General features: G+C 64.2%; 96 protein-coding genes, 4 tRNA genes, 6 rRNA genes and 1 riboswitch (2 of these 107 running past the window's edge). Of the genes, 80 read left to right on the plus strand and 26 right to left on the minus strand.

Annotation, left to right across the window (positions count from 1 at the left end; translation table 11 throughout):
• The 9 genes from flhF to flhD form a co-directional block, all read right to left on the minus strand.
• Positions 1 to 273 carry the 5' end (the start) of a flagellar biosynthesis protein FlhF gene (gene flhF / locus AO057_RS05070; RefSeq protein ID WP_057674611.1) on the minus strand. The gene continues 1185 nt to the left of window position 1, outside the view, so 273 of the gene's 1458 nt are visible here — the first part of the coding sequence; its start codon is at positions 271 to 273; its stop codon lies beyond the left edge, outside the window.
• Positions 270 to 2351, minus strand: a complete 2082-nt coding sequence (gene flhA, locus AO057_RS05075; protein ID WP_057674612.1) for a flagellar biosynthesis protein FlhA — start codon at positions 2349 to 2351, stop codon at positions 270 to 272. Before flhA ends, flhF begins: the two co-directional genes overlap by 4 nt.
• Positions 2348 to 3520, minus strand: coding sequence for an EscU/YscU/HrcU family type III secretion system export apparatus switch protein (locus tag AO057_RS05080; protein ID WP_057674613.1), 1173 nt, complete (start codon positions 3518 to 3520; stop codon positions 2348 to 2350). The genes flhA and AO057_RS05080 overlap by 4 nt, the downstream gene beginning before the upstream one ends.
• A 200-nt stretch (positions 3521 to 3720) precedes the next feature.
• On the minus strand, positions 3721 to 4392 hold the full coding sequence (locus AO057_RS05085; protein ID WP_057674614.1) for a protein phosphatase CheZ: 672 nt from the start codon (positions 4390 to 4392) through the stop codon (positions 3721 to 3723).
• A 3-nt stretch (positions 4393 to 4395) separates the two neighbouring features.
• Complete coding sequence (locus tag AO057_RS05090; protein WP_057674615.1) at positions 4396 to 4782, minus strand: response regulator; 387 nt, start codon at positions 4780 to 4782, stop codon at positions 4396 to 4398.
• 94 nt (positions 4783 to 4876) lie between these two features.
• Positions 4877 to 5839: a flagellar motor protein MotB gene (gene motB, locus AO057_RS05095; protein ID WP_057674616.1), complete on the minus strand. Its 963-nt coding sequence runs from the start codon at positions 5837 to 5839 to the stop codon at positions 4877 to 4879.
• Between the two features lie 3 nt (positions 5840 to 5842).
• Entirely contained in the window at positions 5843 to 6703 is an 861-nt protein-coding gene (motA, locus tag AO057_RS05100) for a flagellar motor stator protein MotA (protein WP_057674617.1), read from the minus strand.
• 147 nt (positions 6704 to 6850) lie between these two features.
• Positions 6851 to 7390, minus strand: coding sequence for a flagellar transcriptional regulator FlhC (gene flhC / locus AO057_RS05105; protein WP_057674618.1), 540 nt, complete (start codon positions 7388 to 7390; stop codon positions 6851 to 6853).
• 16 nt (positions 7391 to 7406) lie between these two features.
• Complete coding sequence (flhD, locus tag AO057_RS05110; protein ID WP_057674619.1) at positions 7407 to 7733, minus strand: flagellar transcriptional regulator FlhD; 327 nt, start codon at positions 7731 to 7733, stop codon at positions 7407 to 7409.
• A gap of 264 nt (positions 7734 to 7997) precedes the next feature.
• On the opposite strand from flhD, the gene rfbF reads away from it, so the two are divergent.
• From rfbF to AO057_RS05145, 7 genes are read left to right on the plus strand one after another with little or no spacing between them, the layout of a single operon-like run.
• A complete protein-coding gene (rfbF, locus tag AO057_RS05115) occupies positions 7998 to 8768 on the plus strand; it encodes a glucose-1-phosphate cytidylyltransferase (protein WP_057674620.1) in 771 nt (256 codons plus the stop codon).
• Positions 8768 to 9844 carry a CDP-glucose 4,6-dehydratase gene (gene rfbG / locus AO057_RS05120; RefSeq protein ID WP_057674621.1) on the plus strand — a complete coding sequence of 359 codons (1077 nt, stop codon included), beginning with the start codon at positions 8768 to 8770 and terminating at the stop codon, positions 9842 to 9844. The genes rfbF and rfbG overlap by 1 nt, the downstream gene beginning before the upstream one ends.
• Positions 9841 to 10401 (plus strand): dTDP-4-dehydrorhamnose 3,5-epimerase family protein, encoded by a 561-nt coding sequence (locus tag AO057_RS05125; RefSeq protein WP_057674622.1) that lies wholly within the window; start codon positions 9841 to 9843, stop codon positions 10399 to 10401. Before rfbG ends, AO057_RS05125 begins: the two co-directional genes overlap by 4 nt.
• The gene (locus AO057_RS05130) at positions 10398 to 11624 is read left to right on the plus strand and encodes a class I SAM-dependent methyltransferase (RefSeq protein WP_082605414.1); all 1227 of its coding nucleotides are present in this window, start codon (positions 10398 to 10400) and stop codon (positions 11622 to 11624) included. The genes AO057_RS05125 and AO057_RS05130 overlap by 4 nt, the downstream gene beginning before the upstream one ends.
• Positions 11625 to 11663: 39 nt before the next feature.
• Positions 11664 to 12737, plus strand: coding sequence for an FkbM family methyltransferase (locus AO057_RS05135; RefSeq protein WP_057674623.1), 1074 nt, complete (start codon positions 11664 to 11666; stop codon positions 12735 to 12737).
• 30 nt (positions 12738 to 12767) lie between these two features.
• Complete coding sequence (locus tag AO057_RS05140) at positions 12768 to 13607, plus strand: NAD-dependent epimerase/dehydratase family protein (RefSeq protein ID WP_082605415.1); 840 nt, start codon at positions 12768 to 12770, stop codon at positions 13605 to 13607.
• Positions 13604 to 14257, plus strand: coding sequence for an LbetaH domain-containing protein (locus tag AO057_RS05145; protein ID WP_057674625.1), 654 nt, complete (start codon positions 13604 to 13606; stop codon positions 14255 to 14257). Before AO057_RS05140 ends, AO057_RS05145 begins: the two co-directional genes overlap by 4 nt.
• A gap of 30 nt (positions 14258 to 14287) precedes the next feature.
• Here AO057_RS05145 and AO057_RS05150 read toward each other — a convergent pair whose 3' ends face one another.
• The 3 genes from AO057_RS05150 to AO057_RS17710 are packed head-to-tail and all read right to left on the minus strand — an operon-like array spanning position 14288 to position 18149.
• Positions 14288 to 16483, minus strand: a complete 2196-nt coding sequence (locus AO057_RS05150; protein ID WP_057674626.1) for an O-linked N-acetylglucosamine transferase, SPINDLY family protein — start codon at positions 16481 to 16483, stop codon at positions 14288 to 14290.
• Positions 16484 to 16507: 24 nt separating this feature from the next.
• A complete protein-coding gene (locus tag AO057_RS05155) occupies positions 16508 to 17998 on the minus strand; it encodes a flagellin N-terminal helical domain-containing protein (protein ID WP_057674627.1) in 1491 nt (496 codons plus the stop codon).
• A gap of 4 nt (positions 17999 to 18002) precedes the next feature.
• Positions 18003 to 18149, minus strand: coding sequence for a hypothetical protein (locus AO057_RS17710; protein WP_156404473.1), 147 nt, complete (start codon positions 18147 to 18149; stop codon positions 18003 to 18005).
• Between the two features lie 281 nt (positions 18150 to 18430).
• On the opposite strand from AO057_RS17710, the gene AO057_RS05160 reads away from it, so the two are divergent.
• The 5 genes from AO057_RS05160 (at position 18431) to AO057_RS05180 (ending at position 24028) form a co-directional block, all read left to right on the plus strand.
• Entirely contained in the window at positions 18431 to 19918 is a 1488-nt protein-coding gene (locus AO057_RS05160; protein ID WP_057674628.1) for a flagellin N-terminal helical domain-containing protein, read from the plus strand.
• A 174-nt stretch (positions 19919 to 20092) separates the two neighbouring features.
• Positions 20093 to 21583, plus strand: coding sequence for a flagellin N-terminal helical domain-containing protein (locus AO057_RS18450; RefSeq protein WP_057674629.1), 1491 nt, complete (start codon positions 20093 to 20095; stop codon positions 21581 to 21583).
• 219 nt (positions 21584 to 21802) lie between these two features.
• Positions 21803 to 23209: a flagellar filament capping protein FliD gene (gene fliD, locus AO057_RS05170; RefSeq protein ID WP_057674630.1), complete on the plus strand. Its 1407-nt coding sequence runs from the start codon at positions 21803 to 21805 to the stop codon at positions 23207 to 23209.
• A gap of 78 nt (positions 23210 to 23287) precedes the next feature.
• Positions 23288 to 23722: a flagellar export chaperone FliS gene (gene fliS / locus AO057_RS05175; RefSeq protein WP_057674631.1), complete on the plus strand. Its 435-nt coding sequence runs from the start codon at positions 23288 to 23290 to the stop codon at positions 23720 to 23722.
• 3 nt (positions 23723 to 23725) lie between these two features.
• Entirely contained in the window at positions 23726 to 24028 is a 303-nt protein-coding gene (locus tag AO057_RS05180; RefSeq protein WP_057674632.1) for a flagellar protein FliT, read from the plus strand.
• A gap of 58 nt (positions 24029 to 24086) precedes the next feature.
• On the opposite strand, the gene fliE is transcribed toward AO057_RS05180, so the two are convergent.
• Entirely contained in the window at positions 24087 to 24386 is a 300-nt protein-coding gene (gene fliE, locus AO057_RS05185) for a flagellar hook-basal body complex protein FliE (protein WP_057674633.1), read from the minus strand.
• Positions 24387 to 24557: 171 nt separating this feature from the next.
• Here fliE and fliF point away from each other — a divergent pair, with 171 nt between their 5' ends.
• The 13 genes from fliF (at position 24558) to fliR (ending at position 35657) form a co-directional block, all read left to right on the plus strand.
• Positions 24558 to 26252 (plus strand): flagellar basal-body MS-ring/collar protein FliF, encoded by a 1695-nt coding sequence (fliF, locus tag AO057_RS05190; RefSeq protein WP_057674634.1) that lies wholly within the window; start codon positions 24558 to 24560, stop codon positions 26250 to 26252.
• Positions 26253 to 26256: 4 nt separating this feature from the next.
• A complete protein-coding gene (gene fliG, locus AO057_RS05195; protein ID WP_057674635.1) occupies positions 26257 to 27258 on the plus strand; it encodes a flagellar motor switch protein FliG in 1002 nt (333 codons plus the stop codon).
• Between the two features lie 23 nt (positions 27259 to 27281).
• Positions 27282 to 27971, plus strand: a complete 690-nt coding sequence (locus tag AO057_RS05200; protein WP_057674636.1) for a FliH/SctL family protein — start codon at positions 27282 to 27284, stop codon at positions 27969 to 27971.
• Positions 27958 to 29382 carry a flagellar protein export ATPase FliI gene (gene fliI / locus AO057_RS05205; RefSeq protein WP_057674637.1) on the plus strand — a complete coding sequence of 475 codons (1425 nt, stop codon included), beginning with the start codon at positions 27958 to 27960 and terminating at the stop codon, positions 29380 to 29382. The genes AO057_RS05200 and fliI overlap by 14 nt, the downstream gene beginning before the upstream one ends.
• A 31-nt stretch (positions 29383 to 29413) precedes the next feature.
• Positions 29414 to 29890: a flagellar export protein FliJ gene (fliJ, locus tag AO057_RS05210; protein WP_057674638.1), complete on the plus strand. Its 477-nt coding sequence runs from the start codon at positions 29414 to 29416 to the stop codon at positions 29888 to 29890.
• Positions 29887 to 31134 (plus strand): flagellar hook-length control protein FliK, encoded by a 1248-nt coding sequence (locus AO057_RS17715; RefSeq protein ID WP_057674639.1) that lies wholly within the window; start codon positions 29887 to 29889, stop codon positions 31132 to 31134. Before fliJ ends, AO057_RS17715 begins: the two co-directional genes overlap by 4 nt.
• 237 nt (positions 31135 to 31371) lie before the next feature.
• A complete protein-coding gene (gene fliL, locus AO057_RS05220; RefSeq protein ID WP_057677175.1) occupies positions 31372 to 31869 on the plus strand; it encodes a flagellar basal body-associated FliL family protein in 498 nt (165 codons plus the stop codon).
• A gap of 22 nt (positions 31870 to 31891) precedes the next feature.
• Positions 31892 to 32896 (plus strand): flagellar motor switch protein FliM, encoded by a 1005-nt coding sequence (fliM, locus tag AO057_RS05225; RefSeq protein WP_057674640.1) that lies wholly within the window; start codon positions 31892 to 31894, stop codon positions 32894 to 32896.
• Positions 32886 to 33317, plus strand: a complete 432-nt coding sequence (gene fliN / locus AO057_RS05230; RefSeq protein ID WP_057674641.1) for a flagellar motor switch protein FliN — start codon at positions 32886 to 32888, stop codon at positions 33315 to 33317. Before fliM ends, fliN begins: the two co-directional genes overlap by 11 nt.
• Before the next feature lie 152 nt (positions 33318 to 33469).
• Positions 33470 to 33796: a FliO/MopB family protein gene (locus AO057_RS05235; RefSeq protein ID WP_057674642.1), complete on the plus strand. Its 327-nt coding sequence runs from the start codon at positions 33470 to 33472 to the stop codon at positions 33794 to 33796.
• Positions 33796 to 34593, plus strand: a complete 798-nt coding sequence (fliP, locus tag AO057_RS05240) for a flagellar type III secretion system pore protein FliP (protein ID WP_082605417.1) — start codon at positions 33796 to 33798, stop codon at positions 34591 to 34593. Before AO057_RS05235 ends, fliP begins: the two co-directional genes overlap by 1 nt.
• A gap of 10 nt (positions 34594 to 34603) precedes the next feature.
• Positions 34604 to 34873 (plus strand): flagellar biosynthesis protein FliQ, encoded by a 270-nt coding sequence (fliQ, locus tag AO057_RS05245; protein ID WP_057674643.1) that lies wholly within the window; start codon positions 34604 to 34606, stop codon positions 34871 to 34873.
• 16 nt (positions 34874 to 34889) lie between these two features.
• Positions 34890 to 35657, plus strand: coding sequence for a flagellar biosynthetic protein FliR (gene fliR / locus AO057_RS05250; RefSeq protein WP_057674644.1), 768 nt, complete (start codon positions 34890 to 34892; stop codon positions 35655 to 35657).
• A 12-nt stretch (positions 35658 to 35669) separates the two neighbouring features.
• On the opposite strand, the gene AO057_RS05255 is transcribed toward fliR, so the two are convergent.
• Both AO057_RS05255 and AO057_RS05260 read right to left on the minus strand, forming a co-directional pair.
• On the minus strand, positions 35670 to 36299 hold the full coding sequence (locus AO057_RS05255; RefSeq protein ID WP_057674645.1) for a response regulator: 630 nt from the start codon (positions 36297 to 36299) through the stop codon (positions 35670 to 35672).
• Positions 36300 to 36303: 4 nt separating this feature from the next.
• Positions 36304 to 37395 (minus strand): hybrid sensor histidine kinase/response regulator, encoded by a 1092-nt coding sequence (locus AO057_RS05260; protein ID WP_057674646.1) that lies wholly within the window; start codon positions 37393 to 37395, stop codon positions 36304 to 36306.
• Between the two features lie 181 nt (positions 37396 to 37576).
• Between AO057_RS05260 and AO057_RS05265 the strand changes: the two genes are divergently transcribed.
• Genes AO057_RS05265 through AO057_RS05295 form a run of 7 tightly spaced genes read left to right on the plus strand, consistent with a single transcriptional unit; the run spans position 37577 to position 43869 of the window.
• Positions 37577 to 38023 (plus strand): hypothetical protein, encoded by a 447-nt coding sequence (locus AO057_RS05265; RefSeq protein WP_057677177.1) that lies wholly within the window; start codon positions 37577 to 37579, stop codon positions 38021 to 38023.
• Between the two features lie 48 nt (positions 38024 to 38071).
• Positions 38072 to 38434 (plus strand): response regulator, encoded by a 363-nt coding sequence (locus AO057_RS05270; RefSeq protein WP_057674647.1) that lies wholly within the window; start codon positions 38072 to 38074, stop codon positions 38432 to 38434.
• Positions 38435 to 38472: 38 nt separating this feature from the next.
• Complete coding sequence (locus tag AO057_RS05275) at positions 38473 to 40581, plus strand: chemotaxis protein CheW (RefSeq protein ID WP_057674648.1); 2109 nt, start codon at positions 38473 to 38475, stop codon at positions 40579 to 40581.
• A 23-nt stretch (positions 40582 to 40604) separates the two neighbouring features.
• Positions 40605 to 41090 carry a chemotaxis protein CheW gene (locus AO057_RS05280; protein WP_057677178.1) on the plus strand — a complete coding sequence of 162 codons (486 nt, stop codon included), beginning with the start codon at positions 40605 to 40607 and terminating at the stop codon, positions 41088 to 41090.
• A gap of 45 nt (positions 41091 to 41135) precedes the next feature.
• The gene (locus AO057_RS05285; protein ID WP_057674649.1) at positions 41136 to 42029 is read left to right on the plus strand and encodes a CheR family methyltransferase; all 894 of its coding nucleotides are present in this window, start codon (positions 41136 to 41138) and stop codon (positions 42027 to 42029) included.
• 44 nt (positions 42030 to 42073) lie between these two features.
• Positions 42074 to 42769 (plus strand): chemoreceptor glutamine deamidase CheD, encoded by a 696-nt coding sequence (cheD, locus tag AO057_RS05290; protein ID WP_240480735.1) that lies wholly within the window; start codon positions 42074 to 42076, stop codon positions 42767 to 42769.
• An 11-nt stretch (positions 42770 to 42780) separates the two neighbouring features.
• On the plus strand, positions 42781 to 43869 hold the full coding sequence (locus AO057_RS05295; protein ID WP_057674650.1) for a protein-glutamate methylesterase/protein-glutamine glutaminase: 1089 nt from the start codon (positions 42781 to 42783) through the stop codon (positions 43867 to 43869).
• A 9-nt stretch (positions 43870 to 43878) separates the two neighbouring features.
• On the opposite strand, the gene AO057_RS05300 is transcribed toward AO057_RS05295, so the two are convergent.
• Complete coding sequence (locus tag AO057_RS05300; RefSeq protein ID WP_057674651.1) at positions 43879 to 45771, minus strand: ATP-binding cassette domain-containing protein; 1893 nt, start codon at positions 45769 to 45771, stop codon at positions 43879 to 43881.
• Positions 45772 to 46218: 447 nt separating this feature from the next.
• Between AO057_RS05300 and AO057_RS05305 the strand changes: the two genes are divergently transcribed.
• From AO057_RS05305 to rrf (AO057_RS05350), 10 genes are all read left to right on the plus strand, one after another.
• Positions 46219 to 47753 (plus strand): 16S ribosomal RNA (locus AO057_RS05305).
• 98 nt (positions 47754 to 47851) lie between these two features.
• Positions 47852 to 47928, plus strand: a tRNA-Ile gene (locus tag AO057_RS05310).
• A 17-nt stretch (positions 47929 to 47945) separates the two neighbouring features.
• A tRNA-Ala gene (locus AO057_RS05315) sits at positions 47946 to 48021 on the plus strand.
• A 369-nt stretch (positions 48022 to 48390) separates the two neighbouring features.
• A 23S ribosomal RNA gene (locus tag AO057_RS05320) occupies positions 48391 to 51267 on the plus strand.
• 112 nt (positions 51268 to 51379) lie between these two features.
• A 5S ribosomal RNA gene (gene rrf / locus AO057_RS05325) occupies positions 51380 to 51492 on the plus strand.
• A gap of 313 nt (positions 51493 to 51805) precedes the next feature.
• A 16S ribosomal RNA gene (locus AO057_RS05330) occupies positions 51806 to 53340 on the plus strand.
• Positions 53341 to 53438: 98 nt separating this feature from the next.
• Positions 53439 to 53515 (plus strand) — tRNA-Ile (locus AO057_RS05335).
• A 17-nt stretch (positions 53516 to 53532) separates the two neighbouring features.
• Positions 53533 to 53608: transfer RNA gene (locus tag AO057_RS05340), tRNA-Ala, on the plus strand.
• A 369-nt stretch (positions 53609 to 53977) separates the two neighbouring features.
• Positions 53978 to 56854: ribosomal RNA gene (locus tag AO057_RS05345) — 23S ribosomal RNA — on the plus strand.
• Between the two features lie 112 nt (positions 56855 to 56966).
• Positions 56967 to 57079 (plus strand): 5S ribosomal RNA (rrf, locus tag AO057_RS05350).
• Together the 16S, 23S and 5S rRNA genes with 4 tRNA genes alongside form the textbook arrangement of a ribosomal RNA operon.
• Positions 57080 to 57142: 63 nt before the next feature.
• Here the strand turns inward: rrf (AO057_RS05350) and AO057_RS05355 are convergent.
• On the minus strand, positions 57143 to 58075 hold the full coding sequence (locus tag AO057_RS05355; RefSeq protein ID WP_057674652.1) for an MBL fold metallo-hydrolase: 933 nt from the start codon (positions 58073 to 58075) through the stop codon (positions 57143 to 57145).
• Positions 58072 to 59757 carry an AMP-binding protein gene (locus AO057_RS05360; protein ID WP_057674653.1) on the minus strand — a complete coding sequence of 562 codons (1686 nt, stop codon included), beginning with the start codon at positions 59755 to 59757 and terminating at the stop codon, positions 58072 to 58074. Before AO057_RS05360 ends, AO057_RS05355 begins: the two co-directional genes overlap by 4 nt.
• A 147-nt stretch (positions 59758 to 59904) precedes the next feature.
• On the opposite strand from AO057_RS05360, the gene AO057_RS05365 reads away from it, so the two are divergent.
• From AO057_RS05365 to AO057_RS05405, 9 genes are all read left to right on the plus strand, one after another.
• The gene (locus tag AO057_RS05365; protein ID WP_057674654.1) at positions 59905 to 60621 is read left to right on the plus strand and encodes a GNAT family N-acetyltransferase; all 717 of its coding nucleotides are present in this window, start codon (positions 59905 to 59907) and stop codon (positions 60619 to 60621) included.
• 85 nt (positions 60622 to 60706) lie between these two features.
• Entirely contained in the window at positions 60707 to 61588 is an 882-nt protein-coding gene (locus AO057_RS05370) for an HlyC/CorC family transporter (RefSeq protein WP_057674655.1), read from the plus strand.
• Positions 61581 to 63095 (plus strand): apolipoprotein N-acyltransferase, encoded by a 1515-nt coding sequence (gene lnt, locus AO057_RS05375; RefSeq protein WP_057674656.1) that lies wholly within the window; start codon positions 61581 to 61583, stop codon positions 63093 to 63095. Before AO057_RS05370 ends, lnt begins: the two co-directional genes overlap by 8 nt.
• 124 nt (positions 63096 to 63219) lie before the next feature.
• Entirely contained in the window at positions 63220 to 64125 is a 906-nt protein-coding gene (gene glyQ / locus AO057_RS05380) for a glycine--tRNA ligase subunit alpha (RefSeq protein ID WP_057674657.1), read from the plus strand.
• A 4-nt stretch (positions 64126 to 64129) separates the two neighbouring features.
• On the plus strand, positions 64130 to 66313 hold the full coding sequence (gene glyS, locus AO057_RS05385; RefSeq protein ID WP_057674658.1) for a glycine--tRNA ligase subunit beta: 2184 nt from the start codon (positions 64130 to 64132) through the stop codon (positions 66311 to 66313).
• Between the two features lie 12 nt (positions 66314 to 66325).
• Entirely contained in the window at positions 66326 to 66892 is a 567-nt protein-coding gene (gmhB, locus tag AO057_RS05390) for a D-glycero-beta-D-manno-heptose 1,7-bisphosphate 7-phosphatase (RefSeq protein ID WP_156404474.1), read from the plus strand.
• A gap of 11 nt (positions 66893 to 66903) precedes the next feature.
• Positions 66904 to 67638 carry a lysophospholipid acyltransferase family protein gene (locus AO057_RS05395; RefSeq protein ID WP_057674660.1) on the plus strand — a complete coding sequence of 245 codons (735 nt, stop codon included), beginning with the start codon at positions 66904 to 66906 and terminating at the stop codon, positions 67636 to 67638.
• A 20-nt stretch (positions 67639 to 67658) separates the two neighbouring features.
• Entirely contained in the window at positions 67659 to 68603 is a 945-nt protein-coding gene (locus AO057_RS05400; protein WP_057674661.1) for a M48 family metallopeptidase, read from the plus strand.
• Position 68604: 1 nt separating this feature from the next.
• The gene (locus AO057_RS05405; protein WP_057674662.1) at positions 68605 to 69861 is read left to right on the plus strand and encodes an MgtC/SapB family protein; all 1257 of its coding nucleotides are present in this window, start codon (positions 68605 to 68607) and stop codon (positions 69859 to 69861) included.
• 60 nt (positions 69862 to 69921) lie between these two features.
• On the opposite strand, the gene AO057_RS05410 is transcribed toward AO057_RS05405, so the two are convergent.
• Positions 69922 to 70146: a hypothetical protein gene (locus AO057_RS05410; protein ID WP_057674663.1), complete on the minus strand. Its 225-nt coding sequence runs from the start codon at positions 70144 to 70146 to the stop codon at positions 69922 to 69924.
• Positions 70147 to 70342: 196 nt separating this feature from the next.
• Here AO057_RS05410 and AO057_RS05415 point away from each other — a divergent pair, with 196 nt between their 5' ends.
• A complete protein-coding gene (locus tag AO057_RS05415) occupies positions 70343 to 71080 on the plus strand; it encodes a class I SAM-dependent methyltransferase (protein ID WP_057674664.1) in 738 nt (245 codons plus the stop codon).
• Here AO057_RS05415 and AO057_RS05420 read toward each other — a convergent pair.
• Together AO057_RS05420 and AO057_RS05425 are read right to left on the minus strand one after the other, a co-directional pair.
• Positions 71061 to 72173: an HPP family protein gene (locus AO057_RS05420; protein ID WP_057674665.1), complete on the minus strand. Its 1113-nt coding sequence runs from the start codon at positions 72171 to 72173 to the stop codon at positions 71061 to 71063. The genes AO057_RS05415 and AO057_RS05420 overlap by 20 nt on opposite strands.
• Before the next feature lie 48 nt (positions 72174 to 72221).
• Complete coding sequence (locus AO057_RS05425; protein ID WP_057674666.1) at positions 72222 to 73298, minus strand: MBL fold metallo-hydrolase; 1077 nt, start codon at positions 73296 to 73298, stop codon at positions 72222 to 72224.
• A gap of 115 nt (positions 73299 to 73413) precedes the next feature.
• Between AO057_RS05425 and AO057_RS05430 the strand changes: the two genes are divergently transcribed.
• The 14 genes from AO057_RS05430 to AO057_RS05495 all read left to right on the plus strand — a co-directional run bounded on the left by AO057_RS05430 (position 73414) and on the right by AO057_RS05495 (position 89371).
• The gene (locus tag AO057_RS05430; protein WP_057674667.1) at positions 73414 to 73815 is read left to right on the plus strand and encodes a MerR family transcriptional regulator; all 402 of its coding nucleotides are present in this window, start codon (positions 73414 to 73416) and stop codon (positions 73813 to 73815) included.
• Between the two features lie 30 nt (positions 73816 to 73845).
• Positions 73846 to 75024: an isovaleryl-CoA dehydrogenase gene (locus tag AO057_RS05435; RefSeq protein WP_057674668.1), complete on the plus strand. Its 1179-nt coding sequence runs from the start codon at positions 73846 to 73848 to the stop codon at positions 75022 to 75024.
• A 54-nt stretch (positions 75025 to 75078) separates the two neighbouring features.
• Positions 75079 to 77124, plus strand: coding sequence for an LTA synthase family protein (locus AO057_RS05440; protein ID WP_082605418.1), 2046 nt, complete (start codon positions 75079 to 75081; stop codon positions 77122 to 77124).
• A 30-nt stretch (positions 77125 to 77154) separates the two neighbouring features.
• Complete coding sequence (can, locus tag AO057_RS05445) at positions 77155 to 77814, plus strand: carbonate dehydratase (protein WP_057674670.1); 660 nt, start codon at positions 77155 to 77157, stop codon at positions 77812 to 77814.
• A 22-nt stretch (positions 77815 to 77836) separates the two neighbouring features.
• A complete protein-coding gene (gene aceK / locus AO057_RS05450) occupies positions 77837 to 79666 on the plus strand; it encodes a bifunctional isocitrate dehydrogenase kinase/phosphatase (protein WP_057674671.1) in 1830 nt (609 codons plus the stop codon).
• Positions 79667 to 79714: 48 nt separating this feature from the next.
• Positions 79715 to 79814: riboswitch (TPP riboswitch) on the plus strand.
• Between the two features lie 112 nt (positions 79815 to 79926).
• Positions 79927 to 81813, plus strand: a complete 1887-nt coding sequence (gene thiC / locus AO057_RS05455) for a phosphomethylpyrimidine synthase ThiC (protein WP_057674672.1) — start codon at positions 79927 to 79929, stop codon at positions 81811 to 81813.
• Positions 81814 to 81895: 82 nt separating this feature from the next.
• On the plus strand, positions 81896 to 83077 hold the full coding sequence (locus tag AO057_RS05460) for an acetyl-CoA C-acyltransferase (RefSeq protein ID WP_057674673.1): 1182 nt from the start codon (positions 81896 to 81898) through the stop codon (positions 83075 to 83077).
• A gap of 100 nt (positions 83078 to 83177) precedes the next feature.
• Positions 83178 to 84698 carry a methyl-accepting chemotaxis protein gene (locus AO057_RS05465; RefSeq protein WP_082605419.1) on the plus strand — a complete coding sequence of 507 codons (1521 nt, stop codon included), beginning with the start codon at positions 83178 to 83180 and terminating at the stop codon, positions 84696 to 84698.
• 66 nt (positions 84699 to 84764) lie between these two features.
• On the plus strand, positions 84765 to 85892 hold the full coding sequence (locus AO057_RS05470) for an acyl-CoA dehydrogenase family protein (protein ID WP_057674674.1): 1128 nt from the start codon (positions 84765 to 84767) through the stop codon (positions 85890 to 85892).
• Between the two features lie 31 nt (positions 85893 to 85923).
• Entirely contained in the window at positions 85924 to 86814 is an 891-nt protein-coding gene (locus AO057_RS05475) for an amidohydrolase family protein (protein ID WP_057674675.1), read from the plus strand.
• A 21-nt stretch (positions 86815 to 86835) separates the two neighbouring features.
• Entirely contained in the window at positions 86836 to 87894 is a 1059-nt protein-coding gene (locus AO057_RS05480; RefSeq protein WP_057674676.1) for an amidohydrolase family protein, read from the plus strand.
• A gap of 12 nt (positions 87895 to 87906) precedes the next feature.
• Positions 87907 to 88323 carry a rhodanese-like domain-containing protein gene (locus AO057_RS05485; protein WP_057677181.1) on the plus strand — a complete coding sequence of 139 codons (417 nt, stop codon included), beginning with the start codon at positions 87907 to 87909 and terminating at the stop codon, positions 88321 to 88323.
• The gene (locus AO057_RS05490) at positions 88323 to 88724 is read left to right on the plus strand and encodes a YchJ family protein (protein ID WP_057674677.1); all 402 of its coding nucleotides are present in this window, start codon (positions 88323 to 88325) and stop codon (positions 88722 to 88724) included. Before AO057_RS05485 ends, AO057_RS05490 begins: the two co-directional genes overlap by 1 nt.
• Positions 88721 to 89371 carry an HAD family hydrolase gene (locus AO057_RS05495; protein ID WP_057674678.1) on the plus strand — a complete coding sequence of 217 codons (651 nt, stop codon included), beginning with the start codon at positions 88721 to 88723 and terminating at the stop codon, positions 89369 to 89371. Before AO057_RS05490 ends, AO057_RS05495 begins: the two co-directional genes overlap by 4 nt.
• Here the strand turns inward: AO057_RS05495 and AO057_RS05500 are convergent.
• Positions 89368 to 91533 (minus strand): sensor domain-containing protein, encoded by a 2166-nt coding sequence (locus tag AO057_RS05500; RefSeq protein WP_240480736.1) that lies wholly within the window; start codon positions 91531 to 91533, stop codon positions 89368 to 89370. The genes AO057_RS05495 and AO057_RS05500 overlap by 4 nt on opposite strands.
• Before the next feature lie 84 nt (positions 91534 to 91617).
• Complete coding sequence (locus AO057_RS05505) at positions 91618 to 92295, minus strand: glutathione S-transferase family protein (protein WP_057674680.1); 678 nt, start codon at positions 92293 to 92295, stop codon at positions 91618 to 91620.
• A gap of 136 nt (positions 92296 to 92431) precedes the next feature.
• Between AO057_RS05505 and AO057_RS05510 the strand changes: the two genes are divergently transcribed.
• From AO057_RS05510 to AO057_RS05565, 12 genes are all read left to right on the plus strand, one after another.
• The gene (locus AO057_RS05510; RefSeq protein ID WP_057674681.1) at positions 92432 to 94039 is read left to right on the plus strand and encodes a carboxyl transferase domain-containing protein; all 1608 of its coding nucleotides are present in this window, start codon (positions 92432 to 92434) and stop codon (positions 94037 to 94039) included.
• Between the two features lie 51 nt (positions 94040 to 94090).
• On the plus strand, positions 94091 to 95524 hold the full coding sequence (gene bioA / locus AO057_RS05515) for an adenosylmethionine--8-amino-7-oxononanoate transaminase (protein WP_082605421.1): 1434 nt from the start codon (positions 94091 to 94093) through the stop codon (positions 95522 to 95524).
• A 2-nt stretch (positions 95525 to 95526) separates the two neighbouring features.
• Positions 95527 to 96723, plus strand: a complete 1197-nt coding sequence (gene bioF, locus AO057_RS05520; RefSeq protein WP_057674682.1) for an 8-amino-7-oxononanoate synthase — start codon at positions 95527 to 95529, stop codon at positions 96721 to 96723.
• A gap of 4 nt (positions 96724 to 96727) precedes the next feature.
• The gene (gene bioD, locus AO057_RS05525; RefSeq protein WP_057674683.1) at positions 96728 to 97414 is read left to right on the plus strand and encodes a dethiobiotin synthase; all 687 of its coding nucleotides are present in this window, start codon (positions 96728 to 96730) and stop codon (positions 97412 to 97414) included.
• Complete coding sequence (locus AO057_RS05530; RefSeq protein WP_057674684.1) at positions 97407 to 99410, plus strand: acetyl/propionyl/methylcrotonyl-CoA carboxylase subunit alpha; 2004 nt, start codon at positions 97407 to 97409, stop codon at positions 99408 to 99410. The genes bioD and AO057_RS05530 overlap by 8 nt, the downstream gene beginning before the upstream one ends.
• 36 nt (positions 99411 to 99446) lie before the next feature.
• On the plus strand, positions 99447 to 100367 hold the full coding sequence (locus tag AO057_RS05535) for a 2-hydroxyacid dehydrogenase (protein WP_057674685.1): 921 nt from the start codon (positions 99447 to 99449) through the stop codon (positions 100365 to 100367).
• Between the two features lies 1 nt (position 100368).
• Positions 100369 to 101274 (plus strand): hydroxymethylglutaryl-CoA lyase, encoded by a 906-nt coding sequence (locus AO057_RS05540; RefSeq protein WP_205629998.1) that lies wholly within the window; start codon positions 100369 to 100371, stop codon positions 101272 to 101274.
• A 5-nt stretch (positions 101275 to 101279) separates the two neighbouring features.
• Entirely contained in the window at positions 101280 to 101504 is a 225-nt protein-coding gene (locus AO057_RS05545; protein WP_057674686.1) for a DUF1289 domain-containing protein, read from the plus strand.
• A complete protein-coding gene (locus AO057_RS05550; protein WP_057674687.1) occupies positions 101501 to 102127 on the plus strand; it encodes a 2-hydroxychromene-2-carboxylate isomerase in 627 nt (208 codons plus the stop codon). The genes AO057_RS05545 and AO057_RS05550 overlap by 4 nt, the downstream gene beginning before the upstream one ends.
• Before the next feature lie 183 nt (positions 102128 to 102310).
• Positions 102311 to 103969: an MFS transporter gene (locus tag AO057_RS05555; RefSeq protein WP_057674688.1), complete on the plus strand. Its 1659-nt coding sequence runs from the start codon at positions 102311 to 102313 to the stop codon at positions 103967 to 103969.
• A gap of 102 nt (positions 103970 to 104071) precedes the next feature.
• Complete coding sequence (locus tag AO057_RS05560) at positions 104072 to 104263, plus strand: hypothetical protein (protein WP_057674689.1); 192 nt, start codon at positions 104072 to 104074, stop codon at positions 104261 to 104263.
• 45 nt (positions 104264 to 104308) lie between these two features.
• On the plus strand, positions 104309 to 104764 hold the full coding sequence (locus AO057_RS05565) for a hypothetical protein (RefSeq protein ID WP_057674690.1): 456 nt from the start codon (positions 104309 to 104311) through the stop codon (positions 104762 to 104764).
• An 8-nt stretch (positions 104765 to 104772) separates the two neighbouring features.
• Here the strand turns inward: AO057_RS05565 and AO057_RS05570 are convergent, their stop codons facing one another.
• Entirely contained in the window at positions 104773 to 105876 is a 1104-nt protein-coding gene (locus tag AO057_RS05570) for an ABC transporter substrate-binding protein (RefSeq protein WP_057674691.1), read from the minus strand.
• Between the two features lie 138 nt (positions 105877 to 106014).
• Here AO057_RS05570 and uvrA point away from each other — a divergent pair, with 138 nt between their 5' ends.
• Together uvrA and AO057_RS05580 are read left to right on the plus strand one after the other, a co-directional pair.
• A complete protein-coding gene (gene uvrA / locus AO057_RS05575; protein ID WP_057674692.1) occupies positions 106015 to 111750 on the plus strand; it encodes an excinuclease ABC subunit UvrA in 5736 nt (1911 codons plus the stop codon).
• 110 nt (positions 111751 to 111860) lie between these two features.
• Entirely contained in the window at positions 111861 to 112688 is an 828-nt protein-coding gene (locus AO057_RS05580) for a DUF4399 domain-containing protein (RefSeq protein ID WP_057674693.1), read from the plus strand.
• A 24-nt stretch (positions 112689 to 112712) separates the two neighbouring features.
• Here AO057_RS05580 and AO057_RS05585 read toward each other — a convergent pair whose 3' ends face one another.
• Positions 112713 to 114530: a sensor domain-containing diguanylate cyclase gene (locus tag AO057_RS05585; protein WP_057674694.1), complete on the minus strand. Its 1818-nt coding sequence runs from the start codon at positions 114528 to 114530 to the stop codon at positions 112713 to 112715.
• 213 nt (positions 114531 to 114743) lie between these two features.
• Positions 114744 to 115343: the 3' portion of an HAD-IIB family hydrolase gene (locus AO057_RS05590; RefSeq protein ID WP_057674695.1), read on the minus strand. It continues 186 nt past the right edge of the window; 600 of the gene's 786 nt are visible here — the last part of the coding sequence; its start codon lies off the right edge, out of view; the stop codon is at positions 114744 to 114746.

Here is a 115343-nt window from a genome sequence, read left to right on the forward strand (position 1 = left end):
GTCTTCCACCGGGGTCTGGGCGGCGGCACGCACGGCGGCCACGGGTGCGGCAGCGGGGCGGGCCCGGGCCGGTGCGGCTGCCGGTGCTGCAGCTGCCGTGTTGGCCGGCAGGGTCTGGTCCAGCGTGGCCAGCGCGTCTTCGGTGGTGGCGACCACTTCAACGCCTTGCGGGGTCTGGCGGTTGGAGAGGATCAGCGTGCCTTCCCCAAAGACCATGCGGGCCTTGGCCAGGGCTTCGCGGGTGGTGGCAGCGTAAAAGCGTTGGATGTTCATGTCAGGGCACCTCGAAGGATCGGGCCGATGCGGATGGAATGGGTTTCAGGAATCTCGCTGTGCGCCAGCACCTGCATGCGCGGCGCGGCACGGCGCACCAGGCGCGCGATGGAATTGCGGATCTGGTCGGGCACCAGCAGGCAGGCCGGTACACCGGTCTCTTCCTGCTTCATGGCCACGGTGGCGGCGTTGCGCGTGAGCATGTCTGCCACGCCGGGGTCCAGCGCCGGGCCGCCGGCATGGCCCAGGGCCTGCACCAGCAGGCGCTCCAGCGGCGGGTCGATGGCGATGACGTTGAGTTCCTTGGAGGGGCCGTAGATCTGCTGCACGATGGCCGGCGAGAGCGCCACGCGCACGCGCTTGGCCAGCTCATTCGGATCGGTGACGCTGGGGGCGTGTTCGGCGATGGTCTCGATGATGGTGCGGATGTCGCGGATGTGCACCGACTCCTCCAGCAGCAGCTGCAGGACTTTCTGGAACACGGCAATCGAGATCATCTTGGGGACCACTTCTTCGATCAGTTTCGGTGCCAGCCGGCTGACGTGCTCGACCAGTTGCTGGGTCTCGGTACGGCTGAGCAGCTTGGCGGCGTGGACCTGCATCAAGTGTGACAAATGGGTGGCCATCACGGTCTCGGAATCAACGACCGTAAAGCCGGCCATTTGGGCGGCTTCCTTCTGGCGTTCGTCGATCCAGTGCGCGGGCAGGCCGAAGGCCGGGTCGGTGGTGGCGGTGCCGATCAGCGGCGTGGTGATGCCGCCGGGGTTGATGGCCAGGTACATGCCGGGGAAAGCCTCGCCGTCGCCGACCACCACGCCGCGCAGGCTGATGCGGTAGCCGCTGGGCTTGAGCTCCAGGTTGTCGCGCACGTGCACGGGCGGGGGCAGGAAACCCACTTCCTGCGCGAACTTGCGGCGCACGCCCTTGATGCGGGTGAGCAGGTCGCCCGAGCGGTTCTTGTCGACCAGCGTGATGAGGCGGTAGCCCAGTTCCAGGCCGAGCTGGTCCACGGGCTGCAGGTCGTCCCAGCTGGCTTCGCCGTCGCCCTGCGCCACGGGCGCTGCGGTAGCCTCTTCGGCGGGTGGCGGCTTGTGCGCCAGGACCCAGGCGGCGTAGCCGATGAGGGCGGCGATGGAGAGGAAGACCAGGTTGGGCATGCCGGGAATCAGGCCCAGCACGGTCAGGATGCCGGCGGTGATGCCCAGCGCACGCGGCGAGACGAACATCTGGTCGGCGATCTGGCGGCCCAGGTCCTGGTCCTTGCCCACGCGCGAGACCACCATGGCGGCCGAGACAGAGATCAGCAGGCCGGGAATCTGCGCCACCAACGCGTCGCCCACGGCCAGCAGGATGTAGCTGTCGGCGGCCTGGCCGGCGCTCAGGTTGTGCTGCAGCATGCCGATGGCAAAACCGCCGATGATGTTGATGAAGAGGATCAGGATGCCGGCGATGGCGTCGCCGCGCACGAACTTGGAGGCGCCGTCCATGGAGCCGAAGAAGTCGGCTTCCTCGCTGACCTCGGCGCGACGGCGCTTGGCTTCCTTCTCGTCGATCATGCCGGCGGAGAGGTCGGCGTCCACCGCCATCTGCTTGCCGGGCATGGCGTCCAGGGCGAAACGCGCCGAGACTTCGGCAATACGTTCGGCACCCTTGGTCACCACCACGAAGTTGATCACCACCAGGATGGCGAAGACGATCAGGCCGACGGCGAAGTTGCCGCCGATCAGGAAGTGGCCGAAGGCTTCGATCACCGCGCCGGCCGCGCCCGGGCCGGTGTGGCCGTCGAGCAGCACCACGCGCGTGGAGGCCACGTTGAGCGACAGGCGCATCAGCGTGGTCAGCAGCAGCACGGCCGGGAAGGAGGCGAAGTCCAGCGGGCGCAGCATGTAGGCCGCCACCATCATGACCATCAGCGCCACGGCGATGTTGATGGTGAAGAGGATGTCGAGCACCCAGGCCGGCAGCGGCAGCACCATCATGGCGAGGATGGCGACGACCAGCAACGGCGCGGCGGCGCCCGAGAGCATGGCGGCGTGGCGGCCGAAGCGGCCTTGCAGGGTCTGGAGTAGCGGGTTCATGCGGCGCTCGGGTTCGTTGTGGCCAGGGGCGAGTTCTTGGGCTGCAGCGGATCAAGTCCGGGCGGCACGGGCGGCTGCGGCGGCTCGCCCGGCATGGGGCCTTCGCCGCGCATCGCGGCGCGCAGGCGGTAGATGTAGGCCAGCACCTGCGCCACGGCGGTGTACAGGCTGGCGGGGATGTCCTGGTCGAGTTCGGCGTGGGCGTAGAGCGCACGCGCCAGCACCGGCGACTGCAGCACCGGCACTTCGTGTGCCTTGGCGATGTCGCGGATCTTCATGGCCAGCAGGTCGGCGCCCTTGGAGATGACACGCGGCGCGCTCATGGTCTTCTCGTCGTATTGCACGGCCACGGCGTAGTGCGTGGGGTTCATGAGGATGAAGTCGGCCCGGGGCACGGCCTTGATGCTGCCGCGCTGCGCGATCTCGCGGGCCTTCTGGCGTCGGTGGCCCTTCATCTGCGGGTTGCCTTCGGATTCCTTGTGCTCGTCGCGCATTTCCTTGAGCGACATCTTGAGCTCGGACTGGTGCAGGAAGTTCTGCAGCGGCAGGTCCACCAGCGCCACCAGCAGCACGACCGCCAGCAGCAGGCTGGTGCCGGTGAGCAGCCACTCGAACATGCTGCCCAGGGCGGCGACCGAGGGCTGCATCACCAGGGCGGCGACCGAGGGCAGGGTGGAGTGGATGAAGGCCGCCGCCAGCGCCAGGATGAAGAACATGATGAAGGTGGTCTTGGCGGTCTCGGCCAGCTTCTTCTTGGAGACCAGGCCCTTGAGGCCGGCCAGGGGGCTGAGGCGCGTGAGGTCCGGCATGATGGGTTTGAGGCTGAGCACCCAGCCGCCCGAAGCCAGCGTGCCCAGCACGGCGATGCTGGTGACGATGAGCGCGAAGACGACGCAGCCGATCAGGCCGGTGAGCACCATGGCCTGCAGGCGATCGAGCATGCTGCCCGTCTGCAGGGCCGCGGCCGCGTCGAAGGTGAGCTGCCGCCCCATGGCCAGCTTGAGCTCGCCGTACATATAGGGGGCCAGGAACAGCAGGGTGAGGGCGCCGCCGCCGAGCACCGCCAGGTGCCCGAGGTCGCGTGAGCGCGCGACCTGGCCGTCTTCACGCGCCCGCTGCAGCTTGCGCGGCGAAGCGGGTAAATTGCGGTCCTGACTGCTGGAATCCATGGTGGCGAGACGCTGAAGTTCACGCCATTGTCGTCAAGGGGTGCCGTAACTAAAGGCCGAAAAGACCGGCCTTTCCACCCCTGATCTTGAGGAGGTTTTCAAAGCCAGGGCACCCGTGGAACCGGCTTTGCCGGGCCACCGGGTGCGTCCCCCTTCCGCCGTAGGCGAGAAAGGGGGAAGCGGCGCAGCCGCTCAGGGGGTTAAAAACCTAAACTGGCCAGCAGGTCGTCGACCTGGGACTGGCTGGTGACCACGTCGGTGGCCTGGCTGGCGTCGACCACCGGGCCGGACAGCACCACATCGTCCACGCTGAGCGGGGCGGCGGCGGATGCCGGGGGGCTCACGCGGGATTGCAACTCGGGCGGGGCAGTCTGGATCAGCAGCTCGACCAGCTGGTCCTCGATGACGGTGGCGAGGTTCACCACGCGCGCGATCACCTGGCCGGTCAGGTCGTGGAAGTCCTGCGCCATCATGATTTCGGTCAGGTGCTGGTCGACCTCGCCATTGGCTTTTTCCAGATCGGTCAGGAAATTCATGATGTGGCCCTTGGCCACGGCGGCCACCGGGTCGGCCACCAGCAGGGCGATCATGTGCCGGGTCTGGGCGCCGATGTGGTCGTGCTGGGTCTTGGCCTGGTCGACGCGGTTGAGCACCTTCTCGGCGGCTTCCCCGGTCAGGCGGGCAATGTAGGACAGGCGCGAACGGGCATCAGGCAGCTCGCCCGCCGTGCCTTGCAGCTTGTCGGCCAGGCCGAGCTCCTGCAGCGCATCGTGCAGCTGACGGGTCAGCTGGCCGATCTTGTGGTGGACGTCCGGAGCGGCGTCCGGGGAAGCGGCGTCCCCGGCGTTGTGGGCAGAGGCGCTGGGTTCCATGATTTAGGCAAGCCCCGCTTTTTTGAGGATGTGGATCACCTTGTCTTCGAGGGTGGCCTTGGTGAAAGGCTTGACGATGTAACCGGCCGCCCCCTGCTGGGCTGCGAGCACGATGTCTTCCTTGCGCGCCTCGGCAGTCACCATCAGCACCGGGATGTGCTTGAGCTTCTCGTCCTTCTTGATCTCGGCCAGCAGCTGGAAGCCGTTCATGTTCGGCATGTTGATGTCGCTGACGACGAAGTCGAAGTTGCTGGCACGCAGCTTTTGCAGTGCGACCACGCCATCCTCGGCCTCGTCGGCATCGGCAAAGCCGCTCTCCTTGAGCAGGTTGCGCACGATGCGCCGCATGGTGGAGAAGTCGTCGACAACCAGGAATCGGGGGTTGGCCATGGCTGAGCCTTTCTGTTCTATTGGGGCAGCTGTTGGGGCAGATTATCGCAAGTCCGGGCGATGACCAAGTCTTTCGGATGCTTTGCCGTGGGGTTCATTGTGCCGGGGTGGCCGGCGCAGGTGTGGGGGCAGGTGCCTGGGCGGGCGGGGCGGCGGCCTCGGGCTCGGCCAGCACGGGCACCCGGCTGGTGCCCAGCAGGCGCTCCTCGGCCTCGCGGGTCAGGACCATGATGCTGATGCGCCGGTTCACCGGCGCCAGGGGCTGGTCCGGCTCCAGCAGCACGCTGGAGGCCAGGCCGGTCACGCGGATCAGCTTGTCCTCGGGCATGCCGGCGAGGACCAGTTCACGGCGCGAGGCGTTGGCGCGGTCGGCCGAAAGCTCCCAGTTGCTGTAGCCGCGGTCACCGCTGCCGTAGGGGGTCTGGTCGGTATGGCCGTCCAGGCTGATGCGGTTTTCCACGCCGTTCAAGGCAGCGCCGATCTCGCGCAGGATCTCGCGCATATAAGGCTGGACCACGGCGCTGCCGCTGGTGAACATGGGGCGGCCCTGGTCGTCGACGATCTGGATCTGCAGGCCGTCGGGCGTGGTTTCCAGACGGATCTGGTTGCTGTACTGGGCCAGCTTCTTGTTGTTGGAAATCGCGGCGCTGATCTTGGCGCTCAGGGCGGCCAGGCGCTTGGCTTCCTGCCGGGCAGCCTCGGCGCGTGCCTGCTCCATGGCGCGCCGCTTTTTCAGCGGGTCGGAGCTTTCACCCTGATGCTGCTGGCCGGCGACCTGCGTCAGGTCGGCGCCGCCGCCGGGCAGCACGGTGGGGCTGGCGCCAGCGCCGCTGCCGCCTGCCATGGCGACCTTGAGCGGCGAGCTGAAATAGTCGGACAGGCCCTTGAGGTCGCCCTTGGAGGTCGAGCCCAGCAGCCACATCAGCAGGAAGAAGGCCATCATGGCGGTCACGAAGTCGGCGTAGGCGATCTTCCAGGCGCCGCCATGCGCGGCGTGCCCGGTCTTCTTGACCTTCTTGACGATGATGGGCTGGAGCTTCTTGGCGTCGGAGGCCATGGCTTACTTTTTGCCGCGCACGTGGCTTTCGAGTTCGATGAAGGTCGGGCGCTCGGTCGAGAACAGCACCTTGCGACCGAATTCGATGGCCGTGGAGGGGTTGTAGCCCTGCATGCTGGCCAGCAAGGTGGACTTGATGCACTCCAGTTCCTTGGCGCTGTCCTGGGCCTTCTGCTCCAGCAGGCCGCCCAGCGGCTCGACCACGCCATAGGCCAGCAGGATGCCCAGGAAGGTGCCGACCAGGGCCGAGGCGATCATGCCGCCCAGCACGGCGGGCGGCTGGCCCACCGAGCCCATGGTGTTGACCACGCCCAGCACGGCGGCCACGATGCCGAAGGCCGGCAGCGCGCCGGCCAGACGGGCGATGGCGGCGATGGGACCGTGGGTTTCCTGGTGATGGGTCTCGATCTCGTTGTCCATCAGGGACTCGATCTCGTGGGCGTTGAGGTTGCCCGAAACCATCATGCGCAGGTAGTCGGTGGTGAACTCGACCACGTGGTGGTCGCTGCCCACCACGGGGTATTTCTGGAAGATGGGCGATTCGTGCGGGTTCTCGACATCCTTTTCGATGGCCATCAGGCCTTCCTTGCGCGCCTTCTGCAGGATGTCGTAGAGCATGGCCATCAGCTCCAGGTAACGATCCTTGGTGTACTTGGAGCTCTTGAGGGCCTGCGGGATCATGGCGATGGTCGCCTTGAGCACCTTGGGCTGGTTGTTCACCACAAAGGCACCCAGGGCGCCGCCGAAGATGGTGATCAGCTCGAAGGGCAGGGCCGTCAGGATCACGCCGATATTGCCGCCGTGCACGATGTACACCCCGAAGATGCACCCCATGGCGACGGCATAACCAATGATGACTAGCATGTTCGTGGAGGATCTTGAGGGGTGGGCGGATGCGCGGGCTGGTGGCCTGTGCCGGACCATTCTAGGGGAAAGGTCGGGTGGGGCGCTACGAAAAAAAGGGGGCCAATCGGCCCCCTTTTCACGGAAATGGCTGTTTGCCCGGGCACCTCAGTGCAGCAGGATGCCACCTGCCGCGCTGCCTTTGCCGGCACGTGCCGGCGGCTCGCACAGGCCGCAGACGTAATGGCGGGAGTTTTCGTAGGGCTCGGACACAAAATGCCCGCCGCACTTGGAACACTTGGTCATGGCCAGCATGCTGTTGTCCACGAACTTGACCAGGCGCCATGCGCGTGTGACGGAGAGCAGGGGCTCCATCTCCAGGGTGACCATCTGCTCGCTGTAGAGGCGGAAGGCCTTCATGACCGCTTCGATGTCTTCCAGGCTGCTGGTCTTGCTCAGGTACTCGTAGATGTTGAGGAAGAGCGAGGCGTGGATGTTGGGTTGCCAGGTCAGGAACCAGTCGGTCGAGAAGGGCAATTGGCCCTTGGAGGGCGACTTGCCGGCCACTTCCTTGTACAGGCGCAAGAGGCGCTCGTAGGACAGGTCGGTCTCGCTTTCGAGCACCTGCAGCCGGGCGCCCAGCTTGATCAGGGCGACGGCGCGCTCGATCTGGCGCGATTCATTGAGGACGCTTTTGCCGGTGGCCATGGTGCGTGCTCCGGGTTCAGGTGGCTTCGGCGAAACGGCCGGCCATCAGGATGCTGGCGTGCAGGCGGGTGGTGGCGTCGTTGTCCACCTTGCGGGCGGCCTGGTTGGTCAGCAGGCTCCACACCACCTCGTCGTCCATGCGGAAGCGGCACAGCAGCATGCTGCTGGAAGCGATCTTGGAGATCTGTGCCGGGGAGAGGGCAGCCATCAGGTCCGCCGACTCTTCCGAGATACCCAGACGGAACTGCGCCTCGGCCTTGTCCTTGCGGATCAGGTTCTGCGCCAGCATCAGGTAGGTGAGGTTGGTTTCGCGGATCTCGGCGATCATCTGTTCGTCGGTCATTTAGGTCTCCTTTACGGCGCAATTCGAAGGTTTCGCGTTGGGGTTGATTCTGAACACCGGTCGCAAAACTTGAATCAGCCGGTGGCTGTCTGTGCTGAAAGGTAATGCGTACAGGCTTGTAGGGGGAAATCCTACAAACAGGGGGAAAAGGGAATGCCATGAAATAAGACGCGAACACCGGGCAATTCCTGTTTTCCTGCGGGGCCCGCTGCCTTATTCTTTGCGGCTATATATAGAGATACAGTCACTTCCAAGCGGCGCACCATGAAAGCAGTCATCCTGGCCGGCGGCCTGGGCACCCGGATTTCCGAGGAGACCCACCTCAAACCCAAACCGATGATCGAGATCGGGGGCAAGCCCATCCTGTGGCACATCATGAAGATCTACAGCGCCCACGGCGTCAACGACTTCGTGATCTGCTGTGGTTACCGCGGCTACGTGATCAAGGAATACTTCGCCAACTACTTCCTGCACACCTCGGACATCACCTTCGACATGGGCAGCAACCGCATGGAAATCCATCGTCGCCATGCCGAACCCTGGCGCGTGACGGTGGTCGATACCGGTGAGGAGACCATGACGGGCGGGCGCCTCAAGCGTGTGGCCGACTACGTGGCCGATGACGAGGCCTTCTGCTTCACCTATGGCGATGGTGTGGCCGACGTCAACATCGCCGAGGCGATCCGCTTTCACAAGGGGCATGGCAAGCTGGCCACTGTCACCGCCGTGCAGCCCCCGGGCCGTTACGGCGCGTTGCAGATGCAGGGCGCGCAGGTGGCCGGTTTTACCGAAAAGCCGCGCGGTGATGGCGGCCTGATCAATGGCGGTTTCTTCGTGCTTTCGCCGCGCTGCATCCCCCGCATTGCCGGCGATCCGACCAGTTGGGAGATCGAGCCCCTGGCCGGGCTGGCCAGCGACGGAGAACTCATGGCCTATGAGCACCATGGCTTCTGGCAGCCCATGGATACCTTGCGCGAGAAGACCTTGCTCGAAACCCTCTGGGCTTCGGGTCAAGCGCCGTGGAAGATCTGGTGATGACCCAGGTGCATGCCGGCCGGCCCGATGCTGCCTTCTGGCGCGGCAAGCGTGTGCTGCTGACCGGGCACACCGGCTTCAAGGGCGCCTGGCTGGCGCTGTGGCTGCAGCGCCTGGGCGCGCAGGTCACGGGCCTGGCGCTGGCGCCGGCCACCGAACCCAATCTCTTCGAGCTCGCCGGCCTGGCCGGTGACATGGACCACCGCCTGGCCGACATCCGCGATGCGGCGGTGGTGGCGCGAGTGGTGCAGGACACCCGGCCCGAGATCGTGCTGCACCTGGCCGCCCAGGCCCTGGTGCGCGAGAGCTACCGCGACCCGGTGGCCACCTATGCCACCAACGTCATGGGCACGGTGCACATGCTTGACGCCTTGCGGCAGCACGCCGGCACGCGCGTGGCCGTGCTGGTCACGACCGACAAGGTCTACCGCAACCACGAATGGCACCATCCCTACCGCGAGAGTGATGAGCTGGGCGGGCACGATCCCTACAGCGCCAGCAAGGCCGCCAGCGAAATCGCCATCAGCAGCTACCGCGACGCTTTTCTCTCCGACCAGGGCCTGGCCCTGGCCAGCGCGCGCGCTGGCAATGTGATCGGCGGCGGTGACTGGGCGGCTGACCGCCTGCTGCCCGACGCCGTGCGCGCCTGGCAGCGTGGCGATACCTTGCAGATCCGCCGGCCGCAGGCCACGCGCCCCTGGCAGCATGTGCTGGAGCCGCTGGCCGGCTACCTCTGCCTGGCCCAGGCCCTGTGGCAGGACGCAGCGCTGGCCGGTGCCTGGAACTTCGGCCCGCACGCGCATGAACGCGCCACCGTGCAGCAGGTGGTGGAGCTGGCGCGCGGCGCCTGGGGCGGCGGCGCCGTGCACTACGAAAACGAAGCCACCGGGCCGCACGAGGCGGGCTGGCTTGCGCTCGACACCTCGAAGGCGCAGGCACAGCTGGCGCTGCAGCCGCGCTGGTCCTTGGAACAGACGGTGCAGCGCAGCATGCGCTGGTACCGGGCGCACAAGGATGGCGCTGCCGCGCGTGCGCTGTGCCTGACCGACATTGAAGCCTGGGAAGCTGCCGTATGAGTAGCCTGACGGTGATCGATCTGCCTCTGGCCGGGCTCAAGCGTGTGCAACGCCAGCGGCTGGCGGATGACCGCGGTATTTTTGCGCGCCTTTTCTGCGCCGAGGAACTGGCGGCCGCCGGTTGGACTGTGCCGGTGGCCCAGGTCAACCACAGTCTCACGCGTGCGCGTGGCACGGTGCGTGGCCTGCATTACCAGCGCGCCCCGCATGCCGAGATGAAGCTGGTCAGTTGTGTGCGTGGCGAGGTGTGGGACGTGGCGGTGGATGTGCGCGCCGGCTCACCCACCTTCCTGCAGTGGCATGCTCAATTCCTGAGTGCGGCCGACGGTGCAGCGATGCTGATCCCGGCCGGCTTTGCCCACGGCTTCCAGGCCCTGAGCGACGAGGCTGAACTCGTCTATTGCCATTCCGCCGCCTACGCGCCGGCCGCCGAGGCCGGCCTGCATGCACGCGATGCCCGGCTGGCGATCAACTGGCCCTTGCCGCTGCTGGGCCTGTCGCCGCGCGATGCCGGGTTTGCCTGGTTGACACCGGGATTCGAGGGGGTGAGCTTGTGAAGTGCCGCCATTGCGGAAATGAATTGCGCCTGCCTTTCCTGGACCTGGGCAGCGCGCCGCCGTCCAACGCCTATCTGAAGTCGCAGGACCTACAGGCGCCCGAGACCTGGTACCCGCTGCGCCTGCTGGTCTGCGAGACCTGCTGGCTGGTGCAGACCGAGGACCATGCCGGCCGAGAACAACTCTTCAGTGACGACTACGCCTACTTCAGCTCCTACTCCACGTCCTGGCTGGCGCACGCGCAGGCCTATGTGCAGGCCATGCGCACGCGTTACGGCCTGGGGGCTGGCAGCTGCGTGGTGGAAGTGGCGGCCAACGACGGTTACCTGCTGCAGTACGTGCAGCAGGCCGGGGTGCCCTGCTACGGTATCGAGCCCACGGCCAGCACGGCCGCGGCGGCGCGTGCCAAGGGCATCGAGATCGTCGAGCGTTTTTTCGGCGTGGCGCTGGCGCGCGAGTTGGCCGCGCAGGGTCGGCAGGCCGACCTGATGGCGGCCAACAATGTGCTGGCCCATGTGCCCGACATCAACGACTTCGTGGCCGGCTTTGCGCTGCTGCTCAAACCCCAGGGCGTGGCGACCTTCGAGTTCCCGCACCTGCTGCGCATGGTGCAGGCGTGCCAGTTCGACACGGCCTACCACGAGCACTACTCCTACCTGTCGCTCACGGCGGTGCAGCGCATCTTCGCGGCCAACGGCCTGCAGGTCTTCGACGTGGAGGAACTGCCCACACACGGCGGCAGCCTGCGCGTGTTTGCGCAGCGCAGCGATGGCGGGCGCCAGCCCGTGGGGGCGGCCGTCTCAGACTTGCTGGCGCGCGAGCAGGCCGCCGGTTTGACGGCACCGGGCTTCTACGCTGGTTTCCAGCGCGAGGCCGAGCGCGTCAAGCACGGGCTGCTGCAATTCCTGCTGCAGGCGAAACGCGAAGGACTCAAGGTGGGCGCCTATGGCGCAGCCGCCAAGGGCAACACCCTGCTCAACTTTGCCGGGGTGCGGCCGGACCTGCTGCCCTATGTGGTGGACCTGAACCCGGCCAAGCAGGGCAAGTACATGCCCGGCAGCCGCATTCCCATCGTGAACGAGGCGCATCTGCGCCAGGACCGGCCGGACCGGGTGCTGATCCTGCCGTGGAACCTGCGCGACGAGCTGATGGTGCAGTTGGCCTATGTGCGCGCATGGGGCGGGCAGCTGGTGGTGGCGGTACCGGAAATCCGGTCGGCATGAGGGCGGCAGGCCCGGTAACAATTCCCTAAGGAACTCGATATGGCAAACGACCCACGCGACCTCGATGGTTCCCGGCTGCAGCGGGCCCTGCTGCAACTGGGGCGTGACACGGCCCTGCGGGCCGAGCTGATGGACTGGCTCAAGCGTGCCGAGCAGCAGCTGCCTCACACCGGTTCGGTGCGCGACGACATCACCGGCCCCATCATCGATGCGCTGCACAGCGAGCAGGATGTCTACGAAAAACAACTGGCCGACGGCACGCGTTTCCGCTTCCTCTTTCGTACCAAGATCGCGCGCGATTTCATCCTGGCCGAGCAGGAACGCCCCAGCCATGTCTGGGAGCCGCAGACCACGCGCCTGCTGAAGCATCTGACGGCGCAGGGCCGTGGCGATGTGCTGATCGGCGGCGCCTACTTCGGCGACCATGCCGTGGTGCTGGGCGTGCAGCTCAAGGGCAGCGGCCGGCTGGTGCACTGCTTCGAGCCCAATACCGACCAGGCGGCCATGCTGGCGGCCAACGCGCAGCTCAACGCGCTGGACAACCTGCGCATCAACAAGCAGGGGCTCTGGCATGAGAGCAGCCAGCGCCTGCGCCTGGACGGCTTTGACTCCTTTGCCAATGCCGTGCCGGCGACTGGCGATGATGGCTTCGAAACCATCACCATCGACGACTACTGCCAGGCCCAGGGGCGCCCTCTCAGCGTGTTGATGCTCGACATCGAGGGCGCCGAGCTGCGCGCCCTGCAAGGCGCGGCGCGCGTGCTGGCCCGTGACAAGCCGGCCGTCGTGTTCGAGGTGCACCGCGATTACGTGGACTGGAGCGTCGGCCTGACGAAAACACCCATCTGCAGCCTGCTGAGCGCCGCCGGTTACCAGCTCTACGCCGTGCGCGACTTCAACACGCACCAGGAAATGGGCACACGCTGCATCGAGCTGGTGCCGGCCGACAGTGTCTACCTGGAAGGCCCGCCGCATGGTTTCAACATGCTGGCGGTGGCCGACCCGGCGCTCGTCGCCGGCCCCTTGTTTCGCCAGGTGAAGAACGTCAGCCCGAAGCTGTTGCGCCACAAGTCGCCGGCGCTGCACCATCCGCTCGACGGCTTGCCGGACTGAGGCTGGCGGCGCCGGTATCTAATCCGTCCCATGAGCAGACAGATCGCGACCATCATCGGAGGCCACGGTTTCGTCGGCTCGGCGCTGGCACGGCATCTGTCGGCCGCGGGGTGGGACTGCCGGCTTCCCGGGCGTGATACGGCGTGGCCCATGAAGGATCAGCCGCTGGGCCATGTCTTTTATTGCGCCGGCCTGACCGGCGACTACCTGCAGCGTGCGCCCGACACCGTGGAGGCGCACGTCAGCCTGTTGGTGCGTGTGCTGCAGTCCAGCACCTGGGATTCGCTGGTCTACCTGTCGTCTACGCGGCTCTATGACGGCTTGAGCGCTGGCGTTCGGGCTGAAGAAACCACCTTGCTCCCGGTGGCCCCGCAGGTACCACGTCATCTGTTCGATCTCACCAAACTCACCGGCGAATCGCTCTGCCACGTGCTGGGCCAGGGGCGTGCGCGTGTGGCCCGCCTGGCCAGCGTGTATGACAGCCTGCATGACGCCAATGGTTTCCTGCCTGCCCTGCTGAGGCAGGTGGCGCAGGCCCCGCGGGGTGCCACCGTCACGGTTGACTCATCGCCCCAGGTGGCACGCGACTACATCCACCTGCCCGACGTGTTGCGCGCGCTGGTGGACATTGCGCAGCGCGGCACACAATCGGTCTACAACGTGGCGACCGGCGAGAACGTGTGCAACGATGAGCTGGCGCAGCTGGTCGGCCGGCTGGCCGGCCGTGCCCTGGCGTTCAGGTCGGACCAGGTGCCGGCCGCACCGGCAGTGGTCGACATCAGCCGCCTGCAGCACGAATTCGGCTGGCGACCGGCTCGGGTGGAAACCGTGATCGGCCCCTGGCTGCGAGACATGGCACAAGCATCATGAAAATCATCCACCTCGAGTGTTCGCGGCTGGCCGCCTATGTGCGTACCCAGATCACGCAGTTTTTCCCGACCGGTGAAGACCCCGAACTGGGCCTGATCGATGCGCACCTGGACGAGGCCCTGGGCCGGCTGGAGCGTTGCATCGCCCAGGTGCGCATGTGGACGCCCGGCCAGTTCGACGTGCTGCATTCCTCGCAGTACTGCATCTTCCTGTACTACCTGTCCAACACGATCTGGCGGCGTGAGCAGGCGCGCTCGGTGTGCTCCAAGCTGTTCCTGCTGAACAAGATGCTCAATGCGATCGATTGCTTCTACGAAATCGACCTGCCCGAGGTTTTTTTCATCGGCCATTCGGTGGGCATCGTGCTGGCCAAGGCGACCTATGGCAACCATCTGGTGCTGTACCAGAACTCCACCGTCGGCAAGAACCATGGCGAGGCGCCAGTGCTGGAAGACGGTGTGATTCTTTACCCCAATACGGCCATCATCGGGCGCTGCCACGTGCGCAGCCGCTCCGTCATCGCGCAGGGCGTCAGCGTGATCAGCCGCGACACCGAAGCCGGCCGCATCGCCTACCAGGGGTCGGGCGGTGGTCTGGTCTTCAAGGCGCCTGGGCACGACATCCTGAGCGACTTCTTCCGCGACGCCTGAGGCAGGGCGTTGACCTTTCGGAGCGTTGACTCAGCCCCGGGCGATCAAGGCTTCCTGCGCATAGCGCAGATAGGTCACGGCAAAGTCGGTATGACCGTGCGCATGTTCGACCTCGGCCAGGCAGGCCAGTGCCACCGGATCATGCGGTACGGCGCACAGCAGCTGCTCGGCGGCTTCCGTCACGTCCCGCCAGCAGCGGTGGCTGATCTGGCCTTCGGTGGACGAGACTGAGGGGCGCATCGTGCGCGCCTTGTCCAGCAATTCCTGCAGATGCTGGTGGGCCTGCGGCAGATCCACGCGCCGGCCCGGGGCCAGGCCGACACCGGGGATGGGCCTGTTGGACCAGTCGACGGGCAGGTCGGGCAGCCAGCTTTCGATCAGACGGCTTTGTGCCTCGGCGTCCTGTGGATGTTGGCCCTCGGCCAACCACTGCAGCCACATGAGGCGCAGGCCTTCGCCGAAGTGATGGCAGAACAGGTCTTCACGCATCAGCACCGATTGCTCGACTTCCTTGCGCAAGCCGAGACGCAGTGTGTTGAGTTGCTGGACGTTGCCTGCCAGCGCGCTGGCTATGCCCAGGTATTCCTCGGCATCATGTGCCAGCCACTCGGAACGTCCCAGGTGGGTCAGGATGCCGGTGCCCATGCGGCTCTTGAAGCTGCTGCCGTTCATCGACACCAGGGGTACACCCATCCAGAGCACGTCAAAGGAGGTCGTGCCACCCGTGAGTGGAAACGGGTCGAGGGCGATGTCGATGCGGTGATAGGTCAGGTACTGGTTGGCGCCATCCAGCGGGACCAGTTCGAGCCGGCTGACATCGATCCCCAGCCTGGCGCAGCGCTGGCGATAGGCGGTGGCGAAAGCGGCCTCGCCCAGGTTCTTGCCCTCGATCAGCAGACGTGATCCGGGCACGGTGTTGAGCAGGCGCCCCCAGAGCGAGAGCACTGCGTCGGTGAGTTTGCCCAGGTTGTTGCAGGAGCCGAAAGTCACGTGGCCGTTTTGCAGCGCGGGTGTCGGGCGTACCTGGTAGGCTGGCTGGTATCGCCAGAGGGGTTCCCGGCACATGGGACGGTAACAACAGAATAAGGTGGGCAGCCTGTACAGCCGCTCGCTGTAAAGATCGTCGGCACCGGGCGGGTCGGTGACCTCGTCGGTGAACTTGTAGTCGATGGCGCTCAGGCCCGTGGTCGCCGGGTAGCCGAGCCAGGAGACCTGCACCGGCGCAGCCTTGCGGGCCATGGCCAGCAGGCCGTTGTGCCCGGTGTGTCCGGCCAGATCAATCAGGATGTCGATGCCTTGCGCGCGTATGGCTTCGGCCTGTTCGTCGGGCGTCAGGCCGGACAGGCGTACGAAATGATCGGCATGATTCTGGAACCGTTGGGTCAGTGCATCATCCTTGGGGTAGAGATACAAGGCCCATACTTCGAACTGCCGGCGATCGAGTTGTGCCAACAGACTTTCGACGAAATACATCACGGCGTGAAGGCGAAAGTCGGGCGACAGAAAGCCGATCTTCAGCCGTCGCCACGGCCCTGTGCGTTGTGGCGCGAAATCCGGCCAGTGGGGCTTGAGCGCGGGCTCCACAACGGCAGCGAATTCACGGGCCGCTGCAGCCAGTTGCTGCGCATCGATGGCCGGATCAGCCAGCATGAAAAGCAGGCGGTTGGTGTGGTTGGGCAAATACTGCGGGTTCAGCCGGATGGCGGCTTCGCAATCCTGTACGGCTTCACGGATTTCCCCCAGTTCCCGCCGGTGGATGGCTTTTTGCGTCAGCGCAGCCACCTGCTGGTCGAGGTTCTGGGCCAGTGCAGCGGCCTTTTGCGCGGCGGCAAAACCCAGCTCGTTCTGTCGAGTCTCGTAGCAGCAATACGCCAGATTGAGCCAGCTGATGGCGTGCTCGGGCTTGAGCACGCACACCTTGTCCAGCAGCTGGCTGGCCTCGGCATGCATGCCATGCTCCAGCAGCACATTGCTGTAGTTGATGAGCAGTTCCGCGTCGTCCGGCCACAGGGCGGCCGCCTGCTTGTAGGCGGCCAGCGCCGCGTCGGTGTCGCGTTGCCTGTTGAGCGCGAAGCCCAGCAGTCGGTGCGCCCGCAGGTGCCGCCCGTTCTTGCGCAGGGCCTGGCGGCACAGGCGCACCAGCAGCGGCCAGTCTGCCGCCTGCAGGGCGGCATGCAGCTTCGCGTCGTGCGGATCTGCGGCGGTGGGGGGGCGCGCAGTTCGCACGTGTGTCGGTGCCCGTCAGGCGTCTTACTGACGCAGCAGGGCCAGCACGCCCTGCGGGATCTGGTTGGCCTGGGCCACCATGGCGGTACCGGCCTGTTGCAGGATCTGGGCGCGCGACAGGGCGGCGGTTTCGGCGGCGAAGTCAGCGTCCATGATGCGGCTGCGTGATGCGGTCAGGTTCTCGGCGGTGATCTGCAGGGCCGAAATGGCGGTCTCGAAGCGGGCTTGCAGGGCGCCCAGCTTGGCGCGTTCGCCGCTGATGAAGGACAGGGCCGAGTCCACCGTCTTGAGTGAATCGTTGGCCCGGATGGCGGTGGTCACGTCCAGGTTGGCCACTTTCTTCAGCGTCGAGTTGCTGTCGATGATAAGCGAGGCGGCGCTGCCCGTGGTGGCATCCACGGCGAAGGACTTGTCCGAATCCATCGTCACGTAGCCGCTGATGAGGGCGTTGTCAGCCGTGCTGTCGGCCGCCAGGGTGACGTTGCCGGCCACGGCCACCAGGGCCCCGGTGGTGTCCGAAGCATATTTGGTGACGGTCACGGCACCGGCATTGACGGTGGTCGAGTCAGCCACACGGATGTCGTTGCCGGTGGCGTTGGTCAGGACGATGCCGGTACCGGCCACGTTCAGGCTGGCAATGACGCCGGTCTTGGACGATTTCTCGTTGATGGCCGACACGGCGTTGGACAGGCCATCGGCGCCGGTGGTGGCCGAGATCGCGAAAGAGATGGACTCGTCGGCCGAGTTGTCCGAACGCAGCACCAGCGAGTAGGCGCCGGCGGCACCGAAAGTCAGCTGCACGTCGGTGCGGGCCGAGGCGGAGACCCCGGTGTTCGGCGTTTGCAGGTTGATGGTGTCGGCGGCCAGCTTGGCCGTGCCGTTGGCTGCCAGGTTGACGGTGGCGCTGCCCAGTGCGCCGTTGATGGCCACAGTGTCGGCCACGCTGGCGTTGGCACCCCAGGTGGCGCCTGCTGCGGACGGGCCGCTGGCGATGACCTGGTTGTTGCCGTACTGGCTGGTGCGCAGGTTGGCGGTGGAGGCCACGATGACCTGGCCGGAATTGGCGCCGACCTGGAACTGGGCGGTACCGAAGGTGCCGTCCAGGATCTTCTGGCCGTTGAATTCGGTGGTCTGGGCAATACGGTCGAGTTCGGCGACCAGCTGACCCACTTCCTGGTTCAGGGCCTGGCGGTCCGAAGCGCTGTTGGTGGCGTTGGCCGACTGCACGGCCAGTTCACGCACGCGCTGCAGGATGTTGCTGGCCGAACCCAGGGCGCCTTCAGCCACCTGGGCCAGGGAGATGCCGTCGTTCGCATTACGCGCCGCCTGGTTCAGGCCGCGGATCTGGCTGGTGAAGCGCTCGGAAATCGCCAGGCCGGCGGCGTCGTCCTTGGCGCTGTTGATGCGCAGGCCCGAAGACAGGCGCTGGATGGAAGTGGCCAGGGACGCCTGGCTACTACCTTGGTTGCGCTGCGCGGTGAGCGAGCTGATATTGGTGTTGATAACGGCAGCCATTGAATCACTCCTTCAGTTCAGGGTTGTGGCCCTTTCGTGGCCGGTTCGCGCCATGAAAGATGGGACATGGCAAAACGATGGATTGATTGTGGGCGGCGCGTTTCGGGCCGGTGCCGCGAAAAAAAGGGGGAAAACCGGCCAGCTTTTGCATTTAGCCCTCAAGTTCAGCCGGGAAGCGCCGAAAACTCAGGTGTACCCGGCCTGTGCCGGAGCTTGTGCCGTGGCCCAAGGGTGCAAATGGACTGGGAAAGTGGCGTAATTCGGTGAATCAGGCCTCAAGTTTTGTTCTAGCCGCGCCGAAAACAGATTCAACGGTCCTCCCCGGGTCCGCCATTCACCGCGACAGCAATGTTGCACTGGTGAATCAAGTCGCCAGAATCGTCTGGCGTCCTGGTTGGCGGTAACGCCATCTGTTTGTCAAGGAGATTTGCAATGGCATCGATCATCAACACCAATATCAGCTCGCTGACCGCCCAGCGTAACCAGGGCACCAGTCAGGCTTCGCTGAGCACCGCAATCCAGCGCCTGTCCTCGGGCTTGCGCATCAACAGCGCCCGTGACGACGCCGCCGGTCTGGCGATTTCCGAGCGCTTCACCAGCCAGATCCGCGGCCTGAACCAGGCTGTGCGTAACGCCAACGACGGCGTGTCGCTGGCGCAGACGGCTGAAGGCTCGCTCAAGGCCTCCAGCGACATCCTGCAGCGCGTACGTGAACTGGCCGTGCAGTCGGCCAACGCCACCAACAGCGCTTCGGACCGCCAGGCCCTGAACCAGGAAGTGAGCCAGCTGGTCGCCGAGCTGGACCGCATCTCGCAAACCACGGAATTCAACGGCCAGAAGCTGCTGGACGGCAGCTTCGGTACCGCCCAGTTCCAGGTGGGTGCCAACGCCGGCCAGGTCATCGTGGCCTCCACCGCCAACCTGCGCACCAGCCAGTACGGCAACAACCAGGTCATCGCCAGCGGCCCGTCCGCAGCAGGCGCCACCTGGGGTGCCAACGCCAGCGTGGCCGACACTGTGGCCATCAACGGCGCACTGGGCAGCGCCACCGTCAACCTGGTTGCCAACGGCACGGCCAAGGCGGCCGCGGACTCGATCAACCTGAAGACGGCCGACACCGGCGTGACCGCTTCGGCTTCCACCAGCACGCAACTGACCTTCGGCACCGCTGGCGCCTATTCCCTGAATCTGCGTTCGGACAACTCCACGGATGAGGTGGTCTCCTTCGCGATCTCGGCCATCACCGGCGCCGATGGCCTGTCCAGCGCCGTGTCGGCCATCAACGAGAAATCGTCCAAGACGGGCGTCATTGCCAGCCTGAACACGGCCGGTACCGGCATCATCCTGACCAACTCGACTGGCAACGACATCCGTGTGGCTGATACGACCACGGCCAACGCCGGTGCCGTGACCGTCACCAAGTACGTGGCTGACACCACCGGCGCCCTGGTGGCCGTGGCCGGCAACATCACCCTGGCAGCTGATACCACGGCGGACAACGCTCTCATCAGCGGCTACGTGACGATGGACTCGGACAAGTCCTTCGCCGTGAACGCCACGACCGGCAGCGCCGCCTCGCTCATCATCGATGGCAACTCGACGCTGAAGAAGGTTTCCAACCTGGACGTGACCACGGTGGTCAAGGCTTCCGATGCGCTCAAGACCGTGGACTCGGCCCTGTCCTTCCTGAGCGGCGAGCGCGCCAAGCTGGGCGCCCTGCAGTCGCGCTTCGACACCACCATCGCCAACCTGCAGGTGACGTCGGAGAACTTGACCGCTTCGCGTAGCCGGATTCTGGATGCTGACTTCGCTGCGGAAACCGCCGCCCTGTCGCGCGCCCAGATCCTGCAGCAGGCTGCAACCGCGATGGTGGCCCAGGCCAACCAGCTGCCCCAGGGCGTGCTGGCCCTGCTGCGCTAAACCCAGCAGAGCCCCCCATGAAGCTGGCGCCGGTAACGGCGCCAGCTTTTTTTATGGCCGTGATATTGGATCTGATGAATACATCACGCTGCGGTTCGCGAAAGGTGGCAAAGCGCTCAAGTCTTTCCGGGTTTTTGTCGAAGAGCAGAGAGCACAAGAACAGAAATTGCACTCGTGGCATCCATCATCAACACCAATATCAGCTCGCTGACCGCACAGCGCAACCAGGGCATGAGCCAGGCTGCACTGAGCACCGCCATCCAACGTCTGTCCTCGGGTCTGCGCATCAACAGCGCCCGTGACGACGCCGCCGGTCTGGCGATTTCCGAGCGCTTCACCAGCCAGATCCGCGGCCTGAACCAGGCTGTGCGTAACGCCAACGACGGCGTGTCGCTGGCGCAGACGGCTGAAGGCTCGCTCAAGGCCTCCAGCGACATCCTGCAGCGTGTACGTGAACTGGCCGTGCAGTCGGCCAACGCCACCAACAGCGCGTCTGACCGTCAGGCCCTGAACCAGGAAGTGAGCCAGCTCGTCGCCGAACTGGACCGCATTGCCCAGACCACTGAATTCAACGGCCAGAAGCTGCTGGACGGCAGCTTCGGTACCGCCCAGTTCCAGGTGGGTGCCAACGCGGGTCAGACCATCACCGCGACCACGGCCAACCTGCGTACCAGCCAGTACGGCAACAATCGCGTGACGACAACCGGGCCCGGCATACAGTCTGCCGCGGCCATGCCGTTCACATTCAATGGAACGCTGACTGGGGACACCGTTGCAATCAACGGCGGCCTGGGCAGTGCCAATATCACGTACGCAGTGAATGCTTCAGCGAAGGATATTGCAGAATCCATCAACTTGGTCACTGCGCAGACCGGTGTGCGGGCCACCGCAAAAACAGAAGTCCAGGTCACTTTCGATACGGTGGGGGCTTACACGCTGGAGTTGCGTTCGGATTCGACGTCCGTGGAGACGGTGAGCTTCAGCATCTCCGCGATCCAGGGGGCGAATGGGCTGTCTTCGGCCATCGCGGCCATCAATGAGCGCTCCAGCAAGACCGGGATCACGGCGACCCTGAATGGCGCCGGTACCGGCATCATGCTGAGCAATACGACCGGCAACAACATCATGATCGGCGAGGCCGTTACCAATGCCGGCAACGTGACGATGCAGAAATATGCACGCGACAGCAGCCAGGCCTTGGTTGCGGTTGGCGCGCCCGTGACCATGCTCACGCCCAATGCCGCCAACTTCAACTACGTATCGAGCGGCTACCTGGTCCTGGACTCTGACAAGTCTTTCGCCGTGGATGCCAACGGCGGGACAGCCATGGTGGATACGAACTCGACCTTGCGCAAGGTCTCGGAGCTGGACGTGTCTACCGTATTGAAGGCGTCGGATGCATTGCAGACCGTGGACTCGGCCCTGTCCTTCCTCAGCGGCGAGCGCGCCAAGCTGGGCGCCCTGCAGTCGCGTTTCGACACCACCATTGCCAACCTGCAGGTGACGTCGGAGAACCTGACCGCTTCGCGCAGCCGGATTCTGGATGCTGACTTCGCTGCGGAAACCGCCGCCCTGTCGCGCGCCCAGATCCTGCAGCAGGCTGCGACCGCGATGGTGGCCCAGGCCAACCAGCTGCCCCAGGGCGTGCTGGCCCTGCTGCGCTAAACGCTCAGTCTCTAGCCTCAGCCCGGCGTGGTTTCCACGCCGGGCTTTTTTTATTCGGCCGCCGTTTGTCGCGCGGGCTCAAGTTACATGGGAATCCGCCGATAACCGAGAGAGGTGGAAATATGGTCTTTTCTCGCCCCAAATCAAAGTGACAGATCCGGGGGCGGGGCAGATAATTCTGCAAGCAATGCTGGCACCCATGCCGGCCAGGAGTTCGTTATGGCCACGATGTCATCGCCGGGGATCGGCAGCAATCTGGATGTCAAGAGCATCGTCTCGCAGCTCGTCGCGCTGGAGCGGCAGCCGCTGGAAAAGCTCAAGATCAAGGCGTCCGAGGTGCAGACCAAAATCTCGGTCTTCGGCCAGATCAAGTCCCTGGTGTCTTCGCTGTCCGATGCGGTGAGCAAACTCAGCAGCGTGACGGGCTGGAACGGGGTGTCGGCCTCTTCTTCGGATGCCTCCGCGGTCACGGTCAGTGCCATTGGCGGCACCCAATCGACCTCTTTCAATGTCGAGGTGCTGGGCCTGGCCAAGGCGCAGTCCAGCTACACCATGCCCTTGTTGCCCGTGGGCGGGGCCATCGGCGAGGGCACCCTGCGCCTGGAGATCGGCCAATATGCCGGCGCCGTCTTCACCCCCGGCAGCGGCACGCCGGTGGACCTGACCATCAGCGCCACCGACACGGTGGCCGACATCGCCAGCAAGATCAACGGCGCCAATGCAGGTGTCACCGCCACGGTGCTGAGCGACGCCTCGGGGGACCGCCTGCTGCTCAGCGGCAAGAACACAGGCCTGGCGGCCGGCTTCAAGCTCAGTGTGACCAGCGACACGGACGGTGACCCGGCCGACGCGCTGGGCCTGTCGCGCCTGATCAACGGCAGCGTCACCAACCAGGCGGCGACCAATGCCACGGCCACCATCAACGGCATTGGCGTCAGCTCGGCGACCAATGTCTTTGCCAGCTCGGTGTCGGGCGTGACTTTCACGGCCGTCAAGGAAACGACGGCGCCGGTGACCCTCACCATCGCCAAGGACATCTCGGCGGTCAAGAAGAACATCGAGGATTTCGTCAAGGCTTACAACGAAATCAACGGGGTGCTCAACGAAGCGACCAAATACGACCAGGCCACCAAGACCGGCGGCCTGCTGCAGGGCGATGCCACCACCCTTTCTCTGCAGAACGCCTTGCGCGCAGCCGTGCAGTCCATGAGCACGGGCTCCAGCATGTTCAACCGCCTGAGCGACATCGGCGTCAGCGCCTTGCGCGGTGGCAATCTGGAGCTGGACAGCACCAAGCTGGGCAAGGCCCTGGACAACATGGACGAAGTCAAGGCCCTGTTCAGCAGCACCACCCCCGGCAACGCCGAGGGCATTGCCGTGCGCCTGAAGGGATTGACCAAGACCCTGCTGGCCAGCGATGGCTACTTCAAGAGCAAGGACGACAACCTCAAGCGCGCCCTGGACAACAATGCCAAGGACCAGGTGCGGGTGAACGAGAAGGCCAGCCGTGTGGAGGCCGCCCTGAACCGGCGCTACAGCGCGCTGGATGTGCAGCTGAGCAGCCTGAACTCGCTCAATACCTACCTGACGCAGCAAATTACGCAGTGGAACAAGACCACTTCCTGAGATCGATCGCCTTCATTTCCCGGATGGATCAGCCGATAAATAGACAGTACCCCAAGCTGCACCAGAGGACACCAACGCATGTTTCGCACCGCAAGCCCCCGCTCGGCCGATGCCTACCGACGTATCAACGTCGAGACCAGCATGCACACCATCGACCAGCACCAGATTGTCAACCTGCTGTTTGACGGCATGCTGCAGTCGCTGGCCACCGCGCGTGGCGCGCTCGCCCGCGGCGACGTGCTGGCCAAGTGCGAGGCCATCGCGCGGGCCCTGCGCATCCTGGAAGAAGGCCTGAGCACCGGGCTGGACCGCGTCGATGGCGGCGAGCTGGCCGAGAACCTGGCCGCCCTGTACGACTACTGCACACGCCGCCTGATCCTGGCCAATGCCCAGAACGACGACGCCATCCTGCAGGAGATCCAGCGCCTGATCGAAACCATCGCCCAGGGCTGGAAGGGCATGAAACAAGGGGCAGCGGTCGAGCCGGCCGCGCCCGTGAGCACGGGAGCCTGAGCCATGCCGCAGATGCTGATCGACTATTACAAGGCCATCGAGGACAGTAGCACCCGCATGCTGGAGGCCGCCCGGGTCAAGGACCTGGAATCCGTGATGCGCTACGAAGGCGTATGCGCCGTGCTGATCGAGCAGCTGCGCTACCGCTCACGCGAGGAAGAGCTGCGGCCCGAGGAGCGCAGCGAGAAGGCGCGCATCATGCAGCGCATCCTGCGCAACGACGCCGAGATCCGTCACCTGACCGAACCCTGGCTCACCCATCTGGAGGAGATCATGGACGGTGGTGGCAAGCGCGTGCTGCACTGAGGCGGTCGTTGCGCGTTGAGGGGTGAGCGTGAATCCGCTCAACGCCGGACTTACAAGCTCAAACTTGCATGTTCATGATGTCCGTATAAGCCTGCACCATCCGATTTCGTACGTGCAGCGTGGCCTGGAAGCCGATCTGGGCTTTCTGGATGGCCACCATGGTCTCTTCCAGGCTGACCTTGGGGTTTTCCATCTGGACCTGCTTCTGCAGCGTGCCGGCAAAGTTCTGGGCCTCGCTGACCGACTGCAGGGCTGCCTTGAATTCGCCGGGGAAACCATTGGCGGCCACGCCCGCCTTGGCGGCTGTGCCCGGCCGTACCGTGACCGGCATCGTGGTGGGTGTGAGTCGCATATCCATAAGTCAGCCCCGTGGGTAGATGTTGGAACTGATGCTAGCGGCCACTCTGCGGATCTTTAGTTTGAAAAGGCAGGGAAACCCCGGTCTTTTCCTCCTATAGTTTTGGGGCGCAGCCAGAATAATCCGATGCACAGGCGCCGAGAACCGCGCCAGGATGTACCGGAACACACCATGGCTGAAGCTGCTGCAATTCACTTGAACCCGACCTTGGGCCAGCGTTTTTCCACGCTCAACCAGGGGCAGATCATGCGTCTGGCCGTGGGCGTGGCCCTGTTTGTGGTGATTGCCATCGTCGGCCTCATGATGGGTCGACAGGCCGAGTGGCGTGTGCTTTATGCCAATCTTTCCGACAAGGACGGCGGCGCCATCATTGCCCAGCTGTCGCAGATGAACGTGCCCTACAAGCACGCCGAAGGCGGCCACGCCATCCTGGTGCCGGCCGACAAGGTGCACGACACCCGGCTGCGCCTGGCCTCCCAGGGGCTGCCCAAGGGTTCGGTGGCCGGTTTCGAGCTGATGGAGGCGAACCGCTTCGGCGTCACCCAGTTCCAGGAGCGCGTCAGCTTCCAGCGCGGTCTCGAAGGCGAGCTCACGCGCTCCATCCAGGCCTTGTCCTCGGTGCAAAGTGCCCGCGTGCACCTGGCCATGCCCAATCAGAACGGTTTCTTCCGCGAGCAGCAGAAGCCTTCGGCTTCCGTGTTGCTCAGTCTCAGCCCCGGTCGCCCGCTGGACCGCAGCCAGATCGCCGGCATCGTGCACCTGGTCGCTTCCAGCGTGCCCGAGATGAAACCCGAGGCGGTCAGCGTGCTGGACGACACCGGCAAGCTCTTGTCGCAGCCGACCAATGGCCCCGATGGTGCGGCCGGTGGTGTGGACGCGCAGCAGCTGCAGTACGTGCAACAGCTCGAGGCGCTCTACCGCCAGCGCATTCTGGACATCCTGGAGCCCGTGGTGGGCCGCCAGAACGTCAAGGCCCAGGTGACGGCCGAGGTCGATTTTTCGCAGATCGAGCAGACCTCGGAGACGCACAAGCCCAACCAGACGCCCGATTCCGGCAGCATCCGCAGCCAGCAGCTGCTGGAGAGCAGCAACCCCGGCCCGGCCGGCCCGGCCGGTGTGCCCGGCGCCACCAGCAACCAGCCGCCCGCGCCGTCCACGGCACCCATCAACGGCCCGGCGCAGGCACTCGCACCTGGCGCGCCGGGCGCTGCGGCTGCCGCAACGCCGCCCAGCACACGACGCGAATCGATCATCAACTACGAAGTCGACAAGACCGTCAAGGTGGTGCGTGCCGGCAGCGGCGTGATCAAGCGTCTGAGTGCCGCGGTGGTGGTCAACCACAAGAGCGAGACCGATGCCAAGGGCAAGACGACCACGGTGGCGCTGACCGAGCAGCAGCTGGAGAAGATGACGGCGCTGGTGCGTGAGACAATCGGTTTCAGCCAGGATCGAGGTGACTCCGTGAACCTCTTGAATGCCCCCTTCGCCCAGGAAAAAATCACCTTGTCCGAGGTGCCCCTGTGGAAGCAGCCTGAAATGCAGGAGTTGGCGCGCAGCTTTGCGTGGCCGCTGGGCACGCTGTTGCTGGCCGTGCTGGTGCTGTTCGGCGTCATCCGCCCGGCCCTCAAATCCCTCAGCACCCCGACCCAGCGCCGTCCGCAACTCGACGCCATGCTGTCCGAGGAGCCGGATCGCCCGCAGCTCGCCGGCCCCTCGGCGGCTGAAGCGCCGGCCGGACCGACGCCTGGCGAGAAGGCGCTGGAGGATGCACGCAAGCTCACACGCGACAACCCGGCGGCCGTGGCCGGCATCGTCAAGGGCTGGGTCAACGGCGAAGGTCAGGGCAATGCCCTGACGATGGGATAAGACCATGGCAACGCAGGAAGACGGACTCCAGGACGCCGCGGTCCTCCTCATGTCCCTGGGGGAGGAGGAGGCGGCCGAGGTCTTCAAGCATCTGTCACCCAAGGAGGTGCAGAAGCTGGGCGAGGCCATCGCCAAGACCAAGTCCATCACGCGCGAACGCGTCGACGACGTGGTGACCAAGTTCACCAACATTGCCGCGGCGCAAAGCCTGCTGGTGTCCGACTCGGGCGACTATGTGCGCTCCGTGCTCAAGCGTGCCCTGGGCGACGACAAGGCAGCCCTGCTGATCGATCGCATCCTGCAGGGCGGCGACGTTTCGGGCATCGAGAGCCTGAAGTGGATGGACCCGATGTCGGTGGCCGAGCTGCTGCGCAACGAACACCCGCAGATCGTGGCGGCCATCCTGGTGCACCTGGACTACGACCAGTCGGCCGACATCCTCAAATACCTGACCGAGCGCCAGCGCAACGAGGTGATGCTGCGCATTGCCACCATGGAAGGCATCCAGCCTACTGCGCTGAAGGACCTCAACGAAGTGCTGTTCAAGGTGCTGGCCGGCGGCGACAAGATCCGCAAGGCCTCGCTGGGCGGTGTGAAGACCGCGGCCGAGATGATCAACCTGATGGGTACGGTGATCGAGGGCACGGTGCTCGAATCGATCCGCGGCCACGATCCCGAACTGGCGCAGAAGATCATGGACAAGATGTTCGTGTTCGACGACGTCATGAAGCTCGACGACAAGGCCATCCAGATGCTCCTCAAGGAAGTGGCGTCCGAATCGCTCATCGTGGCGCTCAAGGGCGCCCAGCCCGAGCTCAAGGAGAAGTTCCTCTCCAACATGTCCTCGCGTGCGGCCGAAACGCTGCGCGAGGACCTGGAATCGCGCGGCCCGATGCGCCTGTCCGAAGTCGAGACGCAGCAGAAGGAAATCCTCAAGATCGTGCGCCGGCTGGCCGACGAGGGTCAGATCGTCATCGGCGGCGGCGCCGACGACGCCATGGTCTGAGACATCCACACCAGGACTGATCCATGCGATCCACCACCCGTTTCATTCCCGGCGAGGAAATCGATGCCGTCTCCCGCTGGAGTTTTGGCGATGTCGATGCCGCCGCCATGCTGCTGGAGCAGCAGGCCCGCGAACGCGAACTCAATGAGCAGCTCGCCACCGTGCGCCAGCAGTTCCACGCCGAGGGTTATGCCGACGGTTTCCAGCAGGGCCGCGCACAGACGCTGCTGGAGGCGCAGAAGCAGGTCGGCGACTACATCGCCCAGCAGGGGCGCGATGCGGCGCAACAGCTTGGCGGCCTGATCGAGTCCGCCAAAAGCCAGCTGGATGCTGCCGAGCAGATCGCCGGCCAGGCGGTGCTGGAGCTGGCCTGCGAGATGGCGCGCCAGGTGCTGCGCCATGAGATTTCGAGCAATCCCAATGTGCTGCTGCCGGTAATCCGCGAGGCCCTGGGCATGCTGTTCTCCGACAGCAAGGCGGTGCAGCTCAAGCTCAACCCGCTGGACCTGGACGTGCTGCAGGACATCCTGCGCGAGGAATACCCCAACCTGCCGCTCACGCTGCAGCCCGATGCGGCCATCACACGCGGCGGTTGCCTGGTCGAGTCCGGCGGCACTGTGATCGATGGCCGGCTGGAAAAGCGCTGGGTGCGCGCCATCGGCCGGCTGGGGCAGAACCTGCCCTGGGAGGAGGTGCACGGTGACGACGCCTGACCCCGGTGCCCGCTGGCAAGAGTTTCTGGACAGCGCCCGCCAGCAGGCCGGCGCGCCGCAAAGCACCCTGGAGGCCGGCGGCACGCTCACGCGTCTGACGGGCCTGGTGCTGGAGGCCGTGGGCATCCGCGCGCCGGTGGGCTCGCAGTGCCTGGTCAGCCAGCCGGCGCAGCCGCCGGTGCTGGCCGAGGTCGTGGGCTTTTCCGGTGACCGGGCCTTCCTGATGCCCGCCGGCGATGTGCAGGGCCTCTCCAGTGGTGCCAGCGTGGTGCCGACGGCGCCTTATGTGGCTACACCGCGCCTGGGTGACGCCGCGCAGGCGCAGGTCGCGAGTTATGCCCAGGGCCAGTTGCGCCTGCCGCTGGGCCCGGGCCTGCTGGGTCGCGTGGTGGACGCCCATGGCGAACCGCTGGATCGCCGCGGGCCGGTCGTGAACGTGCTGTCGCGCCCGCTGGACCGCACCCCCATCAATGCCATGGACCGCGCACCGATACGCGAGTCGCTGGACACCGGCGTGCGTGCCATCAACGCCCTGCTGTCGGTGGGACGTGGCCAGCGCCTGGGCCTGTTCGCCGGGGCCGGCGTGGGCAAGAGCGTGCTGCTGGGCATGATGGCGCGTTACACCAAGGCCGATGTCATCGTCGTCGGCCTGATCGGCGAACGCGGCCGAGAGGTGAAGGAATTCATCGAGGACATCCTGGGCGAGGAGGGGCGCGCGCGTTCCGTCGTGGTAGCGGCACCGGCCGACTCCCCGCCGCTGCTGCGCATGCAGGCGGCGTCCTACGCCACCGGCGTTGCCGAATACTTCCGCGACCAAGGGCAGCACGTGCTGCTGCTCATGGATTCGCTCACGCGTTACGCCATGGCGCAGCGCGAGATTGCGCTGGCCGTGGGCGAGCCGCCGGCCACCAAGGGTTACCCGCCGTCCTGTTTCGCCCGCCTGCCGCAACTGGTCGAGCGCAGCGGCAATGGCCTGAACGGCGTGGGCTCCATCACGGCCTTCTACACCGTGCTGAGCGAGGGCGACGACCAGCAGGACCCGATTGCCGACGCGGCCCGTGCCATCCTGGACGGCCACATCGTGCTCACGCGCGCGTTGGCCGAGGCCGGTCATTACCCGGCCATCGACATCGCGCAGTCGGCTTCGCGTGTGATGCACAACGTGGTCTCGCGCGAACATTTCGAGCTGGCGCGGCAGTTCCGCGCCATCGCCTCGCGCTACGAGCGCGGGCGTGACCTGGTGCAGATCGGCGCCTATGTGCACGGCTCCGACCCGGGGCTGGACGAGGCGATCCGCCTGAGCGGCCCCATGAGCGATTTTTTGCGCCAGGACATGTACGCCGGTGCCGGCTTCGAGGCAAGCGTCAAGGCCATGGCGACCACCATCCAGCGCGAGGAGGCTTTCCCGTGAGCGCCCGTATGGATACACGCCGGAGGCTGCCATGTCAGCCCTGAAAAGCCTGGCCCTGGTCATCGAGGTCGCCACGCGTGCGCGTGACCAGGCCGATCAGGCCCTGATGCAGGCGCGCCGCGCCGTGCAGCAGGCGCAAGGTCAGCTGGACCAGCTGGAGAGCTACGCCGCCGATACCGAGTCACGCTGGGCGACGGCCTCTGCGGTCACCGTCAGCGCCGAGCTGATGTTGCATCACCAGCAGTTCCTGCAGCGCCTGCGCCAGGCCGTCGGCCTGCAGAGCGGTGTGATGGCCGACCTGCAGCGCAAGGTCGAGATGGCCCGCCAGCGCAAGGTGCAGGAGGAAGTTCGCCTGACCGCCCTGGAACTGCTGGTGAAGAAAAAACTCAGTGCCCGCGCCCAGCTTGAAGCCAGGCGCGAACAGAAACAGATGGACGAACTGGCCGTCCTCAAATACGCCCGTGGCGCCGGCGGTGTCGGCGGCCTGTTGAATGGAGAAGGATCATGAGCATGGAACACAGTGTGACGACGGCAGCCCCCAAGCCGGCGGCCAAGACGGCCCAGGCGGGCGGGAGCGGGCATGGTGCCGGCAAGGCCCAGGCCGCGACCCCGGGTGACTTTGCCTCGCTGCTGCTGAGCCTGGATGCCGAAGAACTGGTGCCCCAGGAAATGCTGTCCGACGCAGAGGCCGGTGCGCTGACGGCCCTGCCCGGTGCGACCGAGGTGGCTGTGGATCCGGCGGCGCTGCCGCTCGATCCCGGTCTGCCCATGGCGGGCTTGCCGCAGCTGGCGATGCCGGCCACCGCTGTTGCGGAGGTGCCGCTGCCGGGCCAGGCTTTGGTTGCCCCAGCAGCCGGTGATGCCGCCCCGGCCTTGCCGCCCGTGGCGGCGGGTCGTGCCGAATCGCGTATGCCGGCGGGAGAGTTGTCGGGGGCCGCCGAGGCATCCTCCCGACTGTCTGATGCCTCGGCCCTGGCCGACGCCGCAGCCCCGGCCCACACGACGGCCGACGAGGTCCAGCCCCTGTTGCGCCAGGCGGTGCTGGCCCAGCGCATGGCGCAGCACAGGAGCCAGGCCGCCGAAGGGGAGGTGCAGGCAGGCAAGGAGCGACGTGGTGACGACATGGCCGCCCGGCTGGGCTGGCGCATCAGCGAGCAGCTTGCCCCCGTGGGCAGCCAGTTTCTGGCTGCGGCGTCTGGTGAGTCCGGTCTGCGGCCTTTTGAGCGCCGCAGCGAAAGGAGCGGCCCGCGTATCGGTGGCGGCGAGGCCGGTGGCTGGAGTGGCGTGGCCCAGCCCGACGGCGCGCGCATGGACGTGCCGGCCGTGGCGCCGGACGGCGGCCTGACGACGGAGATGCGCGTGGCCGAGCAGGTCAGCTACTGGATAGGTCGCGGCGCACAGAACGCCGAGCTGGAGGTTGAGGGGCTGGGCGAAGGCCCGGTCAAGGTCAGCATCGAATTGCAGGGCCAGGAGGCGCGCGTCGAGTTCCGTGCCGATCAGGCGCAGACGCGCCAGGTCTTGCAGGACGCCATGCCGCATCTGCGTGAATTGCTGGAGCGCGAAGGCCTGGTGCTGTCCGGCATGTCGGTCGGCACCTCCGGTTCGGAGCGTGGCGCCGGTCAGTCTGGCCAGGAACGGCAGGGCGGTCGCCAGGGGCCGGCCGGTGTGCCCGAATTGCCGGCGGTGGCGCTGACGGCAGCTGCCAACCGCGCGGCGCCGCTGTCGGGTCGCTCAGTGGATCTTTTCGTGTGAGGGCGCAGGACAGCCCGGTCCAGCGCCCCGGAATGGCATGGTTTTTTACCCTTAATCCGGGTATCGTAGGGTGGGATGTCGAGAATAATTTGTCCAAGCGTGCGGATCTGCGTGCCCGCACGGTGCGCGGCGTGCCGCCGTTATGAAACAAGCAATGTTGTAGAGGACTAGATCGTGGCCACCAAAACCCCCGATGCCGAAGCCGCACCGCCGCCCAAGAGCAAGAAGTTGCTGTTGATGGTGGTGATCGGGGTCGTGGTGCTGGCCCTGGCCGCGGCCGGGGGCTGGATGTTCCTGAGCAAGAAGAATGCCGCAGCTCTGGACGACGAGGAAGAGGAAGAGGTCGCCGCTGTCGTGGCCGAACCCACCGGCCCGCCGACCTATCTGCCGCTGGACAATATGGTGGTCAACCTGGCCGATCCGGGGGGCGAGCGTGTCGCGCAGATCGGCATCACGCTGGAGTTGACGGGCGTCCCGGAAGTCGAAAAGGTCAAGGCCTATCTGCCCACCATCCGCAGCGATGTGCTGCTGCTGGTATCGCAGCGCACGGCGGACGAGCTGCTCAGCCGCGAAGGCAAGGAAAAGCTGGCCGAGGACATCCTCGCCTCCTCTTCCCGGCATTTCAACAAGCCCGCCGCGCCGGCGGGCAAGAAGGACAAGAAAGCGGCCGCCAAGGGTGGCGCCAACGGCAACCCCGTGCGGGGCGTGCTGTTCTCCAGCTTCATCGTTCAATGAGGCGACATGAGGACTTACGGCCATGAGTGAATCGTTTCTTTCCCAGGAAGAGGTCGATGCCCTGCTGGAAGGGGTCACCGGCGAGAGCCAGAAATCGGTCGAAGAGGTTGCCGAGGCCGGGGAGATCCGCTCCTACAACATGTCCAGCCAGGAGCGCATCGTGCGCGGGCGCATGCCGACGATGGAAATCGTCAACGAGCGCTTTGCCCGCAATCTGCGCATCGGCCTGTTCAACTTCATCCGCCGCAGCCCGGAGATTTCCGTCGGCCCGGTGCAGGTGCAGCGCTACAGCGCCTTCCTGCGCGAGCTGGCCGTGCCCACCAATTTCAACATCGTGGCCATCCGCCCGCTGCGCGGCAGCGGCCTGATCGTCTGCGAGCCGGCCCTGGTGTTCGGCGTGATCGACACGCTGTACGGCGGCATCGGCAAGTTCCAGACCCGCATCGAGGGTCGCGACTTCTCGGCGACCGAGCAGCGCGTGATCAACCGCCTGGTCGACGTGATCGCCGAGGAGTACAAGAAGGCCTGGCGCGGGATCTACCCGATCGAGCTGGACTACCAGCGCAGCGAGATGCAGCCGCAGTTCGCCAACATCGCCACGCCCAGCGAGATCGTGATCTCCACCTCCTTCCAGCTGGAGATCGCCGAAATCACCGGCTCCATCCATTTCTGCATGCCGTACGCGACGATGGAGCCCATCCGCGACGTGCTGTATTCATCCACCCAGGGCGACTCGATCGAGGTGGATCGCCGCTGGGTCACCGTGCTGACGCGCGAGATCCAGGCTGCCGAGGTGACCCTGGTGGCCGAGCTGGCCCGCGCCGACGCGACGGTGGAGGAGCTGCTGGCCATGAAGCCGGGGGATTTCATCGAGCTCGGACGACAGTCCCGCATCGAGGCCTCGGTCGATGGTGTGCCGGTGTTCGAGTGCCAGTACGGCACGCACAACGCCAAATACGCCCTGCGCATCGACAAGTGCCTGCGCGGCAATGACACCAACTGGTTAGGGGAACGCTATGGCGGTTGACGACAAACCGGATCAGAAGCCTGAAGACGACGGCATGGCCGACTGGGCCGAGGCCCTGCAGGAGCAGAAGAGCAGCGACAAGGGTCCCGAGGTCGAACCCGGTGGCGTGCTGAGCGGCGGCGCGGCGCGCCCCTTCTCCTCCAGCGATGCCCCGGCCAGCGACATCAACATGGTGCTGGACATCCCGGTCCAGCTCTCCGTTGAGCTCGGGCGTACCAAGGTGCCGATCAAGCACATCCTGCAACTGGGCCAGGGCTCGGTGGTCGAGCTTGATGCGATGGCCGGTGAACCCATGGACGTGCTGGTCAATGGCTACCTGATCGCCCAGGGCGAGGTGGTCGTGGTGAACGACAAGTTCGGCATCCGTCTCACCGACGTCGTCACCCCGTCTGAACGGCTGCGCCGCATCAGCAGGGGTTGATGCGCATGCCGAGCCAGCCAGCCCCGGGCGTGTGCTGCATCCCCGGCACGGGCAGTCTGCGGTGTTGCAAATCCCCGTTTGGCCTGGGCCATGGCGAGGATTTGCGCCTTGCAATCGCCCCGACGTGCTCAGCATTGCCTTAAACTGGCGGCATGACGCAAACCGTTGTTTCTGTCGTCCTGTTCCTTGTCATCCTGGCCCTGCTGCCGCCTGCCGTGCGGTGGTTCCAGCAGCGCGCCCCGGGCGGCACCTCGAATGCCGCCGTTTCCCGCATCGTCTCCACGCTGGCCGTCGGCCCGCAGCAAAGGGTCGTGACGGTCGAGGTTGGCCCGGAGGGCGCGCGTATCTGGCTGGTGCTGGGTGTCACGGCACAGAACATCAGTTGCCTGCACAGCATGCCGGCGGGGCCAGCGTCCGCGCGCGGCTCCGTTTTTGCAGCGGTCGCCAAGGCGCCGGCGGATGGCGGAGAGCCGGCCTGATGCGCCAGCCTACGCTCTGGCCCACCCTGCGTACGGTGTCGGGGCTGGCCGCCTTGCTGTTGCTGCTGGCGGTGCCGGCCTTGGCGCAGGAGAACGCGCCCCTGGCCGCGGCCCAGATCAACACCACCCAGCTACCCCTGATCGTGGGCGGCGACGCGTCGGGCACGAGCTATTCGGTGCCGATCCAGACCCTGCTGTTTTTCACGGCGCTGTCCTTCCTGCCGGCCATCCTGCTGATGATGACCGGCTTCACCCGCATCGTCATTGTGCTGTCCCTGCTGCGCCAGGCGCTGGGCACGCAGTCGTCCCCGCCCAACCAGGTCATCATCGGCCTGTCGTTGTTCCTGACCTTCTTTGTCATGGGGCCGACCTTCGACCGCATCTACGCCGATGCCTACCTGCCCTACACGCAGAACGTCATCAACTTCGAGCAGGCGCTCGCCCGCGGTGAGGCGCCGATGCGCCAGTTCATGACCAAGCAGACGCGCCAGTCCGACTACGCGTTGTTTGCCAAGCTGGCCAAACTCGATCCCGCTACCAAGATCGACACCGCACCCATGCGCGTGCTGATCCCGGCTTTTGTCACCAGCGAACTCAAGACGGCGTTCCAGATCGGCTTCCTGATCTTCATCCCTTTCCTGGTGATCGACATCGTGGTGGCCAGCGTGCTGATGTCGCTGGGCATGATGATGTTGTCGCCCGTGCTGGTGGCGCTGCCCTTCAAGCTCATGCTCTTCGTGCTGGCCGACGGCTGGAACCTGCTGATCGGCTCGCTGGCCGCGAGCTTCGTGACATGAGAGGCCTGCCATGAACGCACAAATGGTCCTGACCATCGGGCAGGAGGCGCTGCTGACGCTGCTGATGGTGTCTGCACCGCTGCTGGGCGTGGTGCTGCTGGTGGGGCTGCTGGTCAGCCTGTTCCAGGCCATCACCCAGATCCACGAGGCCACGCTGTCCTTCGTGCCCAAGCTGGTCGCCGCCATGGCGGTGTTTGCCTGGGCCGGTCCCTGGATGCTCAACATCCTGGTCGAGTACATCCGTCGCACCATCGAGGCGATTCCCGGCATCGTGCTCTGAGTCCGGCGCTGTTGCCATGATCACCTTCAGCGAAGCCCAGATCATGGCGTGGCTGTCGCCGCTGCTGTGGCCGTTCCTGCGGGTGCTGGGTGTCTTTACGGCGGCGCCGATCTTCTCCTCGCGTGCCATTCCGGTGCGCGCCCGCATCGGGCTGGCACTGCTGGTGACGGTGGCCTGCCAGGCCACCCTGCCGCCCATGCCGGTGATCGACTTCAACAGCCCGGCGGTCCTGGGGGTGGTGATCCAGCAGATAGGCATCGGCTTGTCCATCGGTTTTGTCGTGCGGCTGGTGTTCGCGGCCTTCGAACTGGCCGGCGAGGTGGTGGGTTTCCAGATGGGCTTGAACTTCGCCGCCTTCTTCGACCCCTCGCTCAACACCCAGGCCAGTGCCGTGGCGCGCTTTTTCGGCTACATGGCTTCCCTGCTTTTCGTGGTGCTCAACGGCCACCTGATGGTGCTGATGGCCGTGACGCGCAGCTTCGAGGTCTTCCCGGTGACGCAGAATTTCCTGGAGGCCCTGCGGCTGATGCAGCTCTATACCCTGGGGGGCGAGCTGTTCGCCAGCGCCCTGTGGATTGCCCTGCCCATGCTGGCCCTGCTGCTCTTCACCAACCTGGCGCTGGGCATCATCTCGCGTGTGGCGCCGCAGATGAACATCTACGCGGTCGGGTTCCCCATCACGCTCAGTGTCGGCCTGGTGGGCATGGCGGCCACGCTGCCCATGCTGGACCGGCCCTTCCAGTCCCTGCTGGAACGGGCCATCGAGATCTTCACCGGGCGATAACCGCCAGGTTTCTTACACCAGTCCGTTGCGGATGGCGTAGACCGTCAGCTCTGCGTTGTTCGAGAGCTTGAGTTTTTCCAGCACGCGTGAGCGGTAGACACTGACCGTCTTGGGGCTGAGCATCAGTTCCTCGGCGATGTCGGAGAGGCGCTTGCCCGATGCGATCTTGAGCAGGGTCTGCAGTTCGCGCTCAGAGAGTGCATCGTGCAGCGCCTCGCTGGTCGGCGTCGCCAGGTTGTCGACCAGCATCTGGGCCACGTCGGACGTGACGTACTTGCGCCCCTGGGCGATGGTGCGTACCGCCGTGATCAGGTCAGCCGGATTGCCAGCCTTGTTCAGGTAGCCCTGGGCGCCGGCACGCAGGCAGCGGATGGCGTACTGATCTTCGGGGAACATCGAAACGACCAGGACTTTCGTGGGCGTATCCGCTTCACGCAGCGAAGCCAGCACCTCCAGTCCGCCGCGACCGGGCAGGTTCAGGTCCAGCACCAGGATGTCACAGGGCGTGGAACGCAACAGCTCCCGCACTTCCGAATAACTGCCGGCTTCACCCACGACCTTGATGTCGACGGCCTCGGACAGGGTGTCGCGGATGCCGCGCCGCACGACGGCATGGTCGTCACAGAGTATCACTCGAATCATCGATCTAGCCTTTTGCCTCGATTGTGAGGGGAATCGACAGCGTGATGGATGTGCCCTCGCCCTCGCGGCTGCTCACATCCAGCCAGCCGCCCGCGGTGCGCGCCCGCTCCTGCAGTCCTTTGAGACCGAAAGCCGTGGTTTTGTTGCGCTCCGGCGGCTGGATACCTTGTCCATTGTCGGTGATCTCCAGCGTCAGCACACTTTCGGCGTCCGACAGCTCGATCCGGACTTCGCTGCAGCGGGCGTGTTTGGAGATGTTGGTCAGGGCTTCCTGTGCTGTGCGGTAGGCGGTCAGCTGGATGTTTTTGGACAGCGTGGGCTGGCGCAGGGTGGTGCGCACCGTGGTGCGGGTGCCGGTGCGGCGCTCGAATTCGCCGGCCAGCCAGTCGACGGCGGCTTCCAGGCCCTGGTCCAGGATGGCCGGGCGCAGGTTCATCATGATGCGCTGGCTGGCGCCGACCGCATGCTGCAGCATGCCGGTGGCGGCTTGCACATGGCCCTGCGTGTCGGCATCGGGGTGGTGACGGCCGATCCATGAGAGGTCGAACTGGATGGCCGCCAGCGAGCCGCCGATGTCGTCATGGATCTCGCGTGCGATCGCCGCGCGCTCCTGCTCAATCGACGTCTGCAGGTGTTCAGCGAAGCGCGCCAGGCGCTGTTCCGAGGCGGCCAGCTCCTCGACGGCGCGTTCGCGTTCGCGCTTGGCCTGCTGGACCTCGATGGCGCGCTGGATCACGTGGGCCAGCTTGCCCAGGTCGTCCTTGAGCAGGTAGTCGCTCATGCCGAGCTTGATGGCGTCGACGGCGGCCGTCTCGCCAATGGCACCGGACAGCAGGATGAAGGGCGGGTGCTGCGGGATGGCCTGCAGGGACTTCCATGCATCCAGGGCCGTGAAACCGGGCAGGCGGTAGTCGGCGAGAACGGCGTCGAAACGGCTGCCCTTCAGCACGCGTACGAAGTCGTCCAGGCTTTCGACCCGCACCAGTTCGCAGGGCAAACCGGCACGGCGCAGCGTCTGCCGCACGATGTCGTGATCTAGTTCCGAATCCTCGAGATGAAGGATGCGCAGGGTGGCGGGGTGGGCTTCTGGCTGCATGCGGTAGACGATATGATGAAAATCCCAGATGTGACCGGGAGACGGCCTGAACGCCCCGAAATATTGATGAATTCCCTCCCATTTCCGAGGAATCCTGCTACTCTATATCCAGGAAAATTCTAATGCTGGACTTGCTGGAGCGGTGAATCATCTAGCATCCGGATGTCCGAACAGAATGACCATGCAAGCCCCCAACACACCGCCTGCGGATCAGCCCGCCGTGCAATTGCCGGTGATGCTGGTGGCCGAAGTGCAGGATTCGCTCCTGGTGGTGGTGCATGACCTGGCCCGGCTCGACGGCCTGCTGGCGCACACCATGGACAACCTGATGCAGCGGTTCACCAAGGCCATCGGCAGCCTGGCCGACCCAAGCCTGGTGGAGGCTGCGGCGCTGGAAGAGGCGCGCAACGCCCTGCGTGCGGCCGTAACCGAGCTCCAATTCCAGGACATGGCCTCGCAACTCATCGTCCATACTTCCAAGGTGCTGCAGGGCTGCGCCTATCGTCTGGCTTCCGAGTCCATGGGGCAGGAAGACGGTGAGGCGGTTCCCTTTGTCGAGGAGGTGCCGGAGCGTCCCAACCCGGTGACCCAGGACGAGATGGATGCCGGTTCGATCGAATTGTTTTGAACCGCTGAACTTGAATAACCACAGACCCTATTTCCCCGGAGCTCAGACATGCCACTGATACTCGCTGTTGACGATTCACCCTCGATGCGCAAGATGGTCTCATTCACCCTTGCGGGAGCGGGCTACCAGGTGGTCGAGGCCGTCGACGGGCAGGATGCCTATGAAAAAGCCCAGGCCCAGACCTTCGACCTGGTGCTGACCGACCAGAACATGCCCCGGCTGGATGGCCTGGGGCTGACGCGCAAGCTGCGCGAGCACCCCAATTTCAAGACCACACCGATTCTGATGCTCACCACCGAATCGAGTGACCTGATGAAGCAGGCCGGTCGCGCCGCTGGCGCCACCGGCTGGCTGGTCAAGCCCTTTGATCCGGCGCGGCTGCTCGAGGTCATCAAGAAAGTCATCAAATAACACGGTCCGCCAGCGTGGGATCACAACAGGAGATAGGCATGACCGAGGGACACCAGGAAACCGGCGGAGGTGACTCATTCGATCTGAGTCAGTTCTACCAGATCTTTTTCGAGGAGGCGGGTGAAAACCTGGACCTCATGGAGCAGATGCTGCTCAATCTGAATCTGGAGACCGCTGACGACGAGGAGCTCAATGGCATTTTCCGTTGCGCACACTCTGTCAAGGGAGGGGCGGCCACTTTCGGCTTCGCGGATGTGGCTGAGTTGACGCATCAGATGGAGTCCCTGCTGGACAAGCTGCGCCGTCACGAACTGCAGCCCAACCCCATGATGGTGGATGTCCTGCTTGAATCTGCCGATGCCTCGCGCGTGCTGCTCGCACGTCATCAGACCGGCGAGACCAGCGCGCCGCCTTCCAACGCCGATCTGGTGCGTCGCATCAGCGAGCTGGCGGCGGGTGGCACGCCGGTTCCCGCTGCAGCGCCGCCGGTTCCCGCGCCTGTGGTTGCTGCCCCGGTGGTGGCGCCCGCACCAGCTCCGGCCAAGTCGGGCGCGCGCCAGCTGGAGATCCGTATGGGCCCGCTGGAGCGCCCCGATCAGGTGGATGGGGTCAAGGACCTGTTTCGCGACATCGTTGGCCTCGGTTCGGTCACCGAAGTGGCCAGCGACCGTGCCGACACGCGGGTGTTTCATGCCTCGACGTCGTCCAGCAATGAGGACCTGCTGGATCTGTTCGCCTTCCATGTGTCGCGTGAGCAGGTGAACATCCGTGAAATGGACGCCGCTGGGACGTCGTGGACGGACCGGGACGATCCGCCGCCCGGCGCGCCTGTGGCGCCGGCGCCGGGCTTCGGCTTTTTCGATGGCGCTCCGGGGGTGCCCACTGGTGCCGCCGCATCCGTACCGGTCGAGGTGACCGAGGTCAGGCCTGCCGCCAAGGCGAGCGCCGCCAAGCCGGCAGCCAGCCAGGTTGCAGCCCAGCCGGAAGCCGCCACCATCCGCGTGGCCATCAGCAAGGTCGACCAGCTGATCAATCTGGTGGGCGAACTGGTCATCACCCAGGCCATGCTGGCCCAGAACAGTCAGGCGCTGGATCCAGCGGCCAACCAGCAGTTGATGGCGGGGCTGGCCGACCTGGACCGCAACACGCGTGATCTGCAGGAATCGGTGATGTCGATCCGCATGATCCCGATGTCCATCGTGTTCAGCCGATTCCCGCGCATGCTGCGAGATCTGGCCAGCAAGCTGGGCAAGAAGGTGGAGTTCGTGACCCAGGGTGAGGCGACCGAGCTCGACAAGGGCCTGGTCGAGAAGATCACCGATCCGCTGACCCACCTGGTGCGTAACAGCTGTGACCATGGCATCGAGATGCCGGCTGATCGCGTCGCAGCAGGCAAGCCTGAAACCGGCACCATCACCCTGTCGGCGGCCCATCAGGGCGGCTCCATCGTGATCGAGGTGCGTGACGACGGCCGTGGCCTGTCGCGCGAGAAGATCCTCAGCAAGGCACGCGAGCGCGGCCTGGAGGTCTCGGACCAGATGTCCGATGGCGATGTCTGGCAGCTGATCTTTGCGCCGGGCTTCTCTACCGCCGAGGTCGTGACCGACGTGTCCGGCCGCGGTGTCGGCATGGACGTGGTCAAGAAAAACATCGCTGCGCTTAATGGGACGGTCGAGATTGACTCGTCCGAAGGGTATGGCATGCGGGTTTCGGTCCGTCTGCCGCTGACCTTGGCCATCATGGACGGCATGTCGGTGGGCGTGGGCGACGAGGTCTACATCCTGCCCTTGTCATCGGTGGTCGAATCCTTCCAGGTCAAGGACGACGCCGTCAACACCGTGGCCCAGGGCTCGCGCCTGGTCAAGGTGCGCGACGAGTACATGCCCGTGATCGAACTGGAAAAGGTCTTCCAGGTGCCGCGCTACGACGGCGGCAAGTCCAGCGACATCATGGTGGTGGTGGAAGCTGAGGGCAGCCGGGTGGCTTTGCTGGTTGATGAGCTGCTGGGTCAGCAGCAGGTCGTGGTGAAGAATCTGGAAACCAATTACCGCAAGGTTCCGAACGTTTCGGGCGCCACCATCCTGGGCGATGGCAAGGTGGCGCTCATTCTGGATACCAGCACCCTCGTGCGGCGTTCACGGCATTGATGCACTCCAAGGAGAAGACCAGTATGAGTGAGACAGATCAGAGCGAGAAGATGGCGGCGGGTCCGCGCGAATACCTGACGTTCCGGCTGGATCAGGAGGAGTACGGCATCGACATCCTCAAGGTTCAGGAAATCCGGGGCTATGAAAAGCCGACGCGCATTGCCAACGCGCCCGAGTTCATCAAGGGCGTGGTCAATCTGCGTGGCACCATCGTGCCCATCATCGACATGCGCCTGAAGTTCAACTGCGCGAAGGCCGAGTACAACAGCTTCACGGTGGTCATCATCCTGAATCTGCGCAGCCGTATCGTCGGTATCGTGGTGGACTCGGTCAGTGATGTGATGGAGCTGGCACCGGAGAATCTCAAGGCCGCGCCTGACATCGACAGTTCGATCGAGAATTCGGCCGTGGTCGGTCTGGGCTCGGTGGGGGACCGCATGCTGATCCTGCTGGATATCGAGAAGCTCATGGCCAGTGTCGACATGGGCCTGGTTTCTGTCGAGGCCTGATCTTTTGCCGATAGTGCTTCTTACCTTTAGCCAGGCGCCCTGACGATGCTGAGCACAGACAAAGCCGCCAGGAGTTCAAGGGCGGGCGCAGACCGGGATGGCACAGCGGAGATCGCTGGCGGCGACGTGCAGGCCCGGGAGTTCAGCTGGACGCAAGCCGACTTCACCCGTGTCCAGGCGCTGATCTACCAGCGCGCCGGCATCAGCCTGCACGATGGCAAGCATGCCATGGTGTACAGCCGTCTGTCGCGCCGTTTGCGCGACACCGGTTACCAGAATTTTCGCGACTACCTGAGCTGGCTGGAATCCCACGACGGACCGGAGTGGCAGGAGTTCGTCAACGCCTTGACGACCAACCTGACCTCCTTCTTTCGTGAGCAGCATCACTTCGAGATCCTGGCCGAGCATCTGAAGTCCCGCCCTGCGAACACGCCCTGGCGTGTCTGGTGCAATGCGGCGTCGACCGGCGAGGAGCCCTACTCCATCATCATGACGGCGCTCGATGCATTGGGCCCCCAAGCGAATTTCAAGCTGTGGGCCAGCGATATCGACTCCAAGGTCTTGGCCACAGCGGCGCGGGGTGTCTATCGGCAGGACTCCATCAAGGGCGTGGACATGGCCCGCCTGCAACGTTTTTTCCTGCGCGGCAAAGGAAACAACGAGGGCTTCCTGCGCGTCAAACCTGAGTTGCAGCGCATGGTGGAGTTTCTGAGCGTCAACCTGATACGCGACGACTGGCCTTTTCGCGAGCCTTTCGACATCGTGTTTTGCCGCAACGTCATGATCTATTTCGATGCCCCGACCCAGCGCAGCGTCCTGGAGCGCATCCATCGGGTCATGAAGCCCGGCAGTCTGCTGTTTGTCGGCCATTCGGAGAATTTCAACGAATCGCGGGATCTGTTTGTCCTGCGCGGAAAGACGGTGTATGAGCGTCGTTGAAAGGTACGCTCCCCGGTGCCGGCCGTGTTCCTTGCAGGAGCGGCATGAACCCGTCTGAGCTCTCCTTGCGTGCGGCGCCGCTGCGTCCTGTGACCTCGGGTGCCCCCAAGGCGCTGGCGGGCGGGCGGATTTCGCGGGTTGACGAACTTCGGGCCCAGCCGCGCAAACCGGGGGAAGCCTCCTTTTTCTACGCCGATCACCATTTCCAGTACGACGCCGTCAAGGTGCTGCCGGGTGAGTATTTCGTGTCCGGTGAGGATGTGCTCATCATGACGGTGCTGGGCTCCTGCATCGCGGCTTGTGTCTGGGATGGCAAGGCCCGTATCGGCGGCATGAATCACTTCATGTTGCCCGAGGGCGAAGACGGTTCCGGACGATATGGTTCCTATGCCATGGAGCTCTTGCTCAACGAGATGATCAAGAAGGGCGCCCGTCGGGAAACCATGCAAGCCAAGGTCTTCGGGGGCGGGGCCGTCATGGCCGGCTTCACCACCATGAATGTGGGGGAGCGCAACACCAAATTTGTGCTGGACTACCTGGCGACCGAGCGCATCCCGGTGGTGTCGCAGGACGTACTGGATATCCATCCGCGCAAGGTGTGCTTTTTCCCGGTGACGGGCAAAGCCTTGGTCAAGCGCCTGGCCCATGCCCATCCCGAAGCCCTGGCCGTGGAAGAGCGCAAGGGCAATGCCGCCAATGTGGCCAAGACCACAGCTGGCGGCTCGGTGGACCTGTTTTAGGAGCGGTGAGCTTGAAGAAGATCCGAGTGGTAGTGGTCGACGACTCGGCGCTGGTGCGCAGTCTGCTGGCCGAGATCATCAACCGCCAGCGCGACATGGAGTGCGTCGGTACAGCCAACGATCCGCTGATCGCGCGCGAGATGATCCGCGAACTCAATCCCGACGTGATTACGCTGGATGTGGAGATGCCGCGCATGGATGGCATCGAATTTCTCGGTCGCCTGATGCGTCTGCGGCCCATGCCCGTGCTCATGATCTCTACGTTGACCGAACGCGGCGCCGAGGTGACGATGCGGGCCCTGGAGCTCGGTGCGGTTGACTTTGTGGCCAAGCCACGCATCGGCTTGGCCGACGGCATCAAGGATTTGTCCGATCAGATCGTCGAGAAGATCCGCATCGCGGCCGCAGCGCATATCCGGCGTGCGCCGACACCGGCTTCCGGCGCGGCCGCTGGCCCCAGCCCAACCGGTGTGGCTTCGCCGCCGAAGCTGTTGGGCCGGCTGTCGACCGAGAAGATGATCTGTATCGGCTCTTCGACCGGAGGCACGGAAGCGGTCAAGGAGGTGTTGACGCGCATGCCGGCGGACTCTCCCGGCATCGTCATTACCCAGCATATGCCGCCGGGTTTCACCACCAGCTTTGCACAGCGTCTGAACGGGCTGTGCCAGATCACGGTGAAGGAGGCGGCCCACGGCGAGCGCATCCTGCCGGGGCATGCCTACATTGCGCCAGGCGGCAAGCAGTTTCGTGTCGATCGCAGCGGCGCCAACTATGTGGCGGTGGTGGAGGATGGGCAGCCGGTCAACCGGCACATGCCTTCGGTCGAGGTGCTGTTCCATTCCTGCGCCCAGGTCGTGGGGCCCAACGCCTTCGGCATCATGCTGACCGGCATGGGCAACGATGGTGCCAAAGCCATGCGTGAAATGAAGGACGCGGGGAGCTACAACTATGCGCAGGACGAAGCCAGCTGCGTGGTGTTCGGTATGCCGCGCGAGGCTATCCTGCATGGTGCCGCCGATGAGGTGCTGCCCCTGACGGCCATTGCGCCGGCTTTGCTCGCGCGACTCAGCAGCAGTGGCAGCGATCGCTACCGCGTCTGAAGCCGCAGTTCAGGCGCGCGCCGACAGCTCTTCCCATCGGCCCAGGGCAGCCATCAGTTCCGTTTCGATCGCTGTATCGCGCTGGCTCAGGGCGGTGGCGCGTTGTGCATCCTTGATGTAGACGCTGCCATCGGCGAGTTCCTGGCGTAAGCTGCCCTGCTCCAACTCCAGGGCGTCGATCAGGTCGGGAAGAGCTTCCAGCTCCCGGCGCTCCTTGTAGCTGAGCTTGCTGCTGCCAACGGGGCGCGGTGTCTGGACGGGTGCCGTTGTCGCGGATGCTGGCACCTCGGCGGCGGCCGTCTTGCCTGCGGCGGGTCCAGCGGCTGATTTGATCGCCTGGCTGCGCCGCGACTGGGTCAGCCAGTCTTCAACGCCGCCCTCGTACTCGCGCCAGACCCCATCCCCTTCGTGTGCGATGGTGCTGGTGACCACATTGTCCAGGAAGGTGCGGTCGTGGCTGACGAGAAAAACCGTGCCGGGGTAGTCCTGCAGCAGTTCCTCAAGCAAGTCCAGCGTGTCGATGTCCAGGTCATTGGTTGGCTCGTCCAGGACCAGCACATTGGCGGGGCGTGCGAACAAGCGTGCCAGCAGCAGCCGGTTGCGCTCGCCGCCGGAGAGGGAGCGTACGGGTGAGTTGGCCCGGGCTGGAGAGAACAGGAAGTCGCCGAGATAGCTCTTCACGTGCTGTCGCTTGTTACCGATCTCGATCCATTCACTGCCGGGGCTGATGAAGTCCTCCAGCGTGGCATCCAGATCGAGTGCATTGCGCATCTGGTCGAAGTAGGCCACCTGCAGGTTGGCACCCTGGCGTACCTTGCCGCTGTCGGGCATCAGTTCGCCCAGGATCAGCTTAAGCAGGGTTGTCTTGCCGGCGCCGTTCGCACCGATCAGGCCGATCTTGTCGCCGCGCAGGATGGTGGCACTGAAATCCCGGACAACCGTCCGATCTCCAAAGGACTTGCTGACGTCGGTCAGTTCGGCCACCAGCTTGCCGCTCGGGGCGCCGGATGCGATATCCATCCTGACGCTGCCCACTGCTTCTCGTCGGGCTGAGCGTTGTGCGCGCAATTGCTGCAGGCGGGTGATGCGACTCTGACTGCGTGTACGCCGCGCTTCGACGCCCTTGCGTACCCAGACTTCTTCCTGGGCCAGGAGTTTGTCGGCCTTCGCGCTGATCACGGCCTCCTGCGCGAGCTGCTCTTCTTTCAGCGTGAGGTAGGTCGTGAAATTGCCCGGGTAGGAGTTCAGACGGCCCCGGTCCAGTTCGACGATGCGCGTGGCGACCCTATCAAGGAAGGCGCGGTCGTGGGTGATCGTGACGATGCTGCCCTTGAACTCCAGCAGCAGCGTCTCCAGCCACATGATCGAGTCCAGGTCGAGGTGATTGGTCGGCTCGTCGAGCAGCAGTACGTCGGGCTGAGTGACCAGTGCCTGGGCCAGCGCCACCCGTTTGCGCGTGCCGCCCGAAAGCGTCTTGATCTGGGTGTCCGGGTCCAGGTGCAGGCGATGCAAGGTTTCATTCACACGTTGCTCCCAGTTCCAGCCATCCTGCGACTCGATGGCATCCTGCAATTGCCCCAGGTTGCCATCACCTTGTGTGTAGCGCTCGATGAGGTCGATAACGACACTCAGCCCGGCGCGCACAGCTTCGAAGACGGTGTTTTCTGCTGCAAGTACCGGCTCCTGAGCGACGTAGGCCAGTCGCAGGCTCTGCTGCAATTGCAGACTGCCGTCATCCGGCTTTTCGAAGCCGGCGAGAATCTTGAGCAGTGAGGATTTTCCGGTGCCGTTGCGGCCTATCAGTCCGACTCGCTCGTTGGACTCGAGGGCGAAGTCCGCGTGATCAAGTAAGGCGACATGGCCGTAGGCGAGCTGGGCATTGAGTAGAGTGAGCAGGGCCATAAGTGTTGGGGATTATCCCTGCCGGGGCCGTCAGTTCCTGCCCCCGAATGCGGGCGAGAACGAAAGTCTCGGCAGGCTGAAAAATTTGTGCTATAGTTGCGGGCTTCGCTTCTGAAAAGAGCGAGTTTGAGTTGAAGCACTGGCCTGCGGGCCTCGTCAAGAAAATGGCAAGTCACTCAAAAAATCCCGTCGATATGTTGACGGGGTTGAAAAAATAGTGCTAGAATTCGAGGCTCAGCTGATCGCAGCTAAGCAGGCGCAAGGCAGGAATGTTTTGCGGTGGTTCCTTAAAAATATACAGCCGATAAGCGTGGGCGTTTGAAGGCGATTGCCAAGTTCTTCGGAACTAAGTGCAAGTCACTTAAAAACGCTCATGAGAATAGAAGTGAAGTTCACTTCAATTCCGTTTTTATGAGTTGCTTAGAAATAAGCGAAAAATTCAAGATCGAACTATAGAGTTTGATCCTGGCTCAGATTGAACGCTGGCGGCATGCCTTACACATGCAAGTCGAACGGCAGCACGGGAGCAATCCTGGTGGCGAGTGGCGAACGGGTGAGTAATATATCGGAACGTGCCCAGTCGTGGGGGATAACGTAGCGAAAGCTACGCTAATACCGCATACGATCTATGGATGAAAGCGGGGGATCGCAAGACCTCGCGCGATTGGAGCGGCCGATATCAGATTAGGTAGTTGGTGGGGTAAAAGCCCACCAAGCCGACGATCTGTAGCTGGTCTGAGAGGACGACCAGCCACACTGGGACTGAGACACGGCCCAGACTCCTACGGGAGGCAGCAGTGGGGAATTTTGGACAATGGGCGCAAGCCTGATCCAGCAATGCCGCGTGCAGGATGAAGGCCTTCGGGTTGTAAACTGCTTTTGTACGGAGCGAAACGGTGAGCTCTAATACAGTTTGCTAATGACGGTACCGTAAGAATAAGCACCGGCTAACTACGTGCCAGCAGCCGCGGTAATACGTAGGGTGCAAGCGTTAATCGGAATTACTGGGCGTAAAGCGTGCGCAGGCGGTTATGTAAGACAGATGTGAAATCCCCGGGCTTAACCTGGGAACTGCATTTGTGACTGCATAGCTAGAGTACGGTAGAGGGGGATGGAATTCCGCGTGTAGCAGTGAAATGCGTAGATATGCGGAGGAACACCGATGGCGAAGGCAATCCCCTGGACCTGTACTGACGCTCATGCACGAAAGCGTGGGGAGCAAACAGGATTAGATACCCTGGTAGTCCACGCCCTAAACGATGTCAACTGGTTGTTGGGTCTTCACTGACTCAGTAACGAAGCTAACGCGTGAAGTTGACCGCCTGGGGAGTACGGCCGCAAGGTTGAAACTCAAAGGAATTGACGGGGACCCGCACAAGCGGTGGATGATGTGGTTTAATTCGATGCAACGCGAAAAACCTTACCCACCTTTGACATGTACGGAATCCTTTAGAGATAGAGGAGTGCTCGAAAGAGAGCCGTAACACAGGTGCTGCATGGCTGTCGTCAGCTCGTGTCGTGAGATGTTGGGTTAAGTCCCGCAACGAGCGCAACCCTTGTCATTAGTTGCTACATTTAGTTGGGCACTCTAATGAGACTGCCGGTGACAAACCGGAGGAAGGTGGGGATGACGTCAAGTCCTCATGGCCCTTATAGGTGGGGCTACACACGTCATACAATGGCTGGTACAAAGGGTTGCCAACCCGCGAGGGGGAGCTAATCCCATAAAGCCAGTCGTAGTCCGGATCGCAGTCTGCAACTCGACTGCGTGAAGTCGGAATCGCTAGTAATCGTGGATCAGAATGTCACGGTGAATACGTTCCCGGGTCTTGTACACACCGCCCGTCACACCATGGGAGCGGGTTCTGCCAGAAGTAGTTAGCCTAACCGCAAGGAGGGCGATTACCACGGCAGGGTTCGTGACTGGGGTGAAGTCGTAACAAGGTAGCCGTATCGGAAGGTGCGGCTGGATCACCTCCTTTCTGGAAACTGCAATCTAATTTGAACGCTCACACTTATCGGTTGTTGGAAGGTTGTCGCTAACGACTAAGCCTCGTGCCTGGTCCTAAGTGACCGGCTTGGGTCTGTAGCTCAGTTGGTTAGAGCACCGTCTTGATAAGGCGGGGGTCGTTGGTTCGAGACCAACCAGACCCACCATCCCGTTCCATCGAACTGGGGGATTAGCTCAGCTGGGAGAGCACCTGCTTTGCAAGCAGGGGGTCGTCGGTTCGATCCCGTCATCCTCCACCAATAACAATCAACATCAAAGCGGCTTCGTGCAGATACTGTCCGAGGCTTTTTTGATGTTGATCGATATCCATCGATCAACAAACGAGTCGCAAGGCTCACGGCTGTTCATTAACAATTTATAGAGTCGAATCAGCGTTGTCAGAGGAAACTGCACATTCGTAAAGGTTTAGTGCAGACCGTGCCTCTGATGACAATTTTTTGATTGCGTCAAAACGAAATTCAAACTTTGTTTGTATTTCAAGTAATGACGAATCGTTCTCTGGTAGCAATACCAAAGAATCATTCACATTACGGCATAACGCGCCAGGTGAAAGACCTGGCAAGTCCTTGAAGATGCTTTGGATCTCGCAAGAGAAATCAAAGTTATAGGGTCAAGTGACTAAGAGCATGTGGTGGATGCCTTGGCAATGATAGGCGACGAAGGACGTGAAAGCCTGCGATAAGCTTCGGGGAGCTGGCAAATAAGCTTTGATCCGGAGATTTCCGAATGGGGAAACCCACCTGCAAAGGTATCGCATACTGAATACATAGGTATGCGAGGCGAACCGGGTGAACTGAAACATCTCAGTAGCTCGAGGAAAAGACATCAACCGAGATTCCGAAAGTAGTGGCGAGCGAAATCGGAAGAGCCTGTTAGTGATAGCACGATTCTTAGCAAAACAGTCTGGAAAGGCTGGCCATAGCAGGTGATAGCCCTGTATGCGAAAAGAAACGTGTGGTACTGAGCTAACGACAAGTAGGGCGGGACACGTGTAATCCTGTCTGAATATGGGGGGACCATCCTCCAAGGCTAAATACTCATCATTGACCGATAGTGAACTAGTACCGTGAGGGAAAGGCGAAAAGAACCCCGGGAGGGGAGTGAAATAGATCCTGAAACCGCATGCTTACAAAAAGTAGGAGCCCGCAAGGGTGACTGCGTACCTTTTGTATAATGGGTCAGCGACTTACATTCAGTGGCAAGGTTAACCGAATAGGGAAGCCGTAGAGAAATCGAGTCCGAATAGGGCGTTCAGTCGCTGGGTGTAGACCCGAAACCAAGTGATCTATCCATGGCCAGGATGAAGGTGCCGTAACAGGTACTGGAGGTCCGAACCGACTAGTGTTGCAAAACTAGCGGATGAGCTGTGGATAGGGGTGAAAGGCTAAACAAACTTGGAAATAGCTGGTTCTCTCCGAAAACTATTTAGGTAGTGCCTCAAGTATTACCATCGGGGGTAGAGCACTGTTTTGGCTAGGGGGTCATGGCGACTTACCAAACCAAGGCAAACTCCGAATACCGATGAGTACAGCTTGGGAGACAGAGCACCGGGTGCTAACGTCCGGACTCAAGAGGGAAACAACCCAGACCGCCAGCTAAGGTCCCTAAAATTGGCTAAGTGGGAAACGAAGTGGGAAGGCTAAAACAGTCAGGATGTTGGCTTAGAAGCAGCCATCATTTAAAGAAAGCGTAATAGCTCACTGATCGAGTCGTCCTGCGCGGAAGATGTAACGGGGCTAAGCCAGTTACCGAAGCTGCGGATTTGCAATTTATTGCAAGTGGTAGGAGAGCGTTCTGTAAGCCTGTGAAGGTGGCTTGTAAAGGCTGCTGGAGGTATCAGAAGTGCGAATGCTGACATGAGTAGCGTTAAAGGGGGTGAAAAGCCCCCTCGCCGTAAGCGCAAGGTTTTCTACGCAACGTTCATCGGCGTAGAGTGAGTCGGCCCCTAAGGCGAGGCAGAGATGCGTAGCTGATGGGAAACAGGTCAATATTCCTGTACCGATGTGTAGTGCGATGTGGGGACGGAGAAGGTTAGCTCAGCCAACTGTTGGATATGTTGGTTCAAGCCTGTAGTCGTGCCTGGTAGGCAAATCCGCCGGGCTTAGATGAGGGGTGATAACGAGGCAGCTTGCTGCCGAAGTGAGTGATACCCTGCTTCCAGGAAAAGCCACTAAGCTTCAGCTACACACGACCGTACCGCAAACCGACACTGGTGCGCGAGATGAGTATTCTAAGGCGCTTGAGAGAACTCAGGAGAAGGAACTCGGCAAATTGACACCGTAACTTCGGAAGAAGGTGTGCCTTTAGTAGGTGAACCATTTACTTGGGGAGCCCAATGAGGTTGCAAAGAATCGGTGGCTGCGACTGTTTATTAAAAACACAGCACTCTGCAAACACGAAAGTGGACGTATAGGGTGTGACGCCTGCCCGGTGCTGGAAGATTAAATGATGGGGTGCAAGCTCTTGATTGAAGTCCCAGTAAACGGCGGCCGTAACTATAACGGTCCTAAGGTAGCGAAATTCCTTGTCGGGTAAGTTCCGACCTGCACGAATGGCGTAACGATGGCCACACTGTCTCCTCCTGAGACTCAGCGAAGTTGAAATGTTTGTGATGATGCAATCTCCCCGCGGAAAGACGGAAAGACCCCATGAACCTTTACTGTAGCTTTGTATTGGACTTTGAACAGATCTGTGTAGGATAGGTGGGAGGCTTTGAAGCGGTGCCGCTAGGTATCGTGGAGCCAACGTTGAAATACCACCCTGGTGTGTTTGAGGTTCTAACCTGGATCCCTTATCGGGATTGGGGACAGTGCATGGTAGGCAGTTTGACTGGGGCGGTCTCCTCCCAAAGCGTAACGGAGGAGTTCGAAGGTACGCTAGTTACGGTCGGACATCGTGACGATAGTGCAATGGCATAAGCGTGCTTAACTGCGAGACTGACAAGTCGAGCAGATGCGAAAGCAGGACATAGTGATCCGGTGGTTCTGTATGGAAGGGCCATCGCTCAACGGATAAAAGGTACTCTGGGGATAACAGGCTGATACCGCCCAAGAGTTCATATCGACGGCGGTGTTTGGCACCTCGATGTCGGCTCATCTCATCCTGGGGCTGTAGCCGGTCCCAAGGGTATGGCTGTTCGCCATTTAAAGAGGTACGTGAGCTGGGTTTAAAACGTCGTGAGACAGTTTGGTCCCTATCTTCCGTGGGCGCTGCAGATTTGAGGAAGCCTGCTCCTAGTACGAGAGGACCGGAGTGGACACACCTCTGGTGTACCGGTTGTCACGCCAGTGGCATTGCCGGGTAGCTATGTGTGGAAGAGATAACCGCTGAAAGCATCTAAGCGGGAAACTCGTTTCAAGATGAGATCTGCCGGGGCCTTGAGCCCCCTAAAGAGTCGTTCAAGACCAGGACGTTGATAGGTCAGGTGTGGAAGCGCAGTAATGCGTTAAGCTAACTGATACTAATTGCTCGTGCGGCTTGACCCTATAACTTTGATTCAGTAAATCAAGGAAGTTATGCCAAGTGACGCATTCAAAATAAGCTGATTCGCTCTATAAATTCGTCGTCTTGACCCAGTCAAGATGACAAAAAGTTATGCCTGATGACCATAGCGAGGTGGTCCCACTCCTTCCCATCCCGAACAGGACAGTGAAACGCCTCAGCGCCGATGATAGTGCGGGTTCCCGTGTGAAAGTAGGTCATCGTCAGGCTCTTACAGCAGAAAACGCCCCGTCATGTGACGGGGCGTTTTTATCAGAACTCTGAAAAGAGTCTTGATAAAAACGCCAAAAGCGTGCTAGAATTCGAGGCTCAGCTGATCGCAGCTAAGCAGGCGCAAGGCAGGAATGTTTTGCGGTGGTTCCTTAAAAATATACAGCCGATAAGCGTGGGCGTTTGAAGGCGATTGCCAAGTTCTTCGGAACTAAGTGCAAGTCACTTAAAAACGCTCATGAGAATAGAAGTGAAGTTCACTTCAATTCCGTTTTTATGAGTTGCTTAGAAATAAGCGAAAAATTCAAGATCGAACTATAGAGTTTGATCCTGGCTCAGATTGAACGCTGGCGGCATGCCTTACACATGCAAGTCGAACGGCAGCACGGGAGCAATCCTGGTGGCGAGTGGCGAACGGGTGAGTAATATATCGGAACGTGCCCAGTCGTGGGGGATAACGTAGCGAAAGCTACGCTAATACCGCATACGATCTATGGATGAAAGCGGGGGATCGCAAGACCTCGCGCGATTGGAGCGGCCGATATCAGATTAGGTAGTTGGTGGGGTAAAAGCCCACCAAGCCGACGATCTGTAGCTGGTCTGAGAGGACGACCAGCCACACTGGGACTGAGACACGGCCCAGACTCCTACGGGAGGCAGCAGTGGGGAATTTTGGACAATGGGCGCAAGCCTGATCCAGCAATGCCGCGTGCAGGATGAAGGCCTTCGGGTTGTAAACTGCTTTTGTACGGAGCGAAACGGTGAGCTCTAATACAGTTTGCTAATGACGGTACCGTAAGAATAAGCACCGGCTAACTACGTGCCAGCAGCCGCGGTAATACGTAGGGTGCAAGCGTTAATCGGAATTACTGGGCGTAAAGCGTGCGCAGGCGGTTATGTAAGACAGATGTGAAATCCCCGGGCTTAACCTGGGAACTGCATTTGTGACTGCATAGCTAGAGTACGGTAGAGGGGGATGGAATTCCGCGTGTAGCAGTGAAATGCGTAGATATGCGGAGGAACACCGATGGCGAAGGCAATCCCCTGGACCTGTACTGACGCTCATGCACGAAAGCGTGGGGAGCAAACAGGATTAGATACCCTGGTAGTCCACGCCCTAAACGATGTCAACTGGTTGTTGGGTCTTCACTGACTCAGTAACGAAGCTAACGCGTGAAGTTGACCGCCTGGGGAGTACGGCCGCAAGGTTGAAACTCAAAGGAATTGACGGGGACCCGCACAAGCGGTGGATGATGTGGTTTAATTCGATGCAACGCGAAAAACCTTACCCACCTTTGACATGTACGGAATCCTTTAGAGATAGAGGAGTGCTCGAAAGAGAGCCGTAACACAGGTGCTGCATGGCTGTCGTCAGCTCGTGTCGTGAGATGTTGGGTTAAGTCCCGCAACGAGCGCAACCCTTGTCATTAGTTGCTACATTTAGTTGGGCACTCTAATGAGACTGCCGGTGACAAACCGGAGGAAGGTGGGGATGACGTCAAGTCCTCATGGCCCTTATAGGTGGGGCTACACACGTCATACAATGGCTGGTACAAAGGGTTGCCAACCCGCGAGGGGGAGCTAATCCCATAAAGCCAGTCGTAGTCCGGATCGCAGTCTGCAACTCGACTGCGTGAAGTCGGAATCGCTAGTAATCGTGGATCAGAATGTCACGGTGAATACGTTCCCGGGTCTTGTACACACCGCCCGTCACACCATGGGAGCGGGTTCTGCCAGAAGTAGTTAGCCTAACCGCAAGGAGGGCGATTACCACGGCAGGGTTCGTGACTGGGGTGAAGTCGTAACAAGGTAGCCGTATCGGAAGGTGCGGCTGGATCACCTCCTTTCTGGAAACTGCAATCTAATTTGAACGCTCACACTTATCGGTTGTTGGAAGGTTGTCGCTAACGACTAAGCCTCGTGCCTGGTCCTAAGTGACCGGCTTGGGTCTGTAGCTCAGTTGGTTAGAGCACCGTCTTGATAAGGCGGGGGTCGTTGGTTCGAGACCAACCAGACCCACCATCCCGTTCCATCGAACTGGGGGATTAGCTCAGCTGGGAGAGCACCTGCTTTGCAAGCAGGGGGTCGTCGGTTCGATCCCGTCATCCTCCACCAATAACAATCAACATCAAAGCGGCTTCGTGCAGATACTGTCCGAGGCTTTTTTGATGTTGATCGATATCCATCGATCAACAAACGAGTCGCAAGGCTCACGGCTGTTCATTAACAATTTATAGAGTCGAATCAGCGTTGTCAGAGGAAACTGCACATTCGTAAAGGTTTAGTGCAGACCGTGCCTCTGATGACAATTTTTTGATTGCGTCAAAACGAAATTCAAACTTTGTTTGTATTTCAAGTAATGACGAATCGTTCTCTGGTAGCAATACCAAAGAATCATTCACATTACGGCATAACGCGCCAGGTGAAAGACCTGGCAAGTCCTTGAAGATGCTTTGGATCTCGCAAGAGAAATCAAAGTTATAGGGTCAAGTGACTAAGAGCATGTGGTGGATGCCTTGGCAATGATAGGCGACGAAGGACGTGAAAGCCTGCGATAAGCTTCGGGGAGCTGGCAAATAAGCTTTGATCCGGAGATTTCCGAATGGGGAAACCCACCTGCAAAGGTATCGCATACTGAATACATAGGTATGCGAGGCGAACCGGGTGAACTGAAACATCTCAGTAGCTCGAGGAAAAGACATCAACCGAGATTCCGAAAGTAGTGGCGAGCGAAATCGGAAGAGCCTGTTAGTGATAGCACGATTCTTAGCAAAACAGTCTGGAAAGGCTGGCCATAGCAGGTGATAGCCCTGTATGCGAAAAGAAACGTGTGGTACTGAGCTAACGACAAGTAGGGCGGGACACGTGTAATCCTGTCTGAATATGGGGGGACCATCCTCCAAGGCTAAATACTCATCATTGACCGATAGTGAACTAGTACCGTGAGGGAAAGGCGAAAAGAACCCCGGGAGGGGAGTGAAATAGATCCTGAAACCGCATGCTTACAAAAAGTAGGAGCCCGCAAGGGTGACTGCGTACCTTTTGTATAATGGGTCAGCGACTTACATTCAGTGGCAAGGTTAACCGAATAGGGAAGCCGTAGAGAAATCGAGTCCGAATAGGGCGTTCAGTCGCTGGGTGTAGACCCGAAACCAAGTGATCTATCCATGGCCAGGATGAAGGTGCCGTAACAGGTACTGGAGGTCCGAACCGACTAGTGTTGCAAAACTAGCGGATGAGCTGTGGATAGGGGTGAAAGGCTAAACAAACTTGGAAATAGCTGGTTCTCTCCGAAAACTATTTAGGTAGTGCCTCAAGTATTACCATCGGGGGTAGAGCACTGTTTTGGCTAGGGGGTCATGGCGACTTACCAAACCAAGGCAAACTCCGAATACCGATGAGTACAGCTTGGGAGACAGAGCACCGGGTGCTAACGTCCGGACTCAAGAGGGAAACAACCCAGACCGCCAGCTAAGGTCCCTAAAATTGGCTAAGTGGGAAACGAAGTGGGAAGGCTAAAACAGTCAGGATGTTGGCTTAGAAGCAGCCATCATTTAAAGAAAGCGTAATAGCTCACTGATCGAGTCGTCCTGCGCGGAAGATGTAACGGGGCTAAGCCAGTTACCGAAGCTGCGGATTTGCAATTTATTGCAAGTGGTAGGAGAGCGTTCTGTAAGCCTGTGAAGGTGGCTTGTAAAGGCTGCTGGAGGTATCAGAAGTGCGAATGCTGACATGAGTAGCGTTAAAGGGGGTGAAAAGCCCCCTCGCCGTAAGCGCAAGGTTTTCTACGCAACGTTCATCGGCGTAGAGTGAGTCGGCCCCTAAGGCGAGGCAGAGATGCGTAGCTGATGGGAAACAGGTCAATATTCCTGTACCGATGTGTAGTGCGATGTGGGGACGGAGAAGGTTAGCTCAGCCAACTGTTGGATATGTTGGTTCAAGCCTGTAGTCGTGCCTGGTAGGCAAATCCGCCGGGCTTAGATGAGGGGTGATAACGAGGCAGCTTGCTGCCGAAGTGAGTGATACCCTGCTTCCAGGAAAAGCCACTAAGCTTCAGCTACACACGACCGTACCGCAAACCGACACTGGTGCGCGAGATGAGTATTCTAAGGCGCTTGAGAGAACTCAGGAGAAGGAACTCGGCAAATTGACACCGTAACTTCGGAAGAAGGTGTGCCTTTAGTAGGTGAACCATTTACTTGGGGAGCCCAATGAGGTTGCAAAGAATCGGTGGCTGCGACTGTTTATTAAAAACACAGCACTCTGCAAACACGAAAGTGGACGTATAGGGTGTGACGCCTGCCCGGTGCTGGAAGATTAAATGATGGGGTGCAAGCTCTTGATTGAAGTCCCAGTAAACGGCGGCCGTAACTATAACGGTCCTAAGGTAGCGAAATTCCTTGTCGGGTAAGTTCCGACCTGCACGAATGGCGTAACGATGGCCACACTGTCTCCTCCTGAGACTCAGCGAAGTTGAAATGTTTGTGATGATGCAATCTCCCCGCGGAAAGACGGAAAGACCCCATGAACCTTTACTGTAGCTTTGTATTGGACTTTGAACAGATCTGTGTAGGATAGGTGGGAGGCTTTGAAGCGGTGCCGCTAGGTATCGTGGAGCCAACGTTGAAATACCACCCTGGTGTGTTTGAGGTTCTAACCTGGATCCCTTATCGGGATTGGGGACAGTGCATGGTAGGCAGTTTGACTGGGGCGGTCTCCTCCCAAAGCGTAACGGAGGAGTTCGAAGGTACGCTAGTTACGGTCGGACATCGTGACGATAGTGCAATGGCATAAGCGTGCTTAACTGCGAGACTGACAAGTCGAGCAGATGCGAAAGCAGGACATAGTGATCCGGTGGTTCTGTATGGAAGGGCCATCGCTCAACGGATAAAAGGTACTCTGGGGATAACAGGCTGATACCGCCCAAGAGTTCATATCGACGGCGGTGTTTGGCACCTCGATGTCGGCTCATCTCATCCTGGGGCTGTAGCCGGTCCCAAGGGTATGGCTGTTCGCCATTTAAAGAGGTACGTGAGCTGGGTTTAAAACGTCGTGAGACAGTTTGGTCCCTATCTTCCGTGGGCGCTGCAGATTTGAGGAAGCCTGCTCCTAGTACGAGAGGACCGGAGTGGACACACCTCTGGTGTACCGGTTGTCACGCCAGTGGCATTGCCGGGTAGCTATGTGTGGAAGAGATAACCGCTGAAAGCATCTAAGCGGGAAACTCGTTTCAAGATGAGATCTGCCGGGGCCTTGAGCCCCCTAAAGAGTCGTTCAAGACCAGGACGTTGATAGGTCAGGTGTGGAAGCGCAGTAATGCGTTAAGCTAACTGATACTAATTGCTCGTGCGGCTTGACCCTATAACTTTGATTCAGTAAATCAAGGAAGTTATGCCAAGTGACGCATTCAAAATAAGCTGATTCGCTCTATAAATTCGTCGTCTTGACCCAGTCAAGATGACAAAAAGTTATGCCTGATGACCATAGCGAGGTGGTCCCACTCCTTCCCATCCCGAACAGGACAGTGAAACGCCTCAGCGCCGATGATAGTGCGGGTTCCCGTGTGAAAGTAGGTCATCGTCAGGCTCTTACAGCAGAAAACGCCCCGTCATGTGACGGGGCGTTTTTATTTGTGCAAACGAAAATGGCCTACTGATTCAGAAGGCCGGACTCGCCAGAGATGACAATGGCTTGAGCGGCGCCAGATCGCAGCAGATCCTGGATCAGGTCGTCTATCCATGCGTCGAAATCGGCGTGAGCAAAGTGCCGTGATTGCAGAAGACCGAAGTGGCTGGTCGCGCGAGCCCAGCGCAGCAAGTCCTTGCGCGTGATCTGCTGGAGCTCAAGCAGTTTGAATTTCAGCAGGACTTTGGCGGCATAACGGGCATGCCGCAGGGGTTCCGCGGTGAACTGATCCAGGCGCTGGCGTGCATAGACCAAAGCGCCCCGCGCATCATGCAGGACAGCGCCATGTCCGGGGATGACGAGTTCGGGACGCAGCGAGTCGATGAGGTCCAGTGTCTGTGAAACTTCATTGAAGGCCGAGACCCCCTCGATTTCGGGAAATACCACCCCAAACCCGTTGGCCCAGAGTGCATCAGCGGATATCAGGATGCGCAGTTCAGGCTGGAACAGGATGACCGAGTCGGGGTCGTGACCCGGTGCGGCGTGGATATCCCAGTCGCGTACACCGAGACGGATCGAAGCGCCGGGCGTCAGCAAGCCCTCATACGTGAATCGCGGACAAAATTGCCCGGTAGGGACGTAGCTCAGTGCCTCATCGTCCCACGCGCGCACAGCGGCGGCCTGGCCCGGTGGAATATGCGTTTGCAATGCAGGGTAGGCCGCTTGCAGGGCGGCGTTGCCACCGCAGTGGTCGCTGTGCAGGTGCGTGTTGACGAGCAGATCCAGCGGACAGGCGCCCAATCGGGCCTGAACCAAGGCGACCGTCTGCGCAGCGTGGGTACCGTACCCGCTGTCGACCAGGGCACACTGCTCCGGCCCCAGCAGCAGGATGTTGTTGGAAGACAGCCAACCCCGCTCCAGGACGACGATGTCGGGCGGCAGGGCGGCAGGGCTCACTTGCCGGCCCGCAACTCGCGACGCAGGATCTTGCCGACGTTGGATTTGGGCAACTCGTCACGGAATTCGATGTACTTGGGGTGTTTGTAGCCGGTCAGGTTCTGGGCGCAGTACTTGGCCACATCGTCCTCGCTCAGGGTCGGGTCGCTGCGCACCACATACACCTTGATCGCTTCGCCCTGCTTGGCATCCGGCACGCCAATGACGGCGCATTCGAGCACGCCGTCACACAGGGAAATGACGTTCTCGAGTTCGCTGGGGAAGACGTTGAAGCCGCTAACCAGGATCATGTCCTTTTTGCGATCGACGATGCGGGTGTAACCCTGCGCATCCATGATCCCGATGTCGCCCGTGCGCATGAACCCGTCAGATGTGAAGGCTTGGGCGGTCTCGGCGGCCTGCTGGTAATAACCGGTCATCACGTTCGGGCCCCTGATGCAGATTTCCCCCGATTCGCCAACCGCCAGCGACTTGCCGCCGTCATCCTTGATGGCGATCTCGACGCCGGGCAGCGGTAGGCCGATGGTGCCGCTGAACTTGTCGGTCGTGACGGGGTTGTTGGTGCCGATGGCGCAGGTTTCGCTCATGCCCCAGCCTTCCACCATGGGGCAGCCGGTCACTTCGCGCCAGTGCCGGGCCGTTCCTTCGGAGGCCGCCATGCCGCCTGCCTGCGAAACGCAGAGGTGGGAGAAGTCGACAGTCCGGAACTGTGGATGCTGCAGCAAGGCGTTGAAGAGGGTGTTCACTGCCGGCAGCATGTGGAAGGGGCGGCGCTTGAGGGTTTCTACAAACTTGCCGATGTCGCGCGGGTTCGGAACCAGCGTGACGTGCGAACCCCAGCGTATGGCCAGGAAGCACAAGGTCAGCGCAAAGATGTGATAAAGCGGGAGCGCCGCGATGCTGTTGGTTTCGCGCACGTTACCGACACGGTCAAGAGCCGGGGTGAACCAGGCCTCGGCCTGCAGGATGGCGGCGACCACATTGCGGTGGGTCAGCACGGCGCCCTTGCTCAGGCCGGTGGTGCCACCGGTGTATTGCAGGAAGGCCACCGAGTCGAGATTGACCGCGGCCGGTTTGAGCGAGAGATGGGACCCCTCACCCACAGCCTTGCGAAACGGCGTGACGGTGCGACCCTCCGAGAGAGGGAGCTTGAAGGGCGGCACCATCTTGGCCAGATGGCGAACGGCAAAGGTGAGCCAGCGCCCGTACCAGGGCCCGAGCAGATCGCCGAAGGCGGTGAGCACCACGTGCTTGACGGGGGTGCGACCGATGACCTCCTCCAGCGTGTGAGCGAAGTTCTCCAGCACGACAATGGCGGTCGCCCCGGAGTCCTTGAGCTGGTGCTCGAGTTCGCGCGCCGTGTACAAAGGGTTGACGTTTACGCAGGTGTAGCCGGCACGCAGGATGGCCGCCATGGTGACGGCGAACTGCGGGATGTTGGGCAGCATGATGGCCACGCGCGCGCCGGGTTCCAGACCCAGCCGCTGCAGCCAGGCCCCCAACGCTGCGGACAGCTCGTCGAGCTGCCGGTAGCTCATCCACCGTTCCATGCAGACGGAGAAGGGGTGGGTGGCGTTTTTACGGAAGGACTCTTCCAGCAACTGGGCTAGGGAACTGTACTGTCCCGGTACAACATCGTGAGGGACGCCGGCAGGATAGCTGTGCAACCAGAATTTTTCCATCAATCACTCCATGAGCTTGCTATTGGAACGCAGCCGGGGAGGGCGTGACATCGGGCTTGTCCTAGGTAGTCGGCTAAAACTGTCACGCACGCGTCAAGGCTAGCCTAGCCACTGGATGAAAAGGGAAAATCACCTTACATTCGCGCCATGGACGTAAACAAGGAAGATTCGGGAACGGAACGCGGCAATGAGTTGCTGAGGGTGCTGCCCCCGGAGCAAAGCGCAACTGCGCGGGCGCCCTGGGTCGCCGTGATCCGGCGTCTGGGCGCTCGGCACCAGGGGCGTATAGCGCGCCATCTGCAGACACTGGACGAGCACGATCGCTACCTGCGCTTCGGTTATCTGGCCAACGATGCCCAGATCCAGGCTTATGTCGACACCCTGGACTTCGAGCGTGATGCGATTTTCGGCATCTACAACCGGAGGCTGGAACTGGTGGCCATGGCCCATCTGGCCCATTCCGTCGACAAGAGTTTCGATGCCTGTGCTGAATTTGGCGTCTCGGTGCTGCCTTCGGTGCGTGGTCACGGCTACGGCAGCAAGCTCTTTGCGCGGGCCATGCGCCATGCGCGCAACGAGGGTGTGCACCTGATGTTCATCCATGCCTTGAGCGAGAACAAGGCCATGCTCAACATTGCCCGCAAGGCGGGGGCCACGGTGGAGTACGACGGGTCAGAAGCGAGCGCGTACTTGCGTCTTCCGCCATCCACATTCGAGAGCCAGGTGACGGAAATGGTCGAGGAGCAGTTGGCCCAGACAGATTACCGGCTCAAGGTGCAGGCCAAGCAGTTCTGGGAATTCATCACCGGGCTGCAGGATGTACGCCGCGGCGTGCGGGAGGCGCGTCACAAATCCGCCCCTTGAGGCCGGCATCCGGCGGTCACAGCCCTGAGATGGTGATCCGCTATCCTATGGGGGTCCCAACAACCGCACGTCCGTGCTGCCGTCAGTGCCCGACCCTTACCCTGCGCGCGTCCCTGAAAAAGAGGACAAGCGCACCTTCCTGAAGAAACTGGCCGAGTTCATCCACCCCGGACCGGACTCCACCGCCGAGTTGATCGAAACGCTGGCCGAGGCCGAAGACAACCAGGTCATCGGCGCCGAATCGCGCTACATGCTCGAAGGTGTGCTGCGCATGGCCGAGATGACGGCGGGCGACGTCATGGTGCCGGCACCGCGCATGGACCTGGTCGACATCAATGCGCCCTTCGATGAACTGCTCCATGTGATCATCGACACCGCGCACTCGCGTTTCCCGGTCTTTGAGGGCGAGCGCGAGAACATCATCGGCATCCTGCTGGCCAAGGACCTGCTCAAGCTGCAGCGTGCGCCAGAGCTCAACATCCGGGCTCTGCTGCGCCCGGCGGTCTTCGTCCCGGAGAGCAAGGGCCTGAACGATCTGCTGCACGAATTCCGCGGCAACCGCAACCATCTGGCCATCGTGATCGACGAGTTCGGCCGCGTGGCGGGGCTCATCACCATCGAGGACGTACTCGAACAGATCGTGGGCGAGATCGAGGACGAGTTCGACATTTCCGAGGACGAGGGCGACATCTTCGGCCTGGCCGACCAGACCTACCGCGTCAGCGGCGGGGCGTCCGTGGAGCGGGTCAACGAGGCCTTTGATGTCAAGATCACAGGCAGCGACCCGCAAGAGAGTTTCGACACCATCGGCGGTCTCATCGCCCATGAGATGGGGCATGTGCCCAAACGCGGGGAACAGCACGTGATCGCCGGGCTGAGGTTCGTGGTGCTGCACACCAAGGGCGGTGCCGTGAAGTGGTTCAAGGTCTCGCCCGTGGTGCTGCGCAAGGCCGCGCCTCATGGCTGAGCGCCGGGCGCGCATCGGCTCCTGGATCCTGAGCAGCGGGGCCGGCCTGGCCCAGGCGCTGGCCCTGGCTGCACCCTGGGACGGCCAGCCGCGCTGGTGGCTGCAACTCCTCGCGCTGGGCCTGCTGGCCTGGCAACTTGAACGCAGCACGCACTGGAAGCAGGCGGCACTGTCCGGCTGGCTGTTTGCCACGACCTGGCTCACGGCCACTTTCTGGTGGCTCTACATTTCCATGCACACCTATGGCGGCCTGCCGGCCGCACTGGCCGTGCTCGCCGTGCTGGCCCTGGCCGGCGCCCTGGCGCTGTATTACGCGGCGGCCTGCGCTCTGCAAGTGCGGTACGCCCCACGCGAACGGGCCGCGCGGGCCCTGCTGTTTGCGGCGCTCTGGTTGCTGGCGGAGCTGGCGCGCGGTGTCTGGTTCACGGGTTTCGGTTGGGGGGGCAGCGGCTACGCCCATGTCGAAGGTCCCTTGGCCGGCTACGCGCCGTGGCTGGGGGTCTATGGCATCTCGGCCCTGGCGGCCTGGCTGGCCATGACGATCCCGCAGATCTGGGCCTGTGGCCACTGGCAGCGCCTGGCGGCCCTGGCCCTGCTGGCCCTGCCCTCCGTGCAGCAGATGGATGGCGCCTCGGTGACCCGCTCGACGGGGCGGCTGGGCGTGGCCTTGCTGCAAGGCAATATCCCGCAGGACGAGAAGTTCCAGCCCGGCACCGGCGTGCCAATGGCCCTGCGCTGGTACGCAGAACAGCTGCAGCAGCGACACGCGCCGTTGATCGTGGCGCCCGAGACGGCCCTGCCCCTGCTGCCGCAACAACTGCCCCAGGGCTACTGGGACGCACTGCGTCAGCGATATGCCAGTGGCGCCGAGGCGGCGCTGATCGGATTGCCGCTGGGCAGTTACCGCGAGGGCTATACCAATTCCGCCGTGGGCCTGGCGCCGGGCCAGGCACCCTGGCGCTACGACAAGCACCACCTGGTTCCCTTTGGTGAGTTCATCCCGACCGGGTTCAAGTGGTTCACGGCCCTGATGAACATCCCCCTTGGAGACTTCCATCGGGGCAACGTAGGCCAACCCGCCTTCGAATGGCAAGGCCAGCGGCTGGCCCCCAATATCTGCTACGAGGACCTGTTTGGCGAGGAGCTGGGTGCGCGTTTCCGTGACCCGGCCCAGGCCCCTACGGTCTTCGTCAACCTCAGCAACATCGCCTGGTTCGGCAATACCGTGGCGATCGACCAGCACCTGCACATCTCGCGCATGCGCGCGCTGGAATTCGAACGCCCCTTCGTGCGGGCCACCAACACCGGCTCCACGGCCATCATCGACCACCGCGGCCAGGTCATCACCGAGCTGCCACGCCACACCCGTGGCGTGTTGCTGGGCGAGGTGGAGGGGCGTGAGGGCCTGACGCCGTATGCCCGCTGGGTGGCGCACACGGGCTTGTGGCCGCTGTGGCTGGCCGGCCTGGCTGGGCTGCTGTGGGCTATCTGGCGCAAAAGAGCCTGATTCCCTCCGGGCTCGGGCCTGAAGCCCCGTAAAATCAAGGGCTTACGCGGAAATCCGCCTCTTTCAGCGCCAGCAGCGCGCGCCGCTCGCTGGCCGGGTGGATGCGCTTGCACCTGACCCAATCATGTTGACCTTCCAACAAATCATTCTGAAACTGCAGGCCTACTGGGATGCCCAGGGCTGTGCACTCCTGCAGCCCTACGACATGGAAGTCGGTGCGGGCACCTCGCACACCGCCACCTTCCTGCGCGCCATCGGCCCCGAGCCCTGGAAAGCCGCCTACGTGCAGCCCAGCCGTCGCCCCAAGGACGGTCGTTACGGCGAGAACCCCAACCGCCTGCAGCACTACTACCAGTACCAGGTGGTGCTCAAGCCGGCACCGAGCAACATCCTGGAGCTCTACCTGGGCTCGCTCGAAGCGCTGGGCTTCGACCTGAAGAAGAACGACATCCGCTTCGTCGAAGACGACTGGGAGAATCCCACGCTGGGCGCCTGGGGCCTGGGCTGGGAGGTCTGGCTCAACGGCATGGAGGTGACGCAGTTCACGTACTTCCAGCAGGTCGGCGGCATCGATTGCAGGCCCATCACGGGCGAGATCACCTACGGCCTGGAGCGACTGGCCATGTACCTGCAGGGTGTGGACAACGTCTACAACCTCAAGTGGACCGACACCCTGAGTTATGGCGACGTCTACCTGCAGAACGAAAAAGAGCAGTCCGCCTACAACTTCGAACACAGCGATGCCGACTTCCTGTTCACCGCCTTCACCGCGCATGAGAAGCAGGCCAAGCACCTGATGGAGCAACAGCTTGCCTTGCCGGCCTACGAGCAGGTGCTCAAGTGCGCGCACAGCTTCAACCTGCTGGACGCACGCGGCGCCATTTCCGTGACCGAGCGCGCCGCCTACATCGGCCGCATCCGCAACCTGGCGCGCGCCGTGGCGCAGAGTTATTACGAGAGCCGTGAACGACTGGGCTTCCCCATGGCGCCGCGTGCCTGGGTCGAGCAAATGACGAAGAAGGCAGCCTGACACCATGACGACCCAAAACCTTCTCGTTGAACTGTTTGTCGAAGAGCTGCCGCCCAAGGCGCTCAAGAAGCTCGGTGACAGCTTTGCCGCCACACTGGCCGAGCAGCTGCGTGCCATGGGCCTGGCCACGGCCGAATCCGTCGTGACGGCCTATGCCTCGCCGCGCCGCCTGGCCGCGCACATCACACATGTCCTGCTCAAGGCGGCCGACAAGGCGGTGCAGCAAAAGCTCATGCCCGTAGCCGTGGGTCTGGACCCGGCCGGCAACCCCACGCAGGCGCTGATCAAGAAGTTGTCCGCCCTGGGCGCTGATGTGTCCGACCCGGCCCAGGCGGTCGCCGCGCTCAAGCGCGCGCCCGATGGCAAGGCCGAGGCGCTGTTCTACGACAGCTTGGTCACCGGTGCAACGCTCGATACGGGTCTGCAGAAAGCGCTGGACGAGGCGTTGTCCAAGCTGCCTATCCCCAAGGTCATGAGCTACCAGCTCGAGACTGACTGCGAACTGCCGGGCTGGAGCAGCGTCAACTTCGTGCGCCCGGCCCATGGCCTGGTAGCACTGCACGGCAGCACCGTGGTGCCCGTCAAGGCCCTGGGCCTGAAGGCCGGCAACAGCACCAAGGGCCACCGCTTTGAAGCGAAGAAGGATGTCGTGGTGCTCAAGGATGCCGACAGCTACGTTGCTGCGCTGCTCAACGATGGCGCGGTGATCGCGTCCTTCGCCGAGCGTCGCGCCGAGATCGTGCGCCAGCTGACAGCGGCCGCGACCAAGCTTGGCGGTGGCGTGCGCGCCATCGAAGACGAGGCCCTGCTGGACGAGGTGACGGCGCTGGTCGAGCGCCCCAATGTGCTGGTCTGTGAATTCGAGAAGGAATTCCTGGCCGTGCCTCAGGAGTGCCTGATCCTCACGATGAAGGCCAACCAGAAGTACTTCCCGCTGCTCGACGCCGCAGGCAAGCTGACGAACAAGTTCCTGGTGGTCAGCAACATCAGCCCCAGCGACGCCAGCGCCGTGATCGGCGGCAACGAGCGCGTGGTGCGCCCGCGCCTGGCCGACGCCAAGTTCTTCTTCGACCAGGATCGCAAGAAGACGCTGGCCTCGCGCGTCGAGGGCCTGGGCAAGGTGGTCTATCACAACAAGCTCGGCACCCAGGGCGAGCGCGTGGAGCGTGTGCGCGCGATTGCGAAGGCGATTGCACAGCAGTTGGGTGATGCGAAGCTGGTGGCGGCAGCCGACACGGCCGCACGCCTGGCCAAGACCGATCTGCTGACGGATATGGTGGGTGAGTTCCCCGAGTTGCAGGGCATCATGGGCGGCTACTACGCGCGCCACGACGGCCTGGGCGACGAGGTGGCCAACGCCATTGAGGACCACTACAAGCCGCGTTTCGCCGGTGACGAACTGCCGCGCAATACCGTGGGCCTGACGGTGGCACTGGCCGACAAGCTGGAGACCCTGGTGGGCATGTTCGGTATTGGCAATCTGCCGACTGGCGACAAGGACCCCTTTGCGCTGCGCCGCCACGCGCTGGGCGTGATCCGCATGTTGGTTGAAACTGAATGCCCAATCGGCTTGGACCTTTTGTTACGAGTGACAGCCGATCAATTTTCGGCGATTGCGGAATTTCAGCGCGAGAGGATTTTCGGTGCGCTATTTGACTTTATCTACGAGAGATTAAGAGGATATTTCAAAGAAGACAGAGCCTCGCAGACTGAAAGCGGCATCAAGCAATCGTTTGCTTACTCGTCGCAAGAGATCGAGGCTGTGTTGGCTCTCAAGCCAAGTATGTTGAGCGATATCGAGGGCCGGTTGTTTGCAGTGATGCAATTTGCTTCCTTGCCAGAGGCGCCGGCCCTGGCCGCGGCGAACAAGCGCATCAGCAACATTCTCAAGAAGGAGCAGGAAGTAGACGCGCACGTCAGCGAAGTCCTGCTCAAGGAAGAGGCCGAGAAGAAGCTGTACGCCGCACTCAAAGACGTGGTGCCCCAGGCCAACAAACAGTTCGAGGCCGGCGACTACACCGCCTCGCTCAAGACGCTGGCCGCCCTGCGCGCGCCGGTGGACGCCTTCTTCGACGGCGTGATGGTGAATGCCGAAGAGATGGACCTGCGCCTGAACCGCCAGGGCCTGCTCAAGAGCCTGCACGATGCCATGAACCGCGTGGCCGACCTGTCCCGATTGGCCGCCTGATACATGCACACCATGAAGCTGGTCATCCTCGACCGTGACGGAACCATCAACGAGGACAGTTCGGAGTTCATCAAGTCCGAAGCCGAATGGAAGCCGCTGCCCGGTGCGCTGGAGGCGATCGCCAAGCTGAACCACGCCGGCTGGCACGTGGTGGTAGCTTCCAATCAGTCGGGGCTGGGCCGCGGCCTGTTCGATGTGGCCGCGCTCAACGTCATGCATGCCAAGATGCACAAGCTGCTGGCCCTGGCCGGTGGGCGTGTCGAGGCCGTCTTCTATTGCCCGCACGCGCCCGACCAGACCTGCCGCTGCCGCAAGCCGCTGCCGGGGCTGTTCGAGCAGATCGGCGAACGTTACGGCGTCTCGCTCAAGGGCGTGCCGACCGTGGGCGATTCGGCGCGTGACCTCGTCGCCGGTGCCGTCGTGGGCTGCGAGCCGCATCTGGTGCTGACCGGCAAGGGCGAGGCCCTGCGCGGCCAACCCCTGCCCGACCATTTCCCGGCCGGCACGCGTGTGCACGAGAACCTGCTGGCTTTTGCCGACTACCTGGTGGCGCGCGATACCGTGCGGGACAGCGCCTGAGGACAGACAACATGGCATTGCTTCGTTCCCTGCTTCATCTCCTGTGGATGGTGATCACGGTGATCCCCTGGGGCATCATCATGGTGGTGGCCTCGATCCGCGTGCGCGGCAACCCGCTGTACTGGATGGCGGCGCGCTGGCTGGGCTGGGCCATCGATGGTGCTCGCGTCATTCTCGGCATCCGCGTGCGCGTCACCGGCATGGAGAACCTGCCGGTGGGCGAGACCAGCCCGGCCATCCTGCTGGTCAAGCACCAGTCCACGCTGGAGACTTTCCTCATGCCCACGCTGATGCCGCATCCGCTGGCCTATGTGTTCAAGAAGGAGCTGCTCTACGTGCCCTTCTTCGGCTGGGCCATGGGCCGGCTGGACATGATCCACATCGACCGCTCGCAGGGTTCACTGGCTTTTTCCAAGGTGGTGGCGCAGGGCAAGGAGCTGCTGGCGCGCGGTGTCTGGATCATCATGTTCCCCGAAGGCACGCGCATTGCGCGCGGCCAGCAGGGCACCTACAAGTCCGGTGGCACGCGTCTGGCGGTGGCGACCGGTGCGCCGGTGATTCCGATCGCCGTGAGTTCAGCCAAGTGCTGGCCGCGCAAGGCCTTCATCAAGCGGCCGGGTGTGGTGGACGTGTCCATCGGCAAGCCCATCCCCAGCGCGGGCCGTGAGCCGGCCGAGCTGATGCGCGAGGTCGAGGCCTGGATCGAGGCCGAGATGCGCCGGCTCGACCCCGAAGCCTACAAGTGATGCTCCACTAAGATCAGGGCATGCGCAGCTTCCTCCAGCTCGCCCTCGACCTCTTCGATGCAGCGCCGGTGCAGGCGCCAGTGTCGCCGCCGCCGGCCCCCGAAGTGCAAGGTCCGCACCAGCCGGCTCCGGCCATTGATAGCGTGATGACCCCGGCCCAGTTCAGCCATCCGCGTGCCAACCGCCAGACGCGTCTGTGCGACGCCCACGTGGCCTACGAATTCAAGCGCGGCAAGCGCCGTACCATCGGCATGCAGGTGGGGCCCGACGGACTGGTGGTCAGCGCGCCGCGCTGGGTGCCGCTGTACGAGGTGGAGGCCGCCTTGCAGGAAAAGGCGGACTGGATCGTGCGCAAGCTCGGCGAGATGCGCGAGCGCCAGCAGCGCCTGGACTCGACGCACATCGAGTGGCGCGACGGCAGCAGTTTCCCCTTCCTGGGCGAGACGGTCATCGTGGTGCTCGATCCGACCCACGCCTACAGCACGGTGGGCGGCAGCCTCAAGGCCGATGACGTGGAGGTGGTGCTGCACAGCGATGCGCAGGCGCCCAACCTCACGCTGGACGGCGTGCCGCGCCTGACCCTGCACATCGGCCTGCCGCAGCACGCCAGCACCCAGCAGATCCGTGACACCGTACAGGCTTGGCTGATGCGCCAGGCCCATCGCGTTTTCACCGAGCGTCTGCATCACTACGCCCCACAACTGGGTGTGCAGTGGCGCAAGCTCTCGCTCAGCAGCGCGGGCACCCGCTGGGGCAGTGCCAGCAGCGATGGCGCGATCCGGCTGAACTGGCGGCTCATCCACTTCCGCCAGAACGTGATCGACTATGTGGTCGCGCACGAACTCAGCCACCTGCGCGTGATGGACCACAGCCCGCGCTTCTGGGACACGGTGCGCTCGGTCGTGCCGGACTACCAGAGCCTGCGCGGCGAACTGCGCGACGAGGCCCTGCCGCGCTGGCACTGAAATGAACACGGCATTCAGCGCCGACACCCTGACCAGCCTGGCGCTGGCCCTGGGGCTGGGCTTGTTGATCGGTATCGAACGCGAACGCAGCAAGGGCAGCGGTCCCACGCGCCGCTTTGCCGGCATCCGCACCTTTGCCCTGGCCTCCCTGACCGGCGCCGGCGCGCAAGTGCTGGGCCAGGCCTGGCTGACGGCCGTGGCCGGTGCCCTGGTGGCGGGGCTGGCGCTGGTGTCGCACTTCAAGGACCGCTCGCGCGATCCGGGGGTCACCACCGAGATCGCGCTCTTCCTCACCTTTCTGCTGGGCCTGCTCAGCGTGCCCGAGCCGGTGCTGGCCTCGGCGCTGGGCGTGACGGTGGCCGTGCTGCTGGTGGCGCGTGTGCCGCTGCAGCGCTTCTCGACGCAGGTGCTGGGCGAGCAGGAGTTGCGCGATGCCCTGCTGCTGGCGGCGTCGGCCCTGGTGGTCCTGCCGCTGGCGCCCAACCAGGCCTTGCCCTGGCTGGGGGGCATCAACCTGCGCGTGGTCTGGCAGCTGGTCGTGCTCATCATGGCCGTGCAGGCCTTGGGTCATGTGGCCTTGCGCCTGTTCGGCTCCCGGCTCGGTCTGCCGCTGTCGGGGCTGGTGGCCGGTTTTGTTTCCAGCACTGCCACCATCGCGGCCATGGGCGCACGTGCCGCCCGTCATCCCGAGCTGCGCACGGCCTGTGTGGCGGGTGCCTGGTTCTCCACGGTCTCCACGACCCTGCAGGTGATGCTGATTGCCGGGCTGCTGTATCCGGCGGGCCTGCATCTCATCGCACCTGCCATGGGCAGCGCCTTGCTGATGGCGCTGCTGCTCGGGCTGGCCGCCTATCGACGCAGCCCGGTGCCGCCGGACGAGGCGCCGGCGCAGGGGCGGGCCTTCAGCCTGCGGCAGTCCATCCTGCTGGCCTTGCTGTTCACCGGCATTGCGGCCGTCGTGGCCTGGCTGCAGCACGGTGTGGGGACGCCGGCCACCCTGGCCGCCACGGCACTGGCGGGTTTCGCCGACGCGCATTCATCGGCCGCAGCGGTCATGGGCCTGGCGGCACGCGGTGAGATCGAGCCGTCCACCATGCTCACCGCCGTGCTGCTGGCCTTCAGCACCAACAACGCGAGCAAGATCGTGGCGGCCTATGTGACCGGTGGGGCGCGTTACGGCAGCATTGTCGCTGCCGGGCTGATGCTGGTGGCATTCGCTGCATGGGCCTGCTGGGGCTGGCTGCGCCTGGCAGCCTGAAACAGAACAGCCCGCCCGCATGACATGCGGGCGGGCTGCACAGGGTGCGGCAGGGCCGGATTACTTCTTGGCTTCAGCCTTCTTCTCGGCTTTCTTGGTGGCGACGGCGGCCTTCTTGGCCTCGGCCTTTTTCTCACCCTTGGCGTCTGCCTTCGCGGCCGTCTTGGCAGCAGCAGCGGGAGTGGCGGGCGTTGCGGGTGTGGCAGGAGCGGCGGGTGCAGCAGCCTGGGCAAAGACGTTGGCTGCGAACAGGCCGGCGATCAGGGTGGCGAGGATCTTGCTCATTTCATTTGCCTTTCGGTGGATGTTGTGACTTCAGTGGATCTGAAGACACTCACACAACGGGAGGCGTTGCCGCTGCGTTGACCTTGCATGTGTATCGAGACGTATCTCCCCAGCAGCATCGTGCACACAGGCCCCGGGTCTATACTGGCCCACTCCCATCTCACGAAGCCATTCAAGCCGGCTTCACGCTTCAGCGATGCCCGGCTACCAGATCAAGCAGCAATACGTGCCCATCACGGGGGTGGCTGATCTCTTTATCCGTTCCTTGCTGGACCGGCAGCAGTTCAGTGATCCGCTGGGGGCCGCTCTGCGCCAGGGCATTTCTTCTGCCACCTGGCCGCTGTTCGGCCTGCTCTGGCCTTCGGGGGCGCAGCTCGCGGCGCGCATGGCGCTGCGGCCGGTGCTGGCGGAGGAGCGCATCCTGGAACTGGGTTGCGGCCTGGCCTTGCCCAGCCTGGTCGGTCATCGCCGCGGTGCCGACATCACGGCCAGCGACTGCCATCCGCTGACCCAGGTTTTCCTGCAGGCCAACCTGGGGCTCAACCAGTTGCTTCCCATCAAGTACCGGCATGGCCACTGGAGCAAGCCCGGTTCGCTGAAGCAGGACGATGGCGCGCCGGCCATCGATATGGTGCGCGGGCGTTTCGACCTGATCATCGGCAGCGATCTGCTGTACGACCCCGACGCCAGCGTCGCCCTGGCCGGCTTCATCGGCCGGCATGCCAAGTTGTGTGCCGAGGTGTGGATCGTCGATCCGGACCGCGGCAACCGTGCCGCCTTCAGCCGGCACATGCTGGCCCAGGGATTTGACCTGCGCGAGGAGCGCCTGGACCGCATCGCGGCGGTCGACACGCTGGCCTACAAGGGGCGGCTGCTGACCTATCGCCGTTCACTGCGGCAGCCCGGGGCTGCCCTCAGGCCGCACCGGTCTTGAACAGGGCCGCCACCACGTCGGACTGCGTGATCATGCCGACCACGCGCAACTGTTCGTCCACCACCGGCATGTGGTGCAGGCCGCCGTCGGAGAACAGGCCCACCAGATCCACCATCAGCTGTTCCGGGCGGGCGACGCGCACCTTGCGCGTCATGATGTCGGCCACGAAGCGCGCCGTGCTCATGACGGGCATCTTGCGCGGGTCGGGTGCGCTGTGGCCGACGAAGAAGTCGTGCAGCGAGACGATGCCGGCCAGCGTGCCGTCATTGCGGATCACGGGCAGCGCCTTGACCTTGTGCCGCGCCAGCCGGTCCCAGGCCTCGTCGACCGAGTCGCGCGGTCCGACATGGATCACGTCGCGCGACATGATGTCGCGACAGAGCACGTCGCCCCATTTGCGGCGGCTCGCATGCAACTGCGCGCGCGTGAGGATCTGCTCCAGGTCGTCGGGGCTGATGTCGAGCAGCTGGCCCTGGCTGCCCAGGGCGGCATCCAGATCCTGCTTGCTCAGGCCCAGGCGCGCACTGGGCTGCAGGTCGGCCGTGCGATGCGGGTGGGGCTGGGGTACGGGCTGGTGCGGATAACGCCGCTGCATCAGGTTGTTGAAGAGCAGCGCCAGCGCGAGCAGCAGGGCGGAGTTCGCGGCCACCGGCCACAGCGCATAACCGTAGCCCAGCTGGGCGATGGCCGGTCCGCCCAGCACTGCGGTCAGTGCCACGGCCCCACCGGGCGGGTGCAGGCAGCGCAGCGCGAACATGGCGGCAATCGCCAGCGCGCCGGCGGCACCGGCCGCCAGGCCGCCATGGCCCAGGGTGTGTGCGCAAAGTACGCCGATCAGTGCCGAAACCAGGTTGCCACCGAGGATGGACCAGGGCTGGGCCAGTGGACTGGCCGGCACGGCAAAGAGCAACACGGCCGACGCACCCATGGGGGCGATGAACCAGGGATTGAGTTCGCCCAGGGTCTGATGGCTCAGCCATTCGGTGCCGAGCAGGCCCAGGCCGGCGCCCAGGCAGCCCAGCCAGATCTCACGCCGGCTGACCGACAGCGGCGCAGGCCAGAAACTGCGTAGCCAGGGAAAGAGGGAATCCACACGCACTCCTGCGGGCACCAAAACGGCGCATTGTAGGGGTGGCGGCTCTCAGAGGACTGGCGGGCGGAAGCGGTAAACCCCTTCGGCATCACGCTCGCGGCGCAGCTGGCCATCGAACCACAGGGCGTGCAGGTGGGCCACGGCCTCGCCCATGGCAAAGGTGGTCTGGTGCAGGTCGAGCTTGCGCTTGAAGAGGATGGGCAGCACGTCGGCGGCACTGCAGGGTTTTTCGCCGCAGGCCTGCAGCACCTCGGCCAGGCGGTCGCGGTGGTGTTCGTGCAGCTGCTCGATGCGCCGGTGCAGGCCGGTGAAGGGTTTGCCGTGCGAGGGCAGGGTCAGCGTGTCGACCGGCAGGGCCTTGAACTTGTCGATGGACTGCAGGAAGAGCTTCAGGGCATCGGCCTCGGGCTCCATGTCGAAGACGCTGACATTGGTGGAGATGCGCGGCAGCATCATGTCGCCGCCGATTAGCAGCTTGAGCTCTTCGCAGTACAGCGCGATGTGCTCGGGCGCATGGCCGTGGCCGCTGATGCAGCGCCAGCCGCGTCCGCCGATGGCCACCACATCGCCTTCCATGAGCCGGCGAAACTGGCGCGGCACCGCCGGCACCAGCGTGGGGTAGTAGCTGGCGCGCTCGCGGATCTTGTCCATCGAGGCCGGGTCGCGCAGGCCATGCGCGGCGAAAAAGAGCGCCGAACTGTCACCACCAAAACCGTTGCTGCCGGAGGAGCCTATGCGCGCCAGGTTGTAGTCAGTGGCGCTCATCCACAGGCGGCAGGGAAACTCGGGTGTGCTCCAGCGCGCGCACAGCCAGTCGGCCAGGCCGATGTGGTCCGGGTGCATGTGCGTGACGATGACACGCAGCAGGGGCAGGCCCTCGAAGGTGCTGGCAAAGATCTGCTCCCATTGGGCCTTGGCCTCGTCGCGGCTGATGCAGCAGTCCACCACCGTCCAGCCTTCGCGGCCGTCGAGCCTGTCGCGCAGCAGCCAGAGGTTGATGTGGTCCAGCGCAAAGGGCAGGGCCATGCGGACCCAGCGCACGCCGGGGGCCACTTCCAACGTGGCGCCGGGTTCGGGCAGGGTCTCGCCCAGGGGGTAGTGGAGCTGGCGTTCGAGTTCGTTCATGTTCTGTGACAGAATTGACGTTTACGTAAACGTCAAGTGACGGCGCCCCATTCTAGAAGCGTCACTGGCGCGGCGCTGTCGCCTTTGTTGAACCCACTGTAACGCAGACCCATCCATGGCAACGACCTACAGCATCAGCGATCTGGCCCGGGAATTCGATCTGACCACCCGCGCCATGCGCTTCTACGAGGACATGGGCCTGCTGCAGCCCGAGCGCAGCGGACCGGGCGGGCGCATCCGCGTCTACAGCGGGCGCGACCGCACGCGCCTCAAGCTCACGCTGCGCGCCAAGCGCCTGGGCCTGAGCCTGAGCGAGGCCAGGGAAATCATCGACATGTATGACAGCCCGCGGGACACCGGGCTGCAGCTCAAGAAGTTTCTCGATGTGCTGGCCGCGCACCGCACCCAGGTCGAGGAGCAGATGGCCGACCTGCAGGCCAATCTGGACGAGATCAAGGCGCACCAGCGCGAGGCCCGCGCCCTGCTGGCCAAACTCGACAAGAAGAACGGCAAGTAAAAGCCGTTTGAACCACCACGGAGACTTTCCATGAACCTGCCCGGACTCAACTTCCAGCTCGGTGAAGACATCGACGCCCTGCGCGATGCGGTGCGCGAATTCGCCCAGGCCGAGATCGCGCCGCGCGCGGCCGAGATCGACCGCAACGACCAGTTCCCCATGGACCTCTGGCGCAAGATGGGCGACCTGGGCGTGCTGGGCATCACCGTGGGTGAAGAATACGGTGGCGCCAACATGGGCTACCTGGCCCACATGATCGCCATGGAGGAGATCAGCCGCGCCAGTGCCTCGGTGGGCCTGAGCTACGGCGCGCACAGCAACCTCTGCGTGAACCAGATCAGACGCAACGGCAACGAGGCGCAGCGCAAAAAGTACCTGCCCAAGCTGATCAGCGGCGAACACGTGGGCGCGCTGGCCATGAGCGAACCCGGCGCTGGCAGCGACGTGCTGAGCATGAAACTCAAGGCGGAAGACAAGGGCGGCTACTACCTGCTCAACGGCAGCAAGTTCTGGATCACCAACGGCCCCGATGCCGACACCCTGGTGGTCTATGCCAAGACCGAACCCGAACTCGGTGCACGCGGCGTCACGGCCTTCCTGATCGAGAAGGGCATGAAGGGCTTTTCCATCGCGCAGAAACTCGACAAGCTGGGCATGCGCGGCAGCCACACCGGCGAGCTGGTGTTCCAGAACGTGGAGGTGCCGGAGGCCAACGTGCTGGGCACGCTCAATGGCGGCGCCAAGGTGCTCATGAGCGGGCTGGACTACGAGCGCGCCGTGCTCACCGGCGGGCCGTTGGGCATCATGCAGGCGGTGATGGACAACGTCATCCCCTACATCCACGACCGCAAGCAGTTCGGCCAGAGCATCGGCGAGTTTCAGTTGATCCAGGGCAAGGTGGCCGACATGTACACCGTGCTGCAGGCCGGCCGTTCCTTCGCCTACACCGTGGCCAAGAACCTGGACCTGCTGGGCGCGGAGCATGTGCGCCAGGTGCGCAAGGACTGCGCCTCGGTCATCCTGTGGACGGCCGAGAAGGCCACCTGGATGGCCGGCGAGGGGGTGCAGATCTTTGGCGGCAACGGCTACATCAACGAATACCCGCTGGGCCGCCTGTGGCGCGACGCCAAGTTGTATGAGATCGGCGCCGGCACCAGCGAGATCCGCCGCATGCTGATCGGCCGCGAGCTGTTTGCCGAGACCATGTGAGCCCGCCGGGTGTCATGTGCGTGAAACCGGCAGACGGCACAATACCTCCCTGAGATGAAAGGGAAGTCTGACGTGAAGTTCTCGCTGCGCACCTTCGGCCACCACCTGCTGGGTGCCCTGGCTTCGGCCACGTTGCAGGCCTGGGTCATGGTGTTGTGTGTGGCCTTCACGCTGACCCTGCTGCGCATGGGCCAGATCGCCTGGCACTGGCCCGAAGGCCTGGAGGCTCCGCTCTCCGACGTCTGGGCCGTGATCTACCAGGGTGCGCGCTTCGACCTCAAGGTCTGCGCCGCCGCGGCCATCCTGATCTGGCCGCTGCTCATCGTCGTGCCGGCGCGCTGGCATGGCTGGCTGGCGGGCACAGTGGCTTTCCTGTTCGTGACGGCCAGCCTGGTCAACCTGCACTACTTCGGCTTCTACAAGACGCCGATCGACCCGGTGGTGTTCGGTTTCTTCGAGGACGACACCAAGGCCATCCTCCAGACCATCTGGAGCGACTTCCCGGTCTTCCTGACGCTGGCGGTGCTGGTCGGTGCCAGCTGGGGTGCCATCGCGGCGCGCAAGATCGCCTATGGGCGACTCAGCCTGGGGCTCAACCGCGGGGTCAGCGAGCGGCGCATCCCCGTCTGGCTCACGCTGCTGGGGGTGTTGCTGGCCTTCCTGCTGCTGGTGCTGACGACCAAGGGCACGCTGCGCGCCATGGCCCTGGGGCGGCAGAACGTCTCGGTCACCACTTCGCAGTTTCTCAACGACATGGTGCCCAACGGCGTCATTGCGCTCAAGTTCGCCTGGGATGCGCGGCGCGATTCGCAGAACCTCAACGATCCGCTGCTGGGCCTGAAGCGCCTGGGTTACGGCTCGCCCATGGAGGCCGCGCAGGTGCTGGGCATCGAGGCCAGGGATGAGCAGGCCCTGCGTGCCTCGCTCGTCGCGCAAGGGGGCGCCACACCCGCGCCGGGGCCGCGCAAGAACCTGCTGTTCTTCCTGATGGAGTCCTGGAGCGCCGAGCCCTTCCTCTACCAGGATGCCAAGGACTTCGATGTGCTGGGCCGGCTGGCGCCCAGCCTGCCCGGTGCCTGCCACTTCTCCAACTTCGACTCGGCCCAGCCCGGCACCCACCCTTCGCTGGAGGCCATCCTCTTCTCCACGCCCATCACGCCGCTCACGCTGGGGCCGCAGGGCAAGGCGCCCATTCCCTGGTCCGTTCCCCTGCTGCTCAGGCAGGCCGGCTATCGCACCCTGTTCGTGACCTCGGCGCGCGCCGGCTGGCGTGAGCTGGACCGCGTGCTCAAGACCCAGGGTTTCGACGAAGTGATCGACGCCAGCCACCTGAAGGCCGCCTACCCCGAGGCCGATCTCGGCATCTGGGGGGTGTGGGACAGCTACGTGTTCCGCTACCTGTCGCAGCGCCTGAAGAAACCGCAGGACCAGCCTCTCTTCGTCTTCGTGCTGACCGCCACCAACCACCCGCCCTACGACCTGCCGCCCGAGTACCAGCGCGTCAAGCGCAACGAAGCCAGGTGGGGTGGGGAGCGCAGCGCCGACACCCTGTGGCTCAATATCGACTCCTACCACTACGCCACCGATCTGTTGGGCGGCCTGGTGCAGGAGGTGCGCAACGGGCCGCTGCGTCACAACACCGTGATCGCCGCCACCGGCGACCACAATGTGCGCAGTTTCGGCCTGTACGCCACGCCCGAGCGTCGCCATCTGCTCAGCCAGGTGCCCTTCATGGTCTGGGACGAGAAGCTGGCCTGCGGGCCGCAACGCCAGCTGCCGGCCAGCCACCGCGACATGTTCCCTACGCTGCTGCCGCTGCTGGGTCTGAACCGCGGCTACGTGCAGACCGGGCGCAATCTGCTGCTCGATCCGGCGCAGCAGGCCAAGCCGGCGCTCAATGCGCCACTGAGCGTGAACTATTACGGCACGGCGCGCAACGCTCGCGGCAGCTGGACGCTGGGCAATCCCGCCAGCTTCGTCTGTTCGCCGGTGGATCCCAAGAACGCCGCCACCTGCCAGTTCGACGCGCAGCAGGACGCGCTGGCACGCGCCCAGCTCGGCCTGCTGGACTGGAACGTGCGTGTGACCCTTCGCCGTTGAGGAAAAAGGCCACTGTAGGAAAATCAAGCCATGAGCAAGACCCTTGACGATCTCTTTGCCCACAACCGCGCCTGGGCCGCGCAGATGGAGCGTGAGCGCCCCGGCTTCTTCACCAGCCTGAAGTCGCAGCAGCGTCCCAAGTACATGTGGATCGGCTGTTCCGACAGCCGCGTGCCGGCCAATCAGATCACCGGCCTGGAGCCGGGTGAGGTCTTCGTGCACCGCAACGTGGCCAATGTGGTGGTGCACTCGGACCTGAACGCGCTGTCCACCGTGCAGTTCGCGGTGGAGCGGCTCAAGGTCGAGCACGTGATGGTGGTGGGCCACTACGGCTGCTCGGGCGTGCAGGCCGCGCTGGAAGGCGCGCGCATCGGCCTGGCCGACAACTGGCTGCGCCACATCATGGACGTGCGGGATCGCCATCGCGAACTGCTCGACGCCATTCCCGAAGCGGCGCGCCACGACGCGCTGGTCGAGCTCAACGCCATCGAACAGGTGGTCAACGTGGCGCAGAGCACCGTGCTGATGGATGCCTGGGGGCGCGGCCAGAACGTGACCTTGCATGCCTGGGTCTATGGCGTGCACGACGGGCTGCTCAAGGATCTGCAGATGACCGTGGACGGGCAGGAGGCGCTGGAGCCGTTGTACCGCCAGGCCATCGCCGGCGTGGCACAGATCAAGCGCGGGTGAGCGCCCGCGCCGGCTGAACGCGATGTTCCCCCAGCGCCTGGATTCGACGCTGGCTTACGACATCGCCCAGGCGATGCTGGACGGTTTCAACCGCCACTACCAACTCTTCCGCACCGAGTCCGCGCGCGCCCAGCAGCGCTTCGAGGCCGCCGACTGGCACGGCCAGCAGCGCGCCCAGCGCGAGCGCATCGAGTTCTACGACCTGCGCGTCAAGGAGTGCGTGAGCCGGCTGGAGCAGTCGTTCCAGGCCGGCAGCCAGCCCATGGCCATCTGGCAGCAGGTCAAGCTGCACTACATCGGCCTGCTGGTCGACCACCACCAGCCCGAGCTGGCCGAAACCTTCTTCAATTCGGTCACCACCAAGATCCTGCACCGCACGCATTTCCAGAACGACTTCATCTTCGTGCGTCCTGCGGTCAGCACCGAGTACATCGAGAACGACGAGCCCGCCGCCCGGCCCACCTACCGCGCCTACTACCCCACGCGCGAAAACCTGCGCGAGACGGTGGAGCGCATCATCAGCAACTTCCAGCTGCAGTGCCCCTTCGAGGATCTGGCGCGTGACGTCGACCACGTGCTGGTCGCCGTGAACGACCTGCTGGGCCAGAACAAGCTGCGCACCAATTTCCAGGTGCAGGTGCTGTCCAGCCTGTTCTTCCGCAACAAGGGCGCCTACGTGGTGGGCAAGATCATCAATGGCTTCGTCGAAGTGCCCTTCGCCCTGCCCATCCTGCACGGCGAGTTGGGCCGCCTGATGATCGACGCCGCGCTGTTCGGTGAGGACGACCTGCTGATGCTGTTCAGCTTCGCGCGGGCCTATTTCATGGTGGACATGGAGGTGCCTTCGGCCCATGTGCAGTTCCTGCGCAGCCTCATGCCGCGCAAGCCGCGCGCCGAGCTCTACAACGCCCTGGGCCTGGCCAAGCAGGCCAAGACCCTGTTCTACCGGGATTTCCTCTACCACTTGAAGCATTCGAGCGACCGCTTTCGCATCGCGCCCGGCATCAAGGGCATGGTCATGCTGGTATTCGACCTGCCGTCCTTCCCCTATGTCTTCAAGATCATCAAGGACTGGTACCCGCCCCCGAAGGACACCACGCGCGAGCAGGTCCAGGGCAAATACCTGCTGGTCAAGCAGCACGACCGCGTGGGCCGCATGGCCGACACCTTGGAATACAGCCTGGTGGCCTTCCCGCTGGAGCGTTTCGATGAGGACCTGATCGCCGAGATCCGGAAGTTTGCGCCCAGCCAGCTGGAGATCAGCGACCGCGACCCCGACGGGCGCAGCGAAGTCATCATCCAGCATCTCTACATCGAGCGGCGCATGATCCCGCTCAACATCTACCTGCAGGAGGCTTTCGACGCCGGCGCGGCCGATCCGGCCAACACCTCCGAGGAAGCCAGTCGTGCGCGCCGCCAGCTGGAGCGCACCGTCATCGAGTACGGCAATGCCATCAAGGACCTGGTGGCCGCCAACATCTTCCCTGGCGACATGCTGTGGAAGAACTTCGGGCTGACGCGCCAGGGCAAGGTGGTGTTCTACGACTACGACGAGATCGAGTACATCACCGACTGCAACTTCCGCCAGGTGCCGGCGGCGCGCAACGAGGAAGAAGAGATGAGCGGCGAGGTCTGGTACAAGGTCGGTCCGCGTGATGTGTTCCCCGAGACCTTCGCGCCCTTCCTGCTGGGCAACCCGGCCGTGCGCGAGGTGTTCATGAAACACCATGCCGACCTGCTCGATGCGGCCTTCTGGCAGAGTCACAAGGAGCGCATCCAGCAGGGGCATGTCTACGACGTGTTTCCCTACGAACGCAGCCGGCGCTTTTCGCAACAGCGCAGCGCCATCTGAAAAATTGACCTGGGTCATGTCCTGAGCCGCGTCGGGTCGGCTACATTCCGTCTTGCCCGGGGTGCACACGCGATGTGCTGAGATGGTGATCCGAACCCGCGAACTTGATCCGGTTAATGCCGGCGTAAGAAGAGCCTGACCTGCATCCACCCAGCGTGGCGTGCCGCGTCTGTTTCCCCTTGCTGGCCTCGTGCCGTCCCCAGGTTCGCGTTCTGTGAACCTCCTTCGGAGCAAAACCATTTGTTTCAAGGAGAGTCTTCATGAACGCACCCGACAAGCTGACCCAGTTCATCACCCTCACGCGCGAGCCCCTGCCGGCTTCCCGTAAGATTTACGTGCCCGGCACGCGGTCCGATCTGCGTGTGCCCATGCGCGAGATCACGCAGAGCAATGGCGAGGCGGTGCTGGTGTACGACACCTCCGGTCCTTACACCGACCCGCAGGCCGAGATCGACGTGCGCCGCGGTCTGCCCGCGCTGCGCCAGGGCTGGATCGAGAGCCGTGGCGACACCGAGGCCTACAGCGGCCGCGCCCGCGTGGCGCTGGACGATGGTCTCAAGGGTGCCGAAGCCGAGGCCCTGGCCGCGCTGCGCGCCCAGGCCGCCGGCCTGCAGCGCACGCCGCGCCGCGCGAAAGCCGGCACCAATGTCAGCCAGATGCACTACGCCCGACTAGGCATCGTCACCCCCGAGATGGAGTACGTGGCTTTGCGCGAGAACCAGCAGCGCGAGTGGACGGCCCAGTACCTGAACAGTCCCGAGCGCGAGTTGCGCCTGGCCGGCAACAGCTTTGGCGCTGCCATCCCGAAAGTGGTAACCCCCGAGTTCGTGCGTGACGAGGTGGCACGCGGTCGCGCCATCATCCCGGCCAATATCAACCACCCCGAGCTCGAGCCCATGGCCATCGGGCGCAACTTCCTGGTCAAGATCAACGCCAACATCGGCAACTCGGCGGTCACCTCGAGCATCGAGGAAGAGGTGGAGAAGCTGGTCTGGTCCACGCGCTGGGGTGCGGACACGGTGATGGACCTGTCCACCGGGCGGAACATCCACACCACACGCGACTGGATCCTGCGCAACTCGCCCGTGCCCATCGGCACCGTGCCTATCTACCAGGCGCTGGAGAAGGTGGGCGGCGTGGCCGAGGACCTCACCTGGGCCATCTTCCGCGACACGCTGATCGAACAGGCCGAGCAGGGGGTGGACTACTTCACCATCCATGCGGGTGTGCGCCTGCCCTTCATCCACCTCACGGCGAACCGGGTCACGGGCATCGTCTCGCGCGGCGGCTCCATCCTGGCCAAGTGGTGCATCGCCCACCACCAGGAGAACTTCCTCTACACGCACTTCGAGGACATCTGCGAGATCATGAAGGCCTACGACGTGAGCTTCTCGCTGGGTGATGGTCTGCGCCCGGGTTCGGGCGCGGATGCCAACGACGAGGCGCAGTTCGCCGAGCTGCGCACCCTGGGCGAGCTGACGCAGATCGCCTGGAAGCACGACGTGCAGACCATGATCGAAGGCCCGGGCCATGTGCCCATGCACATGGTGCAGGCGAACATGACCGAGCAGCTCAAGCACTGCGGCGAGGCGCCGTTCTACACCCTGGGGCCGCTGACCACCGACATCGCCCCCGGCTACGACCACATCACCAGCGGTATCGGCGCGGCCATGATCGGCTGGTTCGGCACCGCCATGCTGTGTTACGTGACGCCCAAGGAGCACCTGGGCCTGCCGGATCGCGAAGACGTGAAGACCGGCATCATCACCTACAAGATCGCGGCCCACGCGGCCGACGTGGCCAAGGGCCACCCGGGGGCACGGGCACGGGACGATGCCTTGTCCAAGGCGAGGTTTGAATTCCGCTGGATGGACCAGTTCAACCTTTCCCTGGACCCGGACACCGCGCAGAAATTCCACGACGAGACACTCCCGAAGGACGCGGCCAAGGTGGCGCATTTCTGTTCCATGTGCGGGCCGAAGTTCTGCTCCATGAAGATCACGCAGGAGGTGCGCGACTACGCGAAAACCCAGGGCGTGAGCGAGGTTCAGGCGCTGGACGCGGGCATGACGGAGAAATCCGCCGAGTTCAGGCGAACCGGCGGCGAGATCTATATCGCCGTCGACCGGGGGAACACCCCTACGTAGTCCTCCTGACCGCCGCGAAGGGCCAGGGCGCGGGCCTTTCGCGGCAAAATAGGGGCACAAGTTTTTGCCTCAGGAGCACACCATGTCCGATCCCATCGTCATCGTCGGCGCCGCCCGCACCCCCATGGGGGCTTTCCAGGGCGACTTTTCTTCCCTTTCCGCCCATGACCTGGGCGGTGCGGCCATCCGGGCCGCCGTCGAGCGCGCCGGCATCAAGGCCGAGCTCGTCAACGAGGTGCTGATGGGCAACTGCCTGATGGCCGGCCAGGGCCAGGCCCCGGCGCGCCAGGCCGGTTTCAAGGGCGGCCTGCCCAAGAGCGCGGGTGCGGTGACCCTGTCCAAGATGTGCGGCTCGGGCATGCGCGCGGCCATGTTCGCGCACGACATGCTGCACTCCGGCACGGCCGACGTGGTCGTGGCCGGCGGCATGGAGAGCATGACCAATGCGCCCTACCTCATGCTCAAGGGCCGCGGCGGCTACCGCATGGGCCATGACAAGATCTACGACCACATGATGCTCGACGGCCTGGAAGACGCCTACGAGGCCGGCCGCTCCATGGGCACCTTCGGCGAGGACTGCGCCGCCAAGTACAAGTTCACGCGCGAGCAGCAGGACCATTTCGCCAGCAGCAGCGTGCGCCGTGCCCAGGCTGCGACGCAAAACGGCGCGTTTGCGGCCGAGATCACGCCGGTGACCGTGAAGACCCGCGCCGGCGAGACCGTGGTCTCCATCGACGAAGGTCCGGGCAAGGCCAAGCTCGACAAGATTGCGGCGCTCAAGCCCGCCTTCAAGAAGGACGGCACCATCACCGCCGCCAGCAGCTCGTCCATCAACGACGGCGCAGCAGCGCTCGTGATGATGCGCGCCTCCACCGCCGCCAGGCTGGGCTGCAAGCCGCTGGCGAAGATCGTGTCGCATGCCATGTACGCGCAGGAACCCGAGTGGTTCACCACCGCCCCGGTAGGCGCCACGCAGAAGGCCCTGGCTGCAGCCGGCTGGAGCGCGCGGGACGTGGACCTGTGGGAAGTGAACGAGGCCTTTGCCGTGGTGCCCATGGCGCTGATGGAAGAGCTCAAGGTTTCGCACGACATCGTCAACGTCAACGGCGGCGCCTGCGCGCTGGGCCACCCGATCGGCGCCAGTGGTGCGCGCATCATGGTCACGCTCATGCATGCGCTCAAGGCCCGCGGACTCAAGCGCGGCCTGGCCACGCTGTGCATCGGCGGCGGTGAAGGCACGGCCGTGGCGCTGGAAATGCTCTGAAAAACTGGCGCTTATCCGCGCCATGAATAGCCCTGGGGGTATGAGCAAGAATCCATAAGTGGACGATGATGTAGGGGTCGCCCTCCATCAAGGTCTTGGCATGAAATTCAGTTCCAAACTCCTCCTGTGTGCCGTGGTTCCCGCGGCGCTGTTCATCGTCGGTCTGGCCGGCAGCATCGGCGGGCTGATCTATACCAAGAACCAGTTCGGTCGGTACATCCAGACCGAGCAGCGCATCAGCGCCGGGCTCAACGAGATGTACGCGCAGGGCCTGCAGATGGGCCAGGCCTTGCGCAACATCGTGCTTGACCCGGCCAATCCCCAGGCCCCCAGGAACCTGGACGTGGCGCGCGAGGCCTATGACAAGGCCTATGCCGATGCCGTCAAGACCGCCAAGGGCACGGCCTTCGAAGAGGGCCTGGCCAGGCTGCCGCCCCTGCGCACCGTGCATGCCCAGGCGCAGGAAAAGGTGCTGACCCTGATCAAGGAGCAGTCGACGGAGACGGTGAAGTTCCTCAACAGCACCGAGACGCCGGCCTGGCGCAATCTGCGCGGCGAACTGCTCAAACAGGTCGAGGTGGCCGAAAAGGTGTCGGCAGAAGCCCAGGCCAACGTCGAACGCCAGGCCAACCGGGTCATCCTCTTTTCCATCTCCCTGGCCGTGTTGGCCGTCGCCGTGGCCACCGGCTTCACGATCTACCTGCGCAACACGGTCTGCAACGAACTGGGCGGCGACCCGAGCGATGCACGCGACGCCCTGTCGGAGATTGCCGAGGGCAACCTGGCCTACCCCGTGCCGCCGACGCGTTTCCAGGGCAGCCTGATGGAAGGGCTGGTGACAATGCAGGAGTCGCTGCGCCGTCTGGTGGGCGAGGTGCGCCAGTCCACCGACAGCATCACCACGGCCAGCAGCGAAATTGCCGCCGGCAGCCAGGACCTGAGCGCGCGTACCGAGAGCCAGGCCAGTGCGCTGGAGGAAACGGCCGCTTCCATGGAAGAACTCTCCTCCACCGTCAAGCAGAACGCCGACAACGCGCGCCAGGCCAACCAGCTGGCCCAAAGCGCGTCTACGGTGGCCGTGCAGGGCGGCGAAGTGGTGGCCCAGGTGGTGGACACCATGAAGGGCATCAACGACAGCTCCAGGAAGATCGCCGACATCATCAGCGTGATCGATGGCATCGCCTTCCAGACCAATATCCTGGCGCTCAATGCGGCGGTGGAAGCTGCACGCGCGGGTGAGCAGGGGCGAGGCTTTGCCGTGGTGGCCAGCGAAGTGCGCAGTCTGGCCGGCCGCAGTGCCGAGGCCGCCAAGGAGATCAAGACCCTCATCACCGACAGCGTGGAACGCGTGGGGCAGGGCACGACCCTGGTCGACCAGGCGGGCGCCACCATGCAGGAGGTGGTGGCGAGCATCCGTCGGGTGACCGACATCATGGGCGAGATCAGCGCGGCGAGCAGCGAGCAGAGCACGGGCGTGGCCCAGGTCGGTGAGGCCGTGACGCAGATGGACCAGGCTACCCAGCAGAACGCGGCCCTGGTGGAAGAATCCACCGCCGCCGCCATGAGCCTGCGCGAACAGGCCCAGCACCTGAACCAGCTGGTGGGCACCTTCCGGCTTTGAGCGGGCTTGCCGGGCGCAGCCCGGCATAATTGACGTTTACGTCAACGTCAATTGAAGGCGGGCCCCATGCTGCTGACCCCCGACCAGGAAATGATCCGCGATGCGGTGCGCGACTTTGCGCGCGCCGAGCTCTGGCCGCATGCAGCGCGCTGGGACCGGGAGCGCCATTTTCCGAAAGAGGTGCACCGCGGCCTGGCCGCACTGGGCGCTTACGGCATCTGCGTGCCCGAGGAATATGGCGGCGCCCAGCTCGATTACCTCAGCCTGTCCCTGGTGCTGGAAGAGATCGCCGCCGGCGACGGCGGCACCAGCACGGCGATCAGCGTGACCAACTGCCCGGTCAACGCCATCCTCATGAAACACGGCAACGCGCAGCAGAAAGCCAAGTGGCTGACGCCGCTGGCGCGCGGCGAGATGCTGGGCGCCTTCTGCCTGACCGAGCCGCACGTGGGCTCGGACGCTTCGGGCTTGCGCACGACGGCTGTGCGCGATGGCGACGGCTATGTGCTCAACGGCGTCAAGCAGTTCATCACCAGCGGCAAGCACGGGCAGGTGGCCATCGTCATCGCCGTGACCGACAAGGGCGCGGGCAAGAAGGGCATGAGCGCGTTTCTCGTGCCGACCGATGCGCCCGGTTACGTGGTAGCGCGTCTGGAAGAGAAACTCGGCCAGCACAGCAGCGACACGGCGCAGATCAATTTCGAGAACTGCCGCATTCCGGCCGAGAACCTGATTGGTTCGGAAGGCGAGGGCTACAAGATCGCCCTCGGCGGGCTGGAGGGTGGGCGCATCGGCATCGCCTCGCAGAGCATAGGCATGGCGCGCAGCGCGCTGGAAGTGGCCATCCAGTACGCCAAGGAGCGCGAGAGCTTCGGCCAGCCCATCTTCAATCACCAGGCCGTGGGGTTCCGCCTGGCCGAGTGTGCGACGAAGATCGAGGCCGCGCGCCAGCTGACCTGGCACGCCGCCGTGCTGCGCGACGCCGGTCGCCCCTGCCTCAAGGAGGCCGCCATGGCCAAGCTTTTTGCGAGCGAGATGGCGGAGCAGGTCTGCAGCGCCGCCATCCAGACCCTGGGTGGCTACGGCTACGTGGCCGACTTTCCCGTCGAGCGCATCTACCGTGACGTGCGCGTCTGCCAGATCTACGAAGGCACCAGCGACGTGCAGAAAATACTGATCCAGCGCTCGCTTTGAGCGTCATACTCCTCCCTGAAAGAGGAGACGCATGAAAATCATCGACGCCCACCACCACATCTGGCGCCAGCAGGACCTGCCCTGGTTGCAGGGCCCCATGATGCCGCGCATCTTCGGGCCTTACGAGGCGATCCGGCGCGACTACGGGGTGGAAGAGTTCCTGGCCGACCAGGCCGGCTCAGGCATCACACAGTCCGTCTACGTGCAGACCAACTGGCCGCCGGCGCAATTCGAGCAGGAAGCCGCCTGGGTGCAGGCTGAGGCGCAGCGCACCGGCTGGCCCCATGCCATGGTGGCCTATGCCGACATGATGGCCTCCGACGTGCGGCCGCAGCTCGACCTCCTGAAGAAATACCCGCTGGTGCGTGGCGTGCGCATGCAGCTGCACTGGCACGAGAACCCCTTGTACCGTTTCGCCCCCGGGCCCGAGCAGGTGCGCAGCCCGGTGCTGAGCCGCAATATCGGGTACCTGGCCGACTATGGCTACAGCTTCGACCTGCAGGTCTTCTCCGGCCAGATGGCCGACGCGGCCCAGCTGGCGGCCGCGAACCCGAAGGTGAATTTCATCCTGGTCCACGCCGGCATGCTGGCCGACCCCTCGCATGTGGGCCTGCGGGCCTGGCGCGAAGGCATGGGCAAGCTGGCCGCGCAGCGCAATGTGTTTGTGAAGCTCTCGGGCCTGGGCACTTTTCTCCAGCGCAACGACCCGGCGCACATCGCCCTGGTGGTGGGGCAGACCGTGACTTTCTTCGGCGCCCAGCGCTGCATGTACGGCTCCAACTTCCCCATCGAGAAGCTCTGGACCGACCACGCCAGCCTGATCGCGGCGCACCGCGCCGCCGTGCAGCATCTGTCGCCTGCCGAGCAGGCCGATATCTTTGGTGGTACGGCCGCGCGCGTGTACCGGCTGACGAATGATTGAATCGTTGAGGGAGTGAAACGCATGTCGAAGTTACACCGTCCGTTTCATGCCTCTGTCGCAGCGTTGCTGTGGCTGGCGTCCGGGCTCTTCTTCACGCAGGCGCAGGCGCAGCCTATTGCCTGGGTGGATGTGCACTTCCATTTCATTGCCGAGAGCGCTGGTGGGGCTGAGCAACTGGCCAACCAGGGCCTGGAGTTGATGAATCAGGAACGTATCCGAAGGCTGGTGGTGCTGCCCCCACCGCAATCAAAAACGGGTGCGCTCGATGGCTCGCAGCTCGTCGAGGTGCTCAAGAAACATGGGGATCGTTTTGCTGTGGTTGCTGGCGGCGCCACCCTCAATCCGATCTTGCACAACTACAGCAAGCAGACACAGGTTCCAGAGGCGACGCTCAAGGAATTTCGTGAACAGGCCCTGCGCATTGCGGATTCTGGCGTGGTCGGGTTTGGCGAAATCGCGCTGCACCATCTGTCCTTGAATATCAAACATGACTATGAGTCGGTCCCGGCAGACCATCCCATGTTGTTGGTCCTGGCCGACGTTGCCGCTGAACGTGATCTGGTAATGGACCTGCATTTCGATCCAGTGTTGACGCTGACCCCCGTGCCCGCGGAGCTCAAGGAGTTCAACAACCCTGACATATTCCAGCCGAACATCGAGGCATTCGAGCGCTTGCTGCAGCACAACCGCAAGGCCAAGATCGTCTGGGCGCATGCAGGAGGTCTCGACTTCATCGGACAGTACACCCCCATGCTGGTGCGGGACATGTTGTCGCGTCATTCCAACCTGTTTCTCAGCATCCGGCCGATGGCGCGCACGCCTGGCGTCATGGTGACGCCCAGTGGTGAAGTGAATCCCGAGTGGGTGCAGATCGTGCAGGAATACTCCGACCGATTTGTTTTCGGTAGCGACAGTTTCCTCGTGGACCCGAGTGCGAAGTCAGGCTCGGCGGCGCGCCTTTTTGCCGAGCGATCGAAAGCACAACGCATGGGCATACGCCGTGTCCTGATGGCACTGCCCAGGGAGCTTGCCCGGAAGGTCGGGTTTGAGAATGCCGAGCGGCTCTATCGACTCAAGTAAAGGTTGACGATCATGCCCATCACCAAAGGATTCCGCGCCCTCGTCGACGAAGCGATGGCCGAGGTCAAGACCCACACCGTGCCCGAGGTGCTGGCCATGCTGGACGACCCCCAGGTGCACATCGTCGACATCCGCGATGTGCGTGAGCTGAAAGAGGGCACCGTGACCGGCAGCACGCATGCGCCGCGCTGCATGCTGGAGTTCTGGGTGGACCCGGAATCGCCCTATCACAAGCCCATGTGGGCTGACGAGAGCAAGCATTTCATCCTCTTCTGCGGCGCCGGCTGGCGCAGCGCGCTGGCGACCAAGACCCTGCAGGATATGGGCATGACCAATGTCTCGCACATCGATGGCGGTTTCGCCGAATGGGTCAAGCAGGGCGGCCCGGTGGAGACGCTGGAACAGCGCAAGGCCAAAAAAGGCGGCTGATGGCGGCGGATTGCCCCTGCGGCCGAGTTGATGCGGCCGGTCGTGCATTGATCCATGGGGAATGTTGCGGCCGCTACCTCGCGGACTTTGCCGGCACACCGGCCTCCGATGCCGAGGCGCTGATGCGCTCGCGTTACAGCGCCTTTGTGCTGGAGCGGGCCGACTACCTGCTCGCCACCTGGCATGCCAGCACCCGGCCGACGGAACTGGGTTTCGAGGCCGGCGTGAAGTGGCTGGGGCTGGAGGTGAAACAACACCAGCCCATCGATGCGACGCATGCCGAAGTCGAGTTCGTCGCACGCCAGCGCGACAGGAGCGGCCGTGCCGTGCGCCTGCATGAGCGCAGCCGCTTCGTGCGCGAAGACGGGCGCTGGTACTACGTCGATGGTGACTTGAAATGAAATTCGAAGCCGTGCTCTTCGACTGCGATGGTGTGCTGGTCGATTCCGAGCCCATCGTCAACGGCGTGCTGCGCACGATGCTGGCCGAGCGGGGCTGGGTGCTGAGCGAAGCAGAGTGCATGCGCATCTTCATCGGCCGGATGGTGCGCGATGAGAAGGAGCGCATCGAGTTTCACACGGGCCAGCCGCTGACCGAGGCCTGGCTGGCCAGCTTCCGCGAACGCCGCAACGCCGCATTGGAGAACGAGTTGCGCATCGTGGCCAACGCGCAGGCCGCGGTGCATGAGGTACACGAGCGGCTGGACGCGCGCATTGCCTGCGCCTCTGGCGCCGATCGCCACAAGGTCGAACTGCAGCTGCGCAAGGTCGGCCTGCACGACTATTTCGAGGGCCGCATCTTCAGCGGCCACGAGATGCCGCGTTCCAAGCCGCACCCCGATGTCTACCTGGCCGCTGCGGCCGCCCTGTCGGCGCCGCCGCAGCGCTGCGCCGTGGTGGAAGACACGCTGATCGGCACCGCCGCCGGCCTGGCCGCGGGCGCCACGGTGTTTGCCTACGTGCCGCAGGGCGAGGTCGAACCTTTCCTGCGCGCCGGGGTGGCCGCGGTGTTCAGCGACATGGCGCAGCTGCCCGCGCTCTTGTCCTAAACCAGCGGCACAAAACCCGAGGCCGGCCGCGCCGGGGCCGGTATCACGCCGCCGGCCTGCAGCAGGCGTGTCATCTCGGCTTGCGGCAGCGGGCGCGAGAGCAGATACCCCTGGAATTCATGGCAGCCCTGGTAACGCAGGAAATCGAACTGCGCCTGGTTCTCCACGCCCTCGGCCACCACGGTCTTGCGCAGGCTCTGGCCCAGCGAGATCACGGCGCGCGCGATCATGGCCACATCCTCGTCGTGTTCGATGCCGGTGACCAGGGAGCGGTCGATCTTGATGATGTCCAGCGGGAAACGACGCAGATAACTCAGCGCCGAGTAACCGGTGCCGAAGTCGTCCATGGCCAGCTGCACGCCCAGGGCCTTGAAGTCGCCCAGGGTGGCGACCACGCTGTCGCTGTCGCCCATGAAGACGGTCTCCGTGATCTCCAGCTCGACCAGGGAGGAGGGCAGTTGGGCCTCTTCCAGCAGGCCGGCCACATGGGCCACGATGTCGCCGCTGAGGAAGAGGCGCGGCGAGAGGTTGACCGCCACCCGCAGGGGCGTGGGCAACCGCTGGTTCCAGTCACGCGCTGCGGCGAAGGCGCGGCGCAGGATGATGGTGGTCAGAGGCACGATGAGCCCGGTTTCCTCGGCGATGGGGATGAAGCGGTCGGGGCTGACGGGGCCGTACTCCGGGTGGGTCCAGCGCGCGAGCGCCTCCACGCCGACGATACGACGGCGGTGGTCCACCTTGGGCTGGTAGTGCACCTCGAAGTCCTCGTGCTCGATGGCCTGGCGCAGCGCCGCTTCCAGGTTCAGGCGTTCGTCGGCCACGCGGTTGAGTTCGCTGGTGAAGAACTGGAAGTTGTTGCGCCCGCGGTTCTTGGCGGCGTACATGGCGGTGTCGGCATGCTTGAGCAGGCTGGCCGGGTCTTCGCCGTCTCCCGGGTACATGGCCACGCCCAGGCTGGCGCCCACGTGGAACTCGCGCCCCGAGAGCATGACGGGGCGGCCGATCTCGGCCAGCACGCGGCGCAGCTGCGAGATCACCGTGCTGGCGCGGAAGTGGTCGCCCAGCAGCAGCACGAATTCGTCGCCGCCCAGGCGCGCCACCGTGTCGGAGGTGCGCACGCAGTGGCGCAGACGACTGGCGATTTCCTTGAGCAGCTCGTCGCCGGCGCCATGGCCCAGGCTGTCGTTGATGAATTTGAAATTGTCCAGGTCGATGAAGACCACGGTCAGGTAATAACCCAGGCGTGCTGCGCGCGCGATGCCCTGCTCGACCCGGTCGCCCAGCAGGATGCGGTTGGGCAGGCCGGTCAGCATGTCGTGGTTGGCCTGGCGCTCCAGTTCCTCCTGGTAACGCTTGCGCTCCGAGATGTCCTGCACCGTGCCCTCGTAGTAGAGGGTCTGGCCGTCCGTGTCGCGCACGGCGTGGGCGTTCTCGGAGATCCAGATGCGCGTGCCGTCCTGGCGGTAGACCTCGGACTCGAAGTTGAGCACCTCGCCCTGCTGGGCCATGAGCTGGTGGAAGCGCTCGCGCTGGCCGCTGCGGGCGTAGAGCTGGCGGCCGATGTCGTCCAGGCCGGCGATCAGCGCCGCGGGGCTGGCGTAGCCGTAGAGACGGGCCAGCGCCGGGTTGGCCGCCAGGTAACGGCCGTCGATCGAGGTCTGGAAAATGCCTTCGGAGGCGTGTTCGAAGATGCTGCGGTAACGCAGCTCGGCTTCCTTCTGGGCCTGTGCCATTTCACGCTGCGCGCTCATGTCCTCGATGAAGCCTTCGATCACCAGTTCGCCCTGCTCGTCAGAGACGGCGATGCCGCGTTCGTGCACCCACTTGATCTGCCCGGCCTGGGTGGTGATGCGGTATTCGACCGAGAAGCGCTGCCCGCTGCGCACGGCAGCATCGATCTGCCCGCGCACGCGGGGGCGGTCCAGCGGGTGGGTGATGTCCTCCCAGCTGATGGCCGCGTTCTGCACCAGTTCGGCCGGGCCGTAGCCGGTCAGGGGCAGGCAGCCCTGGCTGACGAAGACCATGCGCCAGTTGGCGTCGTTCTGGCAGCGGTAGGCCATGCCGTCCAGGTTGTTGACCAGGGTGTCGAGCACGCGCGCCCGGTCCAGCTCGCCGATGCTGAGCAGGCTGGTGCGGCGGATGCGGGCGGGGTGGACGGTCACGACGGTGTTTTCTTGCACAGATCCTTCAGGGTGAGCAAGCGTCATGCCAGAGCTGGCGCACTGCTGTGGTGCGCCGAATCTTTTTCAGCTGTCGTGAGGCCGCAGGGCCGGCGAGGGCGTGGGGTCCACCCCCTGGGCCCCTGCCGCGGCCTGTTCCGCCGCCAGCGCACGCTGGAAGGCCGGGCGCGCCTGCAGCCGCTGCCAGTAGGCCGTGGTGGCGGGGCCCCACTGCGGTGCCAGGCCCAGGTACCCGGCCAGCAGCAGCGCATAACCCACGCTGGCATCGGCGGCCGTGAAGCGCCCGGCGCACAGGTAATCGCTGCCGGTGACCGCGGCCTCGACCGTGCGCAGGCGGGCCAGAAACCACTTCGCGTAGTCCTCGGCCACCTGCGGCTGGCGTCGCTCCGGCGGCTCGAAGTGGCGGTAACGCAGCACCAGGGTTTGCGGAAAGGTCAGCGTGGCTTCGCCCAGGTGCAGCCAGTTGAGATAAGCGCCGAAGTCCGGCTCGCCGGGTGCCACATCCAAACCCGCTTCAGGCCTCCGGGTCGCCAGGTACTGGCACATGGCGGCCGACTCGGTCATGCGAACCTCGCCGTGCACCAGCAGGGGCACCGTGCCCAGCGGGTTGTGCAGCAGGTAGTCGCGCGCGTGGGCGCGCGGCGGGAAGGGCAGCATGTGCAGCGCGTAGGGCAACTGCAGTTCTTCCAGCATCCACAGGGGGCGGAAGGAGCGGGCACTGACACAGTGGTGGAGGTGGAGCATGGTTTCATCTTGCCGCAAAATGGGCCTCCTTCCGGCTGGGCCGAAGGCTGGAAATCTGCCACAATTGACGTTTACGTAAACGTCAATCAAATCCCGCGATATGAAAATTGCGGGCTGCTGTTGAGAAAGAACGTTCATGCCGATTCTGGAAACCCAACTCAACGCCCGCTCGGCCGATTTCCAGGCCAATGCGACCGCCATGCGTGCCGTGGTGGCTGATCACCAGGCCCAGGTCGACCAGGTGGCCCAGGGCGGCGGCGAGGCCGCCCGTGCCAAGCACACCGCCCGCGGCAAGCTGCTGCCGCGCGAGCGCGTGCAGCGATTGCTCGATCCCGGCACGCCCTTCCTGGAGCTGTCGCCGCTGGCGGCTTTCAACATGTACAACGGCGACGCGCCCTGCGCCGGCCTGATCGCCGGCATCGGCCGTGTCAGCGGCGTGGATTGCATGATCGTCTGCAACGACGCCACCGTGAAGGGCGGCACCTACTATCCCGTCACAGTGAAGAAGCACCTGCGCGCGCAGGAGATCGCGCAGCAGAACCGCCTGCCCTGCATCTATCTGGTGGACTCCGGCGGCGCCAACCTGCCCAACCAGGACGAGGTCTTTCCGGACCGCGAGCACTTCGGCCGCATCTTCTACAACCAGGCGAACATGAGCGCGCTGGGCATTGCGCAGATTGCCGTGGTCATGGGCTCTTGCACCGCCGGCGGGGCCTACGTACCGGCCATGAGCGACGAGGCCATCATCGTCAAGAACCAGGGCACCATCTTCCTCGGTGGCCCGCCGCTGGTGAAAGCCGCCACCGGCGAGGTGGTGACGGCCGAAGACCTGGGCGGGGGCGACGTGCACACGCGCCTGTCGGGCGTGGCCGACCACCTGGCGCAGAACGACCTGCACGCGCTGGCGCTGGCACGGGCCTCGGTGAAGAACCTCAACATCAGCAAGACGCTGCCGGTGAGCGTGGACCCGCCGTTGGCGCCACGTTACCCGGCCGAGGAGCTCTACGGTGTGATCCCGGCCGATACACGCAAGCCTTTCGACGTGCGCGAGATCATTGCGCGCATCGTCGACGGCTCGGAGTTCGACGAGTTCAAGGCGCGCTACGGCACCACGCTGGTGACGGGCTTCGCGCGCATCGAGGGTTTGCCCGTGGGCATCATCGCCAACAACGGCATCCTGTTTTCCGAGAGCGCGCTCAAGGGTGCGCACTTCATCGAGCTGTGCTGCCAGCGCAAGATCCCCCTGGTCTTCCTGCAGAACATCACGGGTTTCATGGTGGGCCGCAAGTACGAGAACGAAGGCATTGCCCGCAACGGCGCCAAGATGGTCACGGCCGTGTCCACGGCCAATGTGCCCAAGTTCACCGTCATCATCGGCGGGGCTTTTTGCGCCGGCAACTACGGCATGTGCGGCCGCGCCTTCAGCCCGCGTTTCCTCTGGATGTGGCCCAACGCGCGCATCAGCGTGATGGGCGGCGAACAGGCCGCCAGCGTGCTGGCCACCGTCAAGCGCGACGGCATCGAGGGCAAGGGTGGCTCATGGAGCGCGCAGGAGGAAGAGGCTTTCAAGGCGCCGATCCGCCAGCAGTACGAGGAGCAGGGCCACCCCTACTACGCCACGGCCCGCTTGTGGGACGACGGCGTGATCGACCCGGCCGATACGCGGCGGGTACTGGCGCTGGGCCTGTCGGCCTCGCTCAATGCGCCGATCCCGGACATGAAGTTCGGTGTGTTCCGCATGTGATGCGGCCTGGCCTGCCAGAATGCGGGCCCCTTGAAGAAATCCGGAACTGAATTGAAAGTCTCAACTTCCTCCGCCCTGCCATCCGACGATTGGGTCGCGCGCAGCCTGCGCAGCGTCTGGCATCCTTGCACGCAGATGCAGCACCACGAGACCGTGCCGCTGATTCCGGTCAGCCACGGACGCGGGGCCTGGCTGGTCGATGTGCAGGGCAAGGAGTACCTCGACGCCATCAGTTCCTGGTGGGTCAACCTGTTCGGCCATGCCAATCCGCGCATCAACGCGGCACTCAAGGATCAGCTCGACAAGCTGGAGCACGCCATGCTGGCCGGCTTCACGCACCAGCCCGTGGTCGAGCTGTCCGAGCGCCTGGGCGCGTTGACCGGGGGCGTGCTGGGGCACTGCTTCTATGCCTCGGATGGGGCCTCGGCGGTGGAGATCGCGCTGAAGATGAGTTTTCATTACTGGCGCAACAGCGGCCAGAGCCAGAAGCAGGAGTTTGTCTGTCTGTCCGGCAGTTACCACGGTGAGACCATCGGGGCTCTGGCCGTGACCGACGTGGCCCTGTTCCGTGACGCCTATGGCCCGCTGCTGCAGCGCGCCCATGTGGTGGCTTCACCCGATGCGCGTCTGGCCCAGCCCGGCGAGAGTGCCGCGGATGTGGCGCGTCGCGCCGCCGCCGCACTGGAAACGCTGCTGCAGGAACGCAGCGGCAAGGTGGCCGCGGTGATCGTCGAGCCCCTGGTGCAGTGCGCTACCGGCATGGCCATGCACGACCCGGAGTACCTGCGGCAGGTGCGTGCCATCTGCGACCGCCACCAGGTGCACCTGATTGCCGACGAGATCGCCGTGGGCTGCGGCCGCACCGGCACCTTCTTCGCCTGCGAGCAGGCCGGCATCTGGCCGGACTTCGTCTGCCTGTCCAAGGGCATCAGCGGCGGCTACCTGCCGCTGTCACTGGTGATGACACGTGAGAGCATCTACCAGGCCTTTTACGATGCCGACGTCACGCGTGGCTTTCTGCACTCGCATTCCTACACCGGCAACCCGCTGGCCTGCCGTGCGGCGCTGGCCACGCTGGACATCTTTGCGCAGGACGATGTGCTGAATGCCAACCGCGGGAAGGCGCAGCAGCTCACCGAGGCGCTGCTGCCGCTGGCCAACGATGAACGCGTCCGGCATTTCCGCCGCCGCGGCATGATCTGGGCCTTCGACGCCGTGGTGAACGATGCCGACCAGGCGGCCACTTTCTCGCGGCGTTTCTTCACGGCAGCCCTGCAGCGCGGCCTGCTCCTGCGCCCCATCGGCCGCACGGTCTACCTCATGCCTCCTTACATCCTGGATGACGAAGAAATCGCCCAGCTGGCGCAGCGCACACGCGCCGTGTTCGATGAGGTGATGAGCGCCGCCGGGCCGTCCCAAGGCGCGAGGGCCCCCTCAGGGGGCAGCGAACCACACGCAGTGGGTGAGCGTGGGGGAGCCTTATGAGCATGAGCTTTGCTCCGATCACAACGCTGCAAGAGCAGATTGAACAACTCGATACGCAGGGTCTGCGCCGCCGCCGCCGCACGACAGAAACCGCCTGTGCCCCGAACCTCATGCTGGACGGCCAGCGCGTACTGAGTTTCAACAGCAATGATTACCTGGGCCTGGCGGCTGATGCACGCATCGCCGCGGCGCTGCAGGAGGGTGTGAGCCTCTATGGCGCCGGCAGCGGCGCCTCGCACCTGGTCAGCGGGCACTCCAAAGCCCATGAGGAACTGGAAGAACGTCTGGCCGCCTTCGAGGCACCGCATCTGGAGCAGGCGCGTGCGCTGTACCTGAGCACCGGCTACATGGCCAATCTGGCGGTGCTGACGGCCCTGGCGGCGGCCACACCGGGCGAGGCCGAGATCTTTTCCGATGCACTGAACCACGCCTCCATCATCGACGGCACGCGCCTGGCGCGCGCCAAGATCACGGTCTATCCGCACTGCGACGTGGCCGCGCTGGAGGCCGCGCTGTCGACCAGCACGGCCAAGACGAAGATCGTGGTCACCGACAGTGTCTTCAGCATGGACGGCGACATCGCCCCGCTGCCCGCTCTGCTGGCCCTGTGCGAACGATTTGGCGCCTGGCTGGTGGTGGACGATGCCCACGGCTTTGGCGTGCTGGGTGAGCATGGCCGTGGCGCGCTGGAGCATTTCAAACTGCGCTCACCCCAGCTGGTCTACATGGGCACGCTGGGCAAGGCTGCCGGTGTCAGCGGTGCCTTCGTGGCCGCGCATGAAACCGTGATCGACTGGCTGGTGCAGCGCGCGCGGCCCTATATCTACACGACCGCCGCTGCGCCGGCCCTGGCTCATGCGCTGCTGACCAGCATCAACATCATCGACAGCCGCGAAGGACAGCAGCGCCGCGCCCAGCTGGAGTTGTTGCAGCACCAGTTGGCCGGTATGCCGGTGCGCGCGGACTGGAAGCACCTGGCCTCGGCCACGCCCATCCAGCCGTTGATCATCGGCGGCAATGCCGAGGTGATGGCGGCGGCGCAGGCGCTGGAAGCCCAGGGCCTCTGGGTGTCGGCCATCCGCGCCCCCACCGTGCCGGTGGGCACCGCGCGCCTGCGTTTCACGCTGTCGGCGGCCCACACCCACGACGATGTGGCGCGGCTACTGGCGGCGTTGGGGCAACTGGCGCAGGAGGCCTGAAACCATGAAGGCTTTTTCCTGCTTCGTCACGGGTACCGACACCGAGATCGGCAAGACCCTCATCAGCAGCGCCCTGCTGTATGCCCTCGGACAGGCGGGGGTGCGCGCCGCCGGCATGAAACCCCTGGCGGCCGGCGCCGAACTGCGTGATGGCGTCTGGTCTAACGAGGACGTGGACCAGCTCTATGACGCAGCGCCCCTGAAGCTGCCGCGCGAACTGACCACCCCCTACCTGCTGCGCACGCCGGCGGCGCCCCATATCGCGGCGGCGCTGGAGTGCGTGCTGATCGAGCCGCGCCGCATCATCGCCAGCTACGAGCAGGTGCGCACCCAGGCCGAGGCCGTGGTGGTCGAGGGGGTGGGCGGCTGGCGCGTGCCGCTGACCCATGGTTACGACACCTCGGACCTGGCCCGCCAACTGGGTCTGCCCGTGGTGCTGGTCGTGGGCTTGCGCCTGGGTTGCATCAACCATGCCCTGCTGACCGCCGAGGCCATTGCCTCGCGCGGGCTCAAGCTGGCCGGCTGGGTAGCCAACACCGTGGACCCGGCCATGGCCCACATGGACGGCAATATCGAAGCGATCGCCGCGCGCATTTCCGCCCCGCTGCTGGGCCATGTGCCGCGACTCGACCACCCAACCGCGGCCGCCGCGGCCGCTTACCTGGACCTGGGAAAGGTGAAGTATGTTTAAGAAGATATTGATTGCCAATCGCGGGGAGATCGCCTGCCGCGTGGCCGCGACCGCACGCCGCCTGGGCATCCAGACCGTGGCCGTCTATTCCGATGCCGATGCCAACGCCAAGCACGTGGCCGTCTGCGACGAGGCCGTGCACATCGGCGGCAGCGCGCCGGCCGAGAGTTATCTGCGCTGGGAACGCATCATCGAGGCGGCGCAGGCCACCGGTGCGCAGGCCATCCACCCGGGTTATGGCTTTCTCAGCGAGAACGAGGCCTTTGCCCAGGCCTGTGCGAAAGCCGGGCTGGTCTTCATCGGCCCGCCGGCCGCGGCCATCCAGGCCATGGGCCTGAAAGCCGAATCCAAACGCCTGATGGAAAAAGCCGGCGTGCCGCTGGTGCCGGGGTACCACGGTGCCGACCAGGACACCAGGCTCTTGCAGCACGAGGCCGACCGCATCGGCTACCCGGTGCTGATCAAGGCCAGTGCCGGCGGTGGCGGCAAGGGCATGCGCGTGGTGGAAAAACGCGAGGATTTCGAGAGCTCGCTGGCCTCCTGCCAGCGCGAGGCCATCAACAGCTTTGGCGATGCGGCGGTGCTGATCGAGAAATACGTGCTGCGCCCGCGCCATATCGAGATCCAGGTCTTCGGCGATACGCAGGGCAACTGTGTCTACCTGTTCGAACGCGACTGTTCGGTGCAGCGCCGTCACCAGAAGGTGCTGGAGGAGGCGCCGGCGCCCGGCATGACACCCGAACTGCGGCAGCAGATGGGCCAGGCCGCAGTGGCCGCGGCGCGCGCCGTCAACTACGTGGGCGCGGGTACGGTGGAGTTCATCGTCGAGCAGCGCGAAGGCCGGATGAGCTTCTTCTTCATGGAGATGAACACCCGCCTGCAGGTCGAGCACCCGGTGACCGAGGCCATCACCGGGCTGGACCTGGTGGAATGGCAGCTGCGCGTGGCCGCGGGTCAGCCGCTGCCGCTCAAGCAGGAGCAGATCAAGATCCAGGGCCACGCCATCGAGGCGCGCATCTGCGCCGAGAATCCGGACAGGCATTTCCTGCCGGCCACGGGCATGCTGCAGGTCTATGCCTTGCCGGCATGCAGCACGTTCGAGCGGGCCGATGTGCGCGTGGACTCCGGTGTGCGTGAAGGTGACGCCATCAGTCCGTTCTATGACTCCATGGTCGCCAAGCTCATCGTGCACGGCGACACGCGCGAGCAGGCCCTGGCCCGGCTCGACGCCGCGCTGGCCGCCACGCGGATCGTGGGCCTGCAGACCAATGTGCAGTTCCTGCGCCATGTGGTGGGCAGCCGCTCCTTCGCCCAGGCCGACCTGGACACCGCGCTGATCGTGCGCGAGGCGGCCGTGCTGTTCGAGCAGGAAAAGGTGGGCCTGCCCCTGGCCGCCGCGGCCGTGGTGGCGCACACGCTGCTGCAGGAGCAGGGCACCGCACCCTCGGTGGGCTGGGTTGATCCCTGGGCGCGGCGCGACGGCTGGCGTTCGCACGGCCTGACGCAGCGCTACTTCGACCTGGCGTTTCATGGCGAGCAGCACACGGCGGTGCTGACCTATCTGCACGACGGCGCCTTGCAGCTGCGGGTGGAAGAGGCGGGGGCCACGCTGCAGTTCAAGCGCCATGGCGACGACATCGTCCTGCACTACGCTGGCCTGCGTGTGCTTGCGCAGGTGTTGCGCAGTGGCGAGGTGGCCCATGTGTTCATGCCCCAGGGCGCCACCCAGATCACCGTGCTCGACGCACTGGCCCATGCCGGCGAGGCGCAGGCCGAAGGCGGCCGCCTGACGGCGCCCATGCCAGGCAAGGTCGTGTCCTTCGCTGTCAAGGCGGGTGACACCGTCTCCAAGGGCCAGGTGCTGGCCGTGATGGAGGCCATGAAGATGGAACACACCATCGCGGCACCCGCCGCGGGGGTGGTGGCCGAGCTGCTGTATGCGCCGGGCGACCAGGTGGGCGAGGGCGCGGAACTGTTGAAGTTGTCAGCCATGTGACCTGGCCTTTGCGTTTGTGCCCTTAAGCTCGCCGTCATGAAGATTTATTTCTGCTGCACCGACTTCAAGGCCGAACCCTGGCTGGCCGCGCTGCGCACCGCGCTGCCGCAGGCCGAGATCGAGGTCTGGGCGCCCGGCGCCGGCCCGGCCGACTACGCGGTGGTCTGGGCGCCGCCGCAAGCTTTCCTGGACGAGCAGCCGCAGATCAAGGCCCTGTTCAATATCGGCGCCGGTGTCGATGCGCTCACGCAGCTCAAACTGCCCGCGACGACGAAGCTGGTGCGGCTGGACGATGCCGGCATGTCGGTGCAGATGGCGGAGTACGTGGTGCACGCCCTGATCCGCCACTTCCGCGAGTTCGACATTTACGCGACTGACGTGGCAGGCGGGAAGTGGTCTTTCCGCAAGCCCCGCCTGCGCGAGGACTTCCCCGTGGGCATCATGGGCCTGGGCGTGCTGGGCCAGCGTGTGGCGCGCGCGGTGCAGGCCTTCGAGTTCCCGGTGCGCGGCTGGAGCCGTGCCCCGAAGGAACTGCATGGCGTGCGCTGCTACGCGGGTGAGGCGCAGTTTGCCGAATTCCTGGCCGAGACCAAGGTGCTGGTCTGCCTGCTGCCACTGACCGAAGAGACCCGCGGCATCATGAACCGCGAGACGCTGTCACTGTTGCAGCCCGGCGGCTACGTGATCAACGTGGCGCGCGGCGCGCATCTGGTGGAGGAAGACCTGATCCCGCTGATCGACAGCGGCCACCTGGCGGGTGCCGCGCTGGACGTGTTCCGCCAGGAGCCGCTGCCGGCCGGCCACCCGTTCTGGCGTCATCCGAAGATCACGATGACACCGCACACGGCGGCGCGCACCCTGCGTGACGAGAGCGTGGCGCAGATCGCCAGCAAGATCGCCCGGCTGGCGCGTGGGGAATCCATCGCTGGTATCGTCGATCCCTCGAAAGGTTATTGACATGAGTCTTCCCACCCGCGTCCAACTGGTCGATGTCGGTCCGCGCGACGGCCTGCAGAACGAGAAGCAGCCGGTGCCGGCGGCCGTCAAGATCGGGCTGGTGCAGCGCCTGCAGGACGCCGGCCTGACGGAGATTGAGGTCACCAGTTTCGTGTCGCCGAAGTGGGTGCCGCAGATGGCCGACAACGCCGAGGTCATGGCCGGCATCACGCGCCAGGCGGGGGTGCGCTATTCGGTGCTGGTGCCGAACATGAAGGGTTACGAGGCGGCGGTGCTCTCGAAGCCGGACGAGATCGTGGTCTTCGGCGCGGCCAGCGAACTCTTCAGCCAGAAGAACATCAACTGCTCGATCGCCGAGAGCATCGAGCGTTTCGCCCCGGTGGTCGCTGCTGCGCGGGCCGCCGGCATCCAGGTGCGCGGCGCCATCTCATGCGCCATGGCCTGTCCCTACGAAGGCGACGTGGCGCCCGAGCGGGTGGAGTTGGTGGCACGGCTGATGAAGCAGATCGGCGTGCAGCGGGTGGACGTGGCGGACACCATCGGTGCGGCCACGCCGCTCAAGACCCGGCGCGCCATGGAAGCGGCGCTCAAGCACTACGATCTCCATGACGTCTCGGGCCACTTCCACGACACCTATGGTCAGGCGCTGGCCAACACCTACGCCGCGCTGGAAATGGGCGTCTGGAATTTCCAGTCCTCCGTGGCCGGCCTGGGCGGCTGTCCCTATGCCAAAGGCGCCACGGGCAACGTAGCCACCGAAGACGTGGTCTACATGCTGCGCGGCATGGGCATCGAGACCGGCATCGATCTGGACAAGCTGGTCGATGCCGGCCAGTACATCAGCGACTTCCTGCAGCGCAAGCCCAATTCGCGTGCCGCGACGGCCTTGCTGAACAAGCGGGTCTGAGCGCGATGGAATGGCTGGCCGAGAAGGCAGTGGCGGCGCAGGCGCAGGCCTGTAACCTGCCCTCACCCTGCATCTCAGTCTGCCGCATGGAAGCGGCCACGGGTTTGTGCAAGGGCTGCCTGCGCACGCTGGACGAGATCGCTGCCTGGTCCACCCTGGATGACGCGGGCAAGCGCACCATCTGGGCCCGCATCGAGGCACGCGCCACGGCGCAAGGAGTGAACCCGTGAAGCAGATCACCTTCTACCTGGACTTCATCTCGCCCTACACGCACCTGGCTTTCGAGAAGCTGCCCGAGGCGCTGATGGGCCTGAGCTACTCCGTCAGCTACCGGCCGGTGCTGCTGGGCGCCATGCTGCGGCACCACAAGCTGCTGGGACCGGCCGAGGTGCCGGCCAAACGCGAGTGGACCTATCGGCATGTGATGTGGTTGGGTCAGCAGCAGGGCGTCACGCTGCAGATGCCGGCCGTGCACCCCTTCAACCCGCTGCCCCTGCTGCGCCTGGCGATTGCGGCGGCCAACGGCGGCGACCCCAACCGTTATGTCTGCGAGACCCTGTTGGGCCATGTCTGGCATGGCGGACTGGACGCCAACGACCCCGCGCGCCTGCAGTCCTTGCGCGAGCAGCTGGCACCGCCGCTCCAAGCCGACGACGAGGCCGTCAAGGCCCGCCTGCGTGCCAACACCGACGCGGCCGTGGCTGCCGGCGTCTTCGGTGTGCCGTCTTTCGTGGTCGATGACCGCATGTTCTGGGGCCTGGACAGCCTGCCCATGCTGCGTCGTTACCTCGAAAGCGATGCCTGGTTCGACGGGCCGGGCTGGTGGGCCCAGACGGCGGTACCTGACGCCTGAGTCCGGGGCACGCAGCGTTTCCCGGCAGGTGAAAGAAAATCCGCGGGTTACTACCTAATTCGTCAGCCTGCGTTCAGGCCGGCGTCAGCCCACGTTGGTTTCGCGTCAGAGCTGGGTCAGTGCTGTCTCCAACAATCAGGCCAGATTCCCCGACCGGGGGATTGCCTATATTGGAGACACAACATGGCAACTGCACAGGCCGCACGGCCGATGACGCCGGAAGAGAAGAAGGTGATCTTCGCCTCTTCCCTGGGTACCGTTTTCGAGTGGTACGACTTCTATCTCTACGGTTCGCTGGCGGCCATCATCGCCAAGCAGTTCTTCAGCGGACTGGATGCCGGCTCGGCCTTCATCTTCGCGCTGCTGGCTTTCGCCGCGGGCTTCATCGTGCGTCCCTTCGGTGCCATCTTCTTCGGCCGCCTGGGCGACATGATCGGCCGCAAGTACACCTTCCTGGTCACCATCCTGATCATGGGCCTGTCCACCTTCATCGTGGGCATCCTGCCGAACTACGCCACCATCGGCGTGGCCGCCCCCATCATCCTGATCGCCCTGCGCCTGCTGCAAGGCCTGGCGCTGGGTGGTGAGTACGGTGGTGCCGCCACCTACGTGGCCGAGCACTCGCCGCACGGCAAGCGCGGCGCCTACACCTCCTGGATCCAGACCACGGCCACGCTGGGCCTGTTCCTGAGCCTGATGGTGATTCTGGGCACCCGTACCCTGATCGGTGAAGTGGCCTTCGCCGACTGGGGCTGGCGTGTTCCCTTCATCGTCTCCATCCTGCTGCTGGCCATCTCCGTCTGGATCCGTCTGTCCATGAACGAGTCGCCGGCTTTCGCCAAGATGAAGGCTGAAGGCAAGACCTCCAAGGCTCCGCTGTCCGAGTCTTTCGGCCAGTGGAAGAACCTGAAGATCGTGATCCTGGCGCTGATCGGCCTGACCGCCGGCCAGGCCGTGGTCTGGTACTCGGGCCAGTTCTACGCCCTGTTCTTCCTGACCCAGGCGCTCAAGGTGGACGGTGCTGCCGCCAACATCTACGTGGCCATCTCGCTGCTGATCGGCACGCCCTTCTTCATCCTGTTCGGCTCCCTGTCCGACAAGATCGGCCGCAAGCCCATCATCATGGCCGGCTGCCTGCTGGCCGTGCTGACCTACTTCCCGGTCTTCGAGGCGCTGACCAAGGCTGCCAACCCCGACCTGTACAAGGCCCAGCAGTCGAGCAAGGTCGTCGTGACGGCTGACCCCAACGAGTGCTCGTTCCAGTTCAACCCGACCGGTACCGCCAAGTTCACCAGCTCCTGCGACATCGCCAAGCAGGTGCTGGCCGGCGCTTCGGTGAGCTACGAGAACGCCGTGGGTGCCACTGGTACGCCTGCCTCCATCAAGATTGGCGAGACCGTCATCACCGGCTACACCGCCAAGGGCATTCCGGCCGACGAAGCCAAGGCCAAGGACGCCGAGTTCAAGAAGGCCGTGGCCGACGCGCTCAAGGAGCACGGCTACCCGGCCAAGGCCGACATGGCCAAGGTCGACAAGGTCATGGTCATCGCCATCCTGACCTACCTGGTGATCCTGGTCACCATGGTCTACGGCCCGATCGCCGCCATGCTGGTGGAAATGTTCCCGACCCGCATCCGCTACACCTCCATGTCGCTGCCGTATCACATCGGCAACGGCTGGTTCGGCGGCCTGCTGCCCACCACCGCCTTCGCCATCGTGGCGCAGACCGGCAATATGTACAACGGCCTCTGGTACCCGATCATCATCGCCGGCATGACCTTCGTCATCGGCATGATCTTCGTCAAGGAAACCAAGGACGTGGACATCTACGCCAACGACTGAAGCCAGCGTACTTCGCGTCCCTCCCGACCCGGCCTGCCAGGGCGGGTCGGACACTGTGGCCCTCTCCTCTGGCGAGGGCCTTTTCTTTCAAGGACACACATCATGTGGAAAATCATCATCGGTTTCATCGTCTTCGCCGCCCTGGCCCTGTTCGTCATCATCAAGGGCGGTGACCAGCTCGACATGGGTGGCGAAAAGCATGGCGCCGATGCCGTGCACGCCCCCGAGGCGCCGGCTCCTGCCCCGTCCGCAGCTGCATCGGCCCCCGCGCCGGCAGCCAGCGCCGCCAGGTAAGCCGGTGCAGAGGAGACAAAGTGGCATGCATAGCCACTCCAAAACATGAACTACTCAAAAACAGACGTTGGGCAGCAAGCCTTCAAGGAGCGCTCGCCGGCGCTGTCGGCCCGGCAGCGTTCGGCTTTCATCCTGTTCGATGGGGTCAAGACGCTGGAGCAGGTGCTGGCGGCCACGGCCGGTCTCGGCGTGACGCCGGCCGATGTGGCGCACATGGTGGCGCAAGGTTTCCTGGTGGCGGATGCGGCAGCGGTCGCCGCGGCTGAAGCGGCCACGGCTGCCGCCACGGCCCGCAGCGCGCGCACGCCACAGGAGCGTTATGCCGAGGCCTATCCGCTGGCCACCCGGCTCACGGCTTCGCTGGGCCTGCGGGGCTTCAAGCTGAACCTGGCGGTCGAGGGGGCCTCGGGGTACGAGGACTTGCTGGCGCTGCTTCCGAAGATCCAGGCCGCTGTGGGCCATGAGGCTTGCCGGTCGCTGGAGCAAGCCCTGCTGGCTTAGGGGGACTCTTAGCGCCGGAAACGGCCGTCGGAGGTGATGATGGACAGGTCTGCAAAGTCCAGACCCGTATGGTCCTGGGGGCTGAAGTTCACTTCCAGGCCGCCGAGATCGAACTTGCTCAGGCCTTCCAGGGCCGCCTGGATACGGTCGCGGGTGGGTTTGGGACCGGCGCGTCGCAGGGCTTCCACCAGCACCTTGGCCGCGGCATAACCTTCGAGCATGGCCGGGCTGACGTCGGCCGCCCCCTTGGCGCGTGCCATGTCCTGTGCTTCCTTGACCAGAGCGTAGGAAATCGACTGGGGGAACACCTGCGAGACGATGACGCCGCGCGCATTCTCGCCCAGGCTCTTGATGAAACCACCGGAGGCGTTATTGGACAGGGTCACCACCTGGGCGGCGCTGCCGGCAGCGCGGATGGCCTTGATGCCATCGACCACGGCCGAGCCCGAAGCGATCAGCAGCACGGCCTGGGCGCCCGATTGGGTGACTGCGGGGCCGATCTTGCTGAAGTCCGGCTTGCTGCGGTCGAACTTTTCGAGCACAACCGGGGTGAGCTTGGCCGTGGCCATGCCCTTTTGCGCACCGGCCAGGCCGTCCAGGCCGAAGCTGTCGTCCACGTGCACCAGGGCGATCTTGGTGATGCCGATGGTGGACAGATGGGTCACGGCCTTCTCGGCTTCACGCTGGTAGGTGGCACGGACGTTGAAGACGTGCTTTTTCACGGGCTGGTGCAGGCTCATGGCGCCCGTGGAGGGGGCAATCAGGGGAATGCCGTGCTTGTCCAGCAGGGGGATGATGGCTTCGGAGTGCGGCGTGCCACGGTTGAGGAACAGCGCCACCACGTTCTGCTCCTCGATGAGCTTGCGGGCGTTCTCCGCCGCCAGCTTCGGGTCGAACTTGTCGTCAAGCGAGATCAGTTCGATCTTCTGGCCCGCAATGCCCCCCTTGGCATTGACGGCATCAATGTAGAGTTTGGCGCCGTCGGTGGTTTCCTTCACGCCGGCGGCCACCGCGCCAGAGAAACCGGCCGTCTGGCCGATGAGGATCTGGGCCTGGCTGGCCGTCGCGGCCAGGGTCAGCAGGACGGTGCCCAATACTTTGAAGTTTCGCATCTTGTCTCCGTGGACCTCTCGTTTTGGAGGATCAGTGAGCCTAGTCTAGCGGAAGCGGGCCCCTTGGCAAGCCCCGCGGTCATGCTGGGGTAAGAGGGCCTGCCTAGAATGTTCGGGCCATACCGAAAGACAGCAGTCATGACCCAGGGAACGATCCGCATCCGCGGCGCACGCCAGCACAACCTCAAGAACCTCGATCTGGACATCCGCACCGGGGAACTGACGGTGGTCACCGGCCCCAGCGGTTCGGGCAAATCCAGCCTGGTGTTCGACACGCTCTACGCCGAGGGCCAGCGGCGTTACGTCGAGACTTTCAGTGCCTACGCCCGCCAGTTCCTCGACCGCATGGACAAGCCGGCGGTGGACAAGGTGGAGGGGGTGCCCCCGGCCATTGCCATCGACCAGACCAACCCGGTGCGCTCCTCGCGCTCCACGGTCGGCACGATGACCGAGCTCAACGACCACCTCAAGTTGCTCTATGCACGCGCGGCCCAGCTCTTCGACCGCCAGACGGCCCAGGCCGTGCGGCACGACAGCGCCGACAGCATCTATGCCGAGCTGCGCAAACGTGCCGCAGAGGCCGGCGATCCGCGCCTGGTGCTGACCTTTCCGGTGGAGTTGCCTGGCAATACCAGCCGGGAAGAAATCGAGCAGTGGCTGTCAGCCAGCGGCTTCACCAAGGTCCAGGCCGAGCGGGAGGCGGCCACGCCGGCCGGCCCGAGAAAAATGCTGGACGTCGTCGCGGATCGATTCCGCCTCTCCAGCGCGGAAAGCGCCCGTGTGATCGAGGCCATCGAGGTGGCGCTCAAGCGCGGCAGCGGGCGCTTGAATGTCTACCGCCTGGTCGACGAGGGGGAACCGGAGATCTGGAGGTTTTCCACCGGCCTGCACAACCCGGACAGCGACCTGCGCTACGCCGACCCCATCCCCTCCATGTTCTCCTTCAACTCGGCCGTCGGCGCCTGCGAGGTCTGCCGCGGTTTCGGCCGCGTGATCGGGGTGGACTACGGCCTGGTCATCCCGAACGACAAGCTCACCCTGCGCGCCGGCGCCATCAAGACCATCCAGACCCCCGCCTGGGCCGAGTGCCAGGACGACCTGATGCGCCATGCCGAGGCGGCCGGCATCCCGCGTGACACCCCCTGGTACAAGCTGACCCAGGAGCAGAAGGACTGGGTCATCTACGGCTCGCCCAACTGGAAAGGCAAGTGGAACCAGCAGTGGTACGGCATCAAGCGTTTCTTCGAGTACCTGGAAACCAAGTCCTACAAGATGCACATCCGGGTGCTGCTGTCCAAGTACCGCAGCTACACCCCTTGCGAGACCTGCAATGGTGCCCGCCTCAAGACCGAGAGCCTGCTCTGGCGCATCGGCAGCAAGGCCGACGCCGACGCCGTGCTGGAGCCGGCCAAGCGCTTCCTGCCGGCCGGCACCCAGTGGAGCCGCGCCCAGCTGGAGGCCCTGCCGGGTCTGTGCCTGCACGACCTGATGCTCTTGCCGCTGGACCGCTTGCGCCGCTTCTTCGACGGCTTCCAGCAAAGCGAAATCACCGCCTCGACCCATGCCGAGGGCGAAGCCCAGGCCCTGAAGCTGCTGTTCGAGGAAATCACCACGCGCCTGAAGTACCTGTGTGACGTGGGCATCGGTTACCTCACGCTGGACCGCCAGAGCCGCACGCTGTCGGGTGGGGAGGTGCAGCGCATCAACCTCACCACGGCGCTGGGCACCTCGCTGGTCAACACCCTGTTCGTGCTGGACGAGCCCAGCATCGGCCTGCACCCGCGCGACATGCACCGCATCATCGAGGCCATGCACCGCCTGCGCGACGCCGGCAACACCCTGGTGGTGGTCGAGCACGACCCGGCCGTGATGTTCGCGGCCGACCGCATGATCGACATGGGCCCCGGCCCGGGTGAGCGCGGCGGCCAGATCGTCTTCGACGGCAGCACCGACGACCTGCGCAATGCCGACACCCTGACCGGCGCCTACCTGGGCGCGCGCAAGCAGGTCGGCATGGGTTTCAAGCGCATGGTGGCCGAGAACACGCCGCGCCTCATCCTCGAAGGTGCACGCGAGCACAACCTCAAGAACATCTCCATCGACATCCCGCTGGGCCGCCTGGTCTGCGTCACCGGGGTTTCGGGCTCGGGCAAGTCCACGCTGATCCAGGACGTGCTGGCCCCGGCCTTGATGCGCCATTTCGGCCGCGCCACGGAGACGCCGGGCCTGCATGAGCGCCTGCTGGGCGCCGAGCAGCTGGCCGACGTGGTGTTTGTCGACCAGTCGCCCATCGGCAAGACGGCCCGCTCCAACCCTGTGAGTTATGTGGGCGCCTGGGACGCCATCCGCGAGATCTACGCCAATGCGCCCCTGTCGCGCCAGCGCAGCTACACCGCGGCCAAGTTCAGCGCCAACAGCGGCGACGGCCGCTGCCCCACCTGCGGCGGCTCGGGTTTCGAGCACGTGGAGATGCAGTTCCTCAGCGACGTCTACCTGCGCTGCCCGGATTGCGATGGCAAACGTTACCGGCCCGAGATCCTGGAGATCACCGTGGAGCGTGGCGGTCGCCTGCTCAACGTGGCCGACGTGCTGGAGCTCACCGTCAGCGAGGCGGCCGGACTGTTCGCCAACGACCGCGATGTGATCCGCGCCCTGCAACCCATCGTGGACGTGGGGCTGGAGTACGTGCGCCTGGGCCAGCCCGTGCCTACGCTCAGTGGCGGCGAGGCCCAGCGTCTCAAGCTCGCGGGTTTCCTGGCCGAGGCCGCCAAAAGCGCCACGGCCAGCCGGCAGGTGGTGGGCAGGAAGGGCACGCTCTTCCTCTTCGACGAGCCCACCACGGGCCTGCATTTCGATGACATCGCCAAGCTCATGCGCGCCCTGCGCAAGCTGCTCGACGCCGGCCATTCCCTGCTGATCATCGAGCACAACCTGGACGTGATGCGCGCCAGCGACTGGTTGATCGATCTCGGCCCCGAAGGGGGTGACGCCGGCGGCGAGCTGGTGGCCGTGGGCACACCCGAGGAGGTGCGACTGCACCCCAGCAGCCACACCGGCCGCGCCCTGCGCGAGTACGCCCTGGCCATGGGTGAGGTGCACGAGGCACACGAGGGCGCGGCCCGCTTCATCCCGCAGGCCTTCACGCCCGGCCACAAGCCGGTGCGCAAGAAGTCGGACGCACCGGACGCGATCCAGATCGTCAACGCCAAGGAACACAACCTCAAGTCGCTCACGGTCAACATCCCGCGCGGCAAGTTCAACGTCATCACCGGCGTCAGCGGCTCGGGCAAGTCCACCCTGGCCTTCGACATCCTGTTCAACGAAGGGCAACGCCGTTACCTCGAATCGCTCAACGCCTATGCGCGCAGCATCGTGCAGCCGGCCGGCCGGCCGGAGGTGGACGCGGTCTACGGCATCCCGCCCACGGTGGCGATCGAGCAGCGCCTCAGCCGCGGCGGCCGCAAGTCCACGGTGGGCACCACCACCGAGGTCTGGCATTTCCTGCGCCTGCTGTTCGTGAAGCTCGGCGTGCAGCATTGCATCCATGACGGCGCCGCGGTGGCGCCGCAGACACCCGACAGCATCCTGGCCCAGCTCATGAAGCAGTTCCGCGGCCAGGAGGTTGGTCTGCTGGCGCCGCTGGTGATGAACCGCAAGGGTGTCTACACCGAGCTGGCCGAGTGGGCCCGTCCACGCGGCTACACGCACCTGCGGGTGGACGGCAACTTTCTGCCCACCACGGGCTTCCCGCGCATCGACCGCTTCAAGGAGCACACCATCGAGCTGCCGGTGGCCAGCCTGAAGGTTGAGCCGGAGCACGAGGCCGCGCTGCGCCTGGCCTTGACCACGGCGCTGGAGCACGGCAAGGGCGTGCTGCATGTGCTCAGCAACCTGGCCGGCCTGGCCGAGGCCATGAAAAGCGGCGCCGCCACGGCCGGCATCGGCTCGCTGCAGGTGTTTTCCACGCGGCGCGCGTGCCCGGTCTGCGCCACCTCCTATGCCGAGCTGGACCCGCGCCTGTTCTCCTACAACAGCAAACACGGCTGGTGCCCGGATTGTGTGGGCACGGGCGTCAAACTCAGCAAGGAGCAGCGCAAGCTGCTGGACGATTCGGTGCGCGACGACAAGGAAAAAGGCCGCGAACAGACCTTTGCCGAACCCGAGGTGGAAGACGTGGCCGATGCGGCCTGCCCGAGCTGCGAGGGCACACGCCTGAACGCCACGGCCCGCGCCGTGAAGTTCAGCGGCGTGGGCATCACCGAGATCGCACGCCTGAGCGTGAGCGATGTGCGGGCCTGGGTCGAGACCCTGCAGGTGATCGGCCGTCTGACCCAGCGCGAAGGCGATATCGCGCGTGACCTGATTCCCGAGATCAGGAGCCGTCTGGAGTTCCTGGAGCAGGTGGGCCTGGGTTACCTCACGCTGGACCGTGGCGCGCCCACGCTGTCCGGTGGCGAGGCGCAGCGCATCCGCCTGGCCGCGCAGCTGGGCAGCAATCTGCAGGGCGTGTGTTACGTGCTGGACGAACCCACCATCGGCCTGCACGCGCGCGACAACCAGATCCTGCTGGGCGCGCTGCAGCGCCTGAGCGACCAGGGCAACACCCTGGTGGTGGTGGAGCATGACGAGGACACCATCCGCCGGGCCGACCACATCATCGACATCGGCCCCAGCGCCGGCAAACGTGGCGGCCGGCTGGTGGCTGAGGGCACGGTGAAGGACGTGACCGATGCGAGCGACTCGCAGACCGGCCGTTACCTGCTGCACGCCATGAAACACCCGCTGCAGCCGCGCCGCGATGTGCTGGCGCAGGATCAGCTGTGGCTCACCGTGCACGGTGCGCAGCTGCACAACCTGCAGCACGTGACGGCGAAAGTGCCGCTCAAGCGCCTGGTGGCTGTGACCGGGGTCAGCGGCTCGGGCAAGTCCACGCTGGCGCGTGACGTGCTGCTGGCCAATGTGGCGGCCGTCGTGACCAAGCGCGCCACCAAGGCCGGGCGCGACGCGCTGGCGCGTGGCGTGGACTGGAGCGGTTGTGAGGGCGTCAGCGGCTTTGAGGCCGTGGACCGCGTGCTTGAAGTGGACCAGACGCCCATCGGCAAGACGCCGCGCAGTTGTCCTGCCACCTACATCGGTTTCTGGGACACCATCCGCAAGCTGTTTGCCGAAACCCTGGAAGCCAAGGCCCGCGGTTACGCGGCCGGGCGTTTCAGCTTCAACACCGGCGAAGGGCGTTGTCCGACGTGTGAGGGCCAGGGTGTGCGCACCATCGAGATGAGCTTCCTGCCCGACGTGAAGGTGCTGTGCGAGAGCTGCAAGGGTGCGCGTTTCAATCCGGAAACGCTGGCGGTCACCTGGCGGGGCAAGAGCATCGGCGACGTGCTGCAGATGGAAGTGGACGAGGCGGTGGATTTCTTCGCTGCCATGCCCAGCATCGCACACCCCTTGCAGTTACTGAAAGACGTGGGCCTGGGTTACCTGACCCTGGGCCAGCCCTCGCCCACACTTTCCGGTGGTGAGGCCCAGCGCATCAAGCTGGTGACGGAACTTTCCAAGGTGCGTGACGAGGTGGGCCGGCGCGGCCAGAAGGCGCCGCACACGCTCTACGTGCTGGACGAGCCCACCGTGGGCCTGCACATGGCCGACGTGGACAAGCTGATCCGCGTACTGCACCGCCTGGTGGACGGCGGCCACAGCGTGGTGGTGATCGAGCATGACCTCGACGTGATCGCCGAAGCCGACTGGGTGCTGGACCTGGGCCCCGAGGGCGGCAAGGAAGGCGGCTGCATCGTGGCCGCGGCGACGCCCGAAGAGGTGGTGCGGCTGGGCACGCACACGGGGCAGGCGCTGGGGCCCGTGCTGGCGCGCCGTTGATCACAAAAGGCCGGCGGAACGCAGGTGCCCCATTCTGAGGCGCAAGCCCTTACTTTGACGTAAGTCAAGACTTCCTGTTAGCCTCAACGGTCACTCTTGTAGAAGACCGTATGCCAACCAAGACGCCCTGCTTGTTGTTTCCGGCCCTCGCGGCCCTGCTGTTCGCCAGTACGGTCGCAGCCCAGGGGGCGGCCCCGGCCGGCGAGGCCCCCGAGCTTGTGCCGCATCCCTGGGTGACCTTGCCGAGCACGCGCACGGCCGAGTCCTATTTCACCAACCTCAAGGACGGGGACGTGAAGGAGGCGCCGCTGGTGGTGCGTTTTGGCCTGTCCATGCGCGGCATCGTGCCGGCGGGCAAGACGGCGGGCCGTGCCGGGCACCACCACCTGCTGGTGAACCAGCCCCTGCCGCTGGATTTCAAGCAGCCGCTGCCTTTCACCGAGAAATACATCCACTTCGGCAAGGGGCAGATGGAGACGGTGCTGAACCTGCCGCCGGGCAAGTACGAACTGCGCATGCTGCTGGCCGACCAGGGGCACATACCCTTTTTCGTCTACAGCAAGCCCCTGACCCTGACCATCGGCAAGCAGAACGCGGGTGTGACGCCCGCCAGCCTGCTGGGCCCTGCGCGCATCGAGATCATGAGCCCGGCCGACAGCACGACGGTGCGTCCGCCCTTTCGGGTCCAGTTCCACGCCAGTGGTTACAACATCTCCCACGTCGGGGCCAAGGCGCCTGATACCGGCCATTTCCGCTTGTTGATGGAGCGCCCCGGCCGCAAGCCCGAGGTGATGAATTTCACCGCAGGGCAGACGGAGGTCTGGCTCAATCCGCCCGCCGATGACTACACCCTGCGCCTGGAGCTGGCCAGTACCACCGACGCCGGTGGCGTGATGGCACGCGCCGATGCGGTGAACCTGAAGGTCGTGTCCCGCTGAACGGGGTTCGGCCTGGCGGCCGGCTCAGGCCGATGGATCGTCGGGGCGGTAGAACCCGTAACGGCCGCGGCCGCCACGTTTGACCGCATACATGGCCTTGTCCGCATGGCTCATCAGGGTCTGGGGATCCTGGCCATGCTCGGGGAAAAGAGCCAGGCCCATGCTGGCGGCCACGTTGACGACCGGGGACTCCTGCCCCTCTCCCAGGCGGTAGGGCTGGGCCACGCTGGCCAGGATCTTCTGCACCAGCGGGGCGAGGTCCTCGCTGTGCTCCACGTCGGCGAACAGCAGGATGAACTCGTCGCCCGCCAGGCGGCACACCGTGTCCGAGGCGCGCAACGCCGCCAGCAGGCGGCGCGCCACGCGCTTGAGCAGCAGGTCGCCTGCGTCGTGACCGTAGGTGTCGTTGACCTCCTTGAAGTGGTCCAGATCCAGGAAGCCGATGGCAAAACGCGTGCCGTGCCGCGCGTGCTGCACGCAACTGCGTTCCAGCCGGTCCTGCAGCAGCACGCGGTTGGGCAGTCCGGTCAGCGGGTCGTGGGCCGCGTAGTAGCTCAGGGCCTGCAGGCGCTTTTTCTCTGTCACGTCCTGCAGCACGGCCAGGCTGTGCAGGGGCTGGCCTTCCTTGTCGTAGAGCCAGATGGCCGAGAGCAGCACGTCCAGCACGCGGCCGTCGCGCGTGCGCATCTGGTATTCGATGTTGTCGCAGCGGCCGTTGCGCTTGGCCTGCGGGATCACGACATCGCGCGCATAACGCGCCGTTTCCGGTGTCATGAACTCTGTCGTGTGATGGCCCAGCACCTCCCGTTCTTCGTAACCCAGGGTCTGGAGCCAGAGTTCGCTGACGCTGAGGACTCGGCCCTGCGGGTCGATCGAATGCATCAGGGCCGGTGTGCGCGTGTAGAGCGAGCGAAAACGCTGCTCGCTGGCGAGCAGATGCCGCATGGCCTGGGTCTGGCCTTCCATCGAACTCGACAGCAGCAGGCCGGGCAGCAGGCTGGCGATGACCGAGAGCTGGTAGAGGCCGGGTTCCCACCAGGCGACGGCGGGCGGCGGGACCAGCACGCCCGTCGTGTGCAGCAGTGCCAAGAGGACAGCATTGACCAGGGTGGCCAGGGTGGTGACGGTGAAGCTGGTTTGCGTGGCCACCAGCACCAGGCCGATGCTCATCACCACGAAGGGCCGCGGCAGTGTGGTCATCGCCAGCAGGGTGATGGCTGCGCTGAGCGACAGATAAGCCAGCGTGCGGGGCTGGCGCAGTGAGCGGCGCAAGGGTGCCGTACCGTGCAGCCAGACCGCCAGGGTCAGCGGCAGCACGGCCACGGTGCCGATCAGGCTGCCGGCAAACCACTGGGTCCAGGCCTCGGCGAAGGGGCGTGCCGGTGCAGCGACCAGGGCCGCCCCGGCAAAGGCACTGCAGAAGGTGGGCAGCAACGCGCCCAGCACGAGAACGCGACCGAAACGCCCGGGCTGGCGCAGGGTGTCGGCGTTCATGCCCAGGTGGCGCAGCAGCACAGCTGCCAGCAGCATTTCGGCGGTATTGCCCGGCACGAAGGCGGCGGCCTCCAGGCAGGTCTGCAGCGCACAGCGCCAGGCACCCGGCATGGTGCCCAGATTGACCAGCAGGTTGACCAGGCCCAGGGCCAGCAGCATGGGCAGCCAGCGTCTGGTCGGCAGCGCCAGCAGGGCCACGGTGCCGATGGGATTGGCAAACCAGGGGGCGGCGATCTGACCCGGCTGGGCCGAGAGCCGGATGGACAGCAGGGCCGCCAGACCGTAAAGCACGAGGGCCAGCAGGGCAAGGCGCAGTGTGAGCGCTGGTACAGAGGCGGCGGGGTTCATGGCATGGGCTTGCGATGCAGGCGCCTGCGCGCGATCAGCATGACGACAAGGGAGTGGCGCTGTCCGCTGCGCACGCCTGGACAGAAGTGGAAGACGGCTGACATCAACGCGACGACCTCCCCGGCCGTGAGGGAGGAAGTAGGGCTCCTCCTGTTCCCGCGTCTCAGTATACGTAGATTGACGGCGGCGCCCAGCCCGGCGCCCGGCGCCGCTTCAGGTCGGCAGATGCTGCAGCAGGGCGTGCGCGACTTCGGCAAAACCGCTGCCCCGCTCCAGGCGGGTGATGTAACGCGGCTTGTGGCTGAGCTGGGCCTCGAAACGCCGGATGTTGGCCACGCCCACGCTGTGCGGGAAGTGCTGGAACATCAGCTGGTCGTTGGTGGAGTCGCCCACGTAGACCCAGTGCCCGAGCTCGGCATCCAGGTCGCGGCTCAGCAGCTCGCGCACGATCCAGCGCGCGCCGGCCAGCTTGTCATGCGCGCCGATCCAGCCGTTGATGTGGATGCTGCTGACCGTGGCCTGCAGGCCCTCGCTGCGCATGAGCTGCACCACCTGCTCGATTTTTTCCGGCGGCAGCTGCGTGAACTCGCTGTGGTCGATGGCGATATCGGTCTCGCGGCCCGGGCTGTCCTGCGCCAGCGTAGCGCCCGGTACCTCGCGCAGCACGCGCTGGGCCACCTGCTGCAGGCGGGCGTAATTGGCGAAACGCGTGGCGCTGTCCTGCTGGTAGATTTTTTGCGTACCCCCCTGCACCAGGGCCACGGCGCCGTTTTCGGCCACGATGGCGTCCACGGGCCAGGTCTGGGCAAAAGG

The sequence above is a fragment of the Curvibacter sp. PAE-UM genome (assembly GCF_001432305.1).
Taxonomy (GTDB): domain Bacteria; phylum Pseudomonadota; class Gammaproteobacteria; order Burkholderiales; family Burkholderiaceae_C; genus Hylemonella.

Coding starts and splice junctions, on each gene's coding strand:
- flhA (WP_057674612.1), bottom strand. CDS start 2,351: ATGAACCCGCTACTCCAGACCCTGCAAGGCCGCTTCGGCCGCCACGCC.
- AO057_RS05080 (WP_057674613.1), bottom strand. CDS start 3,520: ATGGATTCCAGCAGTCAGGACCGCAATTTACCCGCTTCGCCGCGCAAG.
- AO057_RS05085 (WP_057674614.1), bottom strand. CDS start 4,392: ATGGAACCCAGCGCCTCTGCCCACAACGCCGGGGACGCCGCTTCCCCG.
- AO057_RS05090 (WP_057674615.1), bottom strand. CDS start 4,782: ATGGCCAACCCCCGATTCCTGGTTGTCGACGACTTCTCCACCATGCGG.
- motB (WP_057674616.1), bottom strand. CDS start 5,839: ATGGCCTCCGACGCCAAGAAGCTCCAGCCCATCATCGTCAAGAAGGTC.
- motA (WP_057674617.1), bottom strand. CDS start 6,703: ATGCTAGTCATCATTGGTTATGCCGTCGCCATGGGGTGCATCTTCGGG.
- flhC (WP_057674618.1), bottom strand. CDS start 7,390: ATGGCCACCGGCAAAAGCGTCCTCAATGAATCGCGCCAGATCGAGCGC.
- flhD (WP_057674619.1), bottom strand. CDS start 7,733: ATGACCGACGAACAGATGATCGCCGAGATCCGCGAAACCAACCTCACC.
- rfbF (WP_057674620.1), top strand. CDS start 7,998: ATGAAAGCAGTCATCCTGGCCGGCGGCCTGGGCACCCGGATTTCCGAG.
- rfbG (WP_057674621.1), top strand. CDS start 8,768: ATGACCCAGGTGCATGCCGGCCGGCCCGATGCTGCCTTCTGGCGCGGC.
- AO057_RS05125 (WP_057674622.1), top strand. CDS start 9,841: ATGAGTAGCCTGACGGTGATCGATCTGCCTCTGGCCGGGCTCAAGCGT.
- AO057_RS05135 (WP_057674623.1), top strand. CDS start 11,664: ATGGCAAACGACCCACGCGACCTCGATGGTTCCCGGCTGCAGCGGGCC.
- AO057_RS05140 (WP_082605415.1), top strand. CDS start 12,768: ATGAGCAGACAGATCGCGACCATCATCGGAGGCCACGGTTTCGTCGGC.
- AO057_RS05145 (WP_057674625.1), top strand. CDS start 13,604: ATGAAAATCATCCACCTCGAGTGTTCGCGGCTGGCCGCCTATGTGCGT.
- AO057_RS05155 (WP_057674627.1), bottom strand. CDS start 17,998: ATGGCTGCCGTTATCAACACCAATATCAGCTCGCTCACCGCGCAGCGC.
- AO057_RS17710 (WP_156404473.1), bottom strand. CDS start 18,149: ATGCAAAAGCTGGCCGGTTTTCCCCCTTTTTTTCGCGGCACCGGCCCG.
- AO057_RS05160 (WP_057674628.1), top strand. CDS start 18,431: ATGGCATCGATCATCAACACCAATATCAGCTCGCTGACCGCCCAGCGT.
- fliD (WP_057674630.1), top strand. CDS start 21,803: ATGGCCACGATGTCATCGCCGGGGATCGGCAGCAATCTGGATGTCAAG.
- fliS (WP_057674631.1), top strand. CDS start 23,288: ATGTTTCGCACCGCAAGCCCCCGCTCGGCCGATGCCTACCGACGTATC.
- AO057_RS05180 (WP_057674632.1), top strand. CDS start 23,726: ATGCCGCAGATGCTGATCGACTATTACAAGGCCATCGAGGACAGTAGC.
- fliE (WP_057674633.1), bottom strand. CDS start 24,386: ATGGATATGCGACTCACACCCACCACGATGCCGGTCACGGTACGGCCG.
- fliF (WP_057674634.1), top strand. CDS start 24,558: ATGGCTGAAGCTGCTGCAATTCACTTGAACCCGACCTTGGGCCAGCGT.
- fliG (WP_057674635.1), top strand. CDS start 26,257: ATGGCAACGCAGGAAGACGGACTCCAGGACGCCGCGGTCCTCCTCATG.
- AO057_RS05200 (WP_057674636.1), top strand. CDS start 27,282: ATGCGATCCACCACCCGTTTCATTCCCGGCGAGGAAATCGATGCCGTC.
- fliJ (WP_057674638.1), top strand. CDS start 29,414: ATGTCAGCCCTGAAAAGCCTGGCCCTGGTCATCGAGGTCGCCACGCGT.
- AO057_RS17715 (WP_057674639.1), top strand. CDS start 29,887: ATGAGCATGGAACACAGTGTGACGACGGCAGCCCCCAAGCCGGCGGCC.
- fliL (WP_057677175.1), top strand. CDS start 31,372: ATGGTGGTGATCGGGGTCGTGGTGCTGGCCCTGGCCGCGGCCGGGGGC.
- fliM (WP_057674640.1), top strand. CDS start 31,892: ATGAGTGAATCGTTTCTTTCCCAGGAAGAGGTCGATGCCCTGCTGGAA.
- fliN (WP_057674641.1), top strand. CDS start 32,886: ATGGCGGTTGACGACAAACCGGATCAGAAGCCTGAAGACGACGGCATG.
- AO057_RS05235 (WP_057674642.1), top strand. CDS start 33,470: ATGACGCAAACCGTTGTTTCTGTCGTCCTGTTCCTTGTCATCCTGGCC.
- fliP (WP_082605417.1), top strand. CDS start 33,796: ATGCGCCAGCCTACGCTCTGGCCCACCCTGCGTACGGTGTCGGGGCTG.
- fliQ (WP_057674643.1), top strand. CDS start 34,604: ATGAACGCACAAATGGTCCTGACCATCGGGCAGGAGGCGCTGCTGACG.
- fliR (WP_057674644.1), top strand. CDS start 34,890: ATGATCACCTTCAGCGAAGCCCAGATCATGGCGTGGCTGTCGCCGCTG.
- AO057_RS05255 (WP_057674645.1), bottom strand. CDS start 36,299: ATGATTCGAGTGATACTCTGTGACGACCATGCCGTCGTGCGGCGCGGC.
- AO057_RS05260 (WP_057674646.1), bottom strand. CDS start 37,395: ATGCAGCCAGAAGCCCACCCCGCCACCCTGCGCATCCTTCATCTCGAG.
- AO057_RS05265 (WP_057677177.1), top strand. CDS start 37,577: ATGCAAGCCCCCAACACACCGCCTGCGGATCAGCCCGCCGTGCAATTG.
- AO057_RS05270 (WP_057674647.1), top strand. CDS start 38,072: ATGCCACTGATACTCGCTGTTGACGATTCACCCTCGATGCGCAAGATG.
- AO057_RS05275 (WP_057674648.1), top strand. CDS start 38,473: ATGACCGAGGGACACCAGGAAACCGGCGGAGGTGACTCATTCGATCTG.
- AO057_RS05280 (WP_057677178.1), top strand. CDS start 40,605: ATGAGTGAGACAGATCAGAGCGAGAAGATGGCGGCGGGTCCGCGCGAA.
- AO057_RS05285 (WP_057674649.1), top strand. CDS start 41,136: ATGCTGAGCACAGACAAAGCCGCCAGGAGTTCAAGGGCGGGCGCAGAC.
- cheD (WP_240480735.1), top strand. CDS start 42,074: ATGAACCCGTCTGAGCTCTCCTTGCGTGCGGCGCCGCTGCGTCCTGTG.
- AO057_RS05300 (WP_057674651.1), bottom strand. CDS start 45,771: ATGGCCCTGCTCACTCTACTCAATGCCCAGCTCGCCTACGGCCATGTC.
- AO057_RS05360 (WP_057674653.1), bottom strand. CDS start 59,757: ATGGAAAAATTCTGGTTGCACAGCTATCCTGCCGGCGTCCCTCACGAT.
- AO057_RS05365 (WP_057674654.1), top strand. CDS start 59,905: ATGGACGTAAACAAGGAAGATTCGGGAACGGAACGCGGCAATGAGTTG.
- lnt (WP_057674656.1), top strand. CDS start 61,581: ATGGCTGAGCGCCGGGCGCGCATCGGCTCCTGGATCCTGAGCAGCGGG.
- glyQ (WP_057674657.1), top strand. CDS start 63,220: ATGTTGACCTTCCAACAAATCATTCTGAAACTGCAGGCCTACTGGGAT.
- glyS (WP_057674658.1), top strand. CDS start 64,130: ATGACGACCCAAAACCTTCTCGTTGAACTGTTTGTCGAAGAGCTGCCG.
- gmhB (WP_156404474.1), top strand. CDS start 66,326: ATGAAGCTGGTCATCCTCGACCGTGACGGAACCATCAACGAGGACAGT.
- AO057_RS05395 (WP_057674660.1), top strand. CDS start 66,904: ATGGCATTGCTTCGTTCCCTGCTTCATCTCCTGTGGATGGTGATCACG.
- AO057_RS05400 (WP_057674661.1), top strand. CDS start 67,659: ATGCGCAGCTTCCTCCAGCTCGCCCTCGACCTCTTCGATGCAGCGCCG.
- AO057_RS05405 (WP_057674662.1), top strand. CDS start 68,605: ATGAACACGGCATTCAGCGCCGACACCCTGACCAGCCTGGCGCTGGCC.
- AO057_RS05410 (WP_057674663.1), bottom strand. CDS start 70,146: ATGAGCAAGATCCTCGCCACCCTGATCGCCGGCCTGTTCGCAGCCAAC.
- AO057_RS05415 (WP_057674664.1), top strand. CDS start 70,343: ATGCCCGGCTACCAGATCAAGCAGCAATACGTGCCCATCACGGGGGTG.
- AO057_RS05425 (WP_057674666.1), bottom strand. CDS start 73,298: ATGAACGAACTCGAACGCCAGCTCCACTACCCCCTGGGCGAGACCCTG.
- AO057_RS05430 (WP_057674667.1), top strand. CDS start 73,414: ATGGCAACGACCTACAGCATCAGCGATCTGGCCCGGGAATTCGATCTG.
- AO057_RS05435 (WP_057674668.1), top strand. CDS start 73,846: ATGAACCTGCCCGGACTCAACTTCCAGCTCGGTGAAGACATCGACGCC.
- AO057_RS05440 (WP_082605418.1), top strand. CDS start 75,079: ATGAAAGGGAAGTCTGACGTGAAGTTCTCGCTGCGCACCTTCGGCCAC.
- can (WP_057674670.1), top strand. CDS start 77,155: ATGAGCAAGACCCTTGACGATCTCTTTGCCCACAACCGCGCCTGGGCC.
- aceK (WP_057674671.1), top strand. CDS start 77,837: ATGTTCCCCCAGCGCCTGGATTCGACGCTGGCTTACGACATCGCCCAG.
- thiC (WP_057674672.1), top strand. CDS start 79,927: ATGAACGCACCCGACAAGCTGACCCAGTTCATCACCCTCACGCGCGAG.
- AO057_RS05460 (WP_057674673.1), top strand. CDS start 81,896: ATGTCCGATCCCATCGTCATCGTCGGCGCCGCCCGCACCCCCATGGGG.
- AO057_RS05465 (WP_082605419.1), top strand. CDS start 83,178: ATGAAATTCAGTTCCAAACTCCTCCTGTGTGCCGTGGTTCCCGCGGCG.
- AO057_RS05470 (WP_057674674.1), top strand. CDS start 84,765: ATGCTGCTGACCCCCGACCAGGAAATGATCCGCGATGCGGTGCGCGAC.
- AO057_RS05475 (WP_057674675.1), top strand. CDS start 85,924: ATGAAAATCATCGACGCCCACCACCACATCTGGCGCCAGCAGGACCTG.
- AO057_RS05480 (WP_057674676.1), top strand. CDS start 86,836: ATGTCGAAGTTACACCGTCCGTTTCATGCCTCTGTCGCAGCGTTGCTG.
- AO057_RS05485 (WP_057677181.1), top strand. CDS start 87,907: ATGCCCATCACCAAAGGATTCCGCGCCCTCGTCGACGAAGCGATGGCC.
- AO057_RS05490 (WP_057674677.1), top strand. CDS start 88,323: ATGGCGGCGGATTGCCCCTGCGGCCGAGTTGATGCGGCCGGTCGTGCA.
- AO057_RS05495 (WP_057674678.1), top strand. CDS start 88,721: ATGAAATTCGAAGCCGTGCTCTTCGACTGCGATGGTGTGCTGGTCGAT.
- AO057_RS05505 (WP_057674680.1), bottom strand. CDS start 92,295: ATGCTCCACCTCCACCACTGTGTCAGTGCCCGCTCCTTCCGCCCCCTG.
- AO057_RS05510 (WP_057674681.1), top strand. CDS start 92,432: ATGCCGATTCTGGAAACCCAACTCAACGCCCGCTCGGCCGATTTCCAG.
- bioF (WP_057674682.1), top strand. CDS start 95,527: ATGAGCTTTGCTCCGATCACAACGCTGCAAGAGCAGATTGAACAACTC.
- bioD (WP_057674683.1), top strand. CDS start 96,728: ATGAAGGCTTTTTCCTGCTTCGTCACGGGTACCGACACCGAGATCGGC.
- AO057_RS05530 (WP_057674684.1), top strand. CDS start 97,407: ATGTTTAAGAAGATATTGATTGCCAATCGCGGGGAGATCGCCTGCCGC.
- AO057_RS05535 (WP_057674685.1), top strand. CDS start 99,447: ATGAAGATTTATTTCTGCTGCACCGACTTCAAGGCCGAACCCTGGCTG.
- AO057_RS05540 (WP_205629998.1), top strand. CDS start 100,369: ATGAGTCTTCCCACCCGCGTCCAACTGGTCGATGTCGGTCCGCGCGAC.
- AO057_RS05545 (WP_057674686.1), top strand. CDS start 101,280: ATGGAATGGCTGGCCGAGAAGGCAGTGGCGGCGCAGGCGCAGGCCTGT.
- AO057_RS05555 (WP_057674688.1), top strand. CDS start 102,311: ATGGCAACTGCACAGGCCGCACGGCCGATGACGCCGGAAGAGAAGAAG.
- AO057_RS05560 (WP_057674689.1), top strand. CDS start 104,072: ATGTGGAAAATCATCATCGGTTTCATCGTCTTCGCCGCCCTGGCCCTG.
- AO057_RS05565 (WP_057674690.1), top strand. CDS start 104,309: ATGAACTACTCAAAAACAGACGTTGGGCAGCAAGCCTTCAAGGAGCGC.
- AO057_RS05570 (WP_057674691.1), bottom strand. CDS start 105,876: ATGCGAAACTTCAAAGTATTGGGCACCGTCCTGCTGACCCTGGCCGCG.
- uvrA (WP_057674692.1), top strand. CDS start 106,015: ATGACCCAGGGAACGATCCGCATCCGCGGCGCACGCCAGCACAACCTC.
- AO057_RS05580 (WP_057674693.1), top strand. CDS start 111,861: ATGCCAACCAAGACGCCCTGCTTGTTGTTTCCGGCCCTCGCGGCCCTG.
- AO057_RS05585 (WP_057674694.1), bottom strand. CDS start 114,530: ATGAACCCCGCCGCCTCTGTACCAGCGCTCACACTGCGCCTTGCCCTG.